At 71.7% G+C, this 112,552-nt stretch carries 104 protein-coding genes, 5 tRNA genes, 2 pseudogenes and 1 riboswitch (2 of these 112 only partly in view); of the genes and pseudogenes, 24 read left to right on the forward strand and 87 right to left on the reverse strand.

From position 1 onward, the window contains the following. From dxr to ACZ303_RS09430, 6 genes are all read right to left on the reverse strand, one after another. Positions 1 to 1,033, reverse strand: partial view of a 1-deoxy-D-xylulose-5-phosphate reductoisomerase gene (gene dxr / locus ACZ303_RS09405; protein WP_467336803.1) — the 5' portion only. Its footprint begins 239 nt before the window's first position; the window shows 1,033 of its 1,272 coding nt (coding positions 1-1,033); its start codon is at positions 1,031 to 1,033; its stop codon lies off the left edge, out of view. A gap of 99 nt (positions 1,034 to 1,132) precedes the next feature. Then, on the reverse strand, positions 1,133 to 3,067 hold the full coding sequence (locus ACZ303_RS09410; RefSeq protein WP_467336805.1) for an acyl-CoA dehydrogenase family protein: 1,935 nt from the start codon (positions 3,065 to 3,067) through the stop codon (positions 1,133 to 1,135). A 137-nt stretch (positions 3,068 to 3,204) separates the two neighbouring features. Further along, positions 3,205 to 4,170: an NADP-dependent oxidoreductase gene (locus tag ACZ303_RS09415; RefSeq protein ID WP_467336808.1), complete on the reverse strand. Its 966-nt coding sequence runs from the start codon at positions 4,168 to 4,170 to the stop codon at positions 3,205 to 3,207. A gap of 185 nt (positions 4,171 to 4,355) precedes the next feature. Beyond that, a complete protein-coding gene (locus tag ACZ303_RS09420; RefSeq protein ID WP_467336810.1) occupies positions 4,356 to 5,801 on the reverse strand; it encodes an aldehyde dehydrogenase family protein in 1,446 nt (481 codons plus the stop codon). 305 nt (positions 5,802 to 6,106) lie between these two features. Then, positions 6,107 to 7,771 carry a PucR family transcriptional regulator gene (locus tag ACZ303_RS09425; protein WP_467336812.1) on the reverse strand — a complete coding sequence of 555 codons (1,665 nt, stop codon included), beginning with the start codon at positions 7,769 to 7,771 and terminating at the stop codon, positions 6,107 to 6,109. Positions 7,772 to 7,884: 113 nt separating this feature from the next. Further along, entirely contained in the window at positions 7,885 to 10,080 is a 2,196-nt protein-coding gene (locus ACZ303_RS09430) for an ATP-binding protein (RefSeq protein WP_467336814.1), read from the reverse strand. A gap of 196 nt (positions 10,081 to 10,276) precedes the next feature. On the opposite strand from ACZ303_RS09430, the gene gabT reads away from it, so the two are divergent. Further along, positions 10,277 to 11,626, forward strand: coding sequence for a 4-aminobutyrate--2-oxoglutarate transaminase (gene gabT / locus ACZ303_RS09435; protein ID WP_467336816.1), 1,350 nt, complete (start codon positions 10,277 to 10,279; stop codon positions 11,624 to 11,626). A 380-nt stretch (positions 11,627 to 12,006) separates the two neighbouring features. Next, positions 12,007 to 12,660, forward strand: coding sequence for a phosphatase PAP2 family protein (locus ACZ303_RS09440; RefSeq protein WP_467336818.1), 654 nt, complete (start codon positions 12,007 to 12,009; stop codon positions 12,658 to 12,660). Here ACZ303_RS09440 and ACZ303_RS09445 read toward each other — a convergent pair. From ACZ303_RS09445 to ACZ303_RS09480, 8 genes are all read right to left on the reverse strand, one after another. Continuing rightward, positions 12,575 to 13,048 (reverse strand): hypothetical protein, encoded by a 474-nt coding sequence (locus tag ACZ303_RS09445; protein WP_467336820.1) that lies wholly within the window; start codon positions 13,046 to 13,048, stop codon positions 12,575 to 12,577. The genes ACZ303_RS09440 and ACZ303_RS09445 overlap by 86 nt on opposite strands. A 158-nt stretch (positions 13,049 to 13,206) precedes the next feature. After that, positions 13,207 to 14,628, reverse strand: a complete 1,422-nt coding sequence (locus ACZ303_RS09450; protein WP_467336822.1) for an NAD(P)/FAD-dependent oxidoreductase — start codon at positions 14,626 to 14,628, stop codon at positions 13,207 to 13,209. 4 nt (positions 14,629 to 14,632) lie between these two features. After that, a complete protein-coding gene (locus ACZ303_RS09455) occupies positions 14,633 to 15,430 on the reverse strand; it encodes an ABC transporter permease (protein WP_467336824.1) in 798 nt (265 codons plus the stop codon). Next, positions 15,430 to 16,353 (reverse strand): ABC transporter permease, encoded by a 924-nt coding sequence (locus ACZ303_RS09460; RefSeq protein ID WP_467336826.1) that lies wholly within the window; start codon positions 16,351 to 16,353, stop codon positions 15,430 to 15,432. Before ACZ303_RS09460 ends, ACZ303_RS09455 begins: the two co-directional genes overlap by 1 nt. Beyond that, positions 16,353 to 17,513, reverse strand: a complete 1,161-nt coding sequence (locus ACZ303_RS09465; RefSeq protein ID WP_467336828.1) for an ABC transporter ATP-binding protein — start codon at positions 17,511 to 17,513, stop codon at positions 16,353 to 16,355. The genes ACZ303_RS09460 and ACZ303_RS09465 overlap by 1 nt, the downstream gene beginning before the upstream one ends. A gap of 105 nt (positions 17,514 to 17,618) precedes the next feature. Beyond that, on the reverse strand, positions 17,619 to 18,812 hold the full coding sequence (locus ACZ303_RS09470; protein ID WP_467336830.1) for a polyamine ABC transporter substrate-binding protein: 1,194 nt from the start codon (positions 18,810 to 18,812) through the stop codon (positions 17,619 to 17,621). Between the two features lie 224 nt (positions 18,813 to 19,036). Beyond that, positions 19,037 to 20,551, reverse strand: a complete 1,515-nt coding sequence (locus ACZ303_RS09475) for a gamma-aminobutyraldehyde dehydrogenase (RefSeq protein ID WP_467336832.1) — start codon at positions 20,549 to 20,551, stop codon at positions 19,037 to 19,039. A 122-nt stretch (positions 20,552 to 20,673) separates the two neighbouring features. Next, positions 20,674 to 21,129 (reverse strand): DUF4190 domain-containing protein, encoded by a 456-nt coding sequence (locus ACZ303_RS09480; RefSeq protein ID WP_467336834.1) that lies wholly within the window; start codon positions 21,127 to 21,129, stop codon positions 20,674 to 20,676. A gap of 103 nt (positions 21,130 to 21,232) precedes the next feature. Between ACZ303_RS09480 and ACZ303_RS09485 the strand changes: the two genes are divergently transcribed. Then, a complete protein-coding gene (locus tag ACZ303_RS09485; RefSeq protein WP_467336836.1) occupies positions 21,233 to 21,841 on the forward strand; it encodes an NADAR family protein in 609 nt (202 codons plus the stop codon). Here ACZ303_RS09485 and ACZ303_RS09490 read toward each other — a convergent pair. Further along, positions 21,793 to 22,605, reverse strand: a complete 813-nt coding sequence (locus tag ACZ303_RS09490) for a DUF4190 domain-containing protein (protein ID WP_467336838.1) — start codon at positions 22,603 to 22,605, stop codon at positions 21,793 to 21,795. The two genes, ACZ303_RS09485 and ACZ303_RS09490, sit on opposite strands and share 49 nt — an antisense overlap. A gap of 105 nt (positions 22,606 to 22,710) precedes the next feature. Here ACZ303_RS09490 and ACZ303_RS09495 point away from each other — a divergent pair, with 105 nt between their 5' ends. Together ACZ303_RS09495 and ACZ303_RS09500 are read left to right on the forward strand one after the other, a co-directional pair. After that, complete coding sequence (locus tag ACZ303_RS09495; RefSeq protein ID WP_467336840.1) at positions 22,711 to 23,733, forward strand: adenosine deaminase; 1,023 nt, start codon at positions 22,711 to 22,713, stop codon at positions 23,731 to 23,733. A 132-nt stretch (positions 23,734 to 23,865) separates the two neighbouring features. Then, positions 23,866 to 24,588, forward strand: a complete 723-nt coding sequence (locus tag ACZ303_RS09500; protein ID WP_467336842.1) for a glycerophosphodiester phosphodiesterase — start codon at positions 23,866 to 23,868, stop codon at positions 24,586 to 24,588. Between the two features lie 26 nt (positions 24,589 to 24,614). Here the strand turns inward: ACZ303_RS09500 and ACZ303_RS09505 are convergent, their stop codons facing one another. Next, positions 24,615 to 25,703: a hypothetical protein gene (locus ACZ303_RS09505; RefSeq protein ID WP_467336844.1), complete on the reverse strand. Its 1,089-nt coding sequence runs from the start codon at positions 25,701 to 25,703 to the stop codon at positions 24,615 to 24,617. A 262-nt stretch (positions 25,704 to 25,965) separates the two neighbouring features. Continuing rightward, positions 25,966 to 26,808: a methyltransferase gene (locus ACZ303_RS09510; RefSeq protein ID WP_467336846.1), complete on the reverse strand. Its 843-nt coding sequence runs from the start codon at positions 26,806 to 26,808 to the stop codon at positions 25,966 to 25,968. 100 nt (positions 26,809 to 26,908) lie between these two features. On the opposite strand from ACZ303_RS09510, the gene ACZ303_RS09515 reads away from it, so the two are divergent. Continuing rightward, on the forward strand, positions 26,909 to 27,475 hold the full coding sequence (locus tag ACZ303_RS09515; RefSeq protein WP_467336848.1) for a helix-turn-helix domain-containing protein: 567 nt from the start codon (positions 26,909 to 26,911) through the stop codon (positions 27,473 to 27,475). 45 nt (positions 27,476 to 27,520) lie between these two features. Here ACZ303_RS09515 and ACZ303_RS09520 read toward each other — a convergent pair whose 3' ends face one another. Together ACZ303_RS09520 and ACZ303_RS09525 are read right to left on the reverse strand one after the other, a co-directional pair. Continuing rightward, complete coding sequence (locus ACZ303_RS09520; protein WP_467336850.1) at positions 27,521 to 28,708, reverse strand: polyamine ABC transporter substrate-binding protein; 1,188 nt, start codon at positions 28,706 to 28,708, stop codon at positions 27,521 to 27,523. A 17-nt stretch (positions 28,709 to 28,725) separates the two neighbouring features. After that, entirely contained in the window at positions 28,726 to 30,243 is a 1,518-nt protein-coding gene (locus tag ACZ303_RS09525) for an MFS transporter (protein ID WP_467336852.1), read from the reverse strand. A 101-nt stretch (positions 30,244 to 30,344) separates the two neighbouring features. On the opposite strand from ACZ303_RS09525, the gene ACZ303_RS09530 reads away from it, so the two are divergent. Next, positions 30,345 to 31,019, forward strand: coding sequence for a TetR/AcrR family transcriptional regulator (locus tag ACZ303_RS09530; protein WP_467336854.1), 675 nt, complete (start codon positions 30,345 to 30,347; stop codon positions 31,017 to 31,019). Positions 31,020 to 31,095: 76 nt separating this feature from the next. Here ACZ303_RS09530 and ACZ303_RS09535 read toward each other — a convergent pair whose 3' ends face one another. Continuing rightward, positions 31,096 to 32,547 carry a gamma-aminobutyraldehyde dehydrogenase gene (locus ACZ303_RS09535; protein ID WP_467336856.1) on the reverse strand — a complete coding sequence of 484 codons (1,452 nt, stop codon included), beginning with the start codon at positions 32,545 to 32,547 and terminating at the stop codon, positions 31,096 to 31,098. Between the two features lie 182 nt (positions 32,548 to 32,729). Between ACZ303_RS09535 and ACZ303_RS09540 the strand changes: the two genes are divergently transcribed. The 5 genes from ACZ303_RS09540 to ACZ303_RS09560 all read left to right on the forward strand — a co-directional run bounded on the left by ACZ303_RS09540 (position 32,730) and on the right by ACZ303_RS09560 (position 37,916). Continuing rightward, positions 32,730 to 33,218 (forward strand): Lrp/AsnC family transcriptional regulator, encoded by a 489-nt coding sequence (locus ACZ303_RS09540; RefSeq protein ID WP_344093646.1) that lies wholly within the window; start codon positions 32,730 to 32,732, stop codon positions 33,216 to 33,218. Then, positions 33,203 to 34,582, forward strand: a complete 1,380-nt coding sequence (locus ACZ303_RS09545; RefSeq protein WP_467336860.1) for an aspartate aminotransferase family protein — start codon at positions 33,203 to 33,205, stop codon at positions 34,580 to 34,582. The genes ACZ303_RS09540 and ACZ303_RS09545 overlap by 16 nt, the downstream gene beginning before the upstream one ends. Positions 34,583 to 34,904: 322 nt before the next feature. Beyond that, the gene (locus tag ACZ303_RS09550; RefSeq protein WP_467336862.1) at positions 34,905 to 35,642 is read left to right on the forward strand and encodes an ABC transporter ATP-binding protein; all 738 of its coding nucleotides are present in this window, start codon (positions 34,905 to 34,907) and stop codon (positions 35,640 to 35,642) included. Next, positions 35,624 to 36,835, forward strand: coding sequence for a hypothetical protein (locus tag ACZ303_RS09555; RefSeq protein WP_467336864.1), 1,212 nt, complete (start codon positions 35,624 to 35,626; stop codon positions 36,833 to 36,835). The genes ACZ303_RS09550 and ACZ303_RS09555 overlap by 19 nt, the downstream gene beginning before the upstream one ends. Before the next feature lie 145 nt (positions 36,836 to 36,980). After that, entirely contained in the window at positions 36,981 to 37,916 is a 936-nt protein-coding gene (locus ACZ303_RS09560; protein WP_467336866.1) for a hypothetical protein, read from the forward strand. Between the two features lie 124 nt (positions 37,917 to 38,040). Here ACZ303_RS09560 and ACZ303_RS09565 read toward each other — a convergent pair whose 3' ends face one another. From ACZ303_RS09565 to rpsB, 9 genes are all read right to left on the reverse strand, one after another. Then, complete coding sequence (locus tag ACZ303_RS09565) at positions 38,041 to 39,063, reverse strand: ABC transporter ATP-binding protein (RefSeq protein ID WP_467336868.1); 1,023 nt, start codon at positions 39,061 to 39,063, stop codon at positions 38,041 to 38,043. Beyond that, complete coding sequence (locus tag ACZ303_RS09570) at positions 39,063 to 40,676, reverse strand: ABC transporter permease (RefSeq protein ID WP_467337435.1); 1,614 nt, start codon at positions 40,674 to 40,676, stop codon at positions 39,063 to 39,065. Before ACZ303_RS09570 ends, ACZ303_RS09565 begins: the two co-directional genes overlap by 1 nt. Positions 40,677 to 40,747: 71 nt before the next feature. Continuing rightward, a complete protein-coding gene (locus tag ACZ303_RS09575) occupies positions 40,748 to 41,836 on the reverse strand; it encodes a thiamine ABC transporter substrate-binding protein (RefSeq protein WP_467336870.1) in 1,089 nt (362 codons plus the stop codon). Further along, a riboswitch (TPP riboswitch) is annotated at positions 41,832 to 41,937 on the reverse strand. Its footprint overlaps the gene before it by 5 nt. Before the next feature lie 95 nt (positions 41,938 to 42,032). Then, positions 42,033 to 43,139 (reverse strand): dual-specificity RNA methyltransferase RlmN, encoded by a 1,107-nt coding sequence (rlmN, locus tag ACZ303_RS09580; protein WP_467336871.1) that lies wholly within the window; start codon positions 43,137 to 43,139, stop codon positions 42,033 to 42,035. 100 nt (positions 43,140 to 43,239) lie between these two features. Further along, entirely contained in the window at positions 43,240 to 44,343 is a 1,104-nt protein-coding gene (locus ACZ303_RS09585) for a phosphatidate cytidylyltransferase (RefSeq protein WP_467336873.1), read from the reverse strand. Continuing rightward, on the reverse strand, positions 44,343 to 44,900 hold the full coding sequence (gene frr, locus ACZ303_RS09590; protein WP_467336875.1) for a ribosome recycling factor: 558 nt from the start codon (positions 44,898 to 44,900) through the stop codon (positions 44,343 to 44,345). The genes ACZ303_RS09585 and frr overlap by 1 nt, the downstream gene beginning before the upstream one ends. A 167-nt stretch (positions 44,901 to 45,067) precedes the next feature. Beyond that, positions 45,068 to 45,847, reverse strand: coding sequence for a UMP kinase (pyrH, locus tag ACZ303_RS09595; RefSeq protein ID WP_467336877.1), 780 nt, complete (start codon positions 45,845 to 45,847; stop codon positions 45,068 to 45,070). Between the two features lie 163 nt (positions 45,848 to 46,010). Continuing rightward, positions 46,011 to 46,847: a translation elongation factor Ts gene (gene tsf, locus ACZ303_RS09600; protein ID WP_467336878.1), complete on the reverse strand. Its 837-nt coding sequence runs from the start codon at positions 46,845 to 46,847 to the stop codon at positions 46,011 to 46,013. Positions 46,848 to 46,944: 97 nt separating this feature from the next. Beyond that, positions 46,945 to 47,820, reverse strand: coding sequence for a 30S ribosomal protein S2 (gene rpsB / locus ACZ303_RS09605; protein ID WP_467336880.1), 876 nt, complete (start codon positions 47,818 to 47,820; stop codon positions 46,945 to 46,947). A gap of 496 nt (positions 47,821 to 48,316) precedes the next feature. Between rpsB and ACZ303_RS09610 the strand changes: the two are divergent. After that, positions 48,317 to 48,691, forward strand: a pseudogene (locus ACZ303_RS09610) (peptidoglycan DD-metalloendopeptidase family protein); the annotation flags it as partial. A 153-nt stretch (positions 48,692 to 48,844) separates the two neighbouring features. On the opposite strand, the gene ACZ303_RS09615 reads toward ACZ303_RS09610, so the two are convergent. The 18 genes and pseudogenes from ACZ303_RS09615 to proS form a co-directional block, all read right to left on the reverse strand. Continuing rightward, the gene (locus ACZ303_RS09615) at positions 48,845 to 49,402 is read right to left on the reverse strand and encodes a TetR/AcrR family transcriptional regulator (RefSeq protein ID WP_467337437.1); all 558 of its coding nucleotides are present in this window, start codon (positions 49,400 to 49,402) and stop codon (positions 48,845 to 48,847) included. A gap of 131 nt (positions 49,403 to 49,533) precedes the next feature. Next, positions 49,534 to 50,370: an RNA polymerase sigma factor WhiG gene (whiG, locus tag ACZ303_RS09620; RefSeq protein ID WP_467336882.1), complete on the reverse strand. Its 837-nt coding sequence runs from the start codon at positions 50,368 to 50,370 to the stop codon at positions 49,534 to 49,536. A gap of 241 nt (positions 50,371 to 50,611) precedes the next feature. After that, positions 50,612 to 51,793 carry a DNA-processing protein DprA gene (gene dprA / locus ACZ303_RS09625; RefSeq protein ID WP_467336884.1) on the reverse strand — a complete coding sequence of 394 codons (1,182 nt, stop codon included), beginning with the start codon at positions 51,791 to 51,793 and terminating at the stop codon, positions 50,612 to 50,614. Beyond that, on the reverse strand, positions 51,790 to 53,406 hold the full coding sequence (locus tag ACZ303_RS09630; RefSeq protein WP_467337439.1) for a YifB family Mg chelatase-like AAA ATPase: 1,617 nt from the start codon (positions 53,404 to 53,406) through the stop codon (positions 51,790 to 51,792). Before ACZ303_RS09630 ends, dprA begins: the two co-directional genes overlap by 4 nt. Continuing rightward, positions 53,406 to 53,765, reverse strand: coding sequence for a YraN family protein (locus ACZ303_RS09635; RefSeq protein ID WP_467336887.1), 360 nt, complete (start codon positions 53,763 to 53,765; stop codon positions 53,406 to 53,408). Before ACZ303_RS09635 ends, ACZ303_RS09630 begins: the two co-directional genes overlap by 1 nt. A gap of 163 nt (positions 53,766 to 53,928) precedes the next feature. Further along, positions 53,929 to 54,237 carry a DUF2469 domain-containing protein gene (locus ACZ303_RS09640; RefSeq protein ID WP_009714730.1) on the reverse strand — a complete coding sequence of 103 codons (309 nt, stop codon included), beginning with the start codon at positions 54,235 to 54,237 and terminating at the stop codon, positions 53,929 to 53,931. 39 nt (positions 54,238 to 54,276) lie between these two features. Next, on the reverse strand, positions 54,277 to 54,768 hold the full coding sequence (locus ACZ303_RS09645) for an NUDIX hydrolase (RefSeq protein WP_467336889.1): 492 nt from the start codon (positions 54,766 to 54,768) through the stop codon (positions 54,277 to 54,279). Continuing rightward, positions 54,758 to 55,549, reverse strand: a complete 792-nt coding sequence (lepB, locus tag ACZ303_RS09650) for a signal peptidase I (RefSeq protein WP_467336891.1) — start codon at positions 55,547 to 55,549, stop codon at positions 54,758 to 54,760. The genes ACZ303_RS09645 and lepB (ACZ303_RS09650) overlap by 11 nt, the downstream gene beginning before the upstream one ends. 83 nt (positions 55,550 to 55,632) lie before the next feature. Next, positions 55,633 to 56,658 carry a signal peptidase I gene (gene lepB, locus ACZ303_RS09655; RefSeq protein WP_467337441.1) on the reverse strand — a complete coding sequence of 342 codons (1,026 nt, stop codon included), beginning with the start codon at positions 56,656 to 56,658 and terminating at the stop codon, positions 55,633 to 55,635. Continuing rightward, positions 56,615 to 57,697: pseudogene (lepB, locus tag ACZ303_RS09660) on the reverse strand (signal peptidase I); the annotation flags it as partial. The gene lepB (ACZ303_RS09655) and the pseudogene lepB (ACZ303_RS09660), both read right to left, overlap by 44 nt. Next, a complete protein-coding gene (gene lepB, locus ACZ303_RS09665; protein WP_467336893.1) occupies positions 57,690 to 58,529 on the reverse strand; it encodes a signal peptidase I in 840 nt (279 codons plus the stop codon). The gene lepB (ACZ303_RS09665) and the pseudogene lepB (ACZ303_RS09660), both read right to left, overlap by 8 nt. Positions 58,530 to 58,580: 51 nt before the next feature. Then, entirely contained in the window at positions 58,581 to 58,928 is a 348-nt protein-coding gene (gene rplS / locus ACZ303_RS09670) for a 50S ribosomal protein L19 (protein WP_467336895.1), read from the reverse strand. Positions 58,929 to 59,060: 132 nt separating this feature from the next. Next, positions 59,061 to 59,876 (reverse strand): tRNA (guanosine(37)-N1)-methyltransferase TrmD, encoded by an 816-nt coding sequence (gene trmD / locus ACZ303_RS09675; protein ID WP_467336897.1) that lies wholly within the window; start codon positions 59,874 to 59,876, stop codon positions 59,061 to 59,063. Continuing rightward, positions 59,876 to 60,469: a ribosome maturation factor RimM gene (rimM, locus tag ACZ303_RS09680; RefSeq protein WP_467336899.1), complete on the reverse strand. Its 594-nt coding sequence runs from the start codon at positions 60,467 to 60,469 to the stop codon at positions 59,876 to 59,878. Before rimM ends, trmD begins: the two co-directional genes overlap by 1 nt. Positions 60,470 to 60,626: 157 nt before the next feature. Next, entirely contained in the window at positions 60,627 to 60,863 is a 237-nt protein-coding gene (locus ACZ303_RS09685) for an RNA-binding protein (RefSeq protein ID WP_467336901.1), read from the reverse strand. 2 nt (positions 60,864 to 60,865) lie between these two features. Beyond that, a complete protein-coding gene (gene rpsP, locus ACZ303_RS09690; RefSeq protein ID WP_467336903.1) occupies positions 60,866 to 61,312 on the reverse strand; it encodes a 30S ribosomal protein S16 in 447 nt (148 codons plus the stop codon). 157 nt (positions 61,313 to 61,469) lie between these two features. Then, positions 61,470 to 62,060, reverse strand: a complete 591-nt coding sequence (locus tag ACZ303_RS09695; RefSeq protein WP_467336905.1) for a hypothetical protein — start codon at positions 62,058 to 62,060, stop codon at positions 61,470 to 61,472. Between the two features lie 209 nt (positions 62,061 to 62,269). Further along, on the reverse strand, positions 62,270 to 63,685 hold the full coding sequence (gene proS, locus ACZ303_RS09700; protein ID WP_467336907.1) for a proline--tRNA ligase: 1,416 nt from the start codon (positions 63,683 to 63,685) through the stop codon (positions 62,270 to 62,272). A gap of 287 nt (positions 63,686 to 63,972) precedes the next feature. Between proS and ACZ303_RS09705 the strand changes: the two genes are divergently transcribed. Continuing rightward, complete coding sequence (locus ACZ303_RS09705) at positions 63,973 to 64,806, forward strand: methyltransferase domain-containing protein (RefSeq protein ID WP_467336909.1); 834 nt, start codon at positions 63,973 to 63,975, stop codon at positions 64,804 to 64,806. Positions 64,807 to 64,930: 124 nt separating this feature from the next. Here ACZ303_RS09705 and ffh read toward each other — a convergent pair whose 3' ends face one another. From ffh to nsdA, 5 genes are all read right to left on the reverse strand, one after another. After that, positions 64,931 to 66,475, reverse strand: coding sequence for a signal recognition particle protein (ffh, locus tag ACZ303_RS09710; protein WP_467336911.1), 1,545 nt, complete (start codon positions 66,473 to 66,475; stop codon positions 64,931 to 64,933). Between the two features lie 76 nt (positions 66,476 to 66,551). After that, positions 66,552 to 68,975: a [protein-PII] uridylyltransferase gene (locus tag ACZ303_RS09715; protein WP_467336912.1), complete on the reverse strand. Its 2,424-nt coding sequence runs from the start codon at positions 68,973 to 68,975 to the stop codon at positions 66,552 to 66,554. Between the two features lie 20 nt (positions 68,976 to 68,995). After that, entirely contained in the window at positions 68,996 to 69,343 is a 348-nt protein-coding gene (locus ACZ303_RS09720) for a P-II family nitrogen regulator (protein ID WP_467336914.1), read from the reverse strand. Beyond that, positions 69,340 to 70,617, reverse strand: coding sequence for an ammonium transporter (locus tag ACZ303_RS09725; protein ID WP_467336916.1), 1,278 nt, complete (start codon positions 70,615 to 70,617; stop codon positions 69,340 to 69,342). The genes ACZ303_RS09720 and ACZ303_RS09725 overlap by 4 nt, the downstream gene beginning before the upstream one ends. Positions 70,618 to 70,942: 325 nt before the next feature. Further along, a complete protein-coding gene (nsdA, locus tag ACZ303_RS09730; RefSeq protein WP_467336918.1) occupies positions 70,943 to 72,463 on the reverse strand; it encodes a transcriptional repressor NsdA in 1,521 nt (506 codons plus the stop codon). A gap of 451 nt (positions 72,464 to 72,914) precedes the next feature. On the opposite strand from nsdA, the gene ACZ303_RS09735 reads away from it, so the two are divergent. Then, positions 72,915 to 73,586 carry a bifunctional DNA primase/polymerase gene (locus tag ACZ303_RS09735; protein ID WP_467336920.1) on the forward strand — a complete coding sequence of 224 codons (672 nt, stop codon included), beginning with the start codon at positions 72,915 to 72,917 and terminating at the stop codon, positions 73,584 to 73,586. A gap of 149 nt (positions 73,587 to 73,735) precedes the next feature. Here ACZ303_RS09735 and ftsY read toward each other — a convergent pair whose 3' ends face one another. Beyond that, entirely contained in the window at positions 73,736 to 74,971 is a 1,236-nt protein-coding gene (gene ftsY / locus ACZ303_RS09740) for a signal recognition particle-docking protein FtsY (protein ID WP_467336922.1), read from the reverse strand. 218 nt (positions 74,972 to 75,189) lie between these two features. Between ftsY and ACZ303_RS09745 the strand changes: the two genes are divergently transcribed. After that, positions 75,190 to 76,650 (forward strand): purine-cytosine permease family protein, encoded by a 1,461-nt coding sequence (locus ACZ303_RS09745; RefSeq protein WP_467336924.1) that lies wholly within the window; start codon positions 75,190 to 75,192, stop codon positions 76,648 to 76,650. 362 nt (positions 76,651 to 77,012) lie between these two features. On the opposite strand, the gene ACZ303_RS09750 is transcribed toward ACZ303_RS09745, so the two are convergent. The 4 genes from ACZ303_RS09750 to ACZ303_RS09765 form a co-directional block, all read right to left on the reverse strand. After that, positions 77,013 to 78,431, reverse strand: a complete 1,419-nt coding sequence (locus ACZ303_RS09750; RefSeq protein WP_467336926.1) for a sugar porter family MFS transporter — start codon at positions 78,429 to 78,431, stop codon at positions 77,013 to 77,015. A 198-nt stretch (positions 78,432 to 78,629) separates the two neighbouring features. Beyond that, entirely contained in the window at positions 78,630 to 82,220 is a 3,591-nt protein-coding gene (gene smc / locus ACZ303_RS09755; protein WP_467336928.1) for a chromosome segregation protein SMC, read from the reverse strand. A gap of 273 nt (positions 82,221 to 82,493) precedes the next feature. Further along, the gene (locus ACZ303_RS09760; RefSeq protein ID WP_361527654.1) at positions 82,494 to 82,700 is read right to left on the reverse strand and encodes a hypothetical protein; all 207 of its coding nucleotides are present in this window, start codon (positions 82,698 to 82,700) and stop codon (positions 82,494 to 82,496) included. 443 nt (positions 82,701 to 83,143) lie between these two features. Next, on the reverse strand, positions 83,144 to 83,425 hold the full coding sequence (locus tag ACZ303_RS09765) for an acylphosphatase (protein WP_467336932.1): 282 nt from the start codon (positions 83,423 to 83,425) through the stop codon (positions 83,144 to 83,146). 303 nt (positions 83,426 to 83,728) lie between these two features. On the opposite strand from ACZ303_RS09765, the gene ACZ303_RS09770 reads away from it, so the two are divergent. Continuing rightward, positions 83,729 to 84,556 (forward strand): CAP domain-containing protein, encoded by an 828-nt coding sequence (locus ACZ303_RS09770; RefSeq protein WP_467336934.1) that lies wholly within the window; start codon positions 83,729 to 83,731, stop codon positions 84,554 to 84,556. Here ACZ303_RS09770 and mutM read toward each other — a convergent pair. From mutM to ACZ303_RS09815, 9 genes are all read right to left on the reverse strand, one after another. Continuing rightward, positions 84,550 to 85,467 carry a bifunctional DNA-formamidopyrimidine glycosylase/DNA-(apurinic or apyrimidinic site) lyase gene (gene mutM / locus ACZ303_RS09775; protein WP_467336935.1) on the reverse strand — a complete coding sequence of 306 codons (918 nt, stop codon included), beginning with the start codon at positions 85,465 to 85,467 and terminating at the stop codon, positions 84,550 to 84,552. The genes ACZ303_RS09770 and mutM overlap by 7 nt on opposite strands. A 115-nt stretch (positions 85,468 to 85,582) precedes the next feature. After that, positions 85,583 to 86,407: a ribonuclease III gene (gene rnc, locus ACZ303_RS09780; protein ID WP_467336937.1), complete on the reverse strand. Its 825-nt coding sequence runs from the start codon at positions 86,405 to 86,407 to the stop codon at positions 85,583 to 85,585. A 19-nt stretch (positions 86,408 to 86,426) separates the two neighbouring features. Next, entirely contained in the window at positions 86,427 to 86,600 is a 174-nt protein-coding gene (gene rpmF, locus ACZ303_RS09785; RefSeq protein WP_030087884.1) for a 50S ribosomal protein L32, read from the reverse strand. A 2-nt stretch (positions 86,601 to 86,602) separates the two neighbouring features. Further along, positions 86,603 to 87,199: a YceD family protein gene (locus ACZ303_RS09790; RefSeq protein ID WP_467336939.1), complete on the reverse strand. Its 597-nt coding sequence runs from the start codon at positions 87,197 to 87,199 to the stop codon at positions 86,603 to 86,605. A gap of 180 nt (positions 87,200 to 87,379) precedes the next feature. Beyond that, positions 87,380 to 88,483 carry an ATP synthase F0 subunit B gene (locus tag ACZ303_RS09795; RefSeq protein WP_467337443.1) on the reverse strand — a complete coding sequence of 368 codons (1,104 nt, stop codon included), beginning with the start codon at positions 88,481 to 88,483 and terminating at the stop codon, positions 87,380 to 87,382. A gap of 111 nt (positions 88,484 to 88,594) precedes the next feature. Beyond that, positions 88,595 to 89,074, reverse strand: coding sequence for a pantetheine-phosphate adenylyltransferase (coaD, locus tag ACZ303_RS09800; protein WP_467337445.1), 480 nt, complete (start codon positions 89,072 to 89,074; stop codon positions 88,595 to 88,597). Between the two features lie 26 nt (positions 89,075 to 89,100). Then, on the reverse strand, positions 89,101 to 89,700 hold the full coding sequence (gene rsmD / locus ACZ303_RS09805) for a 16S rRNA (guanine(966)-N(2))-methyltransferase RsmD (RefSeq protein WP_467336941.1): 600 nt from the start codon (positions 89,698 to 89,700) through the stop codon (positions 89,101 to 89,103). Positions 89,701 to 89,832: 132 nt separating this feature from the next. After that, positions 89,833 to 92,046, reverse strand: a complete 2,214-nt coding sequence (gene recG / locus ACZ303_RS09810; RefSeq protein ID WP_467336943.1) for an ATP-dependent DNA helicase RecG — start codon at positions 92,044 to 92,046, stop codon at positions 89,833 to 89,835. Positions 92,047 to 92,167: 121 nt separating this feature from the next. Then, positions 92,168 to 93,859 (reverse strand): DAK2 domain-containing protein, encoded by a 1,692-nt coding sequence (locus ACZ303_RS09815; protein WP_467336945.1) that lies wholly within the window; start codon positions 93,857 to 93,859, stop codon positions 92,168 to 92,170. Between the two features lie 299 nt (positions 93,860 to 94,158). Here ACZ303_RS09815 and rpmB point away from each other — a divergent pair, with 299 nt between their 5' ends. Continuing rightward, positions 94,159 to 94,344, forward strand: coding sequence for a 50S ribosomal protein L28 (rpmB, locus tag ACZ303_RS09820; protein WP_087926075.1), 186 nt, complete (start codon positions 94,159 to 94,161; stop codon positions 94,342 to 94,344). A 133-nt stretch (positions 94,345 to 94,477) separates the two neighbouring features. Here rpmB and thiD read toward each other — a convergent pair whose 3' ends face one another. Continuing rightward, positions 94,478 to 95,272: a bifunctional hydroxymethylpyrimidine kinase/phosphomethylpyrimidine kinase gene (gene thiD / locus ACZ303_RS09825; RefSeq protein WP_467336948.1), complete on the reverse strand. Its 795-nt coding sequence runs from the start codon at positions 95,270 to 95,272 to the stop codon at positions 94,478 to 94,480. Positions 95,273 to 95,296: 24 nt separating this feature from the next. Next, positions 95,297 to 96,268, reverse strand: a complete 972-nt coding sequence (locus tag ACZ303_RS09830; RefSeq protein ID WP_467336950.1) for a thiamine-phosphate kinase — start codon at positions 96,266 to 96,268, stop codon at positions 95,297 to 95,299. Positions 96,269 to 96,405: 137 nt separating this feature from the next. Between ACZ303_RS09830 and ACZ303_RS09835 the strand changes: the two genes are divergently transcribed. Together ACZ303_RS09835 and ACZ303_RS09840 are read left to right on the forward strand one after the other, a co-directional pair. After that, complete coding sequence (locus ACZ303_RS09835) at positions 96,406 to 96,639, forward strand: Lrp/AsnC family transcriptional regulator (RefSeq protein WP_215085099.1); 234 nt, start codon at positions 96,406 to 96,408, stop codon at positions 96,637 to 96,639. Between the two features lie 20 nt (positions 96,640 to 96,659). Then, the gene (locus ACZ303_RS09840) at positions 96,660 to 97,154 is read left to right on the forward strand and encodes a DUF3515 domain-containing protein (RefSeq protein WP_467336953.1); all 495 of its coding nucleotides are present in this window, start codon (positions 96,660 to 96,662) and stop codon (positions 97,152 to 97,154) included. On the opposite strand, the gene ACZ303_RS09845 is transcribed toward ACZ303_RS09840, so the two are convergent. Genes ACZ303_RS09845 through ACZ303_RS09855 form a run of 3 tightly spaced genes read right to left on the reverse strand, consistent with a single transcriptional unit; the run spans position 97,151 to position 100,105 of the window. After that, a complete protein-coding gene (locus ACZ303_RS09845; RefSeq protein ID WP_467336955.1) occupies positions 97,151 to 98,299 on the reverse strand; it encodes a D-alanine--D-alanine ligase family protein in 1,149 nt (382 codons plus the stop codon). The genes ACZ303_RS09840 and ACZ303_RS09845 overlap by 4 nt on opposite strands. A 34-nt stretch (positions 98,300 to 98,333) precedes the next feature. Then, positions 98,334 to 99,335 (reverse strand): NAD(P)H-dependent glycerol-3-phosphate dehydrogenase, encoded by a 1,002-nt coding sequence (locus tag ACZ303_RS09850; RefSeq protein WP_467336957.1) that lies wholly within the window; start codon positions 99,333 to 99,335, stop codon positions 98,334 to 98,336. Then, entirely contained in the window at positions 99,332 to 100,105 is a 774-nt protein-coding gene (locus tag ACZ303_RS09855; protein WP_467336959.1) for a lysophospholipid acyltransferase family protein, read from the reverse strand. Before ACZ303_RS09855 ends, ACZ303_RS09850 begins: the two co-directional genes overlap by 4 nt. Before the next feature lie 139 nt (positions 100,106 to 100,244). Between ACZ303_RS09855 and cofC the strand changes: the two genes are divergently transcribed. Further along, positions 100,245 to 100,919 carry a 2-phospho-L-lactate guanylyltransferase gene (cofC, locus tag ACZ303_RS09860; RefSeq protein ID WP_467336961.1) on the forward strand — a complete coding sequence of 225 codons (675 nt, stop codon included), beginning with the start codon at positions 100,245 to 100,247 and terminating at the stop codon, positions 100,917 to 100,919. 9 nt (positions 100,920 to 100,928) lie between these two features. Continuing rightward, on the forward strand, positions 100,929 to 101,174 hold the full coding sequence (locus tag ACZ303_RS09865; RefSeq protein WP_467336963.1) for a hypothetical protein: 246 nt from the start codon (positions 100,929 to 100,931) through the stop codon (positions 101,172 to 101,174). Positions 101,175 to 101,321: 147 nt separating this feature from the next. On the opposite strand, the gene ACZ303_RS09870 is transcribed toward ACZ303_RS09865, so the two are convergent. From ACZ303_RS09870 to leuC, 4 genes are all read right to left on the reverse strand, one after another. Next, a complete protein-coding gene (locus ACZ303_RS09870; protein WP_467336965.1) occupies positions 101,322 to 102,038 on the reverse strand; it encodes an HU family DNA-binding protein in 717 nt (238 codons plus the stop codon). Between the two features lie 125 nt (positions 102,039 to 102,163). Next, positions 102,164 to 102,409, reverse strand: coding sequence for an SCO5555 family protein (locus tag ACZ303_RS09875; RefSeq protein ID WP_467336967.1), 246 nt, complete (start codon positions 102,407 to 102,409; stop codon positions 102,164 to 102,166). A gap of 169 nt (positions 102,410 to 102,578) precedes the next feature. Then, complete coding sequence (gene leuD, locus ACZ303_RS09880) at positions 102,579 to 103,172, reverse strand: 3-isopropylmalate dehydratase small subunit (protein WP_467336969.1); 594 nt, start codon at positions 103,170 to 103,172, stop codon at positions 102,579 to 102,581. 6 nt (positions 103,173 to 103,178) lie between these two features. After that, entirely contained in the window at positions 103,179 to 104,612 is a 1,434-nt protein-coding gene (gene leuC / locus ACZ303_RS09885) for a 3-isopropylmalate dehydratase large subunit (protein ID WP_467336971.1), read from the reverse strand. Between the two features lie 128 nt (positions 104,613 to 104,740). Between leuC and ndgR the strand changes: the two genes are divergently transcribed. After that, positions 104,741 to 105,469 (forward strand): IclR family transcriptional regulator NdgR, encoded by a 729-nt coding sequence (ndgR, locus tag ACZ303_RS09890; protein ID WP_467336973.1) that lies wholly within the window; start codon positions 104,741 to 104,743, stop codon positions 105,467 to 105,469. On the opposite strand, the gene ACZ303_RS09895 is transcribed toward ndgR, so the two are convergent. Further along, positions 105,470 to 105,961: a DUF4188 domain-containing protein gene (locus ACZ303_RS09895; protein WP_467336975.1), complete on the reverse strand. Its 492-nt coding sequence runs from the start codon at positions 105,959 to 105,961 to the stop codon at positions 105,470 to 105,472. A 78-nt stretch (positions 105,962 to 106,039) separates the two neighbouring features. Here ACZ303_RS09895 and ACZ303_RS09900 point away from each other — a divergent pair, with 78 nt between their 5' ends. Then, positions 106,040 to 106,678 carry a MerR family transcriptional regulator gene (locus ACZ303_RS09900; RefSeq protein WP_467337447.1) on the forward strand — a complete coding sequence of 213 codons (639 nt, stop codon included), beginning with the start codon at positions 106,040 to 106,042 and terminating at the stop codon, positions 106,676 to 106,678. An 18-nt stretch (positions 106,679 to 106,696) separates the two neighbouring features. On the opposite strand, the gene ACZ303_RS09905 is transcribed toward ACZ303_RS09900, so the two are convergent. The 11 genes from ACZ303_RS09905 to ACZ303_RS09955 form a co-directional block, all read right to left on the reverse strand. Continuing rightward, on the reverse strand, positions 106,697 to 107,674 hold the full coding sequence (locus ACZ303_RS09905) for an anti-sigma factor RsbA family regulatory protein (RefSeq protein WP_467336977.1): 978 nt from the start codon (positions 107,672 to 107,674) through the stop codon (positions 106,697 to 106,699). Further along, positions 107,664 to 108,557 carry an MEDS domain-containing protein gene (locus ACZ303_RS09910; RefSeq protein WP_467336979.1) on the reverse strand — a complete coding sequence of 298 codons (894 nt, stop codon included), beginning with the start codon at positions 108,555 to 108,557 and terminating at the stop codon, positions 107,664 to 107,666. Before ACZ303_RS09910 ends, ACZ303_RS09905 begins: the two co-directional genes overlap by 11 nt. Before the next feature lie 86 nt (positions 108,558 to 108,643). Continuing rightward, a tRNA-Glu gene (locus ACZ303_RS09915) sits at positions 108,644 to 108,716 on the reverse strand. A gap of 37 nt (positions 108,717 to 108,753) precedes the next feature. Then, positions 108,754 to 108,825, reverse strand: a tRNA-Gln gene (locus ACZ303_RS09920). A 13-nt stretch (positions 108,826 to 108,838) separates the two neighbouring features. Next, a tRNA-Glu gene (locus tag ACZ303_RS09925) sits at positions 108,839 to 108,911 on the reverse strand. A gap of 61 nt (positions 108,912 to 108,972) precedes the next feature. Further along, a tRNA-Glu gene (locus tag ACZ303_RS09930) sits at positions 108,973 to 109,045 on the reverse strand. Positions 109,046 to 109,105: 60 nt separating this feature from the next. Beyond that, positions 109,106 to 109,177 (reverse strand) — tRNA-Gln (locus ACZ303_RS09935). Positions 109,178 to 109,265: 88 nt separating this feature from the next. Continuing rightward, positions 109,266 to 109,994: an HAD family hydrolase gene (locus ACZ303_RS09940; RefSeq protein ID WP_467336981.1), complete on the reverse strand. Its 729-nt coding sequence runs from the start codon at positions 109,992 to 109,994 to the stop codon at positions 109,266 to 109,268. Between the two features lie 90 nt (positions 109,995 to 110,084). Continuing rightward, positions 110,085 to 111,560 carry a glutamate--tRNA ligase gene (gene gltX, locus ACZ303_RS09945; RefSeq protein ID WP_467336982.1) on the reverse strand — a complete coding sequence of 492 codons (1,476 nt, stop codon included), beginning with the start codon at positions 111,558 to 111,560 and terminating at the stop codon, positions 110,085 to 110,087. Further along, the gene (locus tag ACZ303_RS09950) at positions 111,553 to 112,335 is read right to left on the reverse strand and encodes a fumarylacetoacetate hydrolase family protein (protein ID WP_467336984.1); all 783 of its coding nucleotides are present in this window, start codon (positions 112,333 to 112,335) and stop codon (positions 111,553 to 111,555) included. The genes gltX and ACZ303_RS09950 overlap by 8 nt, the downstream gene beginning before the upstream one ends. An 88-nt stretch (positions 112,336 to 112,423) precedes the next feature. Further along, on the reverse strand, positions 112,424 to 112,552 hold the 3' portion of the coding sequence (locus ACZ303_RS09955) for a hypothetical protein (protein ID WP_467337449.1). The gene runs 63 nt beyond the window's last position; the window shows 129 of its 192 coding nt (coding positions 64-192); its start codon lies off the right edge, out of view; the stop codon is at positions 112,424 to 112,426.

Raw genomic sequence — 112,552 nt, forward strand, 5'->3', positions numbered from 1 at the left:
CGGCGGGTGCGGTGCCGCCGAGGTCACCGACGTGCCGGGCGAGGCCGACCGAGGGGAAGGCGTCGTTGTCGAGGGGGAAGAACTCCCAGGTGGAGGCCTTGGACCAGTCGAAGGCGGGGGCCGCGTCCGGGACCCGTTCGGGCCAGCCGAGGCCGATGGCGATGGGGCCGCGCATGTCGGGCGGGGTGGCCTGGGCGAGCGTGGAGCCGTCCGTGAATTCCACCATCGAGTGGACGTAGGACTGCGGGTGGACGACGACCTCGATGCGGTCGAAGGGGATGTCGTAGAGCAGGTGCGCCTCGATGACCTCCAGCCCCTTGTTGACCAGGGTGGCGGAGTTGATCGTGATCACCGGGCCCATGGACCAGGTGGGGTGCGCGAGGGCGTCCTGGGGGGTGACGGAGGCCAGCTCGGCCTTCGTGCGGCCGCGGAAGGGGCCGCCGGAGGCGGTGACGACCAGCTTGCGGACCTCGGCGCGGGCGCCGCCGAGCAGGGCCTGGAAGAGCGCGGCGTGCTCGGAGTCGACCGGGATGATCTGGCCGGGCTTGGCCAGCGCCTTGACCAGCGGGCCGCCGACGATCAGCGACTCCTTGTTGGCCAGCGCCAGGGTCCGGCCCGCCTCCAGGGCCGCGAGGGTGGGCGCGAGGCCGATGGAGCCGGTGATGCCGTTGAGGACGGTGTGGCACTGGCCGCGGGCGAGCTCGGTGGCCGCGTCGGGCCCCGCCAGGATCTCGGGCAGCGGCTCGGCGCCGTACTGCTCCGCCAGCGCCTCGCGCAGGGCCGGCACCTTGTCGGCCTGCGCGACGGCGACCGTACGGACCCGCAGCCGCCGGGCCTGCTCGGCCAGGAGCGCCACCCGGCCGCCGGCGGCGGACAGGGCCGTCACCGTGAAGCGGTCGGGGTTGCGGAGCACGAGGTCGATGGCCTGGGTACCGATCGAGCCGGTCGAGCCGAGGATCACGATCTCGCGCGGTCCGCCGGCGGCGGTCGGGGCGGAGTAGCGCAGATGCGGGTCAGCGAGGGAGTCCGTCATGGGCTCCATTGTTGCCTCTTCCCGCCGGAGGGCGGACAGGGATCCCCCCGCCCGCCCGCCACGGCGGAGGATTCACATCCGGAACGGGCCGGCGGCCGGTCAGCGGATGGGGCGGTGGACGTTGTCGGTCTTGGACGGGCCCGGGGTGGCGTCGGCGATCCAGGGGCCCTCGCCGCTGGGGTCGACGATGCCGGCCTCCAGCCACTCGTACGCCCCCGACATCACGCCGGAGACGAGCTTGCGGTCGAGGTCGTCGGTGTTGGTCCACAGCCGCCCGAAGAGCTCCTCGACGCGGACGCGCGCCTGCCGGCAGAAGACGTCGGCGAGCTCGTACGCCTCGTGGCCGTGCTCGCCCTCGCCGCGCAGCCGCTCGGCGCGTACGCACGCCGCGCTCATGGCGAAGAGCTCGGCGCCGATGTCGACGATCCGGCCGAGGAAGCCCTGCTTGGTCTCCATGCGGCCCTGCCAGCGCGACATGGCGTAGAAGGTGGAGCGGGCGAGCTTGCGCGAGGAGCGCTCGACGTAGCGCAGGTGGGTGGCCAGGTCGCGGTGGCCGGAGGGGTGGAACTCGGTGAAGGTGCGGGGCAGCTGTCCGGGGCCCGCGACGAGCTTGGGCAGCCAGCGGGCGTAGAAGCCGCCCGCTCGGGCGCCCGCGCGGGCCTTGTCGCCCAGGGACTTCTCGGGGTCGATGAGGTCACCGGCGACCGAGAGGTGGGCGTCGACGGCCTCGCGGGCGATGAGCAGGTGCATGATCTCGGTGGAGCCCTCGAAGATGCGGTTGATGCGCGCGTCGCGCAGCATCTGCTCGGCGGGGACCGCGCGCTCACCCCGGGCGGCCAGCGAGGCCGCGGTCTCATAGCCGCGGCCGCCGCGGATCTGGACCAGCTCGTCGGTCATCAGCCAGGCCATCTCGCTGGCGTAGAGCTTGGCGAGCGCCGCCTCGATGCGGATGTCGTTGCGCTCCTCGTCGGCCATCTGGCCGGAGAGGTCGAGGATGGCCTCCAGGGCGAAGGTGGTCGCGGCGATGAAGGAGATCTTGGCGCCGACCGCCTCGTGTCCGGCGATGGACTTGCCCCACTGCTCGCGGGCGGTGGACCACTCGCGGGCGATCTTCAGGGCCCATTTGCCGCCGGCCACGCACATCGCGGGGATCGACAGGCGGCCGGTGTTCAGGGTGGTCAGGGCGATCTTCAGGCCGGCGCCCTCGGGGCCGATGCGGTTGGCCGCGGGGACGCGGACCTGGTGGAAGCGGGTGACGCCGTTCTCGATGCCGCGCAGGCCCATGAAGGCGTTGCGGTGCTCGACGGTGACGCCCTCGGCCGCCGCCTCGACGACGAAGGCGGTGATGCCGCCCTTGTGGCCCTCGCTCCTCGGCACCCGGGCCATCACCACGAGGAGGTCGGCGACGACGCCGTTGGTGGTCCACAGCTTGACGCCGTCGAGGACGTAGTCGTCGCCGTCGGGCACCGCCGAGGTGGCCAGCCGGGCCGGGTCGGAGCCGACGTCGGGCTCGGTGAGGAGGAACGCCGTGATGTCCGTGCGGGCGCAGCGCGGCAGGAAGGCGTCCTTCTGCGCCTGGGTGCCGAAGAGCTTGAGCGGCTGCGGCACCCCGATGGACTGGTGGGCGGAGAGCAGCGCGCCGAGGGCGGGGCTGACGGAGCCCACGAGGGCCAGGGCCCTGTTGTAGTAGACGGCGGAGAGGCCCAGGCCCCCGTACTTGGTGTCGATCTTCATGCCGAGGGCGCCGAGCTCCTTGAGCCCGTTGACGGTCTCGTCCGGGATCTTCGCCTCGCGCTCGATGCGGGCCCCGTCGACGCGGGTCTCGCAGAAGTCGCGCAGCTTGGCGAGGAACTCCTCGCCGCGCCGCACGTCCTCCAGCGCGGGTGTGGGGTGCGGGTGGATGAGATCGAGGCGGAACCGGCCGAGGAACAGTTCCTTGGCGAAGCTGGGCTTCTTCCAGTCCTGTTCCCGGGCCGCTTCGGCGACCTGACGTGCTTCGCGCTCGGAGACCGGTCGTACGGATGGTGCGGTCATGAGGCACCTCGCCGCTTGTCGGGGCCGTCCCGGTCGGCTACCGACCGGTGCTACTCGACCGTATCTACCCGATCCGCCGGACCTCTACCAGACCTCGCGCAACGATCCGGCCCACCGGGGGACGCGTCCGGCCGTCGTCAGTCGCCGACCGTCAGGACGATCTTTCCGGAGGTGCGGCCCGTCTCGCCCAGCTCATGGGCCTTGGCGGCCTCGGCCAGGGGCAGCACGGCGGCGATCTCGGTGCGCAGCCGGCCGGACTCGACCAGCTCGGTGATGCCCCGCAGTCCGGCGAGGTCGGGCTCGACCAGCAGGCGGGCGGCGCGGACGCCGCGCTCGCGGGCCTCGGCGAGCACGGACTGCTCCAGGGGCAGCAGGGACACGAGGGTGCCGCCGGGGCGCATGGTGCGCAGGGATCGGGCGGGGTAGTCGCCGCTGATGGACTCCAGGACGACGTCGACGTCGCCGACCACCTCGGCGAAGTCGGCCTGCTGGTAGTCGATGAGCTCGTCGGCGCCCAGGCCGCGCAGGAACTCGTGCTTGGGGGTGCTGGCCGTGCCGATGACGTACGCGCCGCGGGCCTTGGCGATCTGGACGGCCAGATGGCCGACGCCGCCCGCCGCCGCGTGGATCAGGACGCGCTGACCCTCGCGGACGTCGGCGGTGTCGACGAGGGCCTGCCAGGCGGTGAGCGCGGCGAGCGGCAGGGCGGCGGCCTGGACGTGGTCGAGTCCCTGCGGCTTGGGAGCGAAGTGCCGGGTGGGGGCGGTGACGTACTCGGCGTAGGCGCCCGCCGGGTGCGGGAAGCGGGGCATGCCGTAGACCTCGTCGCCGGGGGCGTAGAGGGTCACGCCGTCGCCGACGGCCTCGACCACGCCGGAGACGTCGAAGCCGACGGTGAAGGGGGTGGTGTGGCCGGAGTAGAAGCGGCCGCGCGAGCGGGTCTTCCAGTCGACCGGGTTGACTCCGGCGGCGCGGACCCGCACCAGGATCTCGGTCGCGCCCGGCTCGGGACGGTCGGTCTCGACCAGCTCCAGCACCTCGGGGCCGCCGGCGGTCTCCTGGCGGACGGCGCGCATGCGGGCGGGGGCGGTGGTGTCGGCCATGGTGGTTCGCTCCTTGCGGATCGGGCTGTGTGCGATGGCTCCAGCCTGGTGGAGAAACCGGCCGCCGACGAGTGGCCCGACTGCCACGACGCGCAAGGATCGGGCCATCGGGTTCCGGGGATACGCGAACGGCCGGGGTGCGCCCGTGCGGGCGCGCCCCGGCCGTTCGGCCGTGTCCGTATCGCCTACAGGGCGAGGCCCGTCAGGACCAGCACCCGCTCGTAGGTGTAGTCGTCCATCGCGTAGCGGACGCCCTCACGGCCCACGCCGGACTGCTTGGCGCCGCCGTAGGGCATCTGGTCGGCGCGGTAGGACGGCACATCGCCGATGATGACGCCGCCGGTCTCCAGCGCGCGGTGCGCGCGGAAGGCGGTCTGCAGGTCGTGCGTGAAGACGCCCGCCTGGAGGCCGTACGGGGAGTCGTTGACGGCGTCGAACGCGGCCTGCTCACCGTCGGCGCGGGTGAGGGTGAGGACCGGCCCGAAGACCTCCTCGCAGGCGATCGTCACGTCGGCGGGGACGTCCGCGAGCACGGTCGGGGCGTACGTGGCGCCCTCGCGCTTGCCGCCGGCGAGCAGCGTGGCACCGGCCTGTACGGCCTCGTCGACCCAGGACTCGACGCGCTTGGCGGCGTCCTCGCTGACCAGCGGGCCGACGTCGGTGGCGGCGTCGGACGGGTCGCCCGTCACCTGCGCCTCGACGGCCGCGACGACCTTCGGCACGAGCCGCTCGTACAGCGAGGCGTCGGCGATGACGCGCTGCACGGAGATGCAGGACTGGCCGCCCTGGTAGTTGGAGAAGGTGGCGATGCGCTGCGCCGCCCAGTCCAGGTCCTCCTCGGAGGACCAGTCGGCCAGGACGACGGCCGCGCCGTTGCCGCCGAGCTCCAGGGTGACGTGCTTGCGCGGCGCGGAGTCGAGGATCGACCAGCCGACCGGGCCGGAGCCGGTGAAGGAGATCACCGGGAGGCGCTCGTCCTGGACGAGGGCGGGCATCCGGTCGTTCGGTACGGGCAGCACGCTCCACGAACCGGCCGGCAGGTCCGTCTCGGCGAGGATCTCGCCCAGGATCAGGGACGAGATGGGGGTCGCCGGGGCGGGCTTGAGGATGATCGGGGCGCCGACGGCGATGGCCGGGGCGACCTTGTGGGCGCTCAGGTTGAGCGGGAAGTTGAAGGGCGCGATGCCGAGGACGGTGCCGCGGGGGAAGCGGCGCGTCAGCGCGAGGCGGCCGGTGCCGCCGGCGTCGGTGTCCAGGCGCTGGGCGTCACCGGCGTTGAACCGGCGGGCCTCCTCGGCGGCCCAGCGGAAGACGGAGACGGCGCGGCCGACCTCGCCGCGGGCCCACTTGATGGGCTTGCCGTTCTCGGCGGAGATCAGCTGGGCGATCTCCTCGGTGCGCTCGGTGAGCCGCTTGGCGACGTGGTCCAGGGCGGCGGTGCGGACGTGCGCGGGCGTGGCCGCGAACTCGTCCCGGACGGCGTGCGCGGCGGCGACGGCCTCCTCGACCTGCGCCTCGGTGGGCACGCTCACGGTCCCGACGAGACGGCCGTCCCAGGAGTTCGTGACATCGAAGGTCTCCTCGCCGGTGGCCTCGCGGCCGGCCAGCCAGAACGCGTGGGGAGCAGTCACGGTTTTTCCCTCCCGGGGGGTGTTGATGATTTTGGCTTCCCCACGGTAGGCGCGGGGGCGCCGGGGGCCGATTGTCCGTGGTGGAGCGTGGGGGCCGGCGGGCGCGCCGCTATGGCGGGGTTGGGTGTGCTGCCGGCCCCACCGGGGACTTCGCCCCCAGCCCCCCGTACCGCGCTGCGCGCGGTGTCCTCGATCTCCCCCAGCTACCGCTGGGAGTCGCCCCCAGACGGGCTTGATCAGGCCGGCCCAATCCAGCCCGTCCGGCGCTTGAGGACCGGGGTCCGGGGCGGAGCCCCAGGAAACGGCTAGTCCGTGCCCGCAGCCGATGTCGTCTTCAAGGCCAGCCACAACTCCATGCGGACATCGGGGTCGTCCAAGGAACGCCCCAAAATCTCCTCCACCCGCCGCATGCGATAGCGCAGCGTATGCCGGTGGACGCCCAGATCCGCCGCCGCCGCGTCCCACTGGCCGTGGCGGGAGAGCCAGGCGCGGAGGGAGGCGACGAGGTCGCCGCGGCCGGTGGCGTCGTGTTCGTACAGGGCGCGGAGCAGGCCGTCCGCGAAGGCGCGTACGGCGTCGTCGGCGAGGAGCGGGAGGACGGAGCCCGCCGCGACCTCCTCGTGTTCGACGAGGACCCGGCCGCGCCGGCGGGCCACCGACAGGGCCTGTTCGGCCTGGCGGTAGGCGGCCGCGGCGGCGATCGGGCCGGCGGGTGCCGACAGGCCGACGACGAGGTCGCAGGCGGGCGCGGCGGCGCTGCGGTCCCGCGGCCGGGACTTGGTGCCGCGGCGGGCCTCTATCGCCCCGGCGTGCGCCGCGCAGGCCGCGACCGCCGCGCCGCCGTCCGGCGCGAGGACGATGAGCCGCTCGCCGTCGGGGACGACCAGCACCGCCTCCGCCACCCGGCCCGCCGCGGTCTCCACCGCGTCGGCGAGCACCCCGAGCGGATCGGGAGCGGCGCCGGGCTCGCCCTGCGGCTCCGTGCCGCCCTCACCGTCGGCAGCCGCCCCGTCGGTCACCGCCTCGGCGACCAGCATCCGGAAGGGCGCGTCCAGCAGCCCGCCGTAGAGATCGCCGGCGACGGCCCGCGCGTGGTCCGGCTCGCCCGCGAGGAGCATCCGCAGCACCGCCGCCCCCAGCCGCTGCTCGGCGTCCTGGAGGGCGCGGGAGCGCTCGGTGGTGAGGGTGAGCAGCGCGATCGCGGACTGCACGGCGTAGCGCTCGGCGGTGCCCAGCGGGGCGCCCGTGCCGACGGCGAGGACGCCGCGGGCGCGGCGCCCGGAGCCGAGGGACTGGAGCTCGACCCGGTCGGCGCCCTCGTCGGCGGGGTCGTCGCCGACGACCGCGGTAGCGGGCGCGGGCCGTTCCCGCAGCCGTTCGACGTCCCGGGTCAGCCGGGCGGCGCGGCGCGCGGCCCAGTCGGGTGCCGCGGCGACGACCGCGCCCGACGCGTCGTACAGCGCGGCCCAGCCGTCGAGGTGGGCGGCCAGCCGGGCCAGCAGCGCGGCGGGCCCCTCCGCGCCGACCGCGGCCCGCGTCAGCTCGCGCTGGGCCTCGAAGCCTGCGGTGACCGCGCGGTACTGGTCGGCGGCGATGGCCGCCGAGACGGCCTTGCTGATGGCGAGGAAGGGCGTGCGGCGCGGCACTTCGAGCAGCGGCAGCCCCTCCTGCTCGGCCGCCTCGACCAGGGCCCGCGGCACCTGCTCGTAGTTGACGCCGACGGCGAAGCCGAGCCCCACGACCCCGGCGCGGACCAGCCTGCGCACATACGCCCGCATCTCCCGCGGATCCTCCGCGTCGATCTTCATCGCGGTGATCAGGAGGAGCTCCCCGCCGTCCATCCAGGGCACGGGATCGACCAGCTCGCTGACGTGCGCCCAGCGGATGGGCGTGTCCAGCCGGTCCTCCCCCGCGAGCACGGCGAGCTTCAGCGCGGAGTGATGGACGAGTGAGGCGAGCGTGGGAGGCATGGCACCTTCGGAGGAGCGTCGAGGCGACTGCGCCGTCCCGTATGAACGGCTGCTCCCGATTCTGCCTCAGTGGAGGATTCGCCGGGCACGTGAACGTCGCACTCCGCGCGCCCTCACCCCAGGAGGTCGACGAGCACGGGCGGCGCGCTGGCGCCCCGTACGGACGTCACGGACAGCACCGCGTGCCCGGCGGGCACCGCGTGCGCCAGTTCCGAGGCGGACCAGCGCTCCCGCTCGACCTTGCGGACGGTCACGGACTGGGCGGTGACCGCGCGGCCCGTGACCAGCCGGCGCACGATGTGCGAGGCCCGGGTGAGCGGCTCGTGCGCGATGACCTGCCGGTCGGTGATGTCGCGGGTCTCCACCCACTCCTTGCCCCAGACCTCCGCGAAGCGCGCGCCGTCCCAGGTGGTGACCCCGGAGAACGCCATCCGGCAGCCGACGGAACCCAGCAGCGCGCTGCGCAGCGCGTCGGGTACGTCGTCGAGCGTACGGAGGGTGAGCACCGCGCCGGCGTTGGCCGAGCGCAGCCGCCCGAGGCCGCGCACGGTCTCGGGGGTGACGGCGTGCGTGGCGTCGTCCAGGACGAGGCAGGCGAACAGCGAGCGGTCGGCGCGGGCGACCGCGCACTCGGTGAACTGCGCGAGGACGAGTCGGGCCAGCATCCGCGACGCCTCGGCGTGGCCGCGCTCGGGCAGGTCGATCCGCACCCGCAGCGGGTGTTCGAGGGTGCGCAGCGAGAAGGTGCGGCCGGGGCGCGTGGTGTCGAAGAAGCGGGCGAAGGCGGGCCGGTCGAGGAGGGCGAGCCGGTCGGCGAGCAGGGGTCCGGCGTCGCCGGGGCGGTGGGCCTGCCGTTCGCGCGCGTCGAGCTCCCGGGCGAGGGCGTCGTGGCCGCCGGCCGTGAGGGCGTCGCGCAGCACGGCGACGGCGGCGGCCGAGCCGTCGAGGAGTTCGCGCAGCTCGGGTACGGACGGGAAGCGGCCGTGGACCTCGCGGTACGGGCCGAGGATCTGGGCCAGCGCGGTCGCCGCCCGGCGGCCGCCCTCGCCGGGGAGGGCGGCGGTGACGTCGCCGACGAGCCCCTCGGCGAGGACCGCGGCGGCCTCGTCGGGGTCGTCGGTGCCGCCGTACAGGTCGAGGTCGTAGTCGGAGTCGGGCCGTCCGATCCTCACCACGATGTCGAACGCCTCGTCGGGCGCGAGGCGGGCGCCGGCCGCCCCGACGGCGACGACGGCGGCGCGCCCGGCGAGCGCCTGGAGGCACAGCGACTCCAGTACGGGCCGCACCAGCCGGTCCGTCTTCCCGCACCCCGCCGGCCCGACGGCGAGCAGGGAGGTGCCCAGCAGGGCCGGGTCGAGGGCGAACCCGGCGCCGCGGTGCTCGTAGGGGTTGCGCGCGTCGTCGGCGGCGGTGCCGAGCCGCACCTGCCGGGTGAGGAGGTCGTGCCGGGCGGTGCGGACGGGCAGGTCGCGGGCGCCCGAGGGGTGCGCGCAGGCGGCGGCGCCGTGCCGGAGCACGGTCTCGGTGAAGGAGGCGAGCCGGCCGGGCCGGGTCCGTACGGACTGCCAGGCGCGCTCGATCCGGGCGTGGTCGACGTCGTTCATCAGCCCGGACCGCGCCTCGGCGGCCAGCCGGTCGGCGGCGTCGTGGACACCGGCCTCGCGCAGCCGCGGCCAGTCGGCGGGGTCCTGGCCGGCGGTGGCGCCGTGGCCGTGGGTGGCGGCCGGGGTGGCGCCGCCGTCGTCCCACAGACGGCGCAGCACGGGCGCGGCGAATCGGCGCCAGACCTGCGGCCAGCGGCCGAGGCGGCCGAAGACGACGAGGAGCGCGCCCAGCCAGAGGGCGTAGTAGGTGTAGACCGTCCAGACGGCGGTCATGCCCTGGTGCCAGGAGTCGGGGGTCAGGACCGACAGGGGCCAGAGCCAGTACGAGCCGAGGTAGCCGTTCCACAGCAGCGAGCCCAGCAGCCAGCCGCACAGGAGCGCGAGGAGGGCGCCGCTGAGCAGCTGCCGGCCGGGGATCCGGTCGGGCTCCTCGGGTGGCTTGGGCCGGTGTCCGTAGGCCCAGACGCCGGGGGCGACGGCCGGGCGGGGGGCGCGCAGCCAGGTGAGGAAGGACGACCGGTCGCCCCGGTCGTGGACGTCCGGGGCGCGGTCGGGCCGCGGCACGGCGAGCGGTGGGGGCGGCGCGGCGGGTGGGGCCGGCGGCGCGGCGGGCGGCGGGCCCGCCTGGTGCGGCAGCGCCGTCCCGCCGTAGGGGGTCCCGGCTTCTCGTGTGCCGGGAGAGTCGTATGCGCCCTCGGTGTCCATCGATGCCCCTTGCCCCCACCAGCCGTCGGGTCCGCTGTCGCGCTGCGCGCCGCCGCTCAATGTAATGGCGTCGGGCCCGCCATGTCCGGTACGGACAAGGCGGCGCGCGCACTTCTCCCGAACGGAACATGCCCGAGCCCGCCGCGCGCACCTAGCCTGCGAACTAAAGTCCGCGATCTCCCCCTGGAGCCCACTCATGACCGAACTGACCGGAGGCCCGTCCCTCCCCCAGGAGCGCCGCGTCGTCACCGCGATCCCCGGCCCGAAGTCCCTTGAGCTTCAGGCCCGCCGGCTCCAGACCGTGGCCGGTGGCGTGGGTTCGGTGCTGCCGGTGTTCACCGTGCGCGCCGGCGGCGGTGTGATCGAGGACGTCGACGGCAACTCCCTCATCGACTTCGGCTCGGGCATCGCCGTGACGTCGGTGGGCTCCAGCGCGGAGGCCGTCGTGCGCCGCGCGGCCGCCCAGCTGGCCGACTTCACCCACACCTGTTTCATGGTCACCCCGTACGAGGGCTATGTGGAGGTCTGTGAGCAGCTCGCCGAGCTGACCCCGGGCGACCACGCCAAGAAGTCCGCGCTGTTCAACTCGGGCGCCGAGGCCGTCGAGAACGCGGTGAAGATCGCCCGCGCGCACACCAAGCGCCAGGCGGTCGTCGTCTTCGACCACGGCTACCACGGCCGGACGAACCTGACGATGGCGCTCACCGCCAAGAACATGCCGTACAAGCACGGCTTCGGCCCGTTCGCGCCCGAGGTCTACCGTGTGCCGGTGGCGTACGGCTACCGCTGGCCGACCGGCCCGGAGAACTGCGGCGCCGAGGCGTCGGCCCAGGCCATCGACCAGATCACCAAGCAGATCGGCGCGGAGAACGTCGCCGCGATCATCATCGAGCCGGTGCTCGGCGAGGGCGGCTTCATCGAGCCGGCCAAGGGCTTCCTCCCGGCGATCGCGCAGTTCGCCAAGGACAACGGCATCGTCTTCGTCGCGGACGAGATCCAGTCCGGCTTCTGCCGTACGGGCCAGTGGTTCGCGTGCGAGGACGAGGGCGTCGTCCCGGACCTGATCACGACGGCCAAGGGCATCGCGGGCGGCATGCCGCTCGCCGCGGTCACCGGCCGCGCGGAGATCATGGACGCCGCGCACGCGGGCGGCCTCGGCGGCACCTACGGCGGCAACCCCGTCGCGTGCGCGGCCGCGCTCGGCGCGATCGAGACCATGCGCGAGCTGGACCTCAACGCCAAGGCCAAGCACATCGAGGAGGTCATGAAGGGCCGCCTCGCCGCCATGCAGGAGAAGTTCGACATCATCGGCGACATCCGCGGCCGCGGCGCGATGATCGCGATCGAGCTGGTGGAGTCCGGCACCAAGACCCCGAACGCGGCGGCCGCCGGCGCGCTGGCGAAGGCCTGCCACGCGGAGGGCCTGATCGTCCTCACCTGCGGTACGTACGGCAATGTGCTGCGCTTCCTGCCGCCGCTGGTCATCGGCGACGACCTGCTGAACGAGGGCCTGGACATCCTTGAGGCCGAGTTCGCCCGGCTGTAACCGGTTCGCCCGTCCGTAACCGCCCGTAATGGCGGGTGCGCGGTGAAGAACCTGTGCGGGCCGGGTGGTGGACGGGTGAGCCGGCTGTCCGGCGCGCCCGACCTGCCGTACGGTTTCTGCAGATGAATGCAACACCCCGTCCGCAGGGGACTGCGGACACCGCCGCGCCGGTACATCCCCAGTTCCGGCCCGGTCGTGCCTTCGCGCACACCACTGGAGCCTCCGGCTCCGGACATCCTCACCGATCGGATGGCCGCCCGCCCCATACCCCCCGGGGCGCGCGGCACCCCGGTCCCCACGGCGGCCCCGGAACTTCCCCCCCTGTTCCGGGGCCGCCGGCTTGCCGTCGCGCGCCCCGCGGGCTCTTCCCGGCGCTGTGCGTGACGCTCCTCGCACTCCTCACCTGGCAGGTCGCCGCGCACGGACCGCTGCGCGCCCTCGACGAGCGGCTCGGCCGCGCGGTGGCGGGCTCGGCGTTCCCGGGCGGCCTCGCGCAGTTGCTCTCCGACCTCGGCAACGCGACCGTCGCGGTGCCCGTCCTGGCCGCCGCCGTGCTCGCCTCGGTGCTGCGCTCCCGCGCCCGCCGCCGCTGGCTGCCCGCGCTCGGCGCGGCGCTCGCGATGGCGGCCGTGCCCGCCCTGGTGGTCCCGCTCAAGTCCTGGATCGACCGGCCCGGGCCGCCCGCGATGACGGGCGCGCACGACGGCTTCTTCCCCTCGGGTCACACGGCCACCGCGGCGGTCGCCTACGGCGCGGCGGTGCTGCTCCTGCTGCTCCCCCGGTCGGGCGTGCCGCGCCGGCCGCTCGTGGGGATCGCGGCGGCCGGGTACGCGCTGCTCAACGTGGGTGTGGGCGTCGGGCTGGTCCGGCGGGGCTACCACTGGCCGCTGGACGTGCTGGGCGGCTGGTGCCTGTCCGGGGTGGTGCTGTGGGCCCTGGCGCTGGTGCTCACTCGCCCGGCGCCGGGCGGTTCTCCTGGGCGAGGGTCACGGCCGCCTCGTGCATCGACAGCTCCAGCGCCGCCGGGTCCGTGAGCGTGCCCCGGCCGTCGGGCGGCACGATCCAGCGCACCCCGGACGCCGGGCGGCCGGGATGCGGGACGACGATCCAGGTGCCTGGCCCGGCACCGCGGACGCCGGTGGCGAGCCAGCCGGCGGCGGTGCCCGGGGGCACGAAGAAGCCCATGCGGCTGTCGCCGAAGTCGGCGAGGACCGGCCCGATCCGGTCGGTGCAGCCGCAGAGGACCTCGAGGGTCGGATGGCCCAGACAGCTGGGAAGGATCAGCACGTCCCACACCCGCCCGGCGGGCAGGAGCGCCACCCCCAAGGGGTTGCGCTCCCACTCCCACCGGCAGGTGTGCGGGTCCGGCGCGGCCGAGGACAGCCACTCCACCGCGCTCCTGGTCCCCGCGTCGTCACTCATGCGCGTGCCTCCGATTCCGTGTCCGCTTGCTCAGCGTTCACGGATGAGAGGCCGCCAGGAGCGAATCATTACGCGGGTTTCGGGGGCACGAGGCTCTCATCGGGTCGCACGGGAGCGGCGGCGACGCACTCCGGCGCGTTCCCGTACGGGAGGACGTGTCAGCTGTCGAAGCCGAGGCCGACCTTGTCCATCGCCTTGAGCCAGAGGTTGCGGCGGCCGCCGTTCTCGTCGGCCCGGGTCATCGACCACTGGGTGATGCCGATGCCCAGGGAGCGCACCGGCTCCGGCGGGAACGGCAGCGGCTTGCTGCGGACCATCTCCAGCTCGGTGCGCTCGGTGCGTTCCCCGCCGAGCAGGTCGAGCATGACGTCCGCGCCGAAGCGGCTCGCGCCGACGCCGAGCCCGGTGTAGCCGAGCGCGTAGGCGACCCGCCCGCCGTGCGCGGTGCCGAAGAACGCCGAGAAGCGCGCGCAGGTGTCGATGGCGCCGCCCCAGTTGTGGGTGAAGCGGACCCCTTCGAGCTGGGGGAAGCAGCGGAAGAAGTGCTCGGCGAGCTTCCGGTACGTCGCCGGGTGGTGGTCGTACTCGGACCGGACGCCGCCCCCGTAGTGGTGGACGATGTCGTAGCCGCCCCACAGGATGCGGTGGTCGGGCGTGATCCGGAAGTAGTGGAAGTGGTTGGCGGCGTCGCCGAGCCCCTGCCGTCCCTTCCAGCCGATGGCGGCGCGCTGCTCGGCGGTGAGCGGCTCGGTCATCAGCGCGTAGTCGTAGACCGGGGCGATGTACGGGCGTACGCGCCTGACCAGTGAGGGGAAGGCGTTGGTGCCGAGCGCGGCGTGGCGGGCGAAGACCCGGCCGTAGGGCGTGCGGACGGCGACGCCGGGGCCGCGCGAGGACAGCTCGGTGCCCGGGGTGTGCTCGTGGATCCGCACACCGAGCTCCAGGCAGGCGCGCTTGAGGCCCCAGGCGAGCTTGGCGGGGTGCACCATGGCGACGCCCGTGCGGTCCCAGAGCCCGGCGAGGAAGGTCGGGGAGTCGACCTCGGCGCGCAGGGCGTCCCGGTCGAGGTACTCGTAGTCGGGCAGGCCGAGGGCCGCGACCTCCTCGGCGGCCTCCCGCAATTCGGTGACCTGGTGCGGGGCGGTGGCGATGTCGATCTCGCCGGTGCGCTCGAAGTCGCAGTCGATGCCGTAGCGGGCGACGGCGGCCTCGATCGCGTCGAGGTTGCGGCGGCCGAGCCGCTCCAGGGTGGTGAGCTCACCGGGCCAGCGGGAGAGGCCGTTGGCCCAGCCGTGGGTGAGGGACGAGGAGCAGAAGCCGCCGTTGCGGCCGGAGGCGGCCCAGCCGACCTCCTGGGCCTCGATGAGGACGACGTCACGGGCGGGGTCGCGCTCCTTGGCCAGGAGCGCGGTCCACAGGCCGGAGTAGCCGCCGCCGACGACGAGCAGATCGCAGTGCTCGTCGCCGACGAGGGCGGGGAGCGCCTCGGGCCGGGAGGGGTCGTCGAGCCAGTAGGGCCGGGGGGCGGCGTCGGAGAGTGAATGGATCGATTGGACAGGGTTCATGGCACGAGCGGCCATGTTCTCAGCTCCTTTTACGGCGTCTCCCGGCCAGCTGACCGACGAGGACGCACAGCACGGCGACGGCGAACATCGCCGTTCCGATGACATTGATTTGAACGGGTGTGCCCCGTTGTGCGGATCCCCAGACGAACATGGGGAAGGTCACAGTCGAGCCGGCGTTGAAGTTCGTGATGATGAAGTCGTCGAAGGACAGGGCGAAGGAGAGCAGCGCGCCGGCGGCGATGCCGGGCGCGGCGATGGGGAGCGTGACCCGCAGGAAGGTCTGCAGCGGGGTGGCGTAGAGGTCCTGGGCGGCCTGTTCCAGCCGGGGGTCCATGGACATCACCCGGGCCTTGACGGCCGTCACCACGAAGCTCAGGCAGAACATGATGTGGGCGATGAGGATGGTCCAGAAGCCGAAGGTGACGCCCATGTTGAGGAAGAGCGTGGCCAGCGACGCGGCCATGACGACCTCGGGCATGGCCATCGGCAGGAACAGCAGGGTGCTCACCGAGGAGCGGGCGCGGAAGCGGTAGCGGGCGAGCGCGAAGGCGATCATCGTGCCGAGGACGGTGGCCCCGATGGTGGCCCAGACGGCGATCTCCAGGCTGAGCGAGAGCGAGCCGCACAGGTCGGCGACGCCGCAGGGGTCGGTCCAGGCGTCGGTGGAGAAGCGCTGCCACTCGTAGTTGAAGCGGCCGTTGGGCTTGTTGAAGGAGAAGACGGTGACGACGACGTTGGGCAGGATCAGATAGGCGAGCGTCGCGAGGCCCGCGAACACCACGAGGTTGCGCCGCAGCCAGCGGGTCACAGTGGTCATCAGACGAGGTCCTCCGTCCCGGACTTGCGGATGTAGACGGTGACCATGGCGAGGATGGCCGCCATGAGGATGAAGGACAGGGCGGCGGCGGTGGGGTAGTCCAGGACGCGCAGGAACTGCGACTGGATGACGTTGCCGATCATCTTCTGGTCGGTGGAGCCGAGCAGCTCGGCGTTGATGTAGTCGCCGGTGGCGGGGATGAAGGTGAGCAGCGTGCCCGCGACGACGCCGGGCATGGACAGCGGGAAGGTCACCCTGCGGAAGGTGGTGAGGGGCCTGGCGTAGAGGTCTCCGGCCGCTTCGTGGAGCCTGGGGTCGATGCGTTCGAGCGAGGTGTAGAGCGGCAGGATCATGAAGGGCAGGAAGTTGTAGGTCAGGCCGCAGACGACGGCGAGCGGGGTGGCGAGGACGCGGTGCCCCTCGGTGACGCCGAGGGCGCCCGTGAGGTCGAGGACGTGCAGGCTGCCGAGGGCGGAGACGACGGGTCCGCCGTCGGAGAGGATCGTCTTCCAGGCCAGGGTGCGGATCAGGAAGCTGGTGAAGAACGGCGCTATGACCAGGATCATCAGCAGGTTGCGCCAGCGGCCGGCCTTGAAGGCGATGAGGTAGGCGAGCGGGTAGCCGAGGGCGAGGCAGAGCACGGTGGCGGTGGCGGCGTAGCCGACCGAGCGCAGGAACTGCGGGTAGTACTCGGTGAGGGCGTCCCAGTAGGTCGCGAAATGCCAGGTGACCTCGAAGCCCTCTTCGAGGGAGCCGGTCTGTACGGACGTGGACGCCTGGTAGACCAGCGGCGCGGCGAAGAAGACGAGCAGCCAGAGGATGCCGGGGAGCAGCAGCCAGTAGGGGACGAGCTTCTTGCGGCGGGCGGCCGCCGGGAGGGCGGCGGGGGGCTCGTCGGTGTCGGTCGTGGTGAGGATCGCCATCAGGTCCCCTCCCCCGCGTCCGTGCCCGCCTCGATGCTCTGCGCGGCGTCCAGGCCGAAGCTGTGGCCGGGGTTCCAGTGCAGGACGACCTCGGCGCCGGGGACCAGGCGGCCGTCGCGTTCGATGTTCTGCTCGTAGACGGACAGGCCGGAGGCGGCGGGGCTGTCGACGAGGTACTGGGTGGAGACGCCGATGAAGCTCGACTCCGTGATGCGGCCGCGGACGCGGTTGCGGCCCTCGGGGATGGTGCCGGCGTCGTCGGCGTGGGTCAGGGTGATCTTCTCCGGCCGTATGCCGACCAGGAGCTTCTCGCCCGTGCGGGCGGTGGCGGTACATCGCGCCGCGGGCAGCGCGAGTTTGGTATCCGCGGCGCGCAGGAGGATGTCGTCGCCGGAGGTGTCGAGGACGTCGGCGGTGATGAGGTTGGACGTGCCGAGGAAGTTGGCGACGAAGGTGGTGCGGGGGGTGTCGTAGAGGTCGGCGGGGTCGCCGAGCTGCTCGACCCGGCCGCCGTTCATGACCGCGACCGTGTCGGCCATCGTCATGGCCTCCTCCTGGTCGTGGGTGACATGGACGAAGGTGATGCCGACCTCGGTCTGGATGCGCTTGAGCTCCAGCTGCATCTGACGGCGCAGCTTGAGGTCGAGGGCGCCCAGCGGCTCGTCGAGGAGGAGCACCTGCGGGTGGTTGATCAGGGCGCGGGCGACGGCGACGCGCTGCTGCTGGCCGCCGGAGAGCTGGTGGGGCTTGCGGCGGGCGAAGTCGCCGAGCTGTACGAGGTCGAGCATGTCGCCGACCTGCTTCTTGACGGACTTCACACCGCGGCGGCGGAGGCCGAAGGCGACGTTCTCGTAGATGTCGAGGTGGGGGAAGAGCGCGTAGCTCTGGAAGACGGTGTTCACGGGCCGCTTGTACGGGGCGAGGCCGGTGACGTCCTTGCCCGCGAGCTCGACGGTGCCGGTGGTGGGGTCCTCCAGGCCGGCGATCATGCGCAGGGTGGTGGTCTTGCCGCAGCCGGAGGCGCCGAGGAGGGCGAAGAAGGAGCCCGCGGGGATGGCGAGGTCGAGGGGGTGCACGGCGGTGAAGGCGCCGTAGCGCTTGCTGATTCCGGCGAGGCGGACGTCCGTGCCGCTGCTGACGGTCGGGGCGGTAGCTGTCATGAGTGCAGGTCCAGAGTGTCGGGGGCGGAGCGCGTACGGCACGTACAGCCGCGTACGTTCTCATATGTCCGGGGGCGGGCGCCGCGCCGGTGACCCGTACGGCGGTCAGGCGCCGGTCAGCTCGGAGAATTTTGCCTCGAACGCCTGGTCCTCCGCGCCCGACAGGGAGCGGAAGGAGTGCGCCTTCGCCACCATCGCGTCACTGGGGATGATCAAGCTGTTGTCGGCGAGATCCTTGTCGATCTTCGCGAGCTCCTCGCGCAGGCCGGCGACGGGGCTGACGTAGTTGATGGCGGCGGCGAGCCGCGCGGCGACCTTGGGCTGGTAGTAGAAGTCGATGAGGCGTTCGGCGTTCTGCTTGTGCCGGGCGTTCTGGGGGACCAGGAGATTGTCGCTGGAGAGCATGTAGCCCGCGTCGGGGATCGCGTACTGGATGTCGGGGTTGTCGGCCTGGAGCTGGACGAGGTCGCCGGCCCAGGCGACGCAGGCGGCGATGTCGCCCTTGTTGAGGTCGCCGGTGTAGTCGTTGCCGGTGAAGCGGCGGATCTGCTTGCCGTCGACGGCCTTCTGCAGCCGCGCGATGGCGGCGGCGTAGTCGTCGGCGGTGACGTCCTCGGGCCGTTTGCCCATGTCGAGGAGGGTGAGTCCGACGGTGTCGCGCATCTCGGACAGCAGCCCGACGCGGCCCTTGAGGCGGGGGTCGTCGAGGAGCTGGGAGACGGAGTCGACCGTGCGGCCGCCGGTGGCCTTGCGGTTGTAGGCGATGACGGCGGGGATGCCGGTCCAGGGGTAGGAGTGGACGCGCCCGGGGTCCCAGTCGGGGCTGCGGAAGCCGGGGGCGAGATTGGCGAAGGCGTGGGGCATGCGGGCGGCGTCGAGCTTCTGCGCCCAGCCGAGGCCGATCATGCGGCCGGCCATCCAGTCGGTGACGCAGATCAGGTCGCGGCCGATGTCCTGTCCGGCGGCGAGCTGTTTGCTGACCTTGCCGAAGAATTCGACGTTGTCGTTGATGTCCTCGGTATAGGCGACCTTGATACCGGTCTGCCGCTGGAATTCATCGAGGGTGGGCCGGCTCTTGTTGTCCTCGCCGAGGTCGATGTATTCGGTCCAGTTGGAGAACGCGAGCGCCTTTTCGGTGGCGGAACGGTCCTCGGAGGCGCTCTCCCCGGCGGTACGGCGGGCGGGCGGGATGCCGCAGCCGGCGAGGGCTCCGAGGCCGCCGAGGGCGAGCGCGCCCGCTCCGCCGGCGCGTAGCAGGGCCCGGCGGGTCAGTGCCGCTCGTGGCTGGTACCGCTCCATGCGAGATGCCCTTTCCGTAGCTCCTACGGGCTTTGAGCGAGGATCCTGACAGAGAGAGGCTTGCTCAACAAGGGATTCCGTTGTTGCCTTTTGGTTACGCGACGAGACCCGAGGGGAGGGTTCATCTTCATGGGCATGACAACTTCTCGCCAGGGATGGGCGCGCTGGAAACCGGGCCGGGGGCAGGCCGAAGCCGCTCCCGCCCGGTCCGGGTCGATCAGGTGTCAGTCCGCCGCGAAGATCGTGCGATGCCACGCCTTCCGGGCGATCGCGGTGTTGTCGATCATGACGTGTTTGACCTGCGTGTATTCCTCGAAGGAATACGCCGACATGTCCTTTCCATAGCCGGATGCCTTGAATCCACCGTGCGGCATCTCGCTGATGATGGGAATGTGGTCGTTCACCCACACACAACCGGCCTTGATTTCCCGGGTGGCGCGGCCGGTGCGGTAGACATCGCGGCTCCACGCGGACGCCGCGAGCCCATAGGGCGTGTCATTGGCGAGCGCGATGCCCTCGTCGTCGCTGTCGAAGGGCAGCACGACGAGGACCGGCCCGAAGATCTCCGCCTGGACGATCTCGCTGTCCTGCGCCGCGCCGGTGACGAGCGTCGGCAGGTAGTACGCGCCCTTGGCCAGGTCCCCGTCCGGGGCCCGGCCGCCGGTGACGACGGTGGCGTACGAACGCGCCCGGTCGACGAAGCCGGCGACCCGGTCGCGCTGGGCGTGCGAGATGAGCGGGCCGAGGTCGGTGCGCGGATCGAAGGGGTCGCCCAGGCGCACGTCGGCCATCAGATCGGCGACTCCGGCGACGAACGCCTCGTACAGCGGCCGCTGTACGTACGCGCGCGTGGCGGCGGTGCAGTCCTGGCCGGTGTTGATGAGCGAGCCGGCGACCGCGCCGTGCACGGCGGCCTCCAGGTCGGCGTCGTCGAAGACGACGAAGGGGGCCTTGCCGCCGAGTTCGAGGTGCAGCCGCTTGACGGTGCCGGTGGCGATCTCGGCGACGCGCCTGCCGACGGGCGTGGAACCGGTGAAGGAGGTCATGGCGACGGACGGGTGGCCGACGAGGCGCTCCCCCGCGTCCTTGCCGGCGCCGCTGACCACGTTGACGACGCCGTCGGGGATCCCGGCCGCCGATGCCGCCTGGGCGAACATCAGCGAGGTCAGCGGCGTCAGCTCGGCGGGCTTGAGGACGATGGTGTTGCCGGCGGCGATCGCCGGGAGCACCTTCCAGGCGGCCATCTGGAGCGGGTAGTTCCAGGGGGCGATGGAGCCGACGACGCCGATGGGCTCGCGGCGGACGTACGAGGTGTGGTCCGCGCTGTACTCACCGGCGGACCGGCCCTCCAGGTGGCGGGCGGCGCCCGCGAAGAAGGCGGTGTTGTCGACCGTGCCCGGCACGTCGAAGCCGGTGGTGAGCCTGATCGGCTTGCCGCACTGCGCCGACTCGACGTGTGCGAGGTCCCCGGCCCGCTCGGCGAGCACGCCCGCGAAGCGGTGCAGCGCGTCGGAGCGCTCGCCGGGGGTGGCCCCCGCCCACTCGGGGAGGGCGTCTCGGGCCGCCGTGACGGCCGCGTCGACATCGGCGGCCCCGGCCAGTTCGTAGCCGAGCATCTCCTCGCCGGTGGCCGGGTCGACGACCGCGTGCGTACGGCCCGAGGTGCCGGCCCGGAGCCGGCCTCCGATGTACTGCGCGCCCTCGGCGAACCGCTCCGTCACGTCGAATCGCTGACCCATCGCACACTCCTCCGCCGATCGCGCTTCGGTGCCGATCCTGACAGAGGAGGCGGACAGCGACAAGTGATTCCGTCGCGGTGTTGTGGTACCGCAACGGATTCAGTGACGGAACGGCTGGGCGATCACATCCCGGCGATACCGATCATGCTCGCGAAGAGAGCGAACCAGAGGATGGGGAGGACCAGGGCCACGACGCCGAGGACCACACCCGTGGTGGCGGCGCTGCGGTTGGTCGCCTCACCCTTCGTCACCTTGGTGCGGCCGACGGCACCGAAGATGATGGAGAGGATGCCCAGGATGATCCCGATGACCCAGAGGAAGACCAGCAGGCTGCAGACCGCGCCGATGATTCCGCAGACCAGGCCCGCCGTGCCCATGCCGTTGCTGGGCTGCATCGGACCCGGGTAGCCGCCGGGGCCGCCGGGGTAGGGCTGGACCGGCGGAGCGGTCGGGTAGTTGTTCTGGGGCGCCGGGTAGGCGTTCTGGCTGGGGTAGCCGTAACCGGGCTGCTGCGGGGCCTGCGGCGGCTGTTGGGGCTGCTGCGGCGAGCTGTAGGGATTCTGCTGGTAATCGGACATTAAAGGATCTCCCCTCCGTTGAACTGCACCGGGCAATGCTATGGGGAAGGTTCACGTGGGTCAGCCCAGTTCCGGTGTCAGTGCCGGATGCCAGAATGACGACATGAAGATCAACGAGGAAACGCGTGCCGACGGACCGCGGTCGGTGGAGGAGCTGACGGCCGTCGTGGCCGGTGGCGAGCGCGTCAAGTATGTGTATTTCTGGGGACATCGGGCCCGTCCGGACGGCACGCTGGGGGCGAGCTGCTTCAGCCAGTGGTGGCCCTCGCCGTTCACGGTGGACGGGATCTCCTATGCCACGGCGGAGCACTGGATGATGGCGGGCAAGGCCCGGCTGTTCGGTGACGCGAAGGCGGAGGCCCGGGTCCTCGCGGCCGAGCACCCCAAGCAGGCCAAGGACGCGGGCCGGACAGTGCGCGGCTTCGACGACGAGACGTGGCGGCGGCACCGCTTCGAGCTGGTCGTCGAGGGCAGCGTCCACAAGTTCGGGCAGGACCCGGAGCTGACCGCCTATCTGCTCGGCACCGGGGAGCGGGTGCTGGTGGAGGCGAGCCCGCTCGACCGGATATGGGGCATAGGGCTGGCCGCCGACGACGAGCGGGCGCAGGACCCGGCGCGCTGGCGCGGGGAGAATCTGCTGGGCTTCGCGCTGATGGAGGCCCGTCAGCGGCTGGCGGCGCGGTCCACGAGCAGCACCGGCGCCGTCAGGTAGGCGCCGTAGGTCGCGCCGGGATCGTCCTCGGGGGTGGGTCCGTCGTCCCGGTCGTCGCTCATGCCGATGTAGACGAAGACCATCACGACGGCGAGGACCAGGGCCACACCGCCGAGGATCAGCCCCGTCAGGGCCTGTCCCCTGTTGGTGGCCTGGCCGTTGGTCACCTTGGACCGGCCTATCGCGCCGAAGACGATCGCGAGGATGCCGAGGATGACGCCGAAGACGACGGAGGGCGACAGGACGGTGCCGACGATGCCCAGCACGAGGGCGGCGATGCCCAGGCCGTTGCCGTCCGCGGGGCCGGCCCCGGGCATGCCCGGCATCCCCGGCCCGTAAGGGGTCGACGCCGGATAGCCGTAGGAGCCCGGCTCGTACGCCCCCGGACCGTACGGTGCGGGACCGCCGTAGGGCGCCTGGCCGTACGGGGCGCGGCTGTACGGGCCCTGGGCGTAGCCGGGCTGCCCGTACGGACCCTGGCCGTAGGGGCCGCCCTGGTAAGCGCTCGGGGTGCCCGGGCCGGTCGGCGCGGGCGGCACCGGCGGCACGGCGGCCGAAGCGGGCGCGAGTGCCTCGGTCGACCAGGGTGCGGCGGAGGGCGCGGGCGCCTGCGCGGGGTGGCTCGGCGCCGGGGGCCGGTCGGCGGTCCACTGCGCGGGCAGCGGCCGGGGGCCCGGCTTGTCGAGCGAAACCTGCCGCTCCGGCGGAGCCCAGGGGTCGCGGTCCTGCGGATCCGGCTGCGCGGCGGCGGCCTTGTCGGACATGGTCCTCCCCAGTCGTTACCCCGTCATGCTAAGGCCTGAGCACAGCCGCCGTACCCGCCCCGCATACGATGATCGTGCCGTCGACCGAGCCGCCTGGAGGCCCGCATGTCCGTTCTCGACTCGTTCATCGCCGGGCTCCCCAAAGCGGAGCTGCATGTCCATCACGTCGGGTCCGCCTCGCCTCGCATCGTCGCCGAGCTCGCCGCCCGGCACCCCGACTCGCCGGTGCCCACCGACCCCGAGGCGCTCGCCGACTTCTTCACCTTCCGCGACTTCGCCCACTTCATCGAGGTCTATCTCTCGGTGGTCGACCTGATCCGCGACGCGGAGGACGTGCGGCTGCTGACGTACGAGGTCGCCCGCGACATGGCCCGGCAGAACATCCGCTACGCCGAGCTGACGGTCACCCCCTTCAGCTCGACCCGGCGCGGCATCCCCGACGCGGCGTTCGTCGAGGCCATCGAGGACGCCCGCAAGGCGGCGGAAAGCGAGCTGGGGGTCGCGCTGCGCTGGTGCTTCGACATCCCCGGCGAGGCCGGGCTGGACGCCGCCGAGGAGACGACCCGGATCGCCTGTGACCTCAAGCCGGAGGGCCTGGTCTCCTTCGGGCTCGGCGGCCCCGAGATCGGCGTGCCCCGGCCGCAGTTCAAGCCCTACTTCGACCGGGCCATCGCCGCCGGGCTGCACAGCGTCCCGCACGCCGGCGAGACGACGGGCCCGCAGACGATCTGGGACGCCCTGACCGATCTGCGCGCCGAGCGCATCGGCCATGGCACGAGCGCCACCCGGGACCCGGAGCTGCTGGCCCACCTCGCCGAGCACCGCATCCCGCTGGAGGTCTGCCCGACCTCCAACCTCGCCACCCGGGCCGTGGTCGACCTGGACGAGCACCCCGTCAAGGAGATGGTCGCCGCGGGCGTGCTGGTCACCATCAACAGCGACGACCCGCCGATGTTCGGCACCGACCTCAACAAGGAGTACGGGGTCGCGGCCCGTCTGCTGGAGCTCGACGCGAAGGGCGTCGCCGAGCTCGCCAAGAACGCCGTCGAGGCGTCCTTCATGGACCCGGCCGGCAAGGCGGCGCTGCGCAGGGAGATCGACACCTACACCACCGCCTGGCGGGGCTGATCGCGGTGGGTGGCCGGCGCGGGCGGGTCCCCGGCGTGCCGGCGGCGGCCGGACGGGCGGGCGGGCGCGCCCGGTGCGGCCACCTGGCGGCCGGTGGCGGCGCGGCCGGACCGCCCCGGTCACAATGGCCCCATGGCCGACCCGACCGCCGCAGCCGCCGTTGCCCCCGCGTTCACCGCCGTCGCCCATCGCGGTGACCCGTACGTCCACCGCGAGAACACCCTTCCCTCGATCCGCTCGGCGCTGCGGGCGGGGGCCGGCGCGGTGGAGGTCGACGTCCGACTGACGCGCGACGGGGTGCCCGTACTGCTGCACGACGCGACGCTGGAGCGGCTGTGGGGGCACCGGCGGCTGCTGGATTCCCTGTCGGCCGCCGAACTGCGGGGGCTGACCGGCGGGGCGGTGCCGACGCTGCGCGAGGCGCTCGCGCTGGACGGGTTCGGGGCAAACGGCTCCGGGCCACGGCTGTTCATCGACCTGCCGGACGCCTCGGCCGTCGAGGCGGCCGTCGCCGAGGTCCACGCGAGCGGCGCGGCGGACCGGGTGTACTACTGCGGCGCCACCCCGTCGATGCTCGCCGTGCGCCGGGCCGACCCGGCCGCCGAGATCGCGCTCACCTGCACGACCCTCGTCCCTCCGCGCGCGTCGCTGCTGGCGGAGGTGCGCCCGCGCTGGCTCAACTACCGCTTCGGGCTGCTGAGCCCGGAGCTGGTGGCACACGACCACGCCCGCGGGCTGCTGGTCTCGGCGTGGACCGCGGACACGCGCTTCAGCATGCGGCGGCTGCTGGCGGCGGGCGTCGACGCGATCACCACGAACCGCGTCGGCGCCCTGCGGTCACTGCTGTCCGGCTGAGGCCGGGCCGGCCCCCGGCGGGGGCCTCAGTAGCTGAAGTCGGGGGTGTTGGCGGCGACGACGGGCTCCCAGGGGTTGGTGAGCAGGGCATCGGCCTCTATCGGCAGTCCGTTGGACCAGCCGTGGTCGGGGTCCCTGACCGAGAACTCCTTGGCCGTGAGGTAGTCCAGCCGCAGTGACGGCCAGATGTCCTCGTCGCGGTGCCCGCTCAGCCGTGGGGTGGCGTCGCTGACGACGTCCTTCTGCACGAGGACGCCGATCGGATAGGCGGCGGAGAAGGTGCCGTGGCCGGCGGGACAGCCCTCCGTGGGGGCGTTGTGCCAGCTGCTGCCGAGACGGCCGGGGTGGCCGATGCCGCCGTTCCCGATGGTGCGGGTGGCGGTGTCGCGTACGAACTCCATGGCCGCCCGGAGATCGGGCTCCAGGCCCCGGGCCACGAGCGAATGGGCGTAGTGGCCGGGGGCGTTGACCGATATCACCAGGCCGCCGGGGATCCGGTGGTCGTGGTTACGGCGCTGGTGGGCTCCGGTGTAGAAGAGCTGGGCACTGGCCTTGAAGAGGACCAGGGACCCGTCGGCCTGGTGCAGCGGCAGCGCTTCGGCGTACACGGTGTCGAACTCGACCGGGGCCCACTCGGAGAGATAGATGTCGGCCAGGCCGCGGCACAGCTCGGCGAATTCGGGGCCGGGCAGCGCGCGGGCGAGCCTTTCGTCGTTGAAGACGATCAGGAAGGCGCTGCTCTGACCGGTGACCGCGCGCCGTTTCCAGGCGGCGCGCGCGGTCCAGATCCTGGCGGCGAGGTGTTCTCGGCCGCGGTCGAGGTCCTCGGCGAGGAGCCAGCAGATGTCGATGCCGAGGCCCTTCGAGGCGGCCGCGTCCGTCCAGGCCCGGGCCGCGAGCCGGCCGAAGAGGCAGGGCTGTGAGTCCCGCAGCCAGGCGAGCAGGGCCGCTTCCCGTTCCTCCCGCCTCGCGCCCGGCGCCAGCATCACCTCGTGCGCCGCGTCGATGTCCGGCCCGAATCCGGCCCCTCCGGCGGCCTGCGGGAGAGCGTCCAGCGCCTCCGCGAGGGTGGGCCGTGCGGGCAGGTGAGACTTGTTGCCGTCCAGTGCGATCACTCCCCCGTACGTGCCTGCGCGCCGATGACTCGTCGGCGACGGCGCCAGTCTGACGATTCACAAGATCACCGGTCAAGTTCTCGACTTGCGACGGAATCCGCAGTACGGGGAGGGCGGAGGCACGGATTCAGGCTGCTTCAACGCCCCTTTGGCAACGCCCCCTTGAGAGGAAGCGGCCGGGCGTCGGGCCGGTGCGCGGCGTCGGAGCCGGTGCTGCCCCGCGCGACGCGCGTCAGCCTTCGGAGCGTCAGCCCTCGGAGCGTCAGCCTTCGGCGCGGCGGCCGAAGTGGACGGTCTTCGCGGTCAGCAGGAACAGGTCCGCGCGCCGGTCGACACCCGCCGGGTCGGCCGGGTCGAGGAGCCGGTCGAGCGTGGTCATGTCCTCGGCGTCCAGGGACTCGCCGAGCGTCGTGCGGCCGCGTTCCAGCGACCGTCGCACCGCCTGCCGCGGCCCCTCGGCCAGGGGGGCGGGGTGGTCCACGAGGAAGGTCCTGCTCCGCACTTCGGTGAGACCGGCGGCGCGCAGCATGCCGGGCCAGTCCTCGACCAGCGCCACCGATCCGGGCAGCTCGGCCCGCATCCGGTTGAACCGGTCCGCCATCGCGGCGTCCAGCCGGTCCTGCAGGCCCGGCCGCCCGAAGCCCAGGTCACGGGGGAGCCAGCGGGGCGGCAGACCACCCTCGACGATGGCCAGCACGCCGCCGGGCTCCAGCAGTCCGGCGAGCCGGTTCAGCGCGCCCTGCTGGTCGCCGACGTGGTGGACGACCTGGCCCGACCACACCAGGTCCGCCGGCTCCAGATCGGCGAGCCCCTCGGGGAACTCGGCCCGCCGGGTCCGCAACCGCACGCCGAGCCGCTCGGCCCGTTCCTCGGCGCGGGCCAGCAGCTCCGGCGACCCGTCCACCGCCGTGACCTCGGCCCGCGGGAACTCCGACGCCAGTCGGCAGGCCGCGACACCCGGGCCGCTGCCGATGTCCAGGATCCGCCGGGGCGCCAGGTCCGGCAGCTGTCGCAGTTCCTCGAGGGCCTGGCGCACATAGGGGCTGTGCGTCTCGCCCTCGATCTCCAGCAGGTCGGCCATCGCGGCCCAGTCGAAGTCGTTCATGACGCCTCTCCAGTCGCTCGCTCTTCTCGGTGCTGACGCCGACCCTGCGCCCGGCCCGGGTCGATTGACAAACCTTGTTGCCGTTTCTGCAATAGAGGGCATGGAAGACGTACTCGCCGCGGTGGGACCGAGGCTCAAACACCTCCGCCGGGAGCGCCAGTGCACCCTCTCGGCGCTGTCCCAGATCACCGGGATCTCGGTCAGCACGCTGTCCCGGCTGGAGTCCGGGCAGCGGAAGCCGAGCCTGGAGCTGCTGTTGCCGATCGCCCACGCGCATCAGGTGCCTCTGGACGAGCTGGTGGGCGCACCGCCGGTCGGTGACCCGAGGGTGCGGCTGAAGCCGGTGGAGCGCGGGGATTCCACCGTGGTGCCGCTGACCCAGCAGCCCGGCGGACTCCAGGCGTTCAAGATGGTCATCGGCGCCACCCGCAGCACGCCCGACCTCCGTACGCACGAGGGTTACGAGTGGCTGTACGTGCTCGGCGGAAGGCTGCGGCTGGTGCTCGCAGAGCACGACATCGTGCTCAAGGTGGGGGAAGCCGCGGAGTTCGACACCCGGGTGCCGCACTGGTTCGGCAGCACGGGTGAGGCGCCGGTGGAGATTCTCAGCCTCTTCGGTTCCCAGGGCGAGCGCATGCACGTCCGCGCCAAGCCGCGCGGCGCCTAGGGCTCCGGCCACGGAAGGCGGGGCCGCGCGGCGCCCCCCTCGGGTTCAGAGCCCGACGATCGCGTTCCACTCCTTCGCGAAGCCCGGCCGCTCCCTGGAGGTCATGTCGCGGGCGGTGGCCAGCCGCTTGCGCATGTCGTCGCTGGGGAAGATCAGGGGGTTCTCGGCGAGCTCGGCGAGCTCCTTGTCCTTGGCCGAGGCGAGGACGTCACGCGCGGCCGGAACGGGACAGACGTAGTTGACGGAGGCCGCGAGCCGCGCGGCGACCTCGGGCTGGTAGTAGTGGTCGATGAGCGCTTCGGCGTTGCGCTTGTGGCGGGCGAGGTTGGGGATCATCAGGCTCTCCGCCCACAGCTCAGCCCCCTCCTCCGGGACGACGAACTCGATGTCGGGGTTGTCGGCCTGGAGCTGGATGACGTCACCGGAATACGCCTGACAGGCCAGGACATCGCCGGAGGAGAGGTCCTTGATGTAGTCGTTGCCGGTGAAGCGTCGGATGTGGCGGTCGCGGACCAGGCGGCGCAGCTGGTCGGTCATGGTGTGGAAGTCGTCGGCGGTCCAGCGGGTGACATCGGCGCCGTTGCCCTGCATGAGCATCGAGAACGCCTCGTCAAGCCCGGCCAGCAGGGTGACCCGCCCCCGCAGATCGGCCTTCCACAGCTCGGAGGTGTGCCGGATCTCGCGGCCGAGCTTCTTGCGGTTGTAGGCGATGCCGGTGATGCCGGACTGCCAGGGGACGGCGTGCCGGCGGCCGGGGTCGAAGGGGGGCTTGCGCAGCAGCGGGTCGAGGTGGCGGCTGACGTTCGGCTGCCGGGAACGGTCCATCTCCTGGACCCAGCCGAGGTGGACGTAGCGGGCGCACATCCAGTCGCTGACGACGACGAGATCCCGGCCGGTGTCCTGATGGTTCATCAGCGCGGGGCTGATCTTCCCGAAGAACTCGTCGTTGTCGTTGATCTCCTCGGTGTACTTCACCGAGATCCCGCTGCCCTTCTCGAAGTCCTCCAGCGTGGGCCGCCGCCGGGGGTCGTCGTCATCGGTGTCGATGTAGAGGGGCCAGTTGGCGAAGACGAGCCGCTTGTCGCTGCCGGACCGGTCCGCCGCGGACCGGTCGCCCGGCTCGACGTACGCGGCGGGCACCCCGCACCCGGTGAGTGCGGCGACCCCCGCGCCGGCACCCAGCGCGCGCAGCAAGGACCGGCGGGACAGGCTCTTCACGGGGCTCACTCGCATTCCGGCAGCATGGCTGGTCAGGACTTCGCGGACAATGTACGGCCTGTCCGGGAGCCGGCCGCACCCCCCGACACCGTGACGGGCCGGGCCACCGGGGCGAGCAGCGCGTGGACGGCGACCGCACCCAGGGCGCACAGGGCGGCGACCGACCACAGGACGATGTGCCAGGCGTCGGTGAACTGTGCCGCGTGCAGCGCCCTTCCGGGCCCGGAGAGGTCGCCGGCGGCTATCCGCCCGGCCAGCTCGGCCGAACCGGCCCGAGCCTGGATCAAGCTGGTCAGCACCGCGCCGATCACGGCCAGCACCAGGGCGTTGGCGCCGCCCTTGACGGTGTTGAGGAATCCGGCCGCCATGCCGACCCGGGCGGGCTCCACCAGGCTCATCGCCTGGGCATCGATGATACCGGCGATCAGGCCGTTGCCCATGCCTATGGCGAGCAGGGGGCCGAGCAGGGCGAGGGACGAGATGCCCGGGTGGAGGACGGTGAGCCAGGCGTTGCCGCCCGCGAGGAGCGCGAGGGCCGACGCCGCGAGATACCGCGCGGGGACGCCCCGGTTGACCAGCCGCCCGCCGGCCGCGGGCAGGAAGAGCACGGGGGCGGTCAGCATCAGCATGCTCAGCCCCGCGTCCCGGGCCGAGAGGCCGTTGACACCCTGGAGGTAGGTCGGCAGGAAGACCAGCACACCGGAGGAGCCCACGGGCACGGCGAGCGCGGCCAGGCACCAGCCCATGAAGCGGCGGTCGCGGACCAGCGTCAGGTCGAGCACGGGGTGGTCGCTGCGCCGCTCGACGGCCACGAACACCACCAGCAGCAGGAGCCCGGCGCCGACCGGCCCGAGGACCCGCGGGCTGCCCCAGCCGGCCTGCGCGCCCTGGGTGATGCCGAACATCAGCAGGGCGAGACCACCGATGAAGCTCGCCACACCCGGCCGGTCGACCTTCGGCCGGCGCTCCGCCCGGGACTCGCCGACGAAGGGGACCCCTATGAGGATGACGAGCCCCGCAGCGGCGAAGAGCCCGAAGGTGACCCGCCAGCCGAGGCCGCCGACCATCCAGCCGGACAGCGTCGGGCCGATCGCGAGGCCGATGCCCGAGATGGTGCCCATGGCGGCGAAGGCGCGGGTCCGGGCCGTTCCCTGGAAGGTGGCGGCGAGGATCGCGCCACCGCCGGCCATCACTCCGGCCGCACCGGCGCCGGAGAGCGTGCGGGCCACGTCGAGGAGGACGATATTGCCCGCGGTGGCACTGCCCAGGGCCCCGGCCGTATAGACGACGGCACCTAGGGAGAAGATGCGGCGACGGCCGAAGAGATCGGCGAGCGAGCCGGAGACGAGCATGAACGAGGAGGCCGTCAGGAAATAGCCGGTCACGACCCACTGGAGGGAGGCGCCGGAGGCGTGGAGGTCCTCGCCGATGCGCGGGATCGCGACGGTCGTGCCGGACATGGACATGGGCAGCGTGAGGAAACCCAGCAGGACCACGAGCACCGTCATGACGGAGCTGGGCCGCCGGGTCCGCGGGGACTCGGAAGGCATGTAGGTAAACTACACCGTGCAGTGCAATAGGTAAACCGAACAGTGCAATTTTTCGCGAGGTCCGGCCCCGAGCCCGTTTCGCGAGTGGGAAAGGAGCGGCGATGCCCGCAGCACAGGAGCCGGCGGCCGGACGCCCCCGCCGCGGCATGGCGGAGAAGCGCCAGGCCATCACCCGGGCGGCTCGTACGGTGTTCGCGCGCGACGGCTTCAGCCGGGCGAGCGTGGACGCGATCGCCGCCGAGGCCGGGGTGTCGAAGCGCACGATCTACAACCACTTCGAGGACAAGGAGGAGCTGTTCCGCTCCGTCCTCATCGAGAGCGCCGGCTCCGTCACCAGCTGGCACCGGGCGCTGGTGGAGCGCCACCTGGGCAGGATCACCGACCTGGAGCGGGACCTGACCGCGTTCGCCTTCGACTGGGCCTCGCCGCCGCCGGAGTTCACCGACCACTTCGCGCTCGTACGCCAGATCCACGCGGAAGCCGCCCACCTGGAGCCGGACGTGATCGAGGCCTGGCAGGAGGCGGGGCCCCGGCCGTCGTTCCGGCAACTGGCCCACCGGCTGGGAGAGATGGCCGAGGAAGGGCTCCTCGACCTCGACGACGCGGACGTGGCGGCACGCCACTTCGCGCTGCTGGCCGTCTCCGACGTGAGCCAGGGCTCGCTCTTCGGCGCCGTCAAGATGCCCGCCCCCGAGGTCGACGCCATCGTCAGCGCGGGCGTCCACGCCTTCCTGCGGCTCTACGGACCGCACGGCACCGCCCGCCCCGGCGCCTGACCGGCTCGGTGCCCGGGAACACGGCGGCGGCCCCACCGGAAGTCCGGTGGGGCCGCCGCCGTGGCTCTGCCGCCGATCAGCCCAGCGAGGTCATCACGTGCTTGACGCGCGTGTAGTCCTCGAAGCCGTACGCCGAGAGGTCCTTGCCGTATCCGGACTTCTTGAACCCGCCGTGGGGCATCTCCGCGACCAGCGGGATGTGGGTGTTGATCCACACGCACCCGAAGTCCAGCCGCTTGGACATCCGCATGGCGCGGCCGTGGTCCTTGGTCCACACCGACGAGGCCAGCGCCAGCTCGACGCCGTTGGCGTAGCTGACGGCCTGCTCCTCGTCCGTGAAGGGCTGGACGGTGATCACGGGGCCGAAGACCTCCCGCTGGACGATCTCGTCGTCCTGCTTGAGCCCGGAGATGACGGTCGGGGCGTAGAAGTAGCCCTTGTCGCCGACCTGGTGGCCGCCGGCCTCGACCTTGGCGTGGGCGGGCAGCCGCTCGATGAAGCCGGCCACGTGCTGGAGCTGGTTGGCGTTGTTCAGCGGCCCGTACAGCACGTCCTCGTCGTCCGGCTGACCGGTCTTCGTGTCCGCCGCGGCCTTGGCGAGCGCGGTCACGAACTCGTCGTGGATCGACTCGTGGACGAGCACGCGGGTCGCGGCCGTACAGTCCTGGCCGGCGTTGAAGTAGCCGGCGACCGAGATGTCCTCGACGGCCTTGGCGATGTCGGCGTCCTCGAAGACGACGACGGGCGCCTTGCCGCCGAGCTCCAGGTGGACGCGCTTGATGTCCTTGGAGGCGGACTCCGCGACCTGCATGCCCGCCCGGACGGAGCCGGTGATCGAGGCCATGGCGGGCACCGGGTGCTCCACCATCAGGCGGCCCGTCTCACGGTCGCCGCAGATGACGTTGAAGACGCCCTTGGGGTGGCCCAGCCCCTCCAGCACCCCGCCGATGATCTCGGCGATCAGGACCGTCGAGGCGGGCGTGGTGTCCGAGGGCTTGAGGACGACGGTGTTGCCCGCGGCGAGCGCCGGGGCGAACTTCCACACCGCCATCATCATCGGGTAGTTCCACGGCGCGACCTGCGCGCAGACGCCGATCGGCTCGCGCCGGATGATGGAGGTCATGCCCTCCATGTACTCGCCGGCGGAGCGGCCCTCCAGCAGGCGGGCGGCGCCGGCGAAGAAGCGGATCTGGTCCACCATCGGCGGGATCTCTTCGCTGCGGGTGAGCCCCAGCGGCTTGCCGGTGTTCTCGGACTCCGCGGCGATCAGCTCCTCGGCCCGCTCCTCGAAGGCGTCGGCGATCTTGAGGAGGACCTTCTGGCGGTCGCCGGGGACGAGGTCGCGCCAGGCCGGGAAGGCGGCCTCGGCCGCGGCCATGGCCGCGTCGACATCGGCGGGGCCGGACAGCGCGGCGGTGGCGTAGGCCTCGCCGGTGGCCGGATTGACCACCTCGGTGGTCCGCCCGTCGGCGGCGTCCCGGAACTCTCCGTCGATGTAGTTGCGAAAACGACGCAGCTCGGTGGTCACTGTTTTGCCACCCCTTCTGTCAGCTGTCCGGTGGGTGAGACACCCAGCCTAGTCACTAGGGCGACGCTTTCGACATACCCATCAGCCATGAACAACGGAATCAGTTATTCCGAGCACCCTTCGCAACGAATTTCATCGCTTCAGGCTTGCTTCACGGCCGAGTCCCATGCACAGTGGACTTCGTGGCCACTCGTAGCGCAGACCCGAAGAGCGTGCACGGCACGCCGCCGATCGACGCCGTCTCCCTGGCGATCATCGAACAACTCCAGGAGGACGGCCGCCGCCCGTACGCGGCGATCGGCAAGGCCGTGGGGCTGTCCGAGGCGGCCGTCCGGCAGCGGGTGCAGAAACTGCAGGACCAGGGCGTGATGCAGATCGTCGCCGTCACCGACCCGCTCACCGTCGGATTCCGGCGGCAGGCGATGGTCGGCGTCAACGTCGAGGGTGACCTCGACCCGGTCGCCGACGCCCTGACCGCGATGGACGAGGTGGAGTACGTCGTGGTGACGGCCGGCTCCTTCGATCTCCTCATCGAGATCGTCTGCGAGGACGACGACCATCTCCTCGCGACGATCAACAAGCGCATCCGGACCCTCCCCGGCGTGCGTTCTACCGAAAGCTTCGTCTACCTCAAGCTCCGCAAGCAGACCTACACATGGGGAACCCGATAGCCGTGAGCAAGGACCTCTCCCAGACGGCGTACGACCACCTGTGGATGCATTTCACCCGCATGTCGTCGTACGAGAACGCGCCCGTGCCGACCATTGTGCGCGGCGAGGGCACCTACATCTTCGACGACAAGGGCAAGCGCTACCTCGACGGTCTCGCCGGCCTGTTCGTCGTCCAGGCCGGCCACGGCCGCGCCGAGCTGGCCGAGGCCGCCAACAAGCAGGCGCAGGAGCTGGCCTTCTTCCCGGTGTGGAGCTACGCCCACCCCAAGGCGATCGAGCTTGCCGAGCGGCTGGCGAACTACGCCCCGGGCGATCTCAACAAGGTCTTCTTCACCACCGGCGGCGGCGAGGCCGTCGAGACCGCGTGGAAGCTGGCCAAGCAGTACCACAAGCTGACCGGCAACCACACGAAGTACAAGGTCATATCCCGGGCCGTCGCCTATCACGGCACCCCGCAGGGCGCCCTGTCGATCACCGGTCTGCCCGCCCTCAAGGCCCCCTTCGAGCCTCTGGTCCCGGGCGCGCACAAGGTGCCCAACACCAACATCTACCGCGCGCCGATCCATGGCGACGACCCTGAGGCGTTCGGCCGCTGGGCCGCCGACCAGATCGAGCAGGAGATCCTCTTCGAGGGCCCCGACACGGTCGCCGCCGTCTTCCTGGAGCCCGTGCAGAACGCGGGCGGCTGCTTCCCGCCGCCGCCCGGCTACTTCCAGCGGGTCCGCGAGATCTGCGACAAGTACGGCGTCCTGCTCGTCTCGGACGAGGTCATCTGCGCCTTCGGCCGCCTCGGCACGATGTTCGCCTGCGACAAGTTCGGCTACATCCCGGACATCATCACCTGCGCCAAGGGCATGACCTCCGGTTACTCCCCCATCGGCGCGGCGATCATCTCCGACCGGATCGCCGAGCCGTTCTTCAAGGGCGACGCCACGTTCCTGCACGGCTACACCTTCGGTGGCCACCCGGTCTCCGCTGCGGTCGCGCTGGCCAACCTCGACATCTTCGAGCGCGAGGGCCTCAACCAGCACGTGCTGGACAACGAGTCGGCGTTCCTGTCGACCCTGTCCAAGCTGCACGACCTGCCGATCGTCGGAGACGTGCGCGGCAACGGCTTCTTCTACGGCATCGAGCTGGTGAAGGACAAGGCCACCAAGGAGTCCTTCACACCCGAGGAGTGCGAGCGGCTGCTCTACGGCTTCGTGTCGAAGAAGCTGTTCGAGAACGGGCTGTACTGCCGGGCCGACGACCGCGGTGACCCGGTCATCCAGCTGTCGCCGCCGCTGATCTCCGACCAGTCGACGTTCGACGAGATCGAGCAGATCGTCCGCGGTGTCCTCACGGAGGCCTGGACCAAGATCTAGCCGCCTCGGACGGGCCCCACTCCCCCGGCCTGTCCCCTCCGCCGTGGCCCGCGCGACCCCCCTTCGCAGTACGCGCGCGTGGGCCACGGCTTCACCATGTCGGCCGCCCCGCCGCACGTCCGCCCGCGTCCCGCGCCCGTACCCGCTCCGGCCCATGGACAATGCCCGCGGATGAGGCCGACCGGAGGAAAGTGGGGCGCTCCAGCGCCGAGCCTGGGAGAGGGCTAGGATCCCGGTTCCGTACGGTGCCAGTGACCCAATGGCCTCCGGTTCGTTCAGCCGGTCAGGGGAACGGACCCTTCAGCGACCCGAGGTGCTCGATATGGTGGCCCCGCCGGACAACGACGTGCTCTGGGCACGCGGCCTGCATTACGCCTACAGCGGTTCCCCCGCACTCACCGGAGTGTCCGTCGGCGTGCGCGAGGGCGAGATCCTCGCCGTCACCGGACCCCGCGGATCCGGGAAGACCACGCTTCTGAAGTGCCTGTCGGGGCAGATCGTGCCCACCCCCGGCGAGGTGTGGTTCAACAGCGCCCCGGTGCACACCCTCTCCCGCCCCGCGCGCGAACGGCTGCGCCGGGAGCGGTTCGGCTGGATCGACAGCGAGCCGCATCTCGTACCGGAGCTGACCGGCTGGGAGAACGCCGCCCTGCCGCTGCTGACGCGCGGCGTCGGTCACCGGGCGGCCAAGCGGACCGCCGGGGAGTGGCTGGAGCGCCTCGACGTGGGCGAGTGCGCCCGCAAGCGGCCGGCCGCGCTGCCCATGGCGCAGCGCCAGCGGATCGCCGTCGCACGGGCGCTGGCCACCGAGCCGACCGTGATCTTCGCGGACGAGCCGACCGCGCCCCTGCACAGCGCCGACCGGGCCCAGGTGCTGCGCACCTTGACCACGGCCGCGCGCTCGCACCACATCACCGTCGTCATCGCCAGCCTCGACGACGAGATCTCCACCCTGGCCGACCGTACGGTCACCCTGGCCGACGGCCGGCGCGCCAGTGGCATCCCGGCGCCGGACGCGCCCGACGGCGAGGGCAGGGCCGCGTGCTCAGTCTCCGCCTAGCCCGCGGCGCGCATCCGCTCGTCCTGCTGCGGAGGCTGCTGGTCGCGGCCGCCGCCGCGGGCGTCGGGTTCCTGCTGCTGTGCACGCTCGGATACGCGGTGGCCCACCCCCAGGCCACCGGGCAGTCGCTCGTGCGCCTGGTGTGGTGCGCCCTGCCACTGGCCGCCGTCGTACAGTTCGCCCTCGCCGTGGCCCGTACGGACCCTTCGACCCGCCCCCGCGCGGGCCTGGACGCCGCGGGGCTCGGTCCGGTGCGGATGTCGCTGCTCGCGGCGGCCTCGACGGCCATCTCGTGCACCCTCGGCAGCGGCTTCGCCCTGCTGGTCTATCTGGAGCTGCGCGGCGACCTCGGCGGCACCCCACTGAGCGGTTCCGCCTCCCACCTGCTGGACGGACAGGCCGGCCTGCCATGGGGCGCGGCGCTGACGCTGCTCGCCCTCTTGCCGGCGCTCGCGGCGGGCACGTGCGCCCTCGCGCTGCGCCCGCGCCCCGAGAGTCGGCGGAAGGCGCAGCCGGCCGATGAGGACGCTCCCGTCGAGCCGACTCCCCCGCCCCTTCCCCAGCCCGTGTACGCGGGTCTGCCCTGGGGCATCGCCATCATCGCGGTCGGCCTCGCCATGGAGGCGTACACCGGGCGCGGCCCGGCGCCGGATCCCGACACCCTGATCGCGCTGCCGGGCACCGAGGGCGCCTCCCCCGGCGTCATCGGCGGCTGGCTCCTCGCCTCCCTTGGGCTCGTCCTGGCCGGGCCCGGCCTGACGCACTGGTGCGGGGTGCTGCTGGCCGCCGGGCGCCCCGGCGCCGTACGGCTGCTGGCGGGGCGCATACTGCAGGACGCCGCCACCGGGCTCGGCCGGCCGCTCGGCGTGCTGTGCGCGGTGGCCTCGGGGGCGCTGGCGGCCGCCGAGCTGTACGGCACGGCGTGGGAGTCGACCGAAGGGCCGCAGCCCTTCGGCCCGCTCACCGGCCTGGGCGCGGCGCTGGTGATGGCCTGTGTCACCGCCACCGCCATCACCGCCGCCCTGGACAGCCGTCAGAGCCGCAGCGGTACGACCGCCGGTCTGCTGCGCCTGGGCATTCCCGCCTCCATGCTCCGGAGCGCCGCGGTGCTGCGCACGGTCGTGCTGCTGGCCGTGCTGACCCCTCTGACATGGGCGATCGCGGAGCTCGCGGCGTTGCCCATGACCAGATGAGGGAGGATTGCCGTCGACGCGGGGCCGGGGCACCGCCCGCGACGACGACAATTTCTTGACCTTTTCTTGACCCAAAGCAACTTCGTCGCCGAAAAGCGCGTCTGGTTCAGGAGCACGACGGTTTATCGGGCGAACGGAGCTATTGGTGATCATCGGCCTTCTGACGGCTGTCGCGGCCTCGGCCTGTTATGGAACGGGCTCGGTCCTGCAAGCCGTGGGCTCGCGCAAATCGGCCCGCCGGGAGGCCGCGGCGGCCTCCGCCTCGGGGTCCTCCGGTACCACCCAGCACGGTGGACCGAGCCTGTCGTCCACCGCCAAGGCCGCGGTGACGTGGGAGTTCATGGTCGGTACGGTCCTGGACTTCGTGGGCTTCGCGCTCGGCGCGCTGGCCGCCCGGATGCTGCCGCTCTTCCTCTCCCAGACCGTCATCAGCGCCAACCTCATCGTCACCGCCCTGCTGAGCATCAAGCTGCTGGGCATCCGCCTGAACAGGCGGGAGTGGATGTCGATCGGCGTGGTCTGCTCGGCGCTGGTGCTGCTCGCGACCGCCGCCGGTCACGAGGGCAACGGTGACGCCGCCCGGTCCACGCACTGGTGGCTGCTGATCATCTCCGTCGTCCTGATGGGCGGCGGCTGGGTGGCCGTCCACTTCCTGGGTTCGAGGGCCGCCATCCTGGCCGGTCTGCTGTCCGGCCTCGGCTTCGGCGCGATCGGCGTGGGCGTGCGCATCCTCGACGGCATCGACCCCTTCGACCTGCCCACCATGCTCGCGGACCCGGCGCTGTACGCCATCCTCATATCCGGCGGCATCGGCATGTACCTGCACACCGTCGCCCTGCAGATCGGCTCGGTCAACGGCGCCACCGCCGCGCTGGTCGTCGGCGAGACGGTACTGCCCGGCATCATCGGCGTGGTGTGGCTGGGCGACACCTCCCGACACGGCTTCGCCTGGATGGCGGTCCTGGGCTTCCTGCTGGCCGTGGCGGGCGCGGTGGCGGTGGCCTGGTTCGGAGAACCGGACGCACACGCGGCGACGCCGCAGGCGCCGGAGCAGGAGCCCGCACCGACCACCGTGGGCTAGGGCCCGAGACACGATCCTCAAACGCCGGACGGGCTGGAATATCCAGCCCGTCCGGCGTTTGAGTACACCGCGTGCAGCGCGGGCCGGGGGTCCGGGGGCTTGCCCCGGTTTCAGGAAGGGCGGGTCAAGGGAGAACAGCGACCTCGTCCACCACGAAGACCGCACCCACCCGGTCCCCCACCCCCGGCGCCTCCGCGAGCGCACACGCGGCCTCAAGCTCCGGCCCGCCTTCCGGCCGCAACATCACCACCACATGGTCCCCCCGGAACGTCCGTCCGCTGACCGTACAGGCGAGCCCCTCCGCCGCCGGAGCAATCCGTACCCCCGCCGGCCGCACCAGCACCCGGCACGCCCCCTCCGGCGTCCCCCGGGGCACCGGCACCCGGCCCCACACCGTCTCCGCGCGCTCGCCGCGCACAGTCGCCTCGACCACGTTGTCGAAGCCCAGGAAGCGGGCCACGAACTCCGACGCCGGCCGCTGCCAGACCTCCAGCGGAGTGCCGGCCTGGGCCACGCGCCCGTCGCGCATCACCACCACCCGGTCGGCGAGCGCGAACGCCTCTCCCTGGTCGTGGGTGACGGCGAGCACGGTCGTGCCCAAACGGCGGAAGAGGTCGCGCAGCTCGACGACCAGCCGCTCGCGCAGGCTCCGGTCGAGCTGGCCGAGCGGCTCGTCCAGCATCAGCAGCCGCGGCCGGGGGGCGAGCGCCCGGGCGAGGGCGATCCGCTGCTGCTCACCGCCGGAAAGCGCCGCGACGGACCGCCGCCCGGCGCCCGGCAGGCCGACCAGGTCGAGCAGCTCGGTGACCCGGCGCTCCGTCTCGGCGCGGCCCGTGCCGCGCATGCGCAGTCCGAAGGCGACGTTTCCGGCCACGTCCCGCTGCGGGAAGAGCTGGTGGTCCTGGAACATCAGGCCCACCTCGCGGCGGTGCGTGGGCACACCGCCCTGGTCGTGCCCGGAGAGGAGGACCCGGCCGGCGTCGGCCCGCTGGAGCCCGGCGACCACCCGCAGCAGCGTGGACTTCCCGCTTCCGCTCGGTCCGAGCACACACACCGTCTCGTGCTCGGCGACCTCCAGGTCCACCGCGTCGAGCGCAGGCCGCTCCCCGAAGCGGACGGTGACGCCGTCCAGTCGCAGCAAGGACATCAGAACTCCCCCGATCGATCGGTGCGGACGCGCTCCAGCACCAGCAGCGCCGCCGCGCACACCAGCATCAGGATCGTGCTGAGGGCCATCGCCTGCCCGTAATTGAGCTCCCCGGCACGGCCGAGGAGCCGGGCCACGGCCACCGGCAGGGTCGGGCTGTCGGGGCGGGCGATGAAAACGGTCGCCCCGAACTCGCCCAGCGACACGGCGAACGCGAAGCCCGCCGCCACCGCCAACGCCCGCCCCACCAGTGGCAGGTCCACCTCGCGCCACGCCCGTAGCGGGGACGCGCCGAGCACCGCGGCCGCCTCGCGCAGCCGGGCGTCCACGGCTCGCAGTACCGGCAGCATGGTGCGTACGACGAACGGCACGCCCACCAGCGCCTGTGCCAGCGGCACCAGGATCCACGACGCGCGCAAATCCAGTGGCGGTTCGTCCAGGGTGATCAGGAAGCCGAAGCCGACGGTCACGGCCGAGGTGCCCAGCGGCAGCATCAGCAGCGCGTCGAAGCCGCGTACGAGCCTGCCCGCGCGCCGGGTCAGCGCGGCGGCCGCGAGGCCGCCGACGAGCAGCGCGATGCCGGTGGCGGCCAGCGCGTAGCCCAGGGAGTTGCCGATGGCCTCCAGCGGGGCGACGACGAACGTGCCGCCGTTGTCGCCCACGGAGGTCAGAGCGCGGTAGAAGTCCAGGCCGTAGCCGTCGGGGCCGTCGAAGGAGCGCAGGACGAGCACGGCCAGCGGCAGCAGGACGAGCAGCGCGATCACGGCCAGCACGCAGCCCAGCAGCGCCCACTGGGCCGGGCCCTGCGGGGGGCGGGAGGTGTGCGCGGCGTCGACCAGCCGCAGGGCGGACTCCCGGCGGCGTACGGTCCGGGCGTGCACGGCCAGCAGCACGGCGACCGCGACGAACTGCAGGAGCGTGAGCACCGCGGCGGTCGGCAGGTCCAGCAGCTGCGCGGTCTGCTGGTAGATCTCCACTTCCAGGGTGGCGTAGCGGGGGCCGCCGAGGATCTGGACGACGCCGAAGGAGGTGAACGTGAAGAGGAAGACCATGAGCGCCGCGGCGGCCACGGCCGGGGCCAGGGCGGGCAGGGTGACCCGTCGCCAGGCGGCGAGCCGCCCGGCGCCGAGCACGCGTGCCGCCTCCTCCTGACGGGGGTCGAGCTGCGCCCAGAGGCCGCCGACGGTCCGTACGACCACGGCGTAGTTGAAGAAGACGTGGGCCAGGAGGATCGCCCAGACGGTGGTGTCCAGGCGGACGCCCCACAGCTCGTCCAGGAGCCCGCCGCGGCCGAGGAGGGCCAGGAAGGCCGAGCCGGCGACGACGGTCGGCAGCACGAAGGGGATCGTGACCAAGGCCCTCAGCAGCTGCTTGCCGGGGAAGTCGAAGCGGGCGAAGACGTACGCGCCGGGCAGCGCGAGGGCCAGGGTCAGGGCGGTGGAGGCGGCCGCCTGCCAGGTGGTGAACCACAGGACGTGGCCGATCGCGGGGTCGGTGAGCACCTCGCCCACCCGCCCGAACCGCCACCGCCCGTCGTCCTTGAGGCCGCGGGCGACGATGGCGGTGACGGGATAGGCGAAGAAGACCGCGAAGAAGGCGACCGGCACGGCCATCAGGCCGAGCCGCACCGCCGACTGCCGGAGAGCCGGGCGGAAGCCCTTCCGCGTGTCCTTCGGGGCGGCCGCTACTTCAGGACGATCGAGGACCATGCCTTGACCCACTGCTCGCGGTTCTTGGCGATCTTCTCCGGGGCGAGGGTCTGCGGGTCGGTGACCTTCACGCCGTACTTGGTGAACAGCTCGGGCAGCGCGGCGTCCTGGTTGGCGGGCCTGACGAACATCTGGAGGGGCATGTCCTCCTGGAACGTCCTGCTCAGCAGGAAGTCGATCAGGGCCTGACCACCCTTGGTGTTCTTCGCGCCCTTGAGCAGTCCGGCGAACTCGGTCTGCTGGAAGCAGGTGCCGGTCGCGACTCCGGTCGGGGCCTCCTTCGGCTCGGGCTTGACGCCCATGACCTCGGCGGGCGGGCTGGAGGCGTAGGAGACGACCAGCGGCTTGTCGCCCTTGGCCTTCTTCCCGCCGGCGGAGCCGGAGAAGCGCTCGCTGTACGCCTGCTCCCAGCCGCTGACGACCTCGACGCCGTTGGCCTTGAGCTTCTTCCAGTAGTCCTGCCAGCCGTCGTCGCCGTACTTGGCGACGGTGGCGAGCTGGAAGGCGAGGCCGGGCGAGGACGTCGCGGCGTTCTCGGTGACGAGGAGGTTCTTGTACTCCGGCTTGATCAGGTCGTCGAAGGACTGCGGCGGGGCCAGCTTGTGCTCGGCGAAGTACGCGCGGTCGTAGTTGACGCAGATGTCGCCGGTGTCGACCGGGGTGACGCGGTGTTCGGCGGCGTCGGCCTGGAGGTTCTTCGGGACGCGGTCCAGCCCCTTGGCCGCGTACGGCGTGAAGAGGTCCTGGTCGAGCGCCCTCGACAGGAGGGTGTTGTCGACACCGAAGAAGACGTCGCCCTGCGGGTGCTTCTTGGAGAGGATCGCCTGGTTGACGGCCTGGCCGGCGTCGCCGCCCTTGACCACCTTGACGGTGTAGCCGGTCTGCCGGGTGAACTCCTTCAGCACCTGCTCCGAGGCGATGAAGGAGTCGTGCGAGACGAGGGTGACGGTCTTGCCGCCGTCGGCTTCCTCGGAGCCGCCCGAACCGCCGCAGGCGGCCAGGACGGGCAGGCCGAGCGCGGCGACGACGGTCGCGCTCAGGGCACGCCGGAGGTTGGTGTTCATGGTGGTGCTGACTCCCTACGCCGGTATGACCCGGATCAGGTCCGAGGGTCTGCGGCCCATTGCCGCACTCTCAGCGCTCGCGCGCTCCCCTGTCGGATTGTTCACTTGTGCGAAGGCACAGTATCAGTGGCCTTCGGTGGCACCGGGCCACCGTATCCGCCGGCCTGCTTGTGCCTCCGGCCCGCGGCGGGCGGGCTCAGCGCTCGGTGGCCGCCAGCTGCCCGCAGGCGCCGTCGATCTCCTGGCCGCGGGTGTCCCGTACGGTCACGGGCACGCCGTGCGCCGCGATGGCCGCGACGAACGCCCGCTCGTCCTCCGGCCGGGAGGCCGTCCACTTCGAGCCCGGGGTGGGGTTGAGCGGGATGAGGTTGACGTGGACGCGCTTGCCCTTGAGCAGGCGGCCGAGGAGGTCACCACGCCACGCCTGGTCGTTGATGTCGCGGATCAGGGCGTACTCGATGGAGATCCGGCGGCCGGACCTCTCGGCGTACTCCCACGCGGCGTCGAGGACCTCGCGGACCTTCCAACGGGTGTTGACCGGCACCAGGGTGTCGCGCAGCTCGTCGTCGGGCGCGTGCAGCGAGACCGCGAGGCGGCACTTGAAGCCCTCGTCGGCGAACCGGTGCATGGCCGGGACCAGGCCGACAGTGGAGACGGTGATGCCGCGCTGGGAGAGCCCGAGGCCGTCCGGCTCGGGGTCGGTGAGGCGGCGGATGGCGCCCACGACCCGCTTGTAGTTGGCGAGCGGCTCGCCCATGCCCATGAAGACGATGTTCGACAGGCGCGCGGGGCCGCCGGGCACCTCGCCGTCGCGCAGGGCGCGCATGCCGTCGACGATCTGGTGCACGATCTCGGCGGTCGACAGATTGCGGTCCAGTCCGGCCTGGCCGGTGGCGCAGAACGGGCAGTTCATGCCGCAGCCGGCCTGGGAGCTGATGCACATGGTCACCCGGTCGGGATAACGCATGAGCACGGACTCGACCAGCTTGCCGTCGTGCAGCCGCCAGAGGGTCTTGCGGGTGGTGTCGTCGTCGCACGAGATGTGCCGGACGACACTCATCAGCTCCGGCAGCAGCTCGGAGGCGAGCTTCTCGCGCGCCGCCGCCGGGATGTCGGTCCATGCCGCTGGGTCGTGCGCATACCGTGCGAAGTAGTGCTGCGACAGCTGCTTGGCACGGAACGGCTTCTCGCCGATCGCGGCAACCGCCTCGCGGCGCTCGGCGGGCGAGAGATCGGCAAGGTGCCGCGGGGGCTTCTTGGCCCCGCGCGGCGCGATGAAAGTGAGTTCTCCGGGTGCAGGCATGGTTCTACCAGTGTCGCAGACGTACGAGCAGGGGCCCGCCGCCCTGTGGACAACGGACCCCTCACCCAAAGAAACACCAGCTCAGAGGTGGTGTGTGCGGCTAGGCGCCGCCGACGAAGACCACCATCAGCAACCAGACCACCGGCGCGGTGGGCAGCAGCGAGTCCAGCCGGTCCATGATCCCGCCGTGGCCCGGGAGCAGGGCACCCATGTCCTTGATGCCGAGGTCACGCTTGATCATGGACTCGCCGAGGTCGCCCAGCGTGGCGCTGGCCGCGACGGCCAGGCCGAGCAGCAGACCCTGCCACCACACCCCGTCGTCGATCAGGAAGTGCATGCACAGCGCGCCCGCCACCATGGCGAAGACGACGGCGCCCAGCAGGCCCTCGCGCGTCTTGCCGGGGCTGATGCGCGGCGCCAGCTTGCGCTTGCCGAACTTCCAGCCCACCGCGTACGCACCGGTGTCGCTGACCACCGTCAGGATGAGGAACGTCAGCACCCGCCACGCGCCGTCGCCGGCGGCGAGCATCAGGGCCACGAAGGTGGCCAGGAACGGCACGTAGAACGCCGCGAAGATGCCCGCCGTGACGTCCTTGAGGTAGTCGTCCGGCGGCTCCGTCATGCGCCACACGAGCACGGCGAGCGCGGTGAACGCGATGGCGACCCACGCGCCCTCGGCACCGTTGACGTAGCCCGCGATGACCATGGCGGCGCCACCGAGCGCGAGCGGCACCAGGGGAGCCTTCACGGACTTGCGCTCGGCGAGGCGGGAGGTCAGCTCCCACAGCCCGACGACGACGGCCAGCACGATGACGCCGAGGAAGACGGGCTTGTAGATGAACAGCGAGGCCAGGATGACCGCGCCGAGGCCCACCCCCACCCCTATCGCGGCCCGCAGATCACGGCCCGCGCTCTTCTTTCCCGCCTTCGGCGCCTGAGGGGATGCAGGCACCGGGGCCGGGTCCTGGGGCCGGATATCGGGCTCCTGTTCATCGCGGAACAGGGGGCCGCGAAGGTGTGCGGCCCCCTGGTCACGGTCGTCCTGGTCTCCGCCTGAGTCGGGCACGATGGGCATGGGGCGAGTCTGCGCCGCGTCGCCCGCCTCGCGCACAGGACCCGCCGAGGGGGCCGAAGAGGACGGCCCCCGGTCGGCGGACCCCCAGTATCCGGCGCTCGACGGAGCCCCCCAGGATGTGTCGTTCATCAGACCTCGAGGAGCTCGGCTTCCTTGTGCTTGAGCAGCTCGTCCACCTGCGCGACGTACTTCGCGGTGGTGTCGTCGAGCTCCTTCTCCGCGCGGCGCACCTCGTCCTCGCCGGACTCCTTGTCCTTGACGAGCTTGTCGAGGGTCTCCTTGGCCTTGCGGCGAATGGAGCGGATCGAGATCTTCGCGTCCTCGGCCTTGGTCTTGGCGACCTTGACGTACTCCTTGCGGCGCTGCTCGGTGAGCTCCGGGAACGTCACCCGGATGATGTTGCCGTCGTTGCTCGGGTTGACGCCGAGGTCGGAGTCGCGGATCGCCTGCTCGATGTTGCGCAGCGCGCTCTTGTCGAACGGCGTCACGACCGCCATGCGCGGCTCCGGCACCGAGAACGACGCCAGCTGGTTGATCGGCGTCAGCGCACCGTAGTAGTCCGCCACGATCTTGTTGAACATCGCCGGGTGCGCACGCCCGGTGCGGATCGCCGCGAAGTCCTCCTTGGCGACCACGACGGCCTTCTCCATCTTCTCCTCGGCCTCGAGGAGGATCTCTTCGATCACCACTTGCTCCTGGTGTTATCAGTAAGCAGAGCCTCGCCCCTGCGCGCGTCTTCTCCTGCACGGTGTCCGACCGGCAGGCAGTTGTCCATCCCCGTGCCGAGGTGTTCCCCCGGCCCGGAGTTGCCGTCCCCCTGGGGCGTGCTCGCCCCGGACGGCCGTGCGAGCCGTCAGGCCCGCGTGTTCTCGTCGCTCACGAGCGTGCCGATCTTCTCACCCTTGACGGCACGGGCGATGTTGCCTTCGGCGAGCAGCTCGAAGACCAGGATCGGCAGCTTGTTGTCCATGCACAGGGAGATGGCGGTGGCGTCGGCGACCTTGAGGCCGCGGGCGAGCACCTCGCCGTACTCGAGCGCGTCGAACTTCACTGCGGCCGGGTTCTTCTTCGGGTCCGAGTCGTAGATCCCGTCGACGCCGTTCTTGCCCATCAGGATCGCCTCGGCGTGGATCTCCAGGGCACGCTGGGCCGCGGTGGTGTCGGTGGAGAAGTAGGGCATGCCCATGCCGGCGCCGAAGATGACGACGCGGCCCTTCTCCAGGTGACGCACCGCGCGCAGCGGGATGAACGGCTCGGCGACCTGGCCCATGGTGATGCCGGTCTGCACCCGGGTCTCGACGCCTTCCTTGACCAGGAAGTCCTGGAGGGCGAGCGAGTTCATGACGGTGCCGAGCATGCCCATGTAGTCCGAGCGGGCCCGGTCCATGCCGCGCTGCTGGAGCTCGGCACCGCGGAAGAAGTTGCCACCGCCGATGACGACCGCGATCTCGTATCCGTCGCGGACGACCGCCGCGATCTCGCGAGCGATGGCGTGCACGACATCGGGGTCGACACCGAGGCCCCCGCCGCCGGCGAATGCCTCGCCGGACAGTTTCAGCATGAACCGTCGGCGTTTGCCGTGGTCAGCGTTCTTGTCGTCGGCGGCCTGCCGGGCGTCCGCACCCTGATTCATTGGAGCTCTCCTCGTGCACATACGAAGAAGGCCATTGCCGGATGGGTCTTTATCAGATCCCTGTACGGCAATGGCCTCCTCGTCACATCAGCGGCCGACCGGTGGAGGGTCGGCTGCGTACGACCCTAGCGGGTCGCAGGTCAATCGCTGCCCTGCTGACGGCTCAGGCGCCGACGCGGATGCGCGAGAAGCGCTTCAGCTTGACACCGGCCTCGTCCAGGATCTTCTGGACGGTCTTCTTGTTGTCCTTGGCGAACGCCTGGTCCAGCAGCACGTTCTCCTTGAAGAAGCCGGTGACGCGACCCTCGACGATCTTTGGCAGGGCGGCCTCGGGCTTGCCCTCCTCGCGAGCGGTGGCCTCGGCGACGCGGCGCTCGTTCTCGACGACGTCGGCCGGGATCTCCTCGCGGGAGAGGAACTTCGGCGCGAAGGCGGCGATGTGCTGCGCGACGTCCTTGGCGACCTCGGCGTTCTCCTTGTCGAGCTCGACGAGGACACCGACCTGCGGGGGCAGGTCCGCGGCGGTGCGGTGCATGTACGCGGCGACGAAACCGTCGGCGAACTGCGCGAAGCGGTCGACGACGATCTTCTCGCCGAGGGTGACGTTGGCCTCGTCCACGAACGCCTGGACGGTCTTGCCGGCCTCGATCTCGGACGCCATCAGGGCGTTGACGTCGGCCGGGGCGCTCTTGGCGATGTGGGCGGCCAGAGCGTTGGCGACGGCGACGAACTTGTCGCCCTTGGCGACGAAGTCCGTCTCGCACTTCAGCTCGACGATGACACCGGAGGTGTTGTCGTCGGCGATGACGGAGACGACGGCACCGTTCTCGGTGGTGCGGCTCTCGCGCTTGGCAACGCCCTTGAGGCCCTTGACGCGCACGATCTCGACGGCCTTCTCCAGGTCGCCGGCCGCCTCGTCCAGCGCCTTCTTGCAGTCCATCATGCCGGCGCCGGTGAGCTCACGGAGCTTCTTGACGTCAGCGGCGGTGAAGTTCGCCATGGTGAATCTCTCTCGAAAGTCGTTGTGCCTACGGGTGCACGACGGGGGCGGCGCGTCTCGCGCCGGCCCCCGCCGTCAACTACCGGGACTTGAGGTGTCAGGCCTGCTCGGCGTCCGCGGCCGGCTTCTCGGCCTCGGCGGCGGGGGCCTCGACGGCCGGAGCCTCGGCCGGCTTCTCGGCCTCGTCGTCGGCCTTCTTCTCGCCCTCGAGCAGGTCGCGCTCCCACTCGGCGAGGGGCTCGCCGGCGGCCTTGTCGGCCTTCGCGTCACCAGTGGCGGCACCGGAGCGGGCGATGAGGCCCTCGGCGACGGCGTCGGCGATCACGCGGGTCAGCAGGGTGACGGAGCGGATCGCGTCGTCGTTGCCCGGGATCTTGTAGTCGACCTCGTCGGGGTCGCAGTTGGTGTCGAGGATCGCGACGACCGGGATGCGCAGCTTGCGCGCCTCACCGACGGCGATGTGCTCCTTCTTGGTGTCCACGATCCAGACGGCGCTGGGCACCTTCTGCATCTCGCGGATACCGCCGAGGGTCTTCTCCAGCTTGGTCTTCTCGCGGGAGAGGACGAGCAGCTCCTTCTTGGTGAGGCCGGAGGCGGCCACATCCTCGAAGTCGATGAGCTCGAGCTCCTTGAGGCGCTGCAGGCGCTTGTAGACGGTGGAGAAGTTGGTGAGCATGCCACCCAGCCAGCGCTGGTTGACGTACGGCATGCCGACGCGCGTCGCCTGCTCGGCGATGGCCTCCTGGGCCTGCTTCTTCGTACCGACGAACATGATGGAGCCGCCGTGCGCGACGGTCTCCTTGACGAACTCGTAGGCGCGGTCGATGTACGACAGCGACTGGAGCAGGTCGATGATGTAGATGCCGTTGCGCTCCGTGAAGATGAAACGCTTCATCTTCGGGTTCCAACGACGGGTCTGGTGACCGAAGTGGACGCCGCTCTCCAGCAGCTCCCGCATCGTGACGACGGCCATGGCCGCGCTCCTTGAATTACTCGGTTCCACGGCGGCCGGGCGGCCGCCGCTCCTGACGCCCCGACGTGCCCGCCGTGGAAGGTGCCCTTGCGAGGAACCGTCTGCGGACCGAGAGACACGGCCACCGGGCTGCCCGAAAGGGACTGACGCGCCGGTAGCGGGGCGTGCGAAGTCGATCCGGTCACCCGGATCGCCATGAGAAGTGTACGGGACCGGGGAAGGCCCGGGTGACGGCGTTGTGCACAACCCGCGAGTAGTCCACAGATCCTGGTCAAGATCCCCACGGATCGGCGGGGAGGGCCATGGTGCCGTCATGACTTTCACCCGATGTCTCATCCGATCTTCCGCCCGCTTGCGACGCCGTCCGCACGTGCTGGGCGGGCCTTTACGACCGCGCGCGAGGGCGGTGACGCTCTGTGCGCTACTCACCGTGCTGACCTACATCGCTCCTGTCACAGCGGTCACGGCTGCCACATCTCTGACACGGGCCACCACGATGGCCGACAAGCCACCCGACGGCCCGGTCGGCGCCCCGGCGGGTGGTGCGGCCGACCGGGCCTGGCCGGTCGGCCGCACCCGGGGAGCGCGGCCATGGGTCGTACGGGCGTGGGACCCCCCACCCGCGCCGTGGGCGCCGGGCCACCGCGGCGTGGACCTCGACGCCCGAGCGGGGCAGCCGGTCCGGGCGGCGGCGCCCGGCACGGTGTCCTTCGCGGGCACGGTCGCGGGACGGGGCGTGGTGGCGGTCGAGCTGGCGGGGAGCGGCGACCCACCGCTGCGGATCACATACGAGCCGGTGCGCCCGGCGGTGCGGGAGGGCGAGCGGGTGGCGGCCGGCCAGGTGGTCGGCGCCCTGGGGTCGGGCCCCTTCCACTGCCCCGCGGGCTGTCTGCACTGGGGACTGTTGCGCGGCGGCGTCTACCTCGATCCGCTGTCGCTGCTGCCACCGTGGATGCTGCGCCGGCCGCCGTCCCGGCTGCTGCCGCTGACCGGTCCGCTGGGCGCGGTCGTCGCGGCGACCGGGTCAGCCGCGCACGCCACGCAGAGCCATGGCGACCGCCGCCTCGGTGATGCGCCGCGGTTCCTCGGCGACGCCGAGCTCGATGCGGCGCACGGCGGCGTCCACCACGCCCTGCAGGAGCATCGCCGCCAGTCGCGGCTGGTCGTGGCCGAGACCGACGAGGGCCTCCACGACCATGGCGATCAAGCCGCCGTGCGCGGCGCGGATCTTCTCGCGGGCGCCCGCGTCCAGTTCACCGGCGGAGATGGCGACCACGGCCCGGTGCCGGCGGTCATCGACGAGCGACAGCTGCTGTCGCACATATGCCTCGATCTTCGCCTCGGGCGTGTCCGCGCGCTCCATGGCGGCCTCGACCTCGGCCGCCCAGACGGGGAAGTCGACGGCGCACAGCTCCTCGACCACCGCCGCCCGGGACCGGAAGTACTCATAGACCGAGGACCGCGCCAGCCCGGTGCGCTCGGCCAGGGCGGGGAAGGTCAACGCCTCCGTACCGCCTTCGGACAGCAGGGAGCGGGCAGCGTCCAGCAGGGCGTCGCGCTGCATCGTCCGGTGCTCGGCCACTGAGGCCGCTCGAATCCTGGGCACGCCCCCACTTTACGGATAACCCCTGGCCGGGACGACGTCGGCGGGCGATTGTCTGCCCGGCACCTGCCGAATCCCGGCCGGTCACGCCTGGCGGACGGGGAGGCGGGTCAGCGCCCGATGTCCGCGAGCTTGGCCCTGAGCTGGAGCACCGACTTGGTGTGGATCTGGCTGACCCTGCTCTCCGTGACACCGAGCACATGGCCGATCTCGGCCAGGGTGAGGCCCTCGTAGTAGTAGAGGGTGACGACGGTCTTCTCCCGCTCGGGCAGGGTGTTGATGGCGCGGGCGAGCAGCCGGCGCAGCTCGCGGTCCTCGGCCACCTCGACCGGGTCGTCGGCGGCGGTGTCCTCCAGCGTGTCCATCAGGCTCAGCCGCTCGCCGCCGTCGACGCCGACGTGCAGCAGGTCCTCCAGGGCCACCACATTGGCCAGGGACAACTGACTGAAAACGCTGTGCAGTTCCTCGACGGCGATGCCCATCTCCGCCGCCACCTCGACCTCCGAGGGCGTACGGCGCAGCTGTGCCTCCAGAGTGGCGTACGCGCGCTCGACCGCTCGCGCCTTCTGCCGCACCGAACGCGGGATCCAGTCCAGGGCACGCAACTCGTCGATCATCGCCCCCCGGATCCGGGTGATGGCGTAGGTCTCGAACTTGATCTCCCGCGAGGGGTCGAACTTCTCGATGGCGTCGATGAGCCCGAAGACCCCGGAGGACACGAAGTCCGCCTGCTCGACATTGGGCGGCAGGCCGACACTGACCCGCCCCGCCACGTACTTCACCAGGGGCGAGTAGTGGAGGATCAGTTGCTCCCGCAGCCGGTCGTCACCCGACGCCTTGTACGACCGCCACAGCTCATCGATCGTCGAGGGAGCGGGAGGGCGCACGGCGCCACGCGCTGCCGGCGGTACCGCCGCGCGATCGGAGCCGGAGGTGTGCTGGGGCATTCGTCGTCTTGAGCCGTTCTGCTGTGACGTGAATGGAGTGGTACGAATGGCTGGATTCCCGTGAGCGTAGCGTGACTGAGGCGCTGCGGTGCGCGAGGAGAGCCCCTTCGGTCGGTGTGCGGAGACGTTCCACTGTCCGTGCCCCCGGCGTGCGACGGCCGGGAGGCCCGGTGACCGTACGGGGTTCGCCGTATCGGTTCCCACGGTCGACCCCTTAACCTTTTCACCCGATCGCCCCAGGTCAAGAACCGCCTCGCCGCACAGAGGAGCGCCGTCCGAGGGGCTTGCCGGTGCCGGATGTTGACGGCGGGCCGGCCAACTGCCAGTGATCACCGTGACGTTCGACGAAGCCCAGGGCCTGGAGTTCATGGAGTCTGCCGAGGGCCTGGTCCCTGCTCAGACCGGCGTTGCGCGCGATGAGATCGCGGTCGCCGCCCTTCCCCGCGGGCACCGCCTCCAGCACCGCGGCGGCCGCGGGTGGCAGGAGGTCGCGCGCCACGACGGGCCCGCGCCGCTCGGGGGACAGCTCGCCGATTCCGCCGACCAGCTCGGCGATCTCGTCGGCGTCGGTGACCAGGTGCGCCTCCTCCCGCAGCAGTTCGTGCACCCCCGCCGAGAGCCCCGACGTGACCGGTCCCGGAATTCCCATCGTGTGACGCCCCAGTTGCCGGGCGCGCCGCGCGGTGACCAGTGATCCGCTGCGGTACTGCGCCTCGACGACCACCGTGCCGCGTGTCAGAGCCGCGATGACGCGGTTGCGCAGGACGAAGCGGCTGCGGGTGGGGTGGCCTCCGGGTGGTAACTCGGCGAGCACCAGACCCTGTTCCGCGATCCTGTCGATCAACTCCGTGTGCCCGCGGGGATAGCGCACATCCACCCCACAGGCCAGCACGGCCACGGTGGCCCCACCCGCGGCGAGGGCCCCTCGATGCGCCGCCCCGTCGACGCCGTAGGCAGCCCCGGAGACCACCGCCCAGCCGCGCTCGGCGAGTCCGGTGCCAAGGATGGCCGCGACGTGCGAGCCGTAGTCGGTGCAGGCGCGGGCGCCGACGACGGAGACGGAACGCAGGGCCCACAGCCTCAGGTCCGCACCGCCGCGCACCCATAGGCCGATGGGCCGGGCGTCGCCGAGGTCGTCGAGCTGCCCGGGCCATTCCCGGTCGCCGGGGCAGAGGAAGCGGCCGCCCAGCCGGGCGACGGCTTGGAGATCGGCGCCGGGGTCGAGCGCGGCGGCCCTGGCCCGGCACCCCGCGAGCCGCTCCTCCCCCGCCCCGGCGGGCGGCGGCCCGGCGCCGGTCAGGCCGCGCACCAGGGCTTCGGCGCCCATCTGCCGCAGCCAGCGCCCCACGCTCTCGTCCCCCGGCTCGGTCAGCCGTGTCAGCGCGACCCTCGCCAGTCGCTCCTCCTCCGGCACCGGGGTCATGCCGGCGCTCCCGTGCCGACGGTGCCGCGCTGGAACCCCGTGCGAAGTTCGAGTGCGCGGTTCACGTCCTCCGCGTCGGGGCGGTCGTGCCCGGCGAGGTCCGCCACGGTCCAGGCCACCCGGAGCACCCGGTCGAGACCGCGCGCCGTGAGCAGGCCCCGCTCCATGTCCCGTTCGGCCTCCAGCAGCGCTTCGGGGGCGACGCGCCACCGGGTTCGCAGCTCATGGCCAGGCACCTCGCTGTTGGTGCGCCAGGGCGTGTCCGCATACCGGGCGACGGCGCGATCCCGGGCGTCGAGGACGCGCGCGGCGACGTCGGCGGTCGACTCCGGCCCCGCTCCGGCGCCCAGCCCGGTCAGCTCGGACCGGGCCACCGGTTCGACCGTGACCCTCAGGTCGACGCGGTCCATGAGCGGCCCGGACAGCCGTGCCCGATACCGCCTGACCGCCTGCGGTGGGCAGTCGCAGCCCTCCCCCCTCAGACCGTGCCGGCCGCAGGGGCAGGGGTTCGCGGCGAGGGCGAGGAGGAAACGGGCCGGCAGCCGCATCACGCCCGCGGAACGGGCCACGATCACATGCCCCGATTCGAGCGGCTGACGCAGGGCGTCCAGAACCCGCCCGGAGAACTCCGGGGCCTCGTCCATGAAAAGAACGCCCCGATGGGCCAAGGAAACGGCACCCGGGCGCGGCATCCCCGATCCGCCCCCGACGAGCGAGGGCATGGAGGCCGAATGGTGGGGAGCGCAGTACGGCGCCCGGTCGATCAGGGGCTGTCCGGCGGGCAGCACCCCGGCCACCGAATGGACCGCGGTGACCTCCAGCGACTCCTGCGGGGTGAGCGGTGGCAGCAGGCCGGGGAGCCGCTCGGCGAGCATGGTCTTCCCCGCTCCCGGCGGGCCCTGGAAATAGAGGTGGTGCCGGCCGGCCGCGGCCACTTCCAACGCCCGGCGCGCCCTGGTCTGGCCGGCGACCTCGGCGAGGTCGGGCCGGCACTCACCGAGGAGCGGCCCCACCCCCATTCCCGTGCCCGGGATCGACAGCCCCGCCAGCATCGGGTCGGGGCGGCCGTCCCCCGGCGGGTCCTCCTCCTCGGGCACCGGTTCGTCGGTCAGCACAGCGATCAGCTGGCGCAGGCTGCGGACGCCGAGGACCGAGACGCCCGGCACGAGCGACGCCTCAGCGGCGGTGCGTTCGGCCACGACGACCTGGCGGTATCCCGCGTCGGCGGCGGCCAGGACCGCCGGAAGGATGCCCCGCACCGGGCGGACCCGGCCGTCGAGGCCCAGCTCGCCGATCATCATCAGGTCGGCGATCTCCCGTGGGTCGATGCGCTCTGCGGCGCCCAGCACCGCGCAGGCCACCGCCAAGTCGAAACCGCTGCCGCCCTTGGGGACAGAGGCCGGGCTCAGCCCTACGGTGAGCTTCTTCTGCGGCCACTCCCCACCGGAATTCACCACCGCGGCGCGGACCCGGTCCCGGCTTTCCACGAGGCTCTTGTCGGGCAGCCCGACCAGGGTGAAGGCGGCGACGCCCGGCTCCAGATCGGCCTGGACCTCGACCACCACGCCCTCGACGCCGACCAGCGCCACCGAGCACGTACGCGCGAAGCCCATCACGCCACCCCCTTGACGTGCTCGACGGCCGGGGCTCCCCGGTGCGGGACCACCACGCCCACCAAGTCGATCCGCACCCCGCCCGGCGGCGGTCCGCCGTGCCGCTCCAGCCATCGCTCGGCGAGCCGGCGCAGCCGCTGGGCCTTGACCGGGGTGACGGCGGCCATCGGGTGTTCGTACGGTCCGGCTCTGCGGGTCTTGACCTCGCACACGACCAGCGCGTCGGCATCCCGGCCGACGAGGTCGATCTCGCCGTCCCGGCACCGCCAATTGCGCTCCAGGATGACGATTCCCGACGCGGCCAACCGCCGGGCCGCCAGATTCTCGCCGTAGCGACCGAGAGCTCCTCGGGCGTTCATCGGCACCACCTCCGGCACCGACTGTGCCGCCCCCGCCCCGATCCATTGGATCTTGGTGGATAACCCGGCGGTTGTGGATAACCCCGTCACCCGGAAGGTCGGTCAGCCGGGAAGGAAACGCTCAGCCACAACGCTCAGCCACCGCTCCGGACGGCACTGCGGCTCAGCCGCCCGGAAGGTCGAGATCGCTCTTGTTCAACTCCTCGATGTTCACGTCCTTGAACGTGAGCACCCGCACCTGCTTCACGAACCGGGCCGGCCGGTACATGTCCCACACCCAGGCGTCGGCCATCGAGACCTCGAAGAAGACCTCGCCCTGTACCGAGTGCACCTGCATCTCGTAGTCGTTGGTGAGGTAGAAACGCCGCTCGGTCTCGATCACGTATTTGAACAGACCGACGACATCGCGGTACTCCCGGTAGAGCTTCAGCTCCATCTCGGTCTCGTACTTTTCGAGGTCCTCGGCGCTCATGGCATGTTCCCCTTCAGCCGTGCGTCCCCCCATTGTGCGTCAGGCTCGCTCCGTCTCCAGGAGCACCGGCGTACGTGGGGGCCCCTCGTCGAGCAGCGTACGCAGCAGCCCGGCGAGTTTGGTCGGATACACCGTCTCATGGGTCGCGAGAAGTTCCTCGCAGGTCCACCAGCGCAGCCCCGTGACGCTGCGCCGCTCCAGCTCGGTCTCCCCTCCGGTCCACACCGCACGCTGAGTGGTACGGGCCAGGTAGTAGCACTCCTCCTGATCCCAGCGCCGCCCGTCGAAGGGGAAGGAGCAGGTGCGCCGCCAGAGGACCGGACCCAGTTCGATCTCTGTGATCCCGGTCTCCTCGGCCAGCTCGCGCCGCGCCGCCTGCTCCCAGGTCTCTTCGGCCTCCAGGCCGCCACCGGGGGTGAACCACCAGGTGGTGAGGGGGTCGTCCGGTTCGAAGCCGTGCATCAGCAGGACCCGGTCCCGCTCGTCGAGCAGGACGATCCGCGAGGCCCTGCGCAGGCTCTCACCGGACACGGGCCGCCATCCCCTTCCTGCCGTCCTTGTCGTCCCTGTCCTCCTCGCCGCGCGCGCCGCCCGCGCGCCGCGGCGTCAGGAGGCGCGCGATCGGCCCGTACGCCGCGCCGCCCAGGATGAGCGCCGCGCCGCTGACCACCGCCGCCAGCACCAGGGGCAGCGGGCCCGGCCGTGAGGTGCCGCCCGGCAGCGCGGCGAACGACTCGGGCCTGTCCATCATGCCCCAGCCGGCCATCGGCCAGGCCGTGGCGTCCACCCGTCCCTTGACCGCCGTACGCGGCACGGAGCCGTGGGAGGCATCGGCCAGATGGGAGCGGGAATCCACCGAGGTGACGCGGTGGTCGCCGATGAGGAAGAGCTGTCCTTCGGGCACGGCGGCGGAGAAGGCGGTGGGCGAGGCGGGGCCGTCGGTCCGCAGATACGGTTCCTCGACCGGCTTGCCGTTGACCTTCAGCCGGCCTCGCGCGTCACAGCACTCCACCGTGTCGCCGCCGACCCCCACGACGCGCTTGACCATGGGGACGTCGCCCCAGACCTTGTCCTTGAAGACGACGATGTCGCCGCGCCGCACCGCGCCGCCGTCGATCCGCTCGGCGAGGATCCGGTCGCCCAGTCCGATGGTCGGCGTCATGGAGTCGGTGGGCACGGTGTACGGCTGGTAGAGCAGGGCACCCCAGGCGAACCCGCCGAGGAAGAGCACACAGCCGACGGCCACGGCCAGCCCGGACAGCACTCTGCCCGCGCGGCCGTGGCCGTCGTCCGTACGTCCCGCTCCGCTCATCCCGTGCTCCCGCCCGCGTAGAAGATCTGATTCCGCTGCCCTCGGGCAGGGGATCGCACACTACCGGGCGGTATGGGCACCAGTCAGCCCTTCGGCAGGGCCTTCCCGGCCGTGGTCGCCGCCGCCAGGTCCTTCGCGAGGAGCCGCCGCCGGCGCCACAGCACCAGCGGCACCGCGCCCGCGAGACCGAGCGCCGGGGGCATCGCCGCCGCGCTCAGCCCGGACTGGTCGAAGGTGTCCGGGACGGGGAGGAAGGACCAGCGGCTGACCGGCCAGGCGACGACGATCGCACGGCCGACGACGTCCTTCACCGGCACCGTGCCGTTGTACAGGTTCGGGTGGTAGCGCGAGTCCAGGGAGTCCTGGCGGTGGTCGCCCATGACCCACAGGTGGTCCTTGGGGACCTTGACCGGGGCGAAGGGCTCGTCGTCGCAGGGGGAATTGCCCGGGAAGATGTACGACTTCTCGTCGAGCGCCTTGCCGTTGACCTTCACCGGTCCGCCGTTGCCCGCGCACTCCACGGTGTCGCCGCCGACCGCGATGACCCGCTTGATGAGGTCCTTCTCCTCGGCCGAGGGCATCAGACCGATGAAGCTGAGGACCTTCTGGACGCCGCCGCCCAGCGGACCGGTGTTCTGCGGCTGGGTGTCGGGGCCGAGCCAGCTGTTCGCGCCCTTGCCCGGGTCGTGGAAGACGACCACCTCGCCACGCTCGGGCTCCGCCCCGAACCACGGCGTCAGCTTGTCCACCAGCACCCGGTCGCCGCGCTGGAGGGTGTCCTGCATCGAGTCCGAGGGGATGGAGAACGCCTGCACCAGGAACGTCTTGATGATCAGCGCCAGCACCAGGGCGATGCCGATCAGGATCGGCAGCTCCTTCCAGAAGGAGCGCTGCTTCTTCGGTGCCTTCCGGCCCGCGCACTCGCCCTCTTCGCCGGGCGTCGCGTCGTCGTCCTTCTCCACCGGTCCGTCCACAGCCTCCTGGGATGCCTCGGCCGCCGCGGCGGCCTGGGACAAGGCCGTCTCCGGCGCGCCGCCCCCGGGCGACCCTTCAGTCCCCCCGGGTCGCTTCTCGGGCTCTCCGTGACCGGAACGTGCGCCGACCGCCAAGTCCCCCACATCCACTCCTCTCTCCACTCTGCCGCCTGTCGTACATACGACGCAGGCCCACCACTCCCATAACGAGCGGGAGTTCCGCAGGGGTCGGGAGCCGGATCAGTCCTTCCTGATCCATGGAGGACACACTATTCGGCGAACCGCGCGCTCGCGTCGTCGAGCGCGGCGCGTCTCCGACCGAAGCGAAGGTGTCCGGTTCCGACAGAGTCCGCCAATGGTCGAATGGCCAGGCGATCACCACCGCGCGTCCGACCACCAGGTCCTCCGGGACGGTGCCCTGACCGGGATCGTCCAGGTGATAGCGCGAATCGGCCGAATTCGAGCGGTGGTCACCCATCACGAAAAGCCTGCCCGCCGGTACGTTCACCGTGAACTCAAGCTTGGAGGGCGGGTTTCCGGGATTGACGTACGGCTCGTCGAGCGGCGTCCCGTTGACCGTGATTTTGCCGTCGCTGTCACAGCACTTGACGTTGTCCCCGCCGATACCGATGACCCGCTTGATCAAATCCTGTTCATCGGCGGACGGAAGAAGGCCGATAAAGGTCAGGAACTGCTTGGCCTGTTTGATGCCCACCGGGTCCTGCCCGGCCGTGCTCTGCTCCCCTTCGAGCCAGTTCCCGGGGTCCTTGAAGACCACCACGTCGCCGCGCTCCGGTCTCGATCCGAACCACGGCGTCAGCTTGTCCACCAGCACCCGGTCACCGATCCGGATCGTCTGTTCCATCGACCCGGACGGAATCACGAACGCCTGCACCAGGAAGGTCTTCAGCACCAGCGCGATCAGCAACGCCACCGCGACGAGGATCGGTACCTCTTTGACCACGGACCGGCGCCGCCGTCTCTTGACCCGTCGCGCCGCCTTGCGCCGCGCCGCCCGGCCGCCCGTGTCCGTACGCCCCGGCCCGCCGCCCGGCGACCCCGGCAGCGGCTCGGGCCGCTCCCGTGTCTCCTGGCCCGGCGGTCCGGGCACCGGCACGCGCGCCCGCGGGCGCGCGTGGGAGCGGACCGGATCCGTACGTCCTCGGCTACCCATGCGGGCCTCCCGCGTGCCCCGCGCCGGGCTCCGGCACGTACGCGAAGGCGTCGGACCGTCTCAGCGAGGACATCCGGCCGAAGGGCCAGCCGATCCAGTCGGCGCGTCCGATCACCCGGTCGACCGGGACCGTACCGCCGCCGGGCTCCCCGAGGTGGTCACGGGAGTCGCGGGAGTCGCTCCGGTGGTCGCCCATCACCCACAACTTCCCCTCCGGTACGACGATGTCGAAGGGCACGCGCGAAGGGACGTCACCCGGATAGAGGTAATCCTCGCTCACGGGTTGACCGTTGACGAGGAGTCTTCCCTTCGCGTCACAGCAGGTGACCCGGTCGCCTCCGACCCCGATGACCCGCTTGATGTAGTCGGTCCGCGCCGGCCGCATCAGGCCGACGGACGACGCCCCCTTGCGGATCACCGCGGTCACCGGGTTCTCGGCCGGCGCCTCCTGGACGAACGAGCCCAGGCCGTCGAAGACCACGACATCGCCGCGCCGGGGCTCCTCGCCGAAGCGATAGGCGAGCTTGTTGACCAGCACCCGGTCACCCACGCGCAGGGTGTCGCGCATCGAACCGCTGGGGATCAGGAAGGGCTGCACGACGAAGTTGCTCAGCAGGAGCAGGAAGACCGAACAGGCGGTCAGCAGCAGCCCGGCCCGGCGCAGCGGGCCACCGCCGGCGAGCCAGGCCCGTACGGCGCGGACCGAAGGACGTCCCCGCGGTCCGGCGGCCGGATCCGGGGCCGAAAAACGCGAGGAGCGCGACCCCTGCTCCAGACCCTCGTCGGGTTCTGGAGAGCGGTCGCGCTCCGAAAGCTGTGCGTCGGTGTCCATCGAGCCGAAAGCCTAGCCGCCTCCGGCCCGGTCAGGACTCCGGACCTGAGCTCAGTTGTCGCGCTTCTCCTTGATCTTCGCGGCCTTGCCGCGCAGCTCACGGAGGTAGTACAGCTTGGCGCGACGCACGTCACCGCGGGTGACGAGCTCGATCTTCTCGACGATCGGGGTGTGCACCGGGAAGGTACGCTCCACGCCGACGGAGAAGGAGACCTTGCGGACCGTGAAGGTCTCGCGCACGCCGTCGCCCTGACGGCGGATGACAACGCCCTTGAACTGCTGGACGCGGGAGCGGTTGCCCTCGATGACGCGAACGTGGACGTTCACGGTGTCGCCGGGGCGGAAGGCCGGGACGTCGCTGCGCAGCGATGCGGCGTCGACGTTGTCGAGAAGGTTCATGACCGTCTGCTCTCCTCGCTGATGCCACAGGTCATCAGCGGAATATCGAAATGATGATGGGTGTCGCGCGAAGCACCGGACGGACGTCGTTCCCCCTGTGGCAGGGGCGCGCGCCGGGCGCAAGGCAACGGCTTATTCTTCCACGTCCGGGGCCACTCGCCCAAATCGGCCGTCCGGTCCCGGGGCCCAGCCCAGGATCGAGAGCATTTCGCGGTCCTTCTTGTCGAAGGCAGCCGGGTCGGCGCGCTCGATCAGATCGGGCCGGTTGCGGACCGTGCGCCGGAACGCCTCGTCGCGCCGCCAGCGGGCGATCTTGCCGTGGTGGCCACTGAGCAGGACGTCGGGGATGCCGCGGTCGCGCCACTCCGGGGGCTTGGTGTAGACCGGCCCTTCGAGGAGGTCGGCCATGGCGCCGGGGGCGAAGGAGTCGTCGCGGTGCGACTCGGCGTTGCCGAGCACGCCGGGCAGCAGCCGGGCGATGGCCTCGACCATCACCAGGACGGGCGCCTCGCCGCCGGCCAGCACATAGTCGCCGATGGAGACCTCGCGGACGTCGAGGCGGTCGCCGTACTCCTCGATGACGCGGCGGTCGATGCCCTCGTAGCGGGCTGGGGTGAAGACCAGCCACGGCTTCTCGGACAGCTCCACGGCGAGCTGCTGGGTGAACGGCTTGCCGCTGGGCGTCGGTACGACCAGCACGGGACGGGCGTCGCCGTCGCCGGACCTGATGACCGCATCGAGGGCCTCGCCCCACGGCTCGGGCTTCATGACCATGCCGGGGCCGCCGCCGTAAGGCGTGTCGTCGACCGTGTTGTGCTTGTCGTGCGTCCATTCCCGCAGGTCATGGATGCGTACGTCCAGCTGGCCGCGGGCGCGTGCCTTGCCGACGAGCGAGACGTTCAGCGGTTCCAGGTACTCGGGGAAGATCGTGACGACGTCGAGCCGCATTACGCGTCACCCTTCGCGTCGTCGCCCTGCTCGGCGCTCTCCGCCTCGCCCTCGGCGTCGCGGGCACTGGCGATCACGGCCTGCGAGCTGTCGATCAGACCGGGCGGCGGGTCGATGACCGCGCGCTGCTCCTCCAGGTCGATCTCGGTGACGATCTCGCCGACGAAGGGGATCATCACCTCGCTGCCGTCGGGCCGCTCCACGATGAACAGGTCCTGGGACGGCAGGTGCGCGATCTCGGTGATGCGACCGATCTCCGTGCCGTCGACCGTGACGACATCGAGGTCGATCAGCTGGTGGTCGTAGTACTCGTCGGGGTCCTCGGGGACGTCGGCGGGGTCGACGTCGGCGATCAGGAGCGTGTTGCGGAGCGCCTCGGCGCCCGTACGGTCGCTGACGCCCGCGAAGCGCAGCAGCAGCCGGCCGCTGTGCACCCGGCCGGTCTCGATGGTCAGCGGCCCCACTCCGGCGGGGTCGGTGGCCAGGACGGCGCCGGGGCCGAGCCGCAGCTCGGGCTCGTCCGTACGCACCTCAACGGTGACCTCGCCCTTGATCCCATGGGCGCGGCCGATCCTGCCGACTACGAGCTGCACGCTTTCACTCCGTCTAGGGGGCTGCGGAAAAGAACGAAAGGCCGGGGGCGAATGCCCCCGGCCTCAAGTCTCTCGCAACCATCAATTGAGTAACCCCGACGGCCGGCGACCGCCTCCGCGAAAGCGGTGGCGGCTCGGCCGCGAAAACGGGGCTATTTCAGACCTGGTCCACGTCGACGAGGTCGACGCGGATACCACGGCCGCCGATGGCGCCCACGACGGTGCGCAGTGCGCGCGCGGTGCGGCCGTTACGGCCGATCACCTTGCCGAGGTCGTCGGGGTGTACCCGGACCTCCAGCACGCGCCCGCGTCGCAAAGTGCGCGACGCGACCTGCACCTCATCGGGGTTGTCGACGATGCCCTTCACGAGGTGCTCGAGGGCCTCCTCGAGCATGCTCAGGCCTCGGTCGACTCGGTGGACTCAGCAGCCTCGGCCGCCTCGTCCGCCTTCTTCTCGGACTTCTTCGCCTTCGGGGTGATGGCCTCACCCTTCGGCTCGCCGGCCTCGAGGCCCTTGGCGAACGCCTCGAACGCGGCGCGCTTGTCGGCCTTCGGCTCGGCGACGAGCATCGGGGCCGGGGCCGGCAGGCCCTTGAACTTCTGCCAGTCGCCGGTGACCTTGAGGATGGCCATGACGGGCTCGGTCGGCTGCGCGCCGACGCTCAGCCAGTACTGGGCACGCTCGGAGTCGACCTCGATGCGCGAGGGGTTCTGCACCGGGTGGTACAGGCCGATCTCCTCGATGGCCCGGCCGTCACGGCGGGTACGGGAGTCGGCGACGACGATGCGGTAGTGAGGCGAACGGATCTTGCCCAGACGCTTCAGCTTGATCTTGACTGCCACTGGAGTGGTGTCTCCTGGTCTTGACGTGGTTGGGCACAACGAGATGCCACGTGGGGTTTGCGGTACTCGGAGTGCCCGATGGACGCGTCAGCCGGAGGAGAGAGGGGTCCTATGCGACTGTCGAGTACAGCGTCCCATTGTGCCACACCACTCCAGGTCAGCCGACCGATACCGCCTCCGGGATCCGGAAGGGCTGACCGCAGCCGCCGCACATGATCGGCGCCTGGGCGAGCACGGAGGGCACAACGCGGACATTACGGCCGCAGTCACACACCGCCTTGACGCGCACCCCTCCGCCGGACGAACCGTGCCGCGCCGCCGGGCCCCGGAAGGTGCGCGAGGTGTCCGCCGTGGTCGCGACCGTGTGCGCCTTGAGGGCGCGCTGGAGTCTGTCGATGGTCGGGCGGTAGCGCTTGCGCGCCTCCGGATTGAGCACGACCAGCGAGAAACCGCTGCTGGGATGCGGCTCCTCGCTGTGGTCGAGCCCCAGCTCCTCGGCGATCGCCAGGAACCGGCGGTTGTGGTAGCGGCCGGCACGTGAGGTGTCGCGGACACCGCGGGCGGCCGCGATGCCGTGCACTGCCTCATGCAGCAGCCGTTCGAAGGAGAGCTCGGCGCCGCATGCGGACGACGACTCCCCGATCAGCGATTCGGGCGCGGCAAGATCTGGCAGCTCGGGGTGGTACCGCTGAATGTCGGCCCACGCCTGCGCCAGCTCTGCGGCGAGAACAGGTGGTGTCGTGCTCACGTCGTGACAACGAGCAAGGAAGGCCCGGTGTTCCGATACCGGGCCATCCCAAATAATTTGCACGTACCAGTCAGTTTCACGCTCATGCGTCCTGACGAGGGCGGGTGCGCAGATCTGTGGAGAAGCCGCGCACCCGTTCGCAACACGGGACGTACTGACTCACGAGTAAGCGCGCGCCGGGGGCGTACGCCCCCGGCGGCACGGGCGCGTCAGTAGGCGCGCGCGACGATGGCGATCGTGCCGGGGGCGTCGTCCGCGTCCGGCACGGAGCCGTCCTCGCCGACCAGGCACCGCACGGACACGGCCTGCTCGGCGAGCTTGGCCTCGCCCTCCGGGCCGAGGTCGGCCCACGGGATGCGGGCCCAGCCGCCGGCGACGGCGGCCTCGGCGGCCTCCCCGATGGTCGCCACGTCGCTGGTGCGGGACTCGCGGCGCTCACGCGACTGGCTCAGCAGCAGCGCCTGGTCCTCGTCGAGGATCTTCGGCAGCATGGCGACCAGCTCGTCCAGGCGGACCGGCGCCTTGCCGCCGGGGATCCGGCGGGCCAGCATCGCGGTGCCGTTCTCCAGGTCGCGCGGGCCGACCTCGATGCGGACCGGTACGCCCTTGAGCTCCCAGTCCACGGCGCGGCGGCCGAAGGGGGTGTCGGTGCGGTCGTCGACCTGCACGCGGATGCCGGCGGCCTTGAGCTGGTCGCCGATCTCGCGGACCTTGGCGATCACGGCGTCGTCACCCTTGATCGCGAGGACCACGGCCTGCACGGACGCCAGGCGCGGCGGCACCCGCAGGCCGTTGTCGTCGCCGTGCGACATGATCAGACCGCCGACCATGCGGGTCGAGACGCCCCAGGAGGTCTGCCAGACCATCTCCTGGTGCCCGTCCTTGGAGAGGTACGAGGTGTTGAACGCCTTGGCGAAGTTCTGGCCCAGCTCGTGGCTGGTGCCCATCTGGAGGGCCTTGCCGTCGCCCATCATGCCCTCGAGCGTGAGGGTGTTGATGGCGCCGGCGAAGCGCTCCTTGGCCGTCTTGCGGCCCAGGACGACGTCGATGCCGAGGACGTTGACCATGAAGTCGTAGTAGACGTCGCGGTGGATGCGGGCGGCGTACTCGCGGGCGTCCTCGTACGTGGCGTGGGCGGTGTGGCCCTCCTGCCAGAGGAACTCGCTCGTGCGCAGGAAGACGCGCGGGCGCATCTCCCAACGGACCACGTTCGCCCACTGGTTGATCAGCAGGGGCAGGTCGCGGTAGCTCTGCACCCACTTGGAGAAGTACTCATTGATGATCGTCTCGGAGGTGGGCCGGACGACGACCGGCTCGTCCAGCTCCTTGCCGCCGCCGTGCGTGACGACCGCGAGCTCGGGCGCGAAGCCCTCGACGTGCTCGGCCTCGCGCGTCAGGTAGGACTGCGGGATGAAGAGGGGGAAGTACGCGTTGGAGGCGCCCGCGTCCTTGATGCGCGCATCCATCTCCTGCTGCATGCGCTCCCAGAGCCCGTACCCGTACGGGCGGATGACCATGGTGCCGCGCACCGGGCCGTTGTCGGCCAGCTCGGCCTTGTTGATCAAGTCCTGGTACCAGCGCGGGAAGTCGTCCGCCTGGGGGGTGAGAATGGGAGCCTTTGCCATGGTGCGAATGGTACGGGGCCGATCCGCCCCAGCGTGAATCGTCTCCCCGCGGTCCCTCGCGGCCGCCCGTCCGCCGCGGCGCGTGCCACCCCCGCCATCCCGTGCGCGGGCGCGCGGCACATGCCATCGTGTTCACAGGGGAACGTTCTCGCGCTACCCACTGGACTCGCGGACGGAAGCGGAGTTCCCTGGCATACGGGGGTGCTTCACAGCAGCGCGCACGGCAGCACACGGGGGCGGGGCAGATCCGGCACGCAATCGTCTCTCGGCGGATTGGGGCGCTTTCCATGACACCTACGCTCGTGCGGCGGCACCGGCCGTCCTCTTCGTCGCCCGGGTCGGTATCCCGGGCCCGCGACTGGGCGGAGATCCAGGAACGGATGCTGGTGCCGCTCTACGAAGCGGTGTACGAACGGCTGGAGGTCGGCGCCGGCACCCGGCTCCTCAGCCTGGGCTGTGGTTCCGGCCTGTCGCTGCTGATGGCGGCGGCCCGGGGTGCCGAGGTCTCCGGTGTGGACATGGACGGCCGACGGCTGGAGCTGGCCCGCGAGCGGCTGGTGCCGGACGGCACGCGCGCGAGCGGTGCGCGCCTGGGGCACGGCGGTCCGGAGTCCGTCATGGAAGACGGGGGGCCGGCCTTCAACCTCGTCACCGCCTTCGACCCGCTGTACTGCGCCGGCGGCAGCGCCCGCGGCATGGCCGAGGCGCTCGCCCGGGCGGCGGATTTCGCGGAACACGGAGCGCCGGTCGTCCTGGCCGGCTGGGGCCCCCAGGAGCGCTGCGCGGCCTCCGGGGCGCTCAGAGTCGCGGCCCGGCTCGCGGACCCGATGTGCGCGCCGGCGCGCTGGCGCCCGAGCGGTCGCGACGACCTGGAGGTCCTCGCCCAGCGGGCCGGCCTGCGCCCCGACGGCTCGGGGCGGGTGGCGTGCCCCTACGGCTACGCCGACATGGGCAGCGCGGTGCGCGGCATGCTCTCGACGGGCGCCTTCGACGCGGCGGCGCGGGCCACGGACGAGGAGCAGGTCACCAAGGAGCTGACCGAGGCGCTCCACCCCTACCTGCGCCATGACGGCACGGTGTGGATGCCGAATGTCTTCCGCTATCTGATAGCCCGCGTCTAGCCCCTGCCCCCTGCGCATGACAGCAGCCCCTTACGGCCGGCCGTAAGGGGCTGCTGTGCGACTGCCGGGCGGTGAGTGCGCCCGTATCGGCCCGTGAGCCGTATCAGCCCATGAACTTCTGAGGTCAGCCCATGAACTTCTTGAACTCGTCGGGGAGTTCGAAGTTCTGTGCGTCCTGGCCGGCCGGCAGACCCAGCGGGTTGGCCGCCTGCTGCTCGCGGCGCGCGGCCGCCGCCTGCTCCTCGGCCTTGCGCTTCATGGGGTTGCCGCTCTGGCGCTTGCCCTTGGCCTGCTTGATCTGCTTCTTCTTGCGGCCTGCCCCGCCGCCCATGCCCGGAACGCCCGGCATGCCCGGCATGCCGCCGCCCTGGGCCATGCGCGACATCATCTTGCGGGCGTCGAAGAAGCGCTCCACGAGGTTCTTCACCGCGCTGACGTCCACGCCGGAGCCCTTGGCGATACGGGCGCGACGCGAGCCGTTGATGATCGTCGGGTCATGGCGCTCGGCCGGGGTCATCGACTTGATGATCGCGGCGGTGCGGTCGACGTCGCGCTCGTCGAGGTTGTTGATCTGGTCCTTGATCTGGCCCATGCCCGGCAGCATGCCGAGCAGCTTGCTGATGGAGCCCATCTTGCGGACCTGCTCCATCTGGGACAGGAAGTCGTCGAGCGTGAACTCCTTCGGCCCCTTCGCCAGCTTGGCCGCCATCTTCTCGGCCTCGTCCTGGCTGAAGGTCTGCTCGGCCTTCTCGATGAGGCTGAGCATGTCGCCCATGCCGAGGATGCGGGACGCCATGCGGTCCGGGTGGAACGCGTCGAAGTCGTCCAGCTTCTCGCCGTTGGAGGCGAACATGACCTGCTTGCCGGTCACGTGCGCGACCGACAGCGCGGCACCACCGCGTGCGTCGCCGTCGAGCTTGGAGAGCACCACGCCGTCGAAGCCGACGCCGTCGCGGAACGCCTCGGCGGTGTTGACCGCGTCCTGGCCGATCATCGCGTCGACGACGAAGAGGACCTCGTCGGGGCTGACCGCGTCGCGGATGTCCGCGGCCTGCTGCATGAGCTCCTGGTCGATGCCGAGGCGGCCGGCGGTGTCGACGATCACGACGTCGTACTGCTTGGACCGGGCGAACTCGATGGAGTCCTTGGCGACCTGCACGGGGTCGCCGACGCCGTTGCCCGGCTCCGGGGCGTAGATCGCCACGCCGGCGCGCTCGGCGACGACGGCGAGCTGGTTGACGGCGTTGGGGCGCTGGAGGTCACAGGCGACGAGCAGCGGGGCATGGCCCTGGCCCTTGAGCCAGTGGCCGAGCTTTCCGGCGAGCGTCGTCTTACCGGCACCCTGGAGACCGGCCAGCATGATGACGGTCGGGGCGGTCTTGGCGAAGCGCAGGCGGCGGGTCTCGCCACCGAGGATGCCGATGAGCTCCTCGTTGACGATCTTGATGACCTGCTGGGCGGGGTTGAGCGCCTGGGAGACCTCGGCGCCGAGGGCCCGCTCCTTGACCTGCTTGATGAACGAGCGGACGACCGGCAGGGCGACGTCGGCCTCGAGCAGGGCGATGCGGATCTCGCGTGCGGTGGCGTCGATGTCCGCCTCTGACAGGCGGCCCTTGCCCCGGAGGTTCTTGAACGTCGCTGCGAGGCGGTCGGAGAGGGTATCGAACACGGTGGTCGCGGATCCTTCTTGTTGAGTGTCAAGTCGGCGGCTGACCCCCAAGGGTATCCGCACGCTCCCGCTCCGGTCAGCCGCCCAGCGACTCCTCCACTCCGCGGGCCAGCGCGGCCGCCCCGGCGGGCGTCAGCGGAGCCCCGTCCGCGCCCGTCACATAGAAGGCGTCCACGACGTTGGAACCCAGCGTGGAGACGTGCGCGCTGCGCACCCGCACCCCCGCCGTCTCCAGGGCCCGGCCGATGCGATGCAGCAGGCCGGGGGCGTCCTGGGTGCGTACCTCCAGGACCGTCGCGTGGCGGGAGCCGCCGTCCGCCACGGTCACCCGCGGCGGCGCGTGCACGCCCCGGCGGCGCCCGGCGTACGCGGCCTCGCGCTCGGCCAGCCGGCCCGTGAGGTCCAGCGAACCGTCCAGGGCGCGTACGAGGTCGTTGCGCAGCCGTGCGGGCTCGGGCAGCGACCCGTACTCGGCCGCCACCCGCCAGTTCAGCAGCAGCGCTCCCCCGACGGCCCGCAGGTCCGCGGCGCGGACCGTGAGCCGGTGCAGGGCGAGCACCCCCGCGGTCGCGGGCAGCACGCCGGGCTGGTCGGGGACGGCGATGGCCAGCTCGACGCCGACGGGTGTGCTCTCGGGCTCGGGCCCCTCGCCCTCCGGGCGCGTGCGCAGCTCCAGCACGGGCCCGCCCGAGGACAGGGCCTCGCCCGCCAGGCGCTCCTGTTCGGCGCAGGCCGGCGCCGGTTCCGTACGGTCCTCGACGGCGTCTCCGGCGAGCGCCGCGGAGGCGCGTCGCACCAGGTCGGCCACCAGGGAGGCCCGCCAGGTGCTCCAGGCCGCCGGGCCGGTGGCGAGGGCGTCGGCCTCGGTGAGGGCGTGCAGGAGCTCAAGGGTGTCCGGACGCGATACGGCGTCGGTGACCGAGCGGACGGTCGCGGGGTCGCCGAGGTCGCGCCGGGTGGCGGTCTCGGCCAGCAGCAGATGGTGGCGTACGAGCGTGGCCACCACCTCGGTGTCGGCGCGGTCGAGGCCGATGCGGGCCAGCACGTCCCGTGCGACGGCCTCGCCGGCCACGGAGTGGTCGCCGGGCAGACCCTTGCCGATGTCGTGCAGCAGGGCCGCGATGAGCAGCAGGTCGGGGCGGCCGACGTCGCGGGCGAGGGCCGCCGCGCGGACGGCCGTCTCGACCAGGTGGCGGTCGACGGTCCAGCGGTGCACGGGATTGCGCTGGGGGCGCGAGCGCACGTGTTCCCACTCCGGCAGCAACCGCGAAATAATCCCTTCCGCTTCGAGCGCCTCCCAGACGGCGACGGCCGGCTCGCCCGCGCCGAGCAGTGTGACGAGCGCCTCACGGGCCTCGGCCGGCCACGGCACCGGCAGCGGGCACCCGGTGGCCGCGAGCCGCCGCACGGCGTGCGGGGACAGCGGCAGGGCCGCCTGCGCCGCGGCGGCCGCGGCGCGCAGCGGAAGGACGGGGTCGCGCTCGGGCCGCGCGGCACGGGCGAGCACGGCCTCGCCGTCCTGCTCGACGACGCCTTCGGCCAGCGGCGCGCGCTCGGGTTCCACGAATCCGCCGCGGCCGCCGCGGCCGCCGAGGATCCGCCGCAGCCGCGGCCGTCCGGAGCGGGCCCGCAGCACCCGGCCGACCTCGCGCCAGGTGACGTCGGCGGCGTAGGAGACCGTGCGGGCCGCCTCGTACACCTCGTGCAGCAGGGCGTCGGCGCCCGGCAGGCCGAGGGCGGTGGCGACCTGGTCCTGCTCCTGGAGGGCGAGCCGGTCGGTGGCCCGGCCGGTGGTCAGGTGCAGGGCGTCGCGGGTGTCCAGGAGCAGCCCACGGGCCCGCTCCAGGCCCTCGCGGGGCGCGTCGGCCAGCCAGGACGCGGCGACGGCCCGCAGGGCGGTGGCGTCCCGGAGTCCGCCGCGCGCCTCCTTCAGGTCGGGCTCCAGCAGGAAGCGCAGCTCGCCCTGGCGGCGGGCCCGCTCCTCGCCCAGCTCGCGCAGTTCCGGCAGCCGGGCGGGGGCCTGGGCCCGCCAGTCCGCGTAGGCGGTGGCCCGCAGCTCCGCCGTGAGCTGTTCGTCGCCGCCCAGGTGCCGGGCGTCGAGGAGGCCGAGGTGGACCTTGAGGTCACCGGCGGCGGTCCCACGGGCCTCGGCGGGGGTGCGCACGGAGTGGTCGAGCGCGAGCCCCATGTCCCATACGGGGTACCAGACGCGGTCGGCGATCGCAGCGATCTTCGAGGCGTCCGCCGAACCGTCGTGCAGCAGCATGACGTCCAGGTCGCTGCGCGGGGACAGCTCGCCGCGCCCGTAGCCGCCGACGGCCACGAGCGCGACGCCGCGCGTCTCGCCGAGCAGCGCCCCCAGCCACTGGTCGGTGAGGCGGGCGAGCGCGGCACGGCGCGGCGGCCCGGTGGGCTCCCCGCGCTGGAGGAGGCGCAACCGGGCCGCCGCGTAGCCGCCGGCCCCGGAGTCGGTCCCCGTGGTGGTCCCGATGTCCGTCAACACAGGCTCCCTCGTCGGCTTCAGAGTGCGTCGGGACCGCGCTCGCCGGTCCGTACGCGGACGACCGTCTCGACCGGGACGACCCAGACCTTGCCGTCGCCGATCTTGCCCGCGTCGCCCGAGCGGGCGGTCTTGACGATGATGTCGACGACGTCGTCGACGTCGCCGTCCTCCGTCAGGACCTCCACGCGGATCTTCGGTACGAGGTCGACGGTGTATTCCGCGCCCCGGTAGACCTCGGTGTGGCCGCGCTGCTGGCCGGAGCCGCTGGCCTCGCTGACGGTCATGCCGCGGACGCCGAAGGTCCGCAGGGCGGCCTTGATCTCGTCGACCATGTGCGGCTTGACGACCGCGGTGATGAGCTTCATGCGTCCACCTTCTTGTTCTGCGCCTTGTCGGTTACGGGGTCGGCCGCGCTGCCGCGCGAGGACGAGACGCCGCCGACCGCGCTGAAGTCGTAGGCGGTCTCGGCGTGGAACGCCTGGTCGATACCGCCGAGCTCCTCGTCCTCGCTCGCCCGGAAGCCGACCGCCTTGTCGACGATCTTGGCAAGGATCCAGGAGACCGTGAAGGAGTAGGCCATGACGGCGAAGGCGCCGACGGCCTGCCGGCCGAGCTGGGTCGCGCCGCCGACGCCGCCGGTGGCGAGGAGGCCGACGAGCAGGGTGCCGATGACGCCGCCCACCAGGTGGACGCCGACCACGTCGAGCGAGTCGTCGAAGCCCAGCTTGAACTTGAGGGAGACGGCCCAGGCGCAGACGGCTCCGGCGACGACGCCGATGAGGATCGCGCCGAAGGCGTTGACGGCGGCACCGGAGGGGGTGATGGCGACCAGTCCGGCCACGGCGCCGGAGGCGGCGCCGAGGGTGGTGAACGCGCCGTGCCGGATCCGCTCGTAGGCGAGCCAGCCGAGCATGGCGGCACCGGTGGCGACCTGGGTGTTCAGGGCCATGTTGGCGGCGGCGCCGTTGGCGGCGAGCGCCGATCCGGCGTTGAAGCCGAACCAGCCGAACCACAGCAGGCCCGCGCCGAGCATCACCAGCGGCAGGCTGTGCGGCCGCATCGGGTCCTTCTTGAAGCCGATGCGCTTGCCGACGACGAGCACCGCGGCGAGGGCGCCGATTCCGGCGTTGATGTGGACGGCGGTGCCGCCCGCGAAGTCGATCACCTTGAGCTTGAAGAGCCAGCCGTCGGCCTGCCAGACCCAGTGGGCGACGGGGAAGTAGACGACCGTCACCCAGAGGGTGATGAACAGCGCCCAGGCGCTGAACTTCACCCGGTCGGCGAGTGCCCCGCTCATCAGCGCGGGGGTGATGACCGCGAACATCAGCTGGAAGAGGGCGAAGGCGAAGACCGGGATGCCTTCCTTGCCCCCCGTCAGCGTCTCGGGGGTGATGCCCTTGAGGCCGATGTGGTCGAAGTCGCCCAGCAGCCCGGCGCCGAGGTCGTCGCCGAAGGCGAGCGAGTAGCCGTAGAGCACCCAGAGCACGGTGACGATGCCCAGCGAGATGAAGGACATCATGAGCATGTTGAGGGCGCTCTTGACCCGCACCATGCCGCCGTAGAAGAAGGCGAGGCCGGGTGTCATCAGCATGACGAGCGCGGCACTGATCAATACGAATGCGGTATCTGCGCCATTCACGTTCGACGTCTCCTCGCAGCGGCGGCCCCGTACGGGCGGGATCTCGGCGGGCCGGTTTTCGCCATGAGATTGACTCAGCGGGATTTCAGTCGATGCGGTGGCGTGTTTCACCGCAGTGACGAACAGGCGGTGCGTGTTACGCCCCGATGAACCGCCGGAAGACGGTGAAGCCGTCCCGTTACCCTGCCGCAACCGTGCGCGGTTCCCCGGTGACGGCGGCACAAAAACAACCGACCGCGACGACCACCCTGTGTGACCTGGCGTGGGGGAGCCGAGTCGGGCTGTACGGGAGGGTCGCCGCGGCCGGGTTCAGAGGTCCGGAAGGTCAGACCGCTTGCACGGCCTCCACGGATTCCGGTAGGTGGACGCTGAGTTGTTCGGTCAGGGCGATGACCTCGGCGACCTGGCCGAAGTCGCGGACCGCGGTGTCCACGGTCTTGCGCAGCCTGTTGTTGACCCGCTCGGAACGCACCTGCTTGGCGATCTTCAGGGCCTTGGCGGCGAGGACCACGGACTGCTCGGGCTCGCGCTCCATCAGGTGCACGGTGGCCATGCCGATGAGGTTGAGCGCATACGAACGGTGGTGCTCGTGGTCGTGCTCGAAGAGCTCGACGGCCCGCTCCATCTTGGGCCGCGCGAGGGAGGCGTAGGTCGGGCTGCGGCCGGCCACATAGGCGAGGTCGCGGTAGGAGTGGGCGTTCTCCGCGTTCAGCTCGGCTTCGGAGAAGAAGCGGATCCAGTCGGGGTCGCCGTCACCGGCGGCGCAGTCGGAGAAGCAGTCCTCGGCCATATTGACCGCGCGCTTGCACTTGGCGGGCTGGCCCATATTGGCGTACGCGCGGGCCTCCACGGCGTAGAGCATCGCCTGGGTACGGGAGGTGGCGGACTCGCGGGAGCCGTACTGGCCGAGGTGGATGAGCTCCAGGGCGTCGTCCGGCCGCCCGAGGTGGATCATCTGCCGGCTCATGCTGGAGAGGATGTACGAGCCCAGGGGGCGGTCCCCGGCCTCCCGGGCGGCGTGCAGGGCCAGCACGAAATACTTCTGCGCCGTGGGGTGCAGGCCGACGTCATAGCTCATCCAGCCGGCGAGCTGGGCCAGTTCGGCGGCGGCCTTGAACAGCCGCTTGGAGGTGGCCTCGGGCTGCGGCTCCTGGAGCAGGTCGGTGACCTCGTGGAGCTGTCCGACGACGGCCTTGCGGCGCAGTCCGCCGCCGCACTGGGCGTCCCACTGACGGAACATCACCGTGGTGGATTCGAGGAGGTCAAGCTCGGGCACGGACAGGCGGGAAGGGCGCGTGGTGCCGACCGAGCCGAGGGACTCCTGCCGCTCCCGGCCGATCGCGCCGGGCGCGAGCCAGCGCTGCATGGGCTCCACGAGCGCGGGTCCGGCCGAGAGGGCGAGCGAGGCGCCGAGGAAGCCGCGCCGCGCCAGCATCAGGTCGCTGCGGGAGAACTCGCTGATGAGCTCGACGGTCTGCGGGCCGGCCCAGGGCAGGTCGACGCCCGAGACGGACGGTGACTGATGCGCGGTGCGGAGCCCGATGTCCTCGATGCCGACGACGCAGCCGAACCGCTCGGAGAACAGCTCGGAGAGGATCTTGGGGATCGGCTCGCGGGGCTGTTCGCCGTCGAGCCAGCGGCGTACGCGCGAGGTGTCGGTGCTGATGTGGTGGGCGCCGAGCTGACGTGCCCTGCGGTTGACCTGACGCGCCAGCTCGCCCTTCGACCAGCCACTGCGCAGGAACCAGGAACCCAACTTCTCGTTGGGGCGCTTCTCGGCCCTTTCCGACCGCTCGGCCCTGTCGGCCTTCTCGGCACCATCGGTGCCGCTGCCGTTGCCGCCCACCTGGAAGCCCCCATCCCGATTTCTGCCATCTGTGCGTGACGCCAACAGCTTGCCGCCCATTGCGGCTGTCTGTCCGGTGATGCACCTTCTCGGCCGGGGGTTCGGACGGCCGAGCGGCGGACTGGCCATGCCTCCGGCATACCCGCCGACGGGGGTGCATCTCCTGGGTCCGTACACCGAAAGTAATCCTACGATCACCGATCCCGCGAGGGCAGTCCAGTAAACGCCACCATTCGCCACCCCAAGGAATGAACTCAACCGCACCTCTACACGATTGACTTGACACGTGGCGATCAGGGACGGGTTGCACTGATGCGCACCGCGGCGCACACCGCGCGGCACACCCCCTGCCGCACACCGCCACGCCGCCTCGGGAAGGGATTCGGCAACGGTCCGTGTTCGAGACACTCCGAGTCGTAACCACAGGCGAGCACGACCCGTTGGAGGGGGCATGGGCTTCACAATCGGCGGCATCCGGGACCTGCGCTCGAGCTCACGGCGCCGCGGACGCGCGTCGGAGTACGCGACCACGGTGGCGGAGTACACCGGCCTGTGGGGGTGGGACGTGGTCCCCGGCGCTCGCGCGTCCCGCGGTGGACGCGTGATCTGCTCGTGCGGCGCCGCCGACTGCCCCTCCCCCGGCGCCCACCCCCTGGCGTTCGCCCCGCCGGTCCCGGCGGGCTCCACCCTGGACGCCGCCGCGGCCGCCTGGGCGGAGGTCCCCGGCGCCGCCGTGCTGCTGCCCGTGGGCCGCTCGTTCGATGTCCTGGAGGTCGCCGAGACCGCCGGCCGGTACGCCCTGGCCCGGCTGGAACGCATGGGCCTGCCGCTCGGCCCGGTCGCCCTCACCCCGCACGGACGCGCGCTGTTCTTCGTCGCGCCCGGCGCCGCCGCCGAACTCCCCCAGCTGCTCTACCGCATGGGCTGGGACGACGCCCGCCTCGACCTGCGCTGCCTGGGCCCCGGCGACCACATCACGGCCCCGCCCTCCGACTACGCCGGCCTCGGCCCCATGCGCTGGCTGCGCCCGCCGACCCTCGACACGGCCGGCCAGCCCCCGCAGGCCCGGCTGTTGCTGGGCACGCTGGCCTACATCTGCCACCGCACGGCCCTTTGCGGCTGAGCCGCCGCCGCTTTCGCGGAGCTGGCTGAGCCGAGTGGGGGTTGCTCGATTGATGGTCGCTGTTCGAACAAGGACCGGTGTCATGCGTCGGGCCCCGGTCGCAGCTGGTCGGCTGCGGCCGGGGCCCGGCGTCCGGTGGGGATCGGGGGTCAGTCGCCGATCAGGGCGTCGACGAACGCCTCCGGTTCGAACGGCGCGAGGTCGTCCGCGCCCTCGCCCAGACCCACCAGCTTCACCGGCACGCCCAGCTCGCGCTGGACGGCCACGACGATGCCGCCCTTGGCGGTGCCGTCCAGCTTGGTGAGGACGATGCCCGTGATGTCCACGACCTCCGCGAACACCCGCGCCTGCACCAGGCCGTTCTGACCGGTGGTGGCGTCCAGGACGAGCAGCACCTCGTCGACCGCGCCGTGCTTCTCCAGGACCCGCTTGACCTTGCCGAGCTCGTCCATGAGCCCGGTCTTGGTGTGCAGCCGGCCGGCGGTGTCGACGAGCACGACGTCCGCGTTCTCGGCGATGCCCTCCTTGACCGCGTCGAAGGCGATCGACGCCGGGTCGCCGCCCTCCGGACCACGGACCGTACGGGCACCGACGCGCTCGCCCCAGGTCTGGAGCTGATCGGCGGCGGCGGCGCGGAAGGTGTCGGCCGCGCCCAGGACGACGGACTTGCCGTCCGCGACGAGCACCCGGGCCAGCTTGCCCGTGGTGGTGGTCTTGCCGACGCCGTTGACGCCGACGACCATCACGACGCCGGGCTTCTCCTCGCCGTTCGTGCCCACACCGGGCTCGGTGTGGACGGCACGGTCGAGGTCCGGGCCGATCAGGGCGACCAGCTCCTCGCGGAGCAGGGTGCGCAGTTCCTCGGGCGTACGGGTGCCGAGCACCCTCACCCGCTCGCGCAGCCGCTCCACCAGCTCGTGCGTGGGCGCGACGCCCACGTCGGCGGTGAGCAGGGTGTCCTCGATCTCCTCCCATGTGTCCTCATCGAGGTGCTCGCGGGAGAGCAGGGTCAGCAGACCCTTGCCGAGGGAGTTCTGGGAGCGGGAGAGCCGGGTACGCAGCCGGACGAGCCGGCCGGCGGTGGGCTCCGGTACCTCGATCTCGGGGGCGGCCGGGGCCGCGGGGGCCTCCGGCTCGACGACGGGCGCCTCGGCCGCCGGGGCCTCGGCCACCGGCAGGTCCACCTCTTCGATGGTCCGGCGGGGCTCCGCGGTAGGGGTCTCGGCCTCCTCGCCGATGTGCGGCTCGGCGGGCGGCGCGGTGACGGACGGGCTGCTCGGCGGGGCCGGGGGCAGCTGCTTCTTCTTACGGCTGCTGACCACGAGCCCGCTGATCGCGCCGAGCGCGATCACAGCGATGACTACAGCAAGGATGACGATTTCCATAACGCACCCAGTATCGGACACCTCGACCCCGGCGCGCCGCAGCGCCGACGCCATGTGACTTCGTACGTACCGACGAGGACCAAAGCCACTAACAGGCCAAAGTTGGAGCAAAGTACGATGGCGAGACCCTGTGTGACGCGCGTAGAGTCCGCAGCGTCTCTTTCTGCCCAGGCCCCTCCGGCTTGCCCGCCCCGCTTCACCCGCACGGAGCCCCCCACATGGACAACGTCGTCCCCGCCGAATCCGAAGGCGCGATAGAAACCCGCGGCATCGAGCCCGTACCGGACAACGAGCGGCACGGCCGGGTCCGTGAGCTCTTCCCGACCTGGGTCGCCGCCAACATCAGCGTGCTGCTGCTCACCATGGGCGCCGCCCTGGTGGTCTTCAACGAGCTGAACTTCTGGCAGGTCCTGCTCGTCGCCGCGTGCGCCGCCCTGGCGTCGTTCGGCATGGTCGGTGTCCTGTCGGTCTCCGGCAAGTGGGGCGGCGCCCCCGGCGCCATGCTCTCCCGCGCGACCTTCGGCGCCCGCGGCAACCTCTTCCCGGGCGCGATCCTGTGGGTCGCCCGCTTCGGCTGGGAGACGATCAACGCGGTCACCGGCGCGTACGCCGTCCTGACCGTGCTGGATCTGCTCTTCGGCATCAAGAGCAACACCGCGCTCATCGTGGTCACGCTCTTCGTCTTCGTCGTCTGCACGTTCCTGGTGAGCGGCATGGGCCGCAAGGCGCTGAACGTGTGCAACAAGTGGTCGACGTACCTCTTCGGCGTCTTCAGCGTGCTGGTGCTCGGCTATCTGATCGCCAACATGAACTGGGGCGACGTCTTCTCCAAGCCGGCCGGCTCCACCGCGATGGTCATCGCGGGCATCGGCACGATCGCCGCCGGCGGCATCAGCTGGGTGCCCACCGGCCCCGACTTCGCGCGCTACCTCCCGCACGCCGCGTCCGGCAAGAAGATCGTCGGCGCGACCGTCTCCGGCGCGGGCCTGGTCATGGTCCCGATGGTGCTGATGGGCGCGGTCATGGCCGTCGCCACCCCCGGCCTGGCCGAGGCGCCCGACCCGGTCTCCTTCCTCGGCGACATCCTGCCGACCTGGCTGGCCGTGCCGTACCTCGCCACCGCGATCGTCGGCATGCTGCTGATCAACAGCCTCTCGATGTACTCCGCCGGCTTCACCGCGCAGACCATGGGCGTCAAGCTCCCCCGCGCGATGGCCGTCAGCATCAACGCCGTGATCTCCCTCGTCGGCGGTCTGCTGCTGATGCTGGTCGCGAAGAGCTTCCTCAGCTCCTTCATCACCTTCCTGATCCTCCTCGCGGTCTCCTTCTCCGCCTGGATCGGCGTCTACGCGGTCGACATGGCCCGCCGCCGGGCCCGCGCCGTGCGCTACGACGCGGAGGCGCTGATGGACACCACCCCCACCAGCCGCTACTGGTACGTCGGCGGCTTCTGCTGGCAGGCGATGACCGCGTGGGGCGTCGCCCTCGCCGCGGGCATCTGCTTCACCAAGTGCGACTGGTTCGCCGGTCCGCTCTCCGGCACGTTCGTCGGCAAGTACGGGCTGGGCTGGGCCGCCACGATCGTGATCTCGGCCGTCATGATGGCCGTCCTCCCGACGCCGCGGGAGCGCTCCGCGCGGGTTCCGGGTGAGCCGGTCGCGGCGAAGGTCGCGGCGTAGCCGCGCTGCTGCGGACTTCACGCCGACGCCCCCTCCGCTGCCTTGCAGCGGAGGGGGCGTCGGCGTTTGGGTCGCGGTTCGGCTGCCGCCGGCTTGGGGTGGGTGCCCGTTCCGGGCGGGTGCGTCGGCCAGGGGCCGCGCCGCTGCCGCGCCTGGCCGGCGCCTGTGCCATGCCCGTTCCGGGCGGCGTCGCCTTGCCCAGTACCGCGCCGTCGCCGCTTTCGGCGGTTCGTGGGGGCCGGGGTCGGCTGTCCGCTGTCCCAGCTCACCGTCTGCCGGGCTCTCCGTACACGCCAAAGGACGCTGCCCCGGCTCTCGGTGAGAGCCGGGGCAGCGTCCTTGAGGAGAGGGCAGCGGGGGGGTTAGCCCATCTCCTCCAACGCCTTGCCCTTGGTCTCCTTCACGAACTTCAGCACGAAGGGGATCGAGAGCACGGCGAAGACCGTGTAGATGACGTACGTACCGGACAGGTTCCAGTCCGACAGGCTCGGGAAGCTCGCCGTGATGGCCCAGTTGGCGATCCACTGCGCGGACGCCGCCACACCGAGCGCCGCGGCGCGGATGCGGTTGGGGAACATCTCGCCGAGGAAGACCCAGACCACGACACCCCAGGACAGGGCGAAGAAGAGCACGAACGCGTGGGCCGCGACCAGCGCCACCGTGCCCTGCGTGGTCGGCAGGGAGCCGTCGGCGGCCTGCGAGGAGAACGCCCACGCCTCGAGGGCGAGCGAGAGGGCCATACCGGCGGAGCCGACGAGCGCGAGCGGCTTGCGGCCGAGCCGGTCGACGAAGATCATCGCGATCACGGTGCCGACGATGTTGATGATCGACGTCGTGAAGGAGTAGAGGAACGAGTCGCTCGGGTCGATGCCGACGGACTGCCACAGGGTCGCCGAGTAGTAGAACGCGACGTTGATGCCGACGAGCTGCTGGAAGACCGACAGGCCGATGCCGACCCAGACGATGGGCAGGAAGCCCGCCTTGGAGCCCAGGAGGTCCTTGAAAGTGGACTTCTCCTCGCTGTGCATCGCCAGCTCGATCTCGGCCACGCGCTTGTCGAGGTCGACGGTGTGGCCCTCGACGTCGGCCAGGACGGCCTTCGCCTTGTCGACCTTGCCGACCGAGATCAGGAAGCGGGGCGACTCGGGGATCGCGAAGGAGAGCAGGCCGTAGAGGACGGCCGGGACGACCATGACGCCGAGCATGAGCTGCCAGGCCTCGATGCCCAGCACGTGACCGCGCTGGTCGCCGTCGGCGAGGTTGAGGATGCCCCAGTTGACGAGCTGGGACACGGCGATGCCGACGACGATCGCGGCCTGCTGGAAGGAACCGAGGCGGCCGCGGTAGGCGGGCGGGGAGACCTCGGCGATGTACGCCGGGCCGATGACCGAGGCCATACCGATGGCGATGCCGCCGAGGACGCGCCAGAAGGCGAGGTCCCACAGGGAGAACGGCAGGGCCGAGCCGACGGCGCTGATCGTGAAGAGCGTCGCCGAGATCTGCATGACGCGGATCCGGCCTATGCGGTCCGCGACACGGCCGGCGGTGGCGGCACCGATCGCGCAGCCGATGAGGGCGATGGCGATGACCTGGGCCAGGGCGGCGGAACCGATGTCGTACTTCCCGCGGATGCCCTCGACAGCGCCGTTGATCACGGAGCTGTCGTAGCCGAAGAGGAAGCCACCCATGGCCGCTGCCGCGGTGATGAAGATGACATGGCCGAGGTGGTCCGGGTGGGCCTTGCGACCCTCGGACCCCTGCGCCGTCGCAGTGCTGGTCAACGTGTACTCCTGAGGCCCGGCGGCATTGCCGGGCGTGGGGGGCTGGCCTTTCAAGTGGGGCATAACTCCTTGGGGCCCACCACTTGAAGGTATTAGCAACGTTGGAGACCTTATGCCTTCATGTTTCTAAGTCAATAGGTCGTAACCAAGAAGTTTCCTAGGAGCTTCCCGGAGGTTGGGTTCAACACTTGAATGATCTCAGCGGAGACGCTGGCTGATGACCTTGGAAACGCCGTCTCCCTGCATGGACACGCCGTACAGCGCGTCCGCGACCTGCATGGTCCGCTTCTGGTGGGTGATCACGATCAGCTGGGAGCTCTCCTGGAGCTCTTCCATGATCCGGATCAGCCGCTGGAGATTGGTGTCGTCCAGCGCCGCCTCGACCTCGTCCATCACATAGAACGGGCTCGGCCGCGCCTTGAAGATCGCCACCAGCAGCGCCACCGCGGTCAGCGACCGCTCGCCGCCCGACAGCAGCGACAGCCGCTTGACCTTCTTGCCCGGCGGCCGGGCCTCCACGTCCACGCCGGTCGCCAGCATGTCGTCCGGGTCGGTGAGCACGAGCCGCCCCTCACCGCCGGGGAACAGCCGGGAGAAGACGCCCTCGAACTCACGGGCCGTGTCCCGGTACGCCTCCGTGAAGACCTCCTCGACCCTCCTGTCGACGTCCTTCACGACCTGAAGCAGGTCACTGCGGGTCTTCTTCAGGTCCTCCAGCTGCTCGGACAGGAACTGGTGACGCTCCTCCAGCGCCGCGAACTCCTCCAGGGCGAGCGGATTGACCTTGCCGAGCTGCTGGTACGCCCGCTCGGCCGCCCTCAGCCGCTTCTCCTGCTCGGCGCGCGCGTACGGCACGGGCTGGTTCCTCGGGTGCCCGGGATCCTCCGGCAGCTCCTCGCCCTCGGCCGGCGGCGAGGGCGGTACGAGCTGGTCGGGCCCGTATTCGGCGATCAGCGCCGCCGGCTCGACACCCAGCTCCTCCAGGGCCTTGGCCTCCAGCTGCTCGATGCGCAGCCGCTTCTCCGCGCCCAGGACCTCGCCACGGTGCACCGAGTCCGTCAACTTGTCCAGCTCGCCCTTGAGCTCCCGGCCCCGGTTCCGCTCGGCGACCAGCTCCCGTTCCCGCTCGGCCTTCGCCGCCTCGGCGCTCCGGCGCTCCTCGTCGGCGCGTACGAGCGACACTTCGACGTGGGCCAGCAGCTGCCGGGCGCCGTCGGCGACCGCCGACGCGACCCTCGCCTCGTGCCGCAGCCGGGCGCGCCGCTGCTCCGCGCGTACCCGCGCCTCCCGCTCGGCGCGCGCCGCCCGGTCGAGCCCGTCGGCCCGGCCGGCGAGGGCCTTGACCCGCTCCTCGTGCGTACGGACCTGGAGGCGCGCCTCCATCTCGGTCTGCCGCGCGTTGGCCCCGTCGGCCGCCAGGCGGTCGCGCACGGAGGTGTCCGGCTCGTCGGTCCGCTCCGGTCCCGCTTCCTCCGCCACGGCCAGCCGCTCGGCCAGTTCCTCGGCCTCCTCGGTGGCCCGTACGAGCGCTTCCTCGGCCCGGGCCACGGCCGCCGCCGTCCGGCCGGCCTCGTCGGCCGCCGCCCGAGCCTGCCCGGCGAGCCGCCCCAGCGCCTGGGCGACCTGGGACTTCTCCCGGTCGGCGACGCTGCGGCGGGCCGCGAGCTCCTCGACGCGGGCGGCGCACTCCGCGCGCCGCTCGTCCGCGTCCCGCTGAGCCGCCGCCAGCTCCACACAGCGCGCGTCCAGCTCGACGAGTTCGGCCGTGGCCTCGTCGACGGCCGACCGCACCTCCAGCAGGCTCGGCGCCCCGCCGGAGCCGCCCTGCGCGAAGTGGGCGGCGAGCACGTCGCCCTCGGCGGTGACGGCCGTGACCTCCGGCCGGGCCCCGACGAGTTCCTCCGCGTCCTCCAGCGTCGCGACGACCACCACTCCCCGCAGCAACCGGCGGACGGCGGCCATCGCTTCGGCGGGACCGTGCACCAGCTCCTCGGCGGGCCGTGGTCCGTGCGGACGGTGCGGGGCGGGGCCGCCGGCCGGAGCCGTCGCGTTCACCGCCGCCCGTGGCAGCCCCTCCGTGACCAGCAGCGCCGCCCGGCCCGCGTCCTCCTTGCGGAGCAGCCGCAGGGCCTCGGCCGCCGTGGCGGTGTCCGTGACGGCGATCGCGTCCGCCGCCGCGCCCAGGGCCGCGGCGACCGGCAGTTCGTAGCCGGGCTCGACGGACAGCAGCTCCGCCGCCGGGCCGAGCAGACCGCCCAATCGTTCCTGCGCCGCCAGCAGCGCGCCCGTACCGTCCTTGTGGCGCAGGCCGAGCGCCAGCGCGTCGCGCCGGGCCGCCGTGGCCGCCCGGCGGCGTTCGGTCGACGTCGTCGCCTCGCGGGCCTCGCCCAGCGCCGCCTCGGCCTCGGCCAGCTCGCGCCTGGCCCGCTCGTACCGGTCGGCCAGCTCCGCGTCACCGGCGTCGAGCCCCTCGACCTCGGCCTGTCGGAGCTCGTACTCCTGCTGGGCCGCGGCGGCCCGCTCCGCTGCCTCGTCGCGGGCCATGGCCAGGCGGTCGATCTCGGCCTGGGCGGACGCCGCCCGGCCGCGGGCCGCGGTGACCTTGCCGTGCAGCCGGGCGAGTCCCTCGCGGTGGTCGGCGATGGCCCGGGCGGCGTCCCGCAGCCGCCGTTCCTCCTCCGCCAGCCGGCGCTCCAGCTCGGCCCGGTGCGCGGAGGTGTCCTCCAGGGCCCGGCTCGCCGCCTCCAGGGCGGCCTCCAGCTCGGCTTCCTGCTCGCGCACGCGCGCCGCCTCGCGCTCCAGGTCCTCCGGGTCGCGGCCGCGCCGCTCCTCGCCGGGGGCCGTGGTCGCGCTCGTGACCCGCTGGTCCGCCAGACCGATCGTGCCGCGCACCCGCTCGGCGAGCCGCGACAGCTCGTACCAGGTCTGCTGGGCCTCGGCCAGGCGCGGGGTCAGCGTCCGCACCTGCTCCTCCAGCGCGGCCTCGTGCTGTGCCGCCGTCCGCAGCTCGGCCTCGGCGGCCTCCTTGCGGGCCTTGAGCGCGGCCTCGTCGGCGAGCTCGGAGCTCAGCGCCTCGCGCAGGGTCACCAGGTCGTCGGCGAGCAGGCGCAGGCGGGCGTCGCGCAGGTCGGCCTGGATGACCGCGGCCCGGCGCGCGACGGCGGCCTGGCGGCCGAGCGGCTTGAGCTGCCGCCGCAGTTCGTCGGTCAGGTCCTGTACGCGCGCGAGGTTGGCGCGCATGGCGTCGAGCTTCCGCAGCGCCTTCTCTTTGCGCTTGCGGTGCTTGAGCACGCCCGCGGCCTCCTCGATGAAGGCGCGGCGGCCCATCGGGTCGGCGTGCAGGACGGAGTCGAGCTGACCCTGGCCGACGATGACGTGCATCTCGCGGCCGATGCCGGAGTCGGAGAGCAGTTCCTGGATGTCGAGCAGGCGGCAGGTGTCGCCGTTGAGCTGGTACTCGCTGCCGCCGTTGCGGAACATCGTCCGGGTGATGGTCACTTCGGCGTAGTCGATGGGCAGCGCGCCGTCGGAGTTGTCGATGGTCAGTGAGACCTCGGCGCGGCCCAGCGGTGGGCGGCCGGTCGTGCCGGCGAAGATGACGTCTTCCATCTTGCCGCCGCGCAGCGACTTGGCGCCCTGTTCTCCCATGACCCAGGAAAGGGCGTCGACGACATTGGACTTGCCCGAACCATTGGGGCCGACGACGCAGGTGATCCCGGGTTCGAAGCGCAGGGTCGTCGCGGAAGCGAAGGATTTGAACCCGCGCAGGGTCAGGCTCTTGAGGTGCACGCGGGAGGACTCTACCGCTCGTGTGTCTCCCACCACCGCCCCGGCGCGTGGCGCAGTGCGTCGTCGCCCCCATTGATTTTGGTTTCACCCGGGAAGGCGCAGGGCACATCAGTCGTGAGGGGGGCGAAACAAAAATTCGGCCGGAACCGACGGACGATAAGACGATCGGACAGCACGCATCGGATACGACGAAGGGACGCCGAGGGCGTCCCTTGCAACTACTCTCAAGCGGCTGACAGTGCAGCCCGACCTGGGCCCCCGGGGCAGGGGTGGTCAGGCGAGCGCAGGCTCCGCCTGGGATACGTCGATGCTGTCGAGCAACGAGTCGCCGTGGTGAGCGGCGGCAGTCAGCGCGTCATTTTCGGCCTGCATCCGAATGAGCTCGGATTCAAGGTCCTGGACACGCTGCTGAAGCCGTCGCATCTCGGAGAGGACTCGGGGGTCGGAGCCGCCGACGTAACCGAGAAGCGCCTTTGCCATGATGGATGGTCCTCCACACTGAGTGACCGACCGAAGCGGTGTGGGTCGTGAGGGATTCGCACCCGCGGTGTCTGCCATCGCTACTGTGTTCAATGCCAAACAGCTAAGGTGCGCGGGGCTTCCAGAGTCTCACCAAAAAGTTTGACGGTCAACACGATCACACCCCGTATCCGCAGGCGTCCCAAGGGTGCGCGGCCGCTCATACGCGGCGCCGTCCGACTCGGGGCCCGGAGGGGCGTGGAGATCATCCGTTGAGTTGCAGCCTTCCACGGTGGGGCCGTCTTGGCAACCATCAGGGAATTTCTGCCTTTCGAATATGCCACCGGCATATCAATAAGGTCATCGAGGCCCACGGCGCCCGTTCTTCACGGGGCCGTTCCGGGCCCTCTGCGCTCTTCTACGGACAGGATTCGCTTCTTTGGTCGGGGCGGACGCGCCGGGCCTCAGCGAATCTCGAACCCGTCATAACCACCACGCGGCACGGACCAGATCTCGGTGACGCCGTCCACGCGGCCGGGGGTGTCGCCGTCACGCAACCAATCGAGCAATTGTTCGCAATGCTCGCGGACACCCTCCGCGACCACCTGGACCCGGCCGTCGGCGAGATTCGAGGCGAAGCCGGCGAGCCCTCCGATACGCAAGGCGTTCTCCCGGGTGAACCATCGGAAGCCAACACCCTGCACATGACCACGCACCCAGGCCGTCAGACGGACATCTTCGTTCATGTCTGCACGCTAACCGGCCAATTGCATTCGGAGCACTTTGACCCCGTCCCTATTGCCGTACAGTCGCCGCTCGACAGGTCTCCCCCGTACGAGTGACGCACGATGACGCCGAGCACGTAAGGAAGGCAGCGGATGGGTCGCCATCGACGCTCTGCCCCTCAGGCCCCCGGTCCCACCGCATCGACGCGCCCTTCCCTCGGCGCGACCAGGCCCTCCCCGGCGGGAGGGACGCCCGATCCGGGTCCCCCTTACGAACCCGAGGGCCCGGCCGACGCCGGACGGCATCGCACCGTGCGCGGGCGCGTGAAGGCACCGCTGCGGAACGGCCTCCTGGGCGCGTCCGCCGCCATGGCGATGGGGGTCGTCGCCATGACCTCCGGACTGTTCTCCGGCGGGGACACCCTCCAGCTCGGCAGCGGCCCCGTGGTCCCCGGCCCCGGTGGGCAGGTGCGGGCGGACGACCCGCCCGCCCTGGAGAGGGCGCCCGTACGGCCCGCGGCTCCGGCCTCCGAGCGTGGCAGGGCACCGGTGAGCCGGGGCGCCGAGCGCCCGGACACCTCCGCCGCACCCTCCTCCGCGCCGAGCCCGGACGCCTCGGCCGCCCCCGGCGCCCAACAGGGCGGCGAGGGCGCCGATCCGGGCCGCGACACCCGGGTCGCCCCCGGCCCGGCCGCCACCACCGCGACGCCCGACGCTCCCGCTCCCGCCGCGGCCGCCCCCTCCACGGAGGCTCAGCAGGCGGACACGTTCCGTGCCACGCCGGTGGGTCAGGTGCTCGCCCTGGTCAATCAGGAGCGGGCGAAGGCGGGGCTGCGGCCGCTCACGGCCAGCGGCCGGCTGACGGCGCTGGCCCAGTCCTTCAGCGACGACATGGCCCGGCGCGGCTTCTTCGCCCACACCGACCCGGAGGGCAGGACGCCCTGGGACCGCGCCGCCAAGCGCGGCATCGGCAATCTCGGCGGCGAGAACATCGCCCGCGGCCACCCGGACGCACGCGCCGTGATGGACGCCTGGATGCGCAGCACCGGCCACCGCGCCAACATCCTCAACCGCGAGTACCGCACCCTCGGCATCGGGGTGAACCCCGGTGGCGCGGACGGCCCTTGGTGGACACAGGACTTCGGCTATTGAACCGGCGGCAGCGCCCGTTCCGTACGCCCCTGGGTCGTGCGCGGCGGGCGCTGGCAGCGCGGACAGAAGTAGCTGGAACGGTTCATCCAGGGGCGGCGGCGCATGGGAGTGCCGCAGCGGCGGCAGGGCTCGTCCTCCCGCCCGTACGCGTCCAGCGACCGGTCGAAATAGCCTGATTCGCCGTTCACATTGACGTAGAGGCTGTCGAAGCTGGTGCCGCCGACGGCGAGCGCCTCGTTCATGACCTCGCGGATGTGGGTGAGCAGTTCGGTGCTACGCGGGCGGGTCAGGGTGGCGGTGGGGCGGTCGTAGTGCAGCCGGGAGCGCCACAGCGCCTCGTCGGCGTAGATGTTGCCGACCCCGCTGATCAGCGACTGGTCGAGCAGGGCCCGCTTCACGGTCGTCCGGCGCCGGCGCAGCGCGGCGTGGAAGGCGTCCTCGTCGAAGGCGGGGTCCAGGGGGTCGCGGGCGATGTGCGCGATGACATCGGGCAGGCCCTCGGGGTCGCCCTCCACGGTGTCGTGGAGCGAGAGGCCGCCGAAGGTGCGCTGGTCCACGAAGCGCAGCTCGGTGGGGGTGGCGTCGGCGAAGCGGACGCGGATGCGCAGGTGCTTCTCGCCGGGGGCGTCGTGCGGCTGGACGAGCAGCTGGCCGCTCATGCCGAGGTGGGCCAGTACGGACCTGCCGACCGCGGCGCCGTCGGCCGCTTCGAGCGGCAGCCAGAGGTACTTGCCGCGCCGCCGTGCGGTGCCGAGGCGGTGCCCGGCCAGCTGGGCGGCGAAGTCGTCGGCGCCGGCGAGGTGGCGGCGGATCGCGCGCGGGTGCAGGACCCGCACCTCCGCGACCGTGCGCCCGCAGATCCAGCGCTCCAGTCCGCGTCGTACGACCTCGACCTCGGGCAGCTCTGGCACGGTGCGGTACTCCTTCGGAGGGTTCGCCACGGTTCTCGCGCCCGGAAGGGGCGCGTTGTCCTGAAGGGCCGGACGGGCTCGGCCCGTCCGGCCCTTCAGGACACGACGAAACGCGTCAGTGCGACGCGCCCTGCACGCCGTCGGCGGGCTCGGAAGCCACCGGGTCGGCGTCGGCGGCGGTCTCGGCGGCCGCCTGTGCGGCGGAGGCCCGGGCCTCCGCCGCGTCGTGGATGGCACGCCAGGCGGCTTCCGCCGCCTGCTGCTCCGCTTCCTTCTTGCTGCGGCCGGTGCCGGTGCCGTACGCGACACCACCGACGCGGGCAGCAGCCGTGAAGGTCTTCTCGTGGTCGGGACCTGTCTCGGAGACGAGATACTCCGGGACGCCCAGCCCCTCCGTGGCGGTGAGTTCCTGGAGGCTGGTCTTCCAGTCCAGGCCCGCGCCGAGGTTCGAGGACTTCTCGATCAGGGGATCGAAGAGCCTGTGCACCAGTTCGGCGGCGGCGTCGAGACCCTGGTCGAGATAGACCGCCCCGATCACCGCTTCCAGGGTGTCCGCGAGGATGGAGGCCTTGTTACGACCGCCCGTGCCCTCTTCGCCCCGGCCGAGCCGGATGAAGGAACCCAGGTCCAGCCCGCGGCCGACCTCGGCCAGCGCACGGGAGTTGACCACCGCGGCCCGCAGTTTGGCCAGCTGGCCCTCGGGCAGGTCGGGGTGGATGCGGTAGAGCGTGTCCGTGACCACCAGGCCGAGCACGGAGTCCCCGAGGAACTCCAGCCGCTCGTTGGTGGGCAGCCCGCCGTTCTCGTACGCGAAGGAACGGTGAGTCAGCGCACGCACCAGAAGGGCGGTCTCGAGTCTGTACCCGAGCCGCCCTTCCAGAAGCGTGTGAGACGAGGCCGTGTCCGCCGGCGCCTTCTTCGGCGTAATGGCGTCTGACATGGAGCCTGTCACCCGCCGATCAGACCTCGAGGACCTGGCGCTTGTTGTAGGTGCCGCAGCTGGGGCACGCGATGTGCTGCAGCTTCGGCTCGTGGCAGCTAGCGCATGCCACCAGGGTGGGGACCGCAGCCTTCCACTGCGACCGGCGGTGGCGCGTGTTGCTGCGCGACATCTTCCGCTTCGGAACAGCCACGGCTACTTCTCCTGTGAGTCATCCCCGCCGGAGCGGGGTGCGTTGTCCATCTCGCCGTCCTGGTCTGAACCGGCGAGTCCCTGCAGTGCCGCCCAACGGATGTCGACGGACTCATGGTGGTGGTCCGGGTCGTCCGCCAGCCGCGCTCCACACTCGGAGCACAGGCCGGGGCAGTCTTCCTGGCACACCGGCTGCAGCGGCAGTGCGAGCACCACCGCGTCCCGCAGCACGGGTTCGAGGTCGAACATGTCGTCCTCGAGGAAGAGCGTGTCCTCCTCGTCGTCCTCGGCGTCGTCGCCGGTGTCCGCGGGGCGGTTCCGGGCGGCGGCGTCGGGGTAGGAGTACATCTCCTGGAAGTCCGTTTCGAGCTCTCGCTCGAGCGGCTCCAGACACCTTACGCACTCCCCTGTCAGCGGTGCACGGGCGGTGCCTGTGATGAGCACACCTTCCATGACCGACTCCAGACGGAGGTCGAGCTCCACCGTCGCGCCCTCGGCGACCCCGATGACCTCGATACCGAGATCGGCGGGGGCCGGGATGGAGCGGGAGACCCTCTTCAGCGCACCGGGTCGCCGACCCAGCTCACGTGTGTCGAACACGAGAGGGGAACGGTGATCGAGGTGGGCGTTCAGAGCTTCCTGCTTTCTACGCTGCGGTGACGGGCGTTCTCGCGACGCCGAAGCGTCGCGGGCAGCCCTGATCGCGAATGCACACGCGACCGAAGAGCCAGGATACTGGACCGGTCGCCGTACACCCAATCGGCGACCGATGGGCGCCGGTCAGCGCCCCTGCTCGTATCTGCGGAGCTGATCGAGGTCGATCATGCTCGTGTCGAAGAGACTGGTCTCGTCGAGCTGGGGCTGCCGGGAATCAGGGGTCTGGTGAGGCTGGTGGGCCTGCTGTAACTCCTGATGGCGCTGCTCCGGGGCGTAGCCGCTGTTCGAAGCGTAGCCGCCCGTCGCGGCCTGGGCGGGCCAGGCGTAGGGGTCGTGCTGCGCGTAGCCGCCCTGGGCCGCGTACGGGTCCGCCGGGACCTCGTAGGACTGGTAGGCGTACGGGTCCGGCTGATAGCCCGCCGCGGCGTAGTAGTCGGGCTGGGAGGGCTCCGCGGCCATGGCGGGGGCCGGGGGCGCGTCGGCGGGCTCCAGGGGCCCGGCCAGCTCGGCGAGGAAGTCGGCGTCGCTGGTGTGGTGGCCCGACGGCAGGCCGTCCTGCGCGGCCATGTGGGCACCGAGCTCGTCGGCCGGGCGGGCGCCCGTGAGCTTCTGCCGGCCCTTGCCGACGGCCTCCAGGGTCTTGGCCAGGACGGCGGCGACCGCGCCGAGCTTGGCGTCGACATAGGCGTCGGCGCGCTGCCGCTGCGTGCCGGGGTCGGAGCTGGGCTCCGGTACGTCGTCGGGCAGGCCGTCGGGGTCCGTGACGCCGTAGCCGTCGGCTCCGGCGCGGCCGAGCAGCTTCTCGCGGCCGCGGTCGACGGAGCCGAGGGTCTTGGTGAGGACGACCTCGAAGTTGGCGAGCTTGCTGTCGACGTAGTCGTCGGCCTGGTCGCGGATCTCCTCCGCCTCCCGGCGGGCGGCCGCCAGGATGCGATCGGCCTCCTCCTGGGACTGCCGGGCGACCTCGGTGTCGGAGATCAGCGAGCCGCGGTGGGCGCGGGCGGACTCGATGATCCGCTCGGCCTCCTCGCGGGCCTCGGCGACCAGCTGCTCACGGCCGCCGATCAGGTCCCGCGCCTGGGCCAGGGAGCCGGGCAGGGCGGCCCGGACCTCTTCGAGAAGGGCGAGCAGCTCGGCCCGGTTGACGACGCAGGAGGCCGACATGGGCAGGGACCGGGCGCCGGCGACGGTCGAGACGATCTCGTCGAGCTTCTTCTGCACGTCCACCTTGACGCTCGCCACTTCTTCCGACGGATGGGAACGAACGGGGTCGACTGTACGGCCAGCCGCCCCCCGTCCGACACCTGCTGACGCGCTGTCAGCCCACCGGCCGGACCGTCAGCGCTCGCCGAGCCGTTCGGTCAGCGCTTCGAGCACCAGCGGCGGCACCAGGTGGGAGACGTCACCGCCCCAGGCCGCGACCTCCTTGACCAGGCTGGAGGAGAGGAAGCTGTAGGTGGGGTTGGTGGGGACGAACAGGGTCTCCACACCGGAGAGGCCGTTGTTCATCTGGGCCATCTGCAGCTCGTAGTCGAAGTCGCTGACCGCCCGCAGCCCCTTGACGATGGCGGGGATCTCGCGCTGCTTGCAGAAGTCGACGAGCAGGCCGTGGAAGGACTCCACCTGGACATTGCCGTACTCGGCGGTGACCTGGCGGAGCAGGTCTATCCGCTCCTCGACGGTGAACAGGCCCTGCTTCGACTGATTGATCATCACCGCGACGTGCACGACGTCGTACAGCCTGGAGGCGCGGGCGATGATGTCGAGGTGTCCATTGGTGACGGGGTCGAACGACCCCGGACAGACGGCGCGGCGCAACGGTGGTTCCTCGCTCTCCGGTCCATTCATGACGCGCATGGCGTTGTCTCCGCTGTGCACGTCGAGGCGGCGCGACCGTACCAAAGCGTCCCCTCGCCGTAGCGACGGGCCCTCAGCGGTTCGAACCCGTCCGGCCAGGGGAATTCCCCTCCCCTGGTGCTGCGCTCCACGGTGACGAGCGCTTCGTCGGCAAGCCAGCCCTGGGTGCGGAGTGTGAGGAGGATCTCGCACAGCGCTTCGTCGGTCACCACATAGGGCGGGTCGAGGAAGATCACGTCGTACGGGTCGGTGGGCGCCGGCCCCGCGAGGACGTGCTCGGCCTTGCCGGCTCGGACCTCGGCGCCCGGCAGGCCCACCGCGCGGACGTTGTCGCGGATGACGCGGACCGCGCGGGCGTCGGCCTCGACCAGCAGGACGTGTGCGGCGCCGCGCGAGAGCGCCTCCAGGCCGACCGCGCCGGAGCCGGCGTACGGATCGAGCACGCGCGCGCCCGCGAGGGGGCCGTACAGCGACTCCCAGGTCGAGAACAGGCCCTCGCGCGCCCGGTCGGAGGTCGGGCGGGTGCCGGTGCCGGGTGGCACAGCCAGGCGGCGTCCGCCGGCGGTGCCGGCGATCACGCGGGTCATCGGTCCTCAGAGCCCTTCGCGGTGGGTGGACGGGGCGACGGCCCGCTCCGGGCGGCCGCCATCCCATCAGCCTAGGGCGTCGGTACCGACTCGGCCTCGCGCGGTGCCGTGCGGCCCGCGCCCGGAGCCGCCTCAGCCCTTTTCCAGATACTGCTCCCGGTCCTTGTCCAGCAGGGCGTCCAGGGCGGTGCGCAGCGCGGGCAGCCGCTCCAGCTCCGGGTCGGCGGCGACGACCGCGGCGGCCTCCTCGCGGGCGGCGGCGATGACCTCCTCGTCGTCGATGACGGTGAGCATCCGCAGGGACGACCGGACGCCGGACTGGGCCTGGCCGAGCACGTCGCCCTCGCGGCGCTGCTCCAGGTCGATCCGGGAGAGCTCGAAGCCGTCCAGGGTGGCGGCGACCGCGGTCAGCCGGGAGCGGGCCGGGCTGCCCTCCGGCATCTCGCTGACCAGCAGGCACAGGCCGGGCGCGGAGCCGCGGCCGACGCGGCCGCGCAGCTGGTGCAGCTGGGACACCCCGAACCGGTCCGCGTCCATGATCACCATGACGGTGGCGTTGGGGACGTTCACCCCCACCTCGATGACGGTGGTGGCCACCAGCACGTCCACCTCGCCGGCGGCGAAGCGGCGCATGACGTCGTCCTTGGCGTCGGGCTGCATCCGCCCGTGCAGCACCTCCACGCGCAGGCCGCGCAGCGGTCCCCGGGTGAGCTGCGCGGCGATGTCGACGACGGCGAGCGGCGGGCGCTTCTCGGCCAGGTCCTCGGCGGACGGCTCGTCCTCGGCGGTCTTCTTCCGCGCGCCCTTGGGCGCCTCCTCCTCGTCGCCGATGCGCGGGCACACCACGTACGCCTGGTGGCCGCCCTCGACCTCCTCGCGCACCCGCTCCCAGGTGCGGGCCAGGAAGTGCGGCTTGTCCTTGGCGGGCACCACGTGGGTGGCGATGGGCGAGCGGCCGGCCGGGAGCTGGTCCAGGACGGAGGTCTCCAGGTCGCCGAAGACGGTCATGGCGACGGTGCGCGGGATCGGCGTGGCGGTCATCACGAGCAGGTGCGGCGGTTGCTTGCCCTTGGAGCGCAGGGCGTCGCGCTGCTCGACGCCGAAGCGGTGCTGCTCGTCCACGACGACCAGGCCGAGGTCGTGGAACTGCACCTTGTCCTCGATCAGGGCGTGGGTGCCGATGACGATGCCGGCCTCGCCGGTGACGAGGTCGAGCAGGGCGTGGCGGCGGGCGACCGCGCCCATGGAGCCGGTGAGCAGCACGACCTTGGTGCCCTGGTCGGCACCGCCGAGCATCCCGCCCTCGGCGAGCTCGCCCATCATCTCGGTGATGGACCGGTGGTGCTGCTGGGCGAGGACCTCGGTGGGCGCGAGCATCGCGGCCTGCCCGCCGGCGTCCACGACGCCGAGCATGGCGCGCAGGGCGACCATCGTCTTGCCCGAGCCGACCTCTCCCTGGAGGAGGCGGTGCATGGGGTGTTCGGTGGCCAGGTCGTCGAAGATCTCCGCGGAGACCTTGCGCTGGCCCTCGGTGAGGGTGAAGGGCAGCTTCGCGTCGAAGGCGTCGAGCAGGCCACCGGCGAGGGGTTTGCGGGCCACCGCCGGCAGTTGGCCGTCCGCGTGGCGGCGGCGGGCGAGGGCGACCTGGAGGACGAACGCCTCGTCCCACTTCAGGCGGGACCGGGCGTCCTCGATGTCGGCCTTCGAGCCGGGGCGGTGGACCTTGCGGAAGGCGTCGGCGAGCTCGGTCAGGCCGCGGTCCTCGCGCAGCGCCGGGGGCAGGGGGTCGACGATGCCCTGCCACCGCTCGGCCTCGAAGAGGTCCAGCAGGGTGTCGATGGCCTTGGTGAGCTTCCAGGACTGGAACTGCTTGCAGGCCGGATAGATCGGCAGCAGCCGCCCGGCGAAGGACTCGGCGGCCTCGGCTCCGCTCTCCTTGTCGAGGAGTTCGTAGTCGGGGTGCAGGAGCTGCCGGGTCCGGTTGAAGAGGGAGACCTTGCCGGCGAACATGCCGCGGCGGCCGGGCAGCAGCTCCTTCTCCCGCGCGTAGGCGCCCCGGCCGAAGAAGACGAGGGTCAGGGAGCCGCTGCCGTCGGTGACGACGACCTCCAGGCGGACGCCCTTGCCGTGGTTGAAGGTCTTCATGGCGGCCTTGGCGACCTGCGCGACGACCGTGACGTGCTCGTCGAGCGGCAGGTCGGCGAGGCGGGTCAGCTCCCCGCGCTCGGCGTAGCGGCGTGGGTAGTGGTGCAGCAGGTCACCGACCGTGTGCAGGTCGAGGTTCTCGGCCATCACCTTCGCGGTGTTGCCGCCGAGGATCTTCTTCAGGGGTTCATCGAGCTGCACGGTGTCTCCAGGGCCGACGCCATGGGTTTTCGGTCGGGGGTCCGGGGGTGGTTCCCCGGGAAGCTGCGGTGTGGAGCGCGGACACGTGGTCCATTGCACACCATGGGTGTGACAGGCGGTCCTATTCGATACCGATGAGCAAGGGTGCCGACTGCTGCCCGCCGTGGTAGACCACCGTGTCCACGGCGAGGTGGCCGCCGCGTACGTGCCGCTCCAGGCGGTCGGCGACCGTGTCGGGGACGTCCGCGCCGAGGACGAGGGTGACCATTTCGCCGCCCGCGGCCAGCATCCGGTCGAGGACGGTCTCGGCGGTGGCGGCGAGCTCCGAGCCGATGACGGCGACGTCGCCGTCGATCAGGCCGAGGACGTCCCCGGCCTGGCAGACGCCGGCCATGGTCCAGGACTGCCGTTCGGCGACGGCGAGCTCGGCGTAGCGGGTGGCGCCGGCGGCGGAGGACATGGCGACGACGTCCTCGTCGAAGCGGCGGCCCGGCTCGTGGACGGCGAGGGCGGCGATGCCCTGGACGGCGGAGCGGGTGGGGATGAGGGCGACGCGTACGCCTTCGAGGCGGGCCTGTTCGGCCGCGGCGGCCGCGGTGTGGCGCAGCTCGGGGTCGTTGGGCAGCAGCACGACTTCGCGCGCGTGGGCGCGCCGGATCGCCTCGACGAGCTCGCCGCTGGCGGGCGGTTCGCCCGGCCGGGTCGCCACGACGGTGGCCCCGGCCTCCGCGCAGAGGCCGGCCAGTCCCTCGCCGGGGACGACGGCGACGACGGCGCGCTGCACGGGTTCGCGGGTGCGGGCGGTCCGGGTGGTGTCGCAGGAGCCGAAGTGGGTGATGCGGACGCGGTACGGGCGGCCGGCCTCGATGCCGGCCTCGACGGCCGCTCCGGCGTCGTCGACGTGGACGTGGACGTTCCACAGGCCGTCGCCGCCGACGACGACGAGGGAGTCGCCGAGGGCGTCCAGGCGGGTGCGCAGCCGGGCGACGGCGTCGTCGCCGGCCTCCAGGAGGTAGATCACCTCGAAGGCGGGTCCCCCGGCGGCGGGGTGGTCGGCGGGGCGGGTGTCGGTCTCCTCCGTGCGCTCCGGACGCGGCCACGCGCGCGTGCCGCGTTGCGGGGGTCCGGGGCGGCCGGTGGCGGTCTCTCCGGAGAGGGTGCGGGCGAGGGCGCCGAGCACCTCGACGAGGCCGAGGCCGCCCGCGTCGACGACGCCGGCCCTGCCGAGGACGTCGAGCTGGGCGGGGGTCACGGCGAGGGCGGTGCGGGCGGCCTCGTCGGCGGCGCGGGCCACGGCGGCGGTGTCGCCCACGGCCGTGGCGGCCGCGACGGCGGCGGCGGCCGCGACGGTCAGCACGGTGCCCTCGACGGGGCGGGCGACGCCCTCGTACGCGGACTCCACGGCCCGGCGCAGGGCCCTGCGGAGCAGTTCGGCGTCGTCAGGGCGGTCGCCGGTGGCGGTGGCGGTGGCGGTGGCGGCCAGGATCTCGGCCATGCCGCGCAGGAGCTGCGCCAGGATGGTGCCGGAATTGCCGCGCGCGCCTATGAGGGCGCCGTGGGCCATGGCCCGTACGGCGTCGGGGAGGCTCGGCAAAGGCGCCGGGGAGGCGAGCCCGGCGGTGGCGTGGCCCGCGAAGACCGCTTCGACGGCCTGGGTGGCGGATTCGACGGTCAGGTAGAGGTTGGTGCCGGTGTCGCCGTCGGCGACGGGATAGACGTTGATCGCGTCGATCTCCTCGCGGGCTCTGCCGAGCGCGTCGAGGGCGAGGGCACACCAGGTACGTACCGCTGCGGCGTCCAGCAAGTGCGGCACCTGTGTCCTCCTCGGACCCCTCGGGGGCTGTGTGGCAGTGATCGGCAGCGTAGTCGCGGAGGGGGCGGGAGGCCGGTGGGGGCCGGGGATCGGGCGACGGCCGGGCCGGGCGCCGGGCAGCCATGGTAGTTTCGTTGTCCTGGAGCAGTCGTTGTATGCTGCTCCGGTTGCCCGATGAAAATCGGGCCATACCCCCCTGATACTGCCGGTCACTCTCTGGAGATCTCGGCACGCAGGGATTCACCGTACGTGCCTGTTGTCCTCGCGTGAGCGAGGGTGACCCGTCTTTGGAGTAACCCGTGGCTGCCAACTGCGACGTCTGCGGCAAGGGGCCGGGCTTCGGCAACGCTATTTCGCACTCGCACCGCCGTACCCCCCGTCGTTGGAACCCCAACATCCAGCGGGTGCGCGCAGTGATCGGGCGCACGCCGAAGCGGATCAACGCCTGCACCTCTTGCATCAAGGCCGGCAAGGTCTCGCGCTAGCGAGTGGTTCTCCCCGCGCAAGCGGGGGTGAGTCGGCTCGCTGTGACGGTCACGTCATGGCGCAGCCCCCTCCGGTTGCCGTGAAAGCCGGTCCACCTCTCGGTGGGCCGGCTTTTCGCATGCCCCGCGCGGCTCAGGGGTTCCGAATCCTCCAGCCGTGGTCGACGGGGCCTATGCCCGTGCCCAGCGCGAAGCCCGCGGCGATGGCGCCGGTGACGTAGTCCTTGGCGGCGGTCACCGCCTCGGGCACCGTCCGCCCCTTCGCCAGCTCGGCGGCGACGGCGCTGGCGAGGGTGCAGCCCGTGCCGTGGGTGTGGCGGTTGTCGTGGCGCGGGGCCCGCAGCCAGTGCTCCTCGGTGCCGTCCGTGAGCAGGTCCACGGCGTCCCCTTCGAGGTGACCGCCCTTGATCAGCGCCCAGCGGGGCCCGTGGGCGAGCACCGCGTCGGCGGCCCGCCGCAGGTCGGCCTCGCTCCTGACGCGTACGCCCGTGAGCCAGGCGACCTCGTCGAGGTTGGGGGTGGCGACGGTCGCGGCCGGCAGCAGCTTCGTGCGGACCGCGTCGAGCGCGGAGGCGGCGAGCAGCGCGTCGCCGTGCTTGGAGATGCCCACGGGGTCGACGACCACGGGGGCGCCCACGTCCGCCAGCAGCGCGGCGACGGTCTCCACCAACTCGGCCGAGGCGAGCATGCCGGTCTTGACGGCCTGGACGCCGATGTCGTCGACGACGCTGCGGAACTGGGCCCGTACGGCCTCGGCCGGCAGTGGCCAGGCGCCCTGCACGCCGCGCGAGTTCTGGGCGGTGACGGCGGTGAGCACGCTCATGCCGTGGACGCCGAGCGCGAGCATGGTCTTCAGGTCGGCCTGGATGCCCGCACCGCCGCCGGAATCGGATCCGGCGACGGTCAGGACGCGTGGAGGTATCGGCATGCGGCCGAATCTACTCGCCGCGTGCTACTCCTCGGGCTCCGCGTCCCCGAAGTGGTCCCAGCCGCCGGCCTTGTCCCAGGGGGCGCCGTCGACGGTCACCTGGGGCAGGGCGGAGGGGTTGACGACCTCGCCGATGACCTTCCAGCGGGCCGGGAGCTTCACGTCCGGCGGGAAGGTGGCCACGATCGCGTGGTCCTCTCCCCCGGTCAGCACCCACTGGAGCGGGTCGACGCCGACGGCCTGGCCGATGTCGGACATCTGCGTCGGGACGTCGATCGCGGCCGTCCGCAGGTCGATGCGGACCTTGCTGGCCTCGGCGATGTGCCCGAGGTCGGCGATGAGGCCGTCGCTGATGTCGGTCATCGCGGTGGCGCCGAGCCCGGCGGCCGCGGGGCCGGCGTGGTAGGGCGGCTCGGGGCGCCGGTGGGCCTCGACGAAGGCGCGCGGGGAGCGGAAGCCGCGGGCGAGCACGGCGTGCCCGGCGGCGGACCAGCCCAGCCAGCCCGTGACCGCGACCACGTCGCCGGGCTGGGCGCCGGAGCGGGTGACGGGCTCGTGGTTGCGCAGGTCGCCCAGCGCCGTGATGGCCACGGTGATGGTGTCGCCGCGGACCACGTCGCCGCCGACCACGGCCGCGCCGGCGACCTGGCACTCGTCGCGGATGCCGTCCATCAGCTCGGTCGGCCAGGTGACGGGGAGTTCGGCGGGCACGACGAGGCCGAGCAGGATCGCCGTGGGCACCGCGCCCATGGCGGCGATGTCGGCGAGGTTCTGCGCGGCGGCCTTGCGGCCGACGTCGTACGCGGTGGACCAGTCGCGACGGAAGTGCCGCCCTTCCAGGAGCACGTCCGTACTGGCCACGACCCTCCGGTCGGGCGCAGCGACCACCGCGGCGTCGTCACCCGGCCCGAGCCGGACCGCAGGGGTGGTGGTGAGCCGGGAAGTAAGCTCTCTGATGAGCCCGAACTCCCCCAACTCGCCCACGGTGCCTTTCACTGAGCTCCTCCTAGGAGTATCGGTTGTGACATGCGCCGCGCCGCGCAGGCAGCGCGGGTCTCCCCGCGCCGTACGGCGACGCGGTACCGTGGCGTCTCTTCTCCCCACATGATCCTCGAAGCCGCCCTGGAGGTTCCGTGGTACAGGCGTACATCCTGATCCAGACCGAGGTCGGCAAGGCGTCGACCGTCGCGGAAGTCATCTCGAAGATCCCCGGTGTGCTCCAGGCCGAGGACGTGACCGGTCCGTACGACGTGATCGTCCGCGCCCAGGCCGACACCGTGGACGAACTCGGCCGCATGGTGGTCGCCAAGGTCCAGCAGGTGGACGGCATCACCCGCACACTGACCTGTCCGGTCGTCCATCTGTAGGTCCCCCGTATGCTCGGCCGGTGAAGTCTTCGCTCCGCCGGTCGCTCGGCCTGCCCGTTGTCGTCGCGCTCTTCGCCGCTGTCGGCTGCTCTTCGAGCGACGACACGGCAGGCCCCGCGGTTCCCTCGCCGTCCGGACAGCAGGCCGCCAACTGCCGGGCGCTGCACAAGGAGCTGCCGGAGGTGGTGGGCGGGCTGAAGCGCCGTGCCACCGATCCCGCCTCGGACTTCACCGCGGCCTGGGGCGACGGCCCGTCGATCACCCTGAGCTGCGGGGTGGACAAGCCCGAGCTCCTCAAGCGCCACCCCGACGCCGACTCCATGGAGATCGAGGGGGTGAAGTGGATGCCCGAGAAGCAGTCCGACGGCTCCATCCGCTGCACCACGGTGCAGCGCGAGGCGTGGGTGCGGGTGACGCTGCCGAAGAAGACGGTGGGCGACGCCGGTGACATGAGCGCGCTCACTGATGTCACCGGCGCCGTCCGGAAGACGATCCCCTTCGGGATCATCGACTAGCGCAGCCCCGTCGACCGTCGCAGCGCGGCCTGGATCAGCCGGTCCACCAGCTCCGGGTAGCCGACACCGCTCTCCTGCCACATGCGCGGGTACATGGAGATCGGCGTGAAGCCGGGCATGGTGTTGATCTCGTTGATCACGAACTCGCCGTCCTCGGTGAGGAAGAAGTCCGCGCGGACCAGGCCCTCGCAGGAGACGGCGTCGAAGGCGCGTACCGCCAGCTCCTGGATGCGGCGGGTCTCGTCCTCGGTCAGCGGGGCGGGCACGATGCCGGCGGCCGAGTCGATGTACTTCGCCTCGAAGTCGTAGAAGTCGTGGGCGGTGACCGGGGGGATCTCGGCGGGGACGCTCGCGCGCGGCCCGTCCTCGAACTCCAGGACGCCGCACTCGATCTCCCGGCCGCGCAGCAGCGACTCGACGATGATCTTCGGGTCGTGGCGCTGGGCCTCGGCGACGGCCTCGTCCAGGCCGGAGAGGTCGTCGACCTTGGTGATGCCCATGGAGGAGCCGCCGCGGGCGGGCTTGATGAAGAGGGGCCAGCCGTGCTCGCCGGCGAAGTCCACGATCTTCTTGCGGGCGGCGGCCGGGTCGGCCTGCCACTCGCGGGGGCGGATCACCTCGTAGGGTCCGACCGGCAGGCCGTAGGAGATGAAGACGCGCTTCATGTACTCCTTGTCCTGGCCGACGGCCGAGGCGAGGACACCGGCGCCGACGTAGGGGACGCCGGAGAGCTCCAGCATGCCCTGGAGGGTGCCGTCCTCGCCGTACGGGCCGTGCAGCATCGGGAAGACGACGTCGACCTCGCCCAGCGCCTTGGGTACGGCGCCCGGCTCGGTGTAGACGATCTCGCGGACGGTGGGGTCGACCGGGAGGACCACGGTGCCGTCGGGCGACTGCGCGAGCTGCTCGACGTTCGGCAGCGCGCGGTCGGCGATGGCCATCCGCTCGGGGTCGTCGGCGGTGAGCGCCCAACGACCGTCGGTGGTAATGCCGATCGGCAGCACGTCGTACTTCGTGCGGTCGATGGCGGTCAGCACGGCGCCCGCGGTGACGACGGAGATCGCGTGTTCGGAACTGCGGCCGCCGAACACGACCGCGACGCGCGGCTTCCGGTCAGGGCTCTGGGTGGAGGTCTCGCTGCTCATATCGCGTCGAGAGTACCTGGTGGCAGGAGGTGCGTCAGTGCCGCTCGGGCTTGGCGCTGCGCGACATGAGCTCCTTGAGGGCCACCAGCGGCGGCTTGCCCTCATGGACGATCTCCACGACGGTCTCGGTGATCGGCATGTCGACATCGTGGCGGCGGGCCAGATCCAGCACGGACTCACAGGACTTGACGCCCTCCGCGGTCTGCTTGGTGACCGCGATGGTCTCGGCAAGGGTCATGCCGCGACCGAGGTTGGTGCCGAAGGTGTGGTTGCGGGAGAGCGGCGAGGAGCAGGTGGCCACGAGGTCGCCCATGCCGGCGAGGCCGGCGAAGGTGTGCGCGTCGGCGCCCATCGCGAGGCCCAGCCGGGTCGTCTCGGCCAGTCCGCGGGTGATGAGGGACGCCTTGGCGTTGTCGCCCAGGCCCATGCCGTCGGCGATGCCGACGGCGAGCGCGATGACGTTCTTGACGGCGCCGCCCAGTTCGCAGCCGACGACGTCGGTGTTGGTGTACGGGCGGAAGTAGGGGGTGTGGCAGGCGGCCTGGAGGCGCTTGGCCACGGACTCGTCGCGGCAGGCGACGACGGCGGCGGCGGGCTGCCGGTCGGCGATCTCCTTGGCGAGGTTGGGGCCGGTCAGGACGGCGACGCGGTCCGCGGAGACCTTGGCCACCTCCTCGACGACCTCGCTCATCCGCTTGGCGGTGCCCAGCTCGACGCCCTTCATCAGGGAGACGAGGACCGTGTCGGCGGCCAGCAGCGGCGCCCACTCCGTGAGGTTGCCGCGCAGGGTCTGGGAGGGGATGGCGAGGACGGTGAACGCCGCGCCGTCCGCCGCCTCGGCGGGGTCGGTGGTGGCCCGTACGCCGGACGGGAGCTCGATGCCCGGCAGATAGTCGGGGTTGACGCGGGTGGTGTTGATGGCGTCCACGAGGGCGGCCCTGCGGCCCCACATGGTCACCTCGCAGCCGGCGTCGGCGAGGATCATCGCGAAGGCGGTACCCCAGGAACCGGTGCCGTAGACGGCGCAGCGCGTCACTTGATGTCTCCCTCGGCCTGCCGGGTCCCGTGGTCCTGCCGGGCCCGGCGGGCCTCGGCGAGTGCCTTCTTGTGGTTGTAGGGCTCGGCGGGGGCGGGCTCGCCGCGGAGTTCGGCCAGCAGCGCGGTGATGGCGGCCATGATGTCGTCGGTGGCGGCGCGCAGCACCTCGACCGTCGGCTCTTTGCCGTAGTAGGCGCTCAGGTCGACGGGCGGGCCCGCCAGCACCTTCAGCGTCTTGCGGGGGAAGAGCCGGAGCTTGTTCTCCTTGGCGTACGGCGGCATGGCCTCGTTGGCGCCCCACTGGGCGACCGGGATGACGGGCGCCTTGGTGAGCAGTGCGACACGGGCGGCGCCGGTCTTGCCCTCCATGGGCCACATGTCCGGGTCGCGGGTGAGGGTGCCCTCGGGGTAGAAGGCCACGCACTCGCCCCTGTTGATGGCGTCGACGGCGGACCGGAAGGCCGTGGCGGCGTCGGCGGACTCGCGGTAGACGGGGATCTGGCCCGTGCCGTGCAGCATCGTGCCGATGAAACCGGTCTTGAACAGGGCGGCCTTGGCCAGGAAGCGGGGGACGCGCCCGGTGTTGTACTGGAAGTGGGCGTACGACAGCGGGTCGAGATAGGAGTTGTGGTTGACCGCGGTGATAAATCCGCCGTCGGCCGGAATGTGCTCCATTCCCCGCCAGTCCCGCTTGAACAGAACCACGAGCGGCGGTTTTGCCAACACCGCCGTAAAGCGGTACCAGAAGCCGATTCTGTGGCGGGACACTCGGACACCCTTCTCTTGGGACCTGGGGGCTGTATGAACCCGGGGGCCGCACAAGTGTCGCCCCAGGTACCCGGTCTGTCGAGAACACCGTAACCCCGCCCTCCCCGGGCGGCTGCGGCAGCGGGTGACAATGGTGCCCATGCGAAGTGAGGGGGCGGATGTGGTCTGGACCCTGGTGGTGCCGCTGAAGCCGCTGGCCGTGGCCAAGAGCAGGCTCGGCGGCGGGGCGGGGCGGGCCCCGCGGCCCGCGCTCGCACTGGCCTTCGCCCTGGACACGGTGGCTGCGGCGCTGACCTGCCGGGCCGTGCGGGATGTGGTGGTCGTCACGGACGACCCGGTGGCCGGGGCGGCGCTCGGGGCGCTCGGGGCCCGGGTGCTGTCCGAGCCGGCGGGGCCCGGCGGGCTGAACGGCGCGCTGGCGCACGGCGCGCGGACCGTACGGGAGAACGCGCCGCGTTCGGCGGTGGCGACGCTCAACGCGGACCTGCCCGCCTTGCGCCCGGCGGAACTCGGGCGGGTGCTCGATTCGGCCGTCGAATTCCCGCGCGCATTTCTCGCGGACGCGGCGGGAATCGGTACGACGTTGCTGGCGGCGGCGCCCGGAACGGAATTGGCTCCGGCGTTCGAGGGCCGTTCCCGCGCCCGTCACCGCGCGTCGGGCGCCCGTGAGATCGAGCTGGTGGGGGTGGATTCCGTGCGCCAGGACGTGGACACGGAAGAGGATTTGCGGGCCGCTCTGGCGCTCGGCGTGGGGCCGCGGACGGCCGCCGCCGCCGACGGGCCTCCGATCCCCCGGCCGGTACGGGCCGACTAGGCTGGTGGCATGCAGGCCACCGCGTACACCTACGACCCCCAGACCCGCTCCGGGAGCGTCCTCCTCGACGACGGCACCCCGGTGCCCTTCGACGCGGCGGCCTTCGACGCGGGCGGTCTGCGGCTGCTGCGGCCGGGCCAGCGGGTCCGCATCGTCCTCGAGGACGCGGCGGCGGGGAACTCCGGCGGCGCGACGGGGTCCCAGGGTGGCCCCGAGGGCCGCCGGGTGACGCTGGTGACGCTCCAGACCTTCTGAGAGACCTTCCCGGGCGCCTCCGACCGGGCGCCTCCGACCGGGCTCCGCCGTCCCCTCGGGACGGCTTCGGGACGTCCTGCCCGGAACGCACCGCGGGCCGGGCTCCCCGAGGGGAGCCCGGCCCGGCGCGTGACGCCGTCCGCTGCCTTACTTCTTGGCGGCGGCCTTCTTGGCGGTGGTCTTGCGCGCGGTGGTCTTGCGCGCCGGAGCCTTGGTCGCCGTGGCCTTCTTGGCGGGTGCCGTCTTCTTGGCGGCGGCCTTCTTGGCCGTGGCCGTGGTCTTCTTCGCCGGCGCGGCCTTCTTGGCGGCGGCCTTGGTGGCGGTGGCCGTCGCCTTCTTGGCCGTGGTCTTCTTCGCCGGCGCGGCCTTCTTCGCGGTGGCCTTCTTGGCCGCCGCCGTGGTGGTGGTCTTCTTGGCCGCGGTCTTCGCCGTGGTCTTCTTGGCGGCGGTGGCCGTGGTGGCGGCCTTCTTCGCCGTCGCCTTCTTGGCGGTGGCCTTCTTGGCCGCGGCCTTGGCGGTGGTCTTGACCCCACCCGTCAGGCTGCCCTTGGGCGCCTTCTTGACCGCGACGTCGTTCTTCGGCAGCTTCTTCGAGCCGCTCACCAGGTCCTTGAAGCCCTGGCCCGCGCGGAAGCGGGGCACCGAGGTCTTCTTGACCCGGACCCGCTCACCCGTCTGCGGGTTGCGGGCGTAACGGGCCGGACGGTCGACCTTCTCGAAAGAGCCGAAGCCGGTGACCGAGACCCGGTCGCCCGCGACGACCGCGCGGACGATCGCGTCGAGCACCGCGTCGACGGCGTCTGCGGCCTGCTGACGGCCGCCGAGCTTGTCGGCAATCGCTTCAACGAGCTGCGCCTTGTTCACGTCTTCCCCTTCGGAGACATTGCTGGAACGAATGCGTTCCAGCCTTTTCGCACGTTAGGCAGATATATACCGCAAATCAAACACGAAACGGTCTAATCACCCTTGTGCCGCAACGAACTCGACCATCACGGAGTTCCGTCACGGTCGGGCTCTTCGGGGAAACGGCCCTCGTCGAGGTCGTTCATCAGCCGGTCCAGACGCCTTGCCGCGCCTGAGAGATCGTGCTTTGCCGCAGCCGTGATGGCCAGCAGCTTCCGGGACAGCGCCATCCGTACGCCCTCCGGGACTTGCAGTGCGCGCACCCTTGTGTGCGCTTCCTTGAGTCGGTCGGCGACGAGCCGGTAAAGCTCGAGTTGGCTGTCGCGTTCCATGCACCGATTGTGCCATCTGAGGCGAGTTGTCGCTTCACAGGGCCTCAACAGAGCGATGCGCCCCCTGTCCGAAGACAGGGGGCGCATCATGCCAAACCTTGGGTGAGCAGCGAAAATCCGGGTCCCCGTCCGGTTCGTCGGACTGGGCCGTACGGGCTCGAAATTCGTGTCAGATCCGGGCCGTGGAGGGCTTGAACGAGGGCCTGCGAGCCTCGTAGGCGGTGATGTCGGCCTCGTGCCGCAGGGTCAGACCGATGTCGTCCAGCCCCTCCAGGAGACGCCACCGGGCGTTCTCGTCAAGATGGAAATCAGCCGTGATGCCCTCGGCGCGCACCTGGCGCGCCACGAGGTCGACGGTCACCTCGGCGGACGGGTCGGACTCGGTCAGCTCCCAGAGGGCGTCGACGGTCTCCTGGGGGAGGACGACGGTCAGCAGACCGTTCTTGAGCGAGTTGCCGCGGAAGATGTCGGCGAAGCGGGCGGAGACGACGGCCTTGAAGCCGTAGTTCTGCAGCGCCCAGACCGCGTGCTCGCGGGAGGAGCCGGTGCCGAAGTCCGGGCCGGCGACCAGGACGGAGGCGCCCCGGCGCTCGGGACGGTTGAGCACGAACTCCGGGTCCTTGCGCCACGCCTCGAAGAGCCCGTCCTCGAAGCCGTCGCGGGTGACCTTCTTGAGCCAGTGCGCGGGGATGATCTGGTCCGTGTCGACATTGCTCCGGCGCAGCGGTACGGCCCGGCCGGTGTGCGTGGTGAATGCTTCCATGTGTGCTCAGGCCCCCACGGGAGTACGAACGTCGGACGCGCCGGCCAGGTCGGCCGGGGAGGCCAGATGGCCCAGTACGGCGGTGGCGGCGGCGACCTGGGGCGAGACCAGGTGGGTGCGGCCGCCCTTGCCCTGCCGGCCTTCGAAGTTGCGGTTGGAGGTCGACGCGGACCTCTCCCCGGGCGCGAGTTGGTCGGGGTTCATGCCCAGACACATCGAACAGCCCGCGTGCCGCCACTCGGCGCCGGCCGCGGTGAACACCTTGTCCAGCCCCTCCTCGACGGCCTGGAGGGCCACCCGGACCGAGCCGGGGACGACCAGCATCCGGACCCCGTCGGCGACGCGACGGCCCTCGATGACCTCGGCGACCGAGCGCAGGTCCTCGATGCGGCCATTGGTGCAGGACCCCACGAAGACCGTGTCCACGCGGATGTCCTTCAACGGCTGACCAGCCGTCAATCCCATGTACTCCAGCGCCCTTTCGGCGGCGAAGCGGTCCGAGGGGTCGGCATACGAGGCCGGGTCGGGGACGGCCGCGGACAGCGGCGCGCCCTGGCCGGGGTTGGTGCCCCAGGTGACGAACGGGGAGAGCTCGGTGGCGTCGATGACGACCTCGTGGTCGAAGACGGCGTCGTCGTCGGTGCGCAGGGTGCGCCAGTACGCGACGGCGGCGTCCCAGTCGTCGCCCCGGGGGGCGTGCGGGCGGCCTTCGAGGTAGGCGAAGGTGGTCTCGTCGGGGGCGATCATGCCGGCCCGGGCGCCCGCCTCGATGGACATGTTGCAGACGGTCATCCGCGCCTCCATCGAGAGCTTCTCGATGGCGGAGCCGCGGTACTCGATGACGTAACCCTGGCCGCCGCCGGTGCCGATCCGGGCGATGACGGCGAGGATCAGGTCCTTGGCGGTGACGCCCTCGGGGAGTTCACCCTCCACGGTGACGGCCATGGTCCGGAAGGGAGCCAGCGGCAGGGTCTGGGTGGCGAGTACGTGCTCGACCTGGCTGGTGCCGATGCCGAACGCCAGCGCGCCGAAGGCGCCGTGGGTGGAGGTGTGGCTGTCGCCGCAGACGACGGTGGTGCCGGGCTGGGTCAGTCCCAGCTGCGGTCCCACCACGTGGACGACTCCCTGCTCGACATCGCCCAGCGGGTGCAGCCGCACGCCGAACTCCGCGCAGTTCTTGCGCAGTGTCTCCAGCTGGGTGCGGGAGACGGGGTCCGCGATGGGCTTGTCGATGTCGATGGTGGGGGTGTTGTGGTCCTCGGTGGCGATGGTCAGGTCGAGTCGCCGGACCGGTCGGCCGGCCTTGCGCAGGCCGTCGAAGGCCTGCGGGCTGGTGACCTCGTGGAGCAGGTGCAGATCGATGAAGAGGAGGTCGGGCTCGCCTTCGGCGCGCGTGACGACGTGGTCGTCCCAGACCTTCTCCGCGAGTGTCCGTCCCATCGCTGTCCCTCCGGCCGGCGTCGCTGCCGGACCAAGTCGTGTGCCTGTGGGGTGCTGTCCGTACAGGTTCGCGCGTCCGCCGGAAAATTGAACTTGCGTTTCACAGTGTGAGACGGGAGTATCGTTGCATGGACAACTCTGGTGGCGCCTCTAGCGGTGTGGGCGTACTCGACAAGGCGGCTCTGGTACTGAGCGCTCTGGAGTCCGGTCCGGCGACGCTGGCCGGACTGGTCACGGCGACCGGGCTCGCGCGCCCGACGGCGCACCGGCTCGCGGTGGCGCTGGAGCACCACCGCATGGTGGCGCGGGACATGCAGGGCCGTTTCATCCTCGGCCCGCGGCTGAGCGAGCTGGCGGCCGCGGCGGGCGAGGACAGACTCCTGGCCACGGCGGGGCCGGTGCTCACGCACCTGCGGGATGTGACCGGCGAGAGCGCGCAGCTCTACCGCCGCCAGGGCGACATGCGCATCTGCGTGGCGGCGGCGGAGCGGCTGTCCGGACTGCGGGACACCGTGCCGGTCGGCTCGACACTGCCCATGAAGGCCGGCTCGGCGGCGCAGGTGCTGATGGCCTGGGAGGAGCCCGAGCGGCTGCACCGCGGCCTGCAGGGCGCCCGCTTCACGGCGACCGCGCTCTCGGGCGTACGGCGCAGGGGCTGGGCCCAGTCGATCGGCGAGCGGGAGCCGGGCGTCGCCTCGGTCTCGGCGCCGGTGCGCGGCCCCTCCAACCGCGTGGTCGCCGCCGTCTCGGTCTCCGGCCCCATCGAGCGCCTGACCCGTCACCCGGGCCGGATGCACGCCCAGGCGGTCATCGACGCCGCCCTGCGGCTCAGCGAGGCCCTGCGCCGCAACGGCTGATCACGCGGCGCGGCGGTCGAGCCGCTCGGCGGCGCGCTCGCCGCGCCGGCGCACCGGCTCGGTGCCGTACGCCGCGCCGAGCCCGATCGGCGGCACGCCGCTGTAGATGGTCTCGTAGGACCCGGCCGGGACGAGGTACGTCTCGTGCCAGATCCCCACAGCGCCCCCGCCGCCCCGCGTACGCCGGTTGAACGCCGCCCACGCGGGGCGGTGCTCCTTGTCCGCGGCCGAGGCATAGGCGAGCAGCTTCTCGCGCGACTCCCAGTACTGGACGACCATGGGCGCCCGGAGCCCGGCGTTCAGCACCCGGTGACCCAGCAACCCGCTGTCCGGGTCGGCGGACAGTTCCTTGAGCATGCGCGGCATCGCGACGAGCGCGGGCAGCCAGTGGCGCACCGCCCGCCACCGGTTGACGCGCATCCCGATCAGGAAGACGACCACGTCCCCCTCGGCCTTGGCCGTGACCCGCTCGACGATCGACTCAACCCTCATGACAGACCCCCATTCCGATTGGATAGCTCCACTATCCATGCTTGGATAGTGACACTACCCAAGGAAAGGCGCAAGAGCATGCGGCTGGCGGAGTTGAGCGAGAGCAGCGGGGTGTCCACCGCCACGATCAAGTACTACCTGCGCGAGGGGCTCCTCCAGCCCGGCCGCAGGGTCTCGGCGACGCAGGCCGAGTACGGTGAGGACCACCTGCGCCGGCTGCGGCTGGTGCGGGCCCTGATCCAGATCGGCAAGGTGCCGGTGGCCACCGCCCGGGAAGTGATCGCCGCCGCCGAGGACGAGTCGCTGGACCACCACATGCGGCTGGGCGCGGCGACCCTGGCGCTGCCGATCGGCCCGGAGCCCGCCGACGACGACCCCGCCACCGAGACCGCGCGCCGGTCGGTGGCGGCACTGCTGGAGCGTCTGGGCTGGCCGTTCGAGTGCGGTCTGGACGAGCCCACGCCCGCCCGCCGCACCCTGATCGCCGCCGTCGCCGCGCTGGTGCGCCTGGGCTACCCCTGCGATGTGGAGCAATTGCTGCCGTACGGGCGGCTGGCCGAGCGGCTGGCGGTCACCGATCTCGACCTGGTGGAGCGCGAACCCACCCCGGCCGGTCAGATCGAGGCGGCCGTGGCGCTGACGGTGCTGTACGAGCCGGTGTTGCTGAGCCTGCGCAGGCTGGCGCACGCGGAGGAGTCGGCCCGCCGGTTCACGTGAGTGCTTCCCTCTCGCCCGTCACAGCCGTTCGGCGTCGCCCGGGCCGGCCAGGCGCAAGGTGATCCGGGTCGCCGGCCCCTCCGTCCGGACGTCCAGCGACTCGCCGAGGCGGCGGGCGAGCCACAGGCCGTCCTCGGCGCCCGGCGCGCCCTCGGGCGGCCCGGGCGGGCGGAAGCCCGCGAACGGCGGCAGGCGGGCACCGCCCGGCCCGGTGCTCAGCAGCTCGTACAGGACGGCGCCGGGCTCCTCCCAGGCGCTCAGTGCCACGCGCGCCCCGTCGGCGGCCAGCAGATACGCGGCGGCCTCGTGGACGGCGAGCTCGGCCAGGGCGAGCCGCTCGCCGGTCAGGCCCGCCTCGGCGGCCCGTTCCCGGACGAAGCGGCGCACGGTCGCGGGGCGGGCCGTGGGCCCCGCCACCGCCGCGGTGGGCGGCACGGGGACGGGCGCCGGCCGGGCGAGGGCGGCGTAGGAGGCGGGGTCCGTGTAGTCGGCGCAGGGGGTCGGGCGTTCGCCGTCCAGCCGCACCGGGTGGGTCGCGCAGGCCGCCGCCACGACGTCGGCCGGCACGACGCGGGTGTCGTACGGGCAGACCATCCAGACCGGCAGCTCGGCCAGCAGCACGTTGAGCCCGGACTCCATGTGCTTCCACTCGGCGACCTGGCGGGCGGATCTGCCGCCCCACACCGGCTCGGCGATCATCCGCGTCCGCCGGCCGGGCCGGGCGCGGCGGTCGTGGTAGCGCAGGAAGGCGGAGACCCGCTCGACGGGCCGGCGGCCGAAGTAGGCGGTCTCGGCGGTGTCCAGGGCGTGCGCGCCCTTGCCCAGCGCGGACCGCAGCAGATCGATGTTGGCGGCCGTCGTGGCGGCCAGGACGGGCTCGCCGGCCGCCAGCCCGGCCTCGGCGAAGGGGACCGCCATCGCGAGGAAGCTTTCGTCGCTGCCGTACAGACAGGCGTGATGCACGAAGCCGGCCGCCTGCGCGCGGTCAGCAGGCATGCGCGGCTCCCAGCCGGAGCCCCGGCGTCCGGTCCCATCCGATGAGGGTGATGACGTGCAGCAGATGGGGCGGCAGCTCGGTCAGCTCGACGGTGCAGTGGCGGGCGGCGCGCGCCCTGGCGAAGGTCATCAGCAGCCGCAGCCCCGCGAGGTCGAGGAACTCCACCCCGGACATCTCCAGACACAGGTCGCCGCGTACGGACGCGACGGACTGCAGGGCGTCCCTGAGGTGGCGGTGCGAATCGGCGTCGACCACCCCCTCGATGCGCAGACCGGCCGGGCTGTAGGTGGGGACGACGGTCAGTTCGGCCGTGCGGACGACAGGATCCACTTCGACGCTCCTGAGATGGGCCGATGCGAAGGCGTCCAAGGCCGCGGCATCGCACCGGCGGATGTCGTACTGGCACACCGCCAGCGCCTGGCCGGAGCTGAACTCGTCGGCCAGCAGGGCTTCGTAGCGCAGCAGTCGGGAGAGGTCCGGTCCGTCGCGCAGGACGGCGGACAGGTCGCCGGTGACGCGCAGGGCGCGGTAGCCCTCGCTGCGGCTGCGGTCGGCGGCCGCCCGCAGCCGGCCCAGTAACGCGGCCGGGTCCAACTTGCCGCGTTCCGGGGAGAGCTCGGCCGCTCCGATGACCTCGAGCCGGCCGTCCAGGTCGCCGGGGACGCCGGTGAGCCGGCACTGCTCCAGCAGGGCCCGCGGGCCCGGTGGTCCGTCCGCGCCGGCGAGATAGAGGATCTTGTGCTCGGCGTCGAGGCCCCCGAGCACGAAGTCCCGCAGGATCGAGGCCCGCTCCTCGTCCGACGCGAACAGCAGACACGCGTGGTCGCCGGGGCGGAGGTCACCGACGTGGACCCGGCGGTGCACGCCGTGAGGAGGGACCATGCGTGGATTATCTGCCCCGGCCACGATGTACGGAAGGCCGCATGAAAAAATGCCCCCCGCTTATGCGGGAGGCATTCTTTCCTCTGTACCCCCGACCGGATTCGAACCGGCGCTACCGCCTTGAGAGGGCGGCGTGCTAGGCCGCTACACAACGGGGGCTAGCTTTTGTTACTGCAGAGCCAATATGCTCTCTGCGCTGGGATACCAGGACTCGAACCTAGACTAAGGGAACCAGAAACCCTCGTGCTGCCAATTACACCATATCCCATGGTATTGACCAGTACCCCCGACCGGATTCGAACCGGCGCTACCGCCTTGAGAGGGCGGCGTGCTAGGCCGCTACACAACGGGGGCCCTAGCGATCCATTCGTCGTCGCCTCCAGGAATATCTGGATGGTGACGGATTCAGGATCTGTACCCCCGACCGGATTCGAACCGGCGCTACCGCCTTGAGAGGGCGGCGTGCTAGGCCGCTACACAACGGGGGCTCGCACTGCGCTTACTACTTCAGCTACTTTATCAAAAGAATTTCCGGAGAATTTCTTTTGCTGGGGTACCAGGACTCGAACCTAGACTAAGGGAACCAGAAACCCTCGTGCTGCCAATTACACCATACCCCACCAGAACTCGACCTCTTTGAAGGGGTCTTGCTCGGCTCGCTCCGTCCGCTCCGGCCTCTCGGCCCTCTCGGGCGGCGCAGGAAGAACATTACCCGAAGGTGGACGGGGCTCCAAAACCGATAACCCGCCGCAGCAGCCCGGAGAGCTCCGTGAGGCCCCCGATGCGGTGCACACCGTCCGGTACGGGCACATTCGCGGCGCCCGTACGGTCCAGCCACACCCCGCACAGGCCGGCGTCCCGGGCGCCCATCGCGTCACCGTCCAGCTGGTCGCCCACGTAGACGACTTCACCCGGCGCCAGCCGCAGCCGGGCGCAGGTGGCCAGGAACGCCTCGGCGGCGGGCTTGGCGCAGCCGAGGCGGTCCGCGCACACCACGTGCTCGAACCGCCGGTGGACCCCGAGGATGCGGAGCTTGCGCCGCTGCTGGGCCGTGGAGGCGTTGGAGAGCACCGCCTGCCGCAGGTGCGGGGCGAGGGCGTCGAGGGTCGGCACGGCGTCCGGGAAGAGGGTCCAGCAGGCCTCGTAGTGGCGTACGTAGCGGGCGAACCACTCATCGGCCTCGGAATCGGCCAGTGGGACGCCCAGGAAGGCGCGTGCGCGCTCCCGGCGATGCTCCTGGAACCCCACCTCCCCGGCGAGGAGGCGGGCCTGCTGCGCCTCCATCACGGAACGCCAGAGGCCGAGGGCCCGCTCCACGGATTCGTACCGCGAGAGCAGGCCCTCGGCCTCGAGGTGGCGCAGCACGCCGGCCCGGTCGGAGCCCGTGTGGTCGAAGAGGGTGTCGTCGACGTCCCAGAGGACGGCGCGGATCGGCATGCGTCGACCGTACGCCGTCCGGCCGGGGCCTTGGGGCTCATCCCCCGAAGAACGCCGTGCCGACCCGTACCGGGCGGTGGCTCGTGGCGCCTACGCCGTGAGCTTCGCCAGGGCCGCGTCGACGCGGGCCAGGGTGCGCTCGCGGCCGAGGATCTCCAGGGACTCGAAGAGCGGCAGGCCGACCGTGCGGCCGGTGACGGCCACGCGGACCGGCGCCTGCGCCTTGCCCAGCTTCAGACCGTGCTCCTCACCCGCGGCGAGGACGGCCGCCTTGAGGGCCTCCGCGTTCCACTCCGCGGCCTCCAGCTTGGCGCGGGCGGTGCGCAGCAGCGCGTCCGAGCCCTCCTTCATCGCCTTGGCCCAGGACGCCTCGTCGTGGGCGGGCTCGTCGAGGAAGAGGAAGTCGACGTTGGCGGTGATGTCGGAGAGCACCGTCAGCCGGGTCTGCGCGTGCGGGGCGATGGCCTCGAAGACCGCCTGGTCGAACGCCTCGGGGGCCCAGGGGGCGAACGGGGCCTTCAGCCAGGGGCCGCAGGCCTCGATGAACGCCTTCACGTCCATGCGGCGCATGTGGTCGCCGTTGATCGACTCGCACTTCTTGAGGTCGAAGCGGGCCGGGTTGGCGTTGACGTCCTTGATGTCGAACGCCGCGACCATCTCGTCCATCGTGAAGATGTCCTGGTCGGCCGAGAGGGACCAGCCGAGCAGGGAGAGGTAGTTCAGCAGGCCCTCGGGGAGGAAGCCGCGCTCCCGGTAGAGGTTCAGGGACGCCTGCGGGTCGCGCTTGGAGAGCTTCTTGTTGCCCTCGCCCATGACGTACGGGAGGTGGCCGAAGGCGGGGATGTCCTTGGCGACGCCCAGCTCGATGAGCGCCTTGTAGAGCGCGATCTGGCGCGGGGTGGAGGACAGCAGGTCCTCGCCGCGCAGGACGTGCGTGATCTCCATCAGGGCGTCGTCGACGGGGTTGACGAGGGTGTACAGCGGGGCGCCGTTGGCCCGGACGATGCCGTAGTCCGGCACGTTCTCCGGGGTGAAGGTCAGCTCGCCGCGGACCAGGTCCGTGAAGGTGATCGGCTCGTCGGGCATCCGGAAGCGGACGATCGAGGCGCGGCCCTCGGCCTCGTAGGCCGCCTGCTGCTCGGGGCTCACGACGCGGCACGTGCCGTCGTAGCCGGACGGCCTGCCGGCGGCGCGGGCGGCGTCGCGGCGGGCGTCGAGCTCCTCGGCGGTGCAGTAGCAGCGGTAGGCGTAGCCGCCGTCCAGCAGCTTCCGCGCGACGTCCTGGTAGATGTCCATGCGCTGCGACTGGCGGTACGGCGCGTGGGGGCCGCCGACCTCGGGGCCCTCGTCCCAGTCGAAGCCCAGCCAGCGCATCGAGTCCAGCAGCTGCTGGTACGACTCCTCGGAGTCACGGGCCGCGTCGGTGTCCTCGATGCGGAAGACCAGGGTGCCGCCGTGGTGGCGGGCGAACGCCCAGTTGAACAGGGCGGTGCGGACCAGACCCACATGGGGGTTGCCGGTCGGCGAGGGACAGAAACGGACGCGTACGGGAGTTGCGCTAGCCACGCTTGATCACCTTATTGGTGAGAGTGCCGATGCCTTCGATGGTGACGGCGACCTCGTCGCCGACGTTCAGGGGTCCGACCCCGGCCGGGGTGCCGGTGAGGACGACGTCGCCGGGGAGCAGCGTCATCGCCTCGGTGATGTGGACGATCAGGTCCTCGATGGAGCGGACCATGTCGCTGGTGCGGCCCAGCTGGCGCTGTTCGCCGTTGACCGTGCACATGATCCCGAGGTCGCTCGGGTCCAGCTCGGTCTCCACCCAGGGGCCCAGCGGGCAGGAGGTGTCGAAGCCCTTGGCGCGGGCCCACTGCTTCTCGCGCTCCTGGACGTCACGCGCGGTGATGTCGTTGGCGCAGGTGTAGCCGAGGATGACGTCCTTCACGCGCTCGCGCGGGACCTCGCGGCACATGCGGCCGATGACCACGGCCAGCTCGGCCTCGTGGTGCACCTCGCTGGAGAAGGAGGGGTACGCGATGGGGTCGCCGGGGCCGATGACCGCGGTGGACGGCTTGAAGAACGCGACGGGGGCGTCCGGGACCTCGTTGCCCAGCTCGGCCGCGTGCTCGGCGTAGTTGCGGCCGATGGCGACGACCTTGTTGGGCAGGACGGGCGGCAGCAGCCGCACCTTGCTCAGCGGGATCTTCTGCCCCGAGCGCTCGAACTCGGCGAAGGGGTGGCCCTTGATGATGTCGAGGACGGGGCCGCCTTCTGTGGAGGCGTCCCCTTCCACGACACCGAAGGCGACGTTGCCGTCGATGGAGAACCTGGCGATGCGCACGGGAAGCTTTTGCCCCTATCTGGTCCGGCCGGAGACTGACACCCCAGGCTATCGCGGGGGTCGCCGGCGGCCCGTGCGCCGCCTTGGGTCAGCCCTGCTGGGCCCGCTCGGCCGCGGGGGCCTGGGGCTCGGGGGCCGTCATGAGGATGGTGCGGCGCGGGTTGGCGGTGACCGCCGGCAGTTCGGCGGCGTGCACCCGGGCCTCGGCGGTGCGCAG

The sequence above is a fragment of the Streptomyces sp. NPDC023527 genome, assembly GCF_055560115.1.

Bases quoted from the DNA above. Each gene is read 5' to 3' on its own strand.
- ACZ303_RS09410 (WP_467336805.1), bottom strand. From the start codon at position 3,067: ATGACCGCACCATCCGTACGACCGGTCTCCGAGCGCGAAGCACGTCAG.
- ACZ303_RS09415 (WP_467336808.1), bottom strand. From the start codon at position 4,170: ATGGCCGACACCACCGCCCCCGCCCGCATGCGCGCCGTCCGCCAGGAG.
- ACZ303_RS09425 (WP_467336812.1), bottom strand. From the start codon at position 7,771: ATGCCTCCCACGCTCGCCTCACTCGTCCATCACTCCGCGCTGAAGCTC.
- ACZ303_RS09430 (WP_467336814.1), bottom strand. From the start codon at position 10,080: ATGGACACCGAGGGCGCATACGACTCTCCCGGCACACGAGAAGCCGGG.
- gabT (WP_467336816.1), top strand. From the start codon at position 10,277: ATGACCGAACTGACCGGAGGCCCGTCCCTCCCCCAGGAGCGCCGCGTC.
- ACZ303_RS09445 (WP_467336820.1), bottom strand. From the start codon at position 13,048: ATGAGTGACGACGCGGGGACCAGGAGCGCGGTGGAGTGGCTGTCCTCG.
- ACZ303_RS09450 (WP_467336822.1), bottom strand. From the start codon at position 14,628: ATGGCCGCTCGTGCCATGAACCCTGTCCAATCGATCCATTCACTCTCC.
- ACZ303_RS09455 (WP_467336824.1), bottom strand. From the start codon at position 15,430: ATGACCACTGTGACCCGCTGGCTGCGGCGCAACCTCGTGGTGTTCGCG.
- ACZ303_RS09460 (WP_467336826.1), bottom strand. From the start codon at position 16,353: ATGGCGATCCTCACCACGACCGACACCGACGAGCCCCCCGCCGCCCTC.
- ACZ303_RS09465 (WP_467336828.1), bottom strand. From the start codon at position 17,513: ATGACAGCTACCGCCCCGACCGTCAGCAGCGGCACGGACGTCCGCCTC.
- ACZ303_RS09470 (WP_467336830.1), bottom strand. From the start codon at position 18,812: ATGGAGCGGTACCAGCCACGAGCGGCACTGACCCGCCGGGCCCTGCTA.
- ACZ303_RS09475 (WP_467336832.1), bottom strand. From the start codon at position 20,551: ATGGGTCAGCGATTCGACGTGACGGAGCGGTTCGCCGAGGGCGCGCAG.
- ACZ303_RS09480 (WP_467336834.1), bottom strand. From the start codon at position 21,129: ATGTCCGATTACCAGCAGAATCCCTACAGCTCGCCGCAGCAGCCCCAA.
- ACZ303_RS09485 (WP_467336836.1), top strand. From the start codon at position 21,233: ATGAAGATCAACGAGGAAACGCGTGCCGACGGACCGCGGTCGGTGGAG.
- ACZ303_RS09490 (WP_467336838.1), bottom strand. From the start codon at position 22,605: ATGTCCGACAAGGCCGCCGCCGCGCAGCCGGATCCGCAGGACCGCGAC.
- ACZ303_RS09495 (WP_467336840.1), top strand. From the start codon at position 22,711: ATGTCCGTTCTCGACTCGTTCATCGCCGGGCTCCCCAAAGCGGAGCTG.
- ACZ303_RS09500 (WP_467336842.1), top strand. From the start codon at position 23,866: ATGGCCGACCCGACCGCCGCAGCCGCCGTTGCCCCCGCGTTCACCGCC.
- ACZ303_RS09510 (WP_467336846.1), bottom strand. From the start codon at position 26,808: ATGAACGACTTCGACTGGGCCGCGATGGCCGACCTGCTGGAGATCGAG.
- ACZ303_RS09515 (WP_467336848.1), top strand. From the start codon at position 26,909: ATGGAAGACGTACTCGCCGCGGTGGGACCGAGGCTCAAACACCTCCGC.
- ACZ303_RS09520 (WP_467336850.1), bottom strand. From the start codon at position 28,708: ATGCGAGTGAGCCCCGTGAAGAGCCTGTCCCGCCGGTCCTTGCTGCGC.
- ACZ303_RS09525 (WP_467336852.1), bottom strand. From the start codon at position 30,243: ATGCCTTCCGAGTCCCCGCGGACCCGGCGGCCCAGCTCCGTCATGACG.
- ACZ303_RS09530 (WP_467336854.1), top strand. From the start codon at position 30,345: ATGCCCGCAGCACAGGAGCCGGCGGCCGGACGCCCCCGCCGCGGCATG.
- ACZ303_RS09545 (WP_467336860.1), top strand. From the start codon at position 33,203: ATGGGGAACCCGATAGCCGTGAGCAAGGACCTCTCCCAGACGGCGTAC.
- ACZ303_RS09550 (WP_467336862.1), top strand. From the start codon at position 34,905: ATGGTGGCCCCGCCGGACAACGACGTGCTCTGGGCACGCGGCCTGCAT.
- ACZ303_RS09565 (WP_467336868.1), bottom strand. From the start codon at position 39,063: ATGTCCTTGCTGCGACTGGACGGCGTCACCGTCCGCTTCGGGGAGCGG.
- ACZ303_RS09570 (WP_467337435.1), bottom strand. From the start codon at position 40,676: ATGGCCGTGCCGGTCGCCTTCTTCGCGGTCTTCTTCGCCTATCCCGTC.
- ACZ303_RS09575 (WP_467336870.1), bottom strand. From the start codon at position 41,836: ATGAACACCAACCTCCGGCGTGCCCTGAGCGCGACCGTCGTCGCCGCG.
- rlmN (WP_467336871.1), bottom strand. From the start codon at position 43,139: ATGCCTGCACCCGGAGAACTCACTTTCATCGCGCCGCGCGGGGCCAAG.
- ACZ303_RS09585 (WP_467336873.1), bottom strand. From the start codon at position 44,343: ATGAACGACACATCCTGGGGGGCTCCGTCGAGCGCCGGATACTGGGGG.
- pyrH (WP_467336877.1), bottom strand. From the start codon at position 45,847: ATGAATCAGGGTGCGGACGCCCGGCAGGCCGCCGACGACAAGAACGCT.
- tsf (WP_467336878.1), bottom strand. From the start codon at position 46,847: ATGGCGAACTTCACCGCCGCTGACGTCAAGAAGCTCCGTGAGCTCACC.
- rpsB (WP_467336880.1), bottom strand. From the start codon at position 47,820: ATGGCCGTCGTCACGATGCGGGAGCTGCTGGAGAGCGGCGTCCACTTC.
- whiG (WP_467336882.1), bottom strand. From the start codon at position 50,370: ATGCCCCAGCACACCTCCGGCTCCGATCGCGCGGCGGTACCGCCGGCA.
- dprA (WP_467336884.1), bottom strand. From the start codon at position 51,793: ATGACCCCGGTGCCGGAGGAGGAGCGACTGGCGAGGGTCGCGCTGACA.
- ACZ303_RS09630 (WP_467337439.1), bottom strand. From the start codon at position 53,406: ATGGGCTTCGCGCGTACGTGCTCGGTGGCGCTGGTCGGCGTCGAGGGC.
- ACZ303_RS09635 (WP_467336887.1), bottom strand. From the start codon at position 53,765: ATGAACGCCCGAGGAGCTCTCGGTCGCTACGGCGAGAATCTGGCGGCC.
- ACZ303_RS09640 (WP_009714730.1), bottom strand. From the start codon at position 54,237: ATGAGCGCCGAGGACCTCGAAAAGTACGAGACCGAGATGGAGCTGAAG.
- lepB (WP_467336891.1), bottom strand. From the start codon at position 55,549: ATGAGCGGAGCGGGACGTACGGACGACGGCCACGGCCGCGCGGGCAGA.
- lepB (WP_467336893.1), bottom strand. From the start codon at position 58,529: ATGGACACCGACGCACAGCTTTCGGAGCGCGACCGCTCTCCAGAACCC.
- rplS (WP_467336895.1), bottom strand. From the start codon at position 58,928: ATGAACCTTCTCGACAACGTCGACGCCGCATCGCTGCGCAGCGACGTC.
- trmD (WP_467336897.1), bottom strand. From the start codon at position 59,876: ATGCGGCTCGACGTCGTCACGATCTTCCCCGAGTACCTGGAACCGCTG.
- ACZ303_RS09685 (WP_467336901.1), bottom strand. From the start codon at position 60,863: ATGCTCGAGGAGGCCCTCGAGCACCTCGTGAAGGGCATCGTCGACAAC.
- proS (WP_467336907.1), bottom strand. From the start codon at position 63,685: ATGGCAAAGGCTCCCATTCTCACCCCCCAGGCGGACGACTTCCCGCGC.
- ACZ303_RS09705 (WP_467336909.1), top strand. From the start codon at position 63,973: ATGACACCTACGCTCGTGCGGCGGCACCGGCCGTCCTCTTCGTCGCCC.
- ACZ303_RS09720 (WP_467336914.1), bottom strand. From the start codon at position 69,343: ATGAAGCTCATCACCGCGGTCGTCAAGCCGCACATGGTCGACGAGATC.
- ACZ303_RS09735 (WP_467336920.1), top strand. From the start codon at position 72,915: ATGGGCTTCACAATCGGCGGCATCCGGGACCTGCGCTCGAGCTCACGG.
- ftsY (WP_467336922.1), bottom strand. From the start codon at position 74,971: ATGGAAATCGTCATCCTTGCTGTAGTCATCGCTGTGATCGCGCTCGGC.
- ACZ303_RS09745 (WP_467336924.1), top strand. From the start codon at position 75,190: ATGGACAACGTCGTCCCCGCCGAATCCGAAGGCGCGATAGAAACCCGC.
- ACZ303_RS09760 (WP_361527654.1), bottom strand. From the start codon at position 82,700: ATGGCAAAGGCGCTTCTCGGTTACGTCGGCGGCTCCGACCCCCGAGTC.
- ACZ303_RS09765 (WP_467336932.1), bottom strand. From the start codon at position 83,425: ATGAACGAAGATGTCCGTCTGACGGCCTGGGTGCGTGGTCATGTGCAG.
- rnc (WP_467336937.1), bottom strand. From the start codon at position 86,407: ATGTCAGACGCCATTACGCCGAAGAAGGCGCCGGCGGACACGGCCTCG.
- rsmD (WP_467336941.1), bottom strand. From the start codon at position 89,700: ATGACCCGCGTGATCGCCGGCACCGCCGGCGGACGCCGCCTGGCTGTG.
- thiD (WP_467336948.1), bottom strand. From the start codon at position 95,272: ATGCCGATACCTCCACGCGTCCTGACCGTCGCCGGATCCGATTCCGGC.
- ACZ303_RS09845 (WP_467336955.1), bottom strand. From the start codon at position 98,299: ATGAGCAGCGAGACCTCCACCCAGAGCCCTGACCGGAAGCCGCGCGTC.
- cofC (WP_467336961.1), top strand. From the start codon at position 100,245: ATGCGAAGTGAGGGGGCGGATGTGGTCTGGACCCTGGTGGTGCCGCTG.
- ACZ303_RS09865 (WP_467336963.1), top strand. From the start codon at position 100,929: ATGCAGGCCACCGCGTACACCTACGACCCCCAGACCCGCTCCGGGAGC.
- ACZ303_RS09875 (WP_467336967.1), bottom strand. From the start codon at position 102,409: ATGGAACGCGACAGCCAACTCGAGCTTTACCGGCTCGTCGCCGACCGA.
- leuD (WP_467336969.1), bottom strand. From the start codon at position 103,172: ATGGAAGCATTCACCACGCACACCGGCCGGGCCGTACCGCTGCGCCGG.
- leuC (WP_467336971.1), bottom strand. From the start codon at position 104,612: ATGGGACGGACACTCGCGGAGAAGGTCTGGGACGACCACGTCGTCACG.
- ndgR (WP_467336973.1), top strand. From the start codon at position 104,741: ATGGACAACTCTGGTGGCGCCTCTAGCGGTGTGGGCGTACTCGACAAG.
- ACZ303_RS09895 (WP_467336975.1), bottom strand. From the start codon at position 105,961: ATGAGGGTTGAGTCGATCGTCGAGCGGGTCACGGCCAAGGCCGAGGGG.
- ACZ303_RS09900 (WP_467337447.1), top strand. From the start codon at position 106,040: ATGCGGCTGGCGGAGTTGAGCGAGAGCAGCGGGGTGTCCACCGCCACG.
- ACZ303_RS09905 (WP_467336977.1), bottom strand. From the start codon at position 107,674: ATGCCTGCTGACCGCGCGCAGGCGGCCGGCTTCGTGCATCACGCCTGT.
- ACZ303_RS09910 (WP_467336979.1), bottom strand. From the start codon at position 108,557: ATGGTCCCTCCTCACGGCGTGCACCGCCGGGTCCACGTCGGTGACCTC.
- ACZ303_RS09940 (WP_467336981.1), bottom strand. From the start codon at position 109,994: ATGCCGATCCGCGCCGTCCTCTGGGACGTCGACGACACCCTCTTCGAC.